At 62.9% G+C, this 115,343-nt stretch carries 97 protein-coding genes, 3 tRNA genes and 1 pseudogene (2 of these 101 cut by a window edge); 58 read left to right on the forward strand and 43 right to left on the reverse strand.

From position 1 onward, the window contains the following. On the reverse strand, positions 1 to 1,256 hold the 5' portion of the coding sequence (gene glnA / locus IPM84_02770; GenBank protein ID MBK9091696.1) for a type I glutamate--ammonia ligase. It extends 85 nt beyond the left edge of the window; only the first 1,256 of its 1,341 coding nucleotides appear in the window; its start codon is at positions 1,254 to 1,256; its stop codon lies off the left edge, out of view. 115 nt (positions 1,257 to 1,371) lie between these two features. Then, positions 1,372 to 3,042, reverse strand: a complete 1,671-nt coding sequence (locus IPM84_02775; protein MBK9091697.1) for an alkaline phosphatase D family protein — start codon at positions 3,040 to 3,042, stop codon at positions 1,372 to 1,374. A gap of 201 nt (positions 3,043 to 3,243) precedes the next feature. On the opposite strand from IPM84_02775, the gene IPM84_02780 reads away from it, so the two are divergent. After that, positions 3,244 to 4,014 (forward strand): hypothetical protein, encoded by a 771-nt coding sequence (locus tag IPM84_02780; GenBank protein ID MBK9091698.1) that lies wholly within the window; start codon positions 3,244 to 3,246, stop codon positions 4,012 to 4,014. Positions 4,015 to 4,132: 118 nt separating this feature from the next. On the opposite strand, the gene IPM84_02785 is transcribed toward IPM84_02780, so the two are convergent. The 8 genes from IPM84_02785 to secG all read right to left on the reverse strand — a co-directional run bounded on the left by IPM84_02785 (position 4,133) and on the right by secG (position 10,027). Next, positions 4,133 to 5,209, reverse strand: coding sequence for a trypsin-like serine protease (locus IPM84_02785; GenBank protein ID MBK9091699.1), 1,077 nt, complete (start codon positions 5,207 to 5,209; stop codon positions 4,133 to 4,135). A gap of 359 nt (positions 5,210 to 5,568) precedes the next feature. After that, complete coding sequence (locus tag IPM84_02790) at positions 5,569 to 7,173, reverse strand: helix-turn-helix domain-containing protein (protein MBK9091700.1); 1,605 nt, start codon at positions 7,171 to 7,173, stop codon at positions 5,569 to 5,571. A 63-nt stretch (positions 7,174 to 7,236) separates the two neighbouring features. Next, positions 7,237 to 7,309 (reverse strand) — tRNA-Met (locus IPM84_02795). Positions 7,310 to 7,403: 94 nt separating this feature from the next. Then, positions 7,404 to 7,475 (reverse strand) — tRNA-Met (locus tag IPM84_02800). Positions 7,476 to 7,550: 75 nt separating this feature from the next. Next, complete coding sequence (locus tag IPM84_02805; protein ID MBK9091701.1) at positions 7,551 to 7,937, reverse strand: septum formation initiator family protein; 387 nt, start codon at positions 7,935 to 7,937, stop codon at positions 7,551 to 7,553. 82 nt (positions 7,938 to 8,019) lie between these two features. Continuing rightward, positions 8,020 to 8,103: transfer RNA gene (locus tag IPM84_02810), tRNA-Leu, on the reverse strand. Positions 8,104 to 8,126: 23 nt separating this feature from the next. Further along, entirely contained in the window at positions 8,127 to 9,797 is a 1,671-nt protein-coding gene (locus tag IPM84_02815) for a peptide ABC transporter substrate-binding protein (GenBank protein MBK9091702.1), read from the reverse strand. Positions 9,798 to 9,805: 8 nt separating this feature from the next. Further along, entirely contained in the window at positions 9,806 to 10,027 is a 222-nt protein-coding gene (secG, locus tag IPM84_02820; protein MBK9091703.1) for a preprotein translocase subunit SecG, read from the reverse strand. A gap of 211 nt (positions 10,028 to 10,238) precedes the next feature. On the opposite strand from secG, the gene IPM84_02825 reads away from it, so the two are divergent. From IPM84_02825 to IPM84_02865, 9 genes are all read left to right on the forward strand, one after another. After that, entirely contained in the window at positions 10,239 to 11,354 is a 1,116-nt protein-coding gene (locus tag IPM84_02825; GenBank protein ID MBK9091704.1) for an ABC transporter ATP-binding protein, read from the forward strand. A gap of 22 nt (positions 11,355 to 11,376) precedes the next feature. Then, a complete protein-coding gene (locus IPM84_02830) occupies positions 11,377 to 12,240 on the forward strand; it encodes an ABC transporter permease (protein ID MBK9091705.1) in 864 nt (287 codons plus the stop codon). Positions 12,241 to 12,295: 55 nt separating this feature from the next. Next, positions 12,296 to 13,096 (forward strand): ABC transporter permease, encoded by an 801-nt coding sequence (locus tag IPM84_02835; protein ID MBK9091706.1) that lies wholly within the window; start codon positions 12,296 to 12,298, stop codon positions 13,094 to 13,096. An 85-nt stretch (positions 13,097 to 13,181) separates the two neighbouring features. After that, positions 13,182 to 14,333, forward strand: a complete 1,152-nt coding sequence (locus IPM84_02840) for a spermidine/putrescine ABC transporter substrate-binding protein (protein MBK9091707.1) — start codon at positions 13,182 to 13,184, stop codon at positions 14,331 to 14,333. 145 nt (positions 14,334 to 14,478) lie between these two features. Next, on the forward strand, positions 14,479 to 15,345 hold the full coding sequence (locus IPM84_02845; protein ID MBK9091708.1) for a hypothetical protein: 867 nt from the start codon (positions 14,479 to 14,481) through the stop codon (positions 15,343 to 15,345). Between the two features lie 149 nt (positions 15,346 to 15,494). Next, on the forward strand, positions 15,495 to 16,247 hold the full coding sequence (locus IPM84_02850; protein MBK9091709.1) for a hypothetical protein: 753 nt from the start codon (positions 15,495 to 15,497) through the stop codon (positions 16,245 to 16,247). Positions 16,248 to 16,260: 13 nt separating this feature from the next. Then, on the forward strand, positions 16,261 to 17,268 hold the full coding sequence (locus tag IPM84_02855) for a M23 family metallopeptidase (GenBank protein MBK9091710.1): 1,008 nt from the start codon (positions 16,261 to 16,263) through the stop codon (positions 17,266 to 17,268). An 88-nt stretch (positions 17,269 to 17,356) separates the two neighbouring features. After that, entirely contained in the window at positions 17,357 to 17,836 is a 480-nt protein-coding gene (locus IPM84_02860) for a hypothetical protein (protein MBK9091711.1), read from the forward strand. A 4-nt stretch (positions 17,837 to 17,840) separates the two neighbouring features. Continuing rightward, positions 17,841 to 19,109 (forward strand): aminotransferase class III-fold pyridoxal phosphate-dependent enzyme, encoded by a 1,269-nt coding sequence (locus tag IPM84_02865; protein ID MBK9091712.1) that lies wholly within the window; start codon positions 17,841 to 17,843, stop codon positions 19,107 to 19,109. 36 nt (positions 19,110 to 19,145) lie between these two features. Here the strand turns inward: IPM84_02865 and IPM84_02870 are convergent, their stop codons facing one another. The 7 genes from IPM84_02870 to IPM84_02900 all read right to left on the reverse strand — a co-directional run bounded on the left by IPM84_02870 (position 19,146) and on the right by IPM84_02900 (position 25,976). Further along, positions 19,146 to 20,606 carry an aldehyde dehydrogenase family protein gene (locus IPM84_02870; GenBank protein MBK9091713.1) on the reverse strand — a complete coding sequence of 487 codons (1,461 nt, stop codon included), beginning with the start codon at positions 20,604 to 20,606 and terminating at the stop codon, positions 19,146 to 19,148. A 46-nt stretch (positions 20,607 to 20,652) separates the two neighbouring features. Continuing rightward, entirely contained in the window at positions 20,653 to 21,453 is an 801-nt protein-coding gene (locus IPM84_02875; GenBank protein MBK9091714.1) for an ABC transporter permease, read from the reverse strand. Continuing rightward, complete coding sequence (locus IPM84_02880; GenBank protein ID MBK9091715.1) at positions 21,443 to 22,378, reverse strand: ABC transporter permease; 936 nt, start codon at positions 22,376 to 22,378, stop codon at positions 21,443 to 21,445. The genes IPM84_02875 and IPM84_02880 overlap by 11 nt, the downstream gene beginning before the upstream one ends. Positions 22,379 to 22,399: 21 nt before the next feature. Then, positions 22,400 to 23,440, reverse strand: coding sequence for an ABC transporter ATP-binding protein (locus IPM84_02885; protein MBK9091716.1), 1,041 nt, complete (start codon positions 23,438 to 23,440; stop codon positions 22,400 to 22,402). A 57-nt stretch (positions 23,441 to 23,497) separates the two neighbouring features. Next, positions 23,498 to 24,658 carry an ABC transporter substrate-binding protein gene (locus IPM84_02890; protein MBK9091717.1) on the reverse strand — a complete coding sequence of 387 codons (1,161 nt, stop codon included), beginning with the start codon at positions 24,656 to 24,658 and terminating at the stop codon, positions 23,498 to 23,500. A 433-nt stretch (positions 24,659 to 25,091) separates the two neighbouring features. Continuing rightward, positions 25,092 to 25,490, reverse strand: coding sequence for a methylmalonyl-CoA epimerase (gene mce / locus IPM84_02895; GenBank protein ID MBK9091718.1), 399 nt, complete (start codon positions 25,488 to 25,490; stop codon positions 25,092 to 25,094). Positions 25,491 to 25,535: 45 nt separating this feature from the next. Then, positions 25,536 to 25,976 (reverse strand): PaaI family thioesterase, encoded by a 441-nt coding sequence (locus IPM84_02900; protein MBK9091719.1) that lies wholly within the window; start codon positions 25,974 to 25,976, stop codon positions 25,536 to 25,538. A 148-nt stretch (positions 25,977 to 26,124) separates the two neighbouring features. Between IPM84_02900 and IPM84_02905 the strand changes: the two genes are divergently transcribed. Then, complete coding sequence (locus IPM84_02905; protein MBK9091720.1) at positions 26,125 to 26,340, forward strand: hypothetical protein; 216 nt, start codon at positions 26,125 to 26,127, stop codon at positions 26,338 to 26,340. Further along, a complete protein-coding gene (locus IPM84_02910; GenBank protein MBK9091721.1) occupies positions 26,319 to 26,618 on the forward strand; it encodes a hypothetical protein in 300 nt (99 codons plus the stop codon). The genes IPM84_02905 and IPM84_02910 overlap by 22 nt, the downstream gene beginning before the upstream one ends. A gap of 15 nt (positions 26,619 to 26,633) precedes the next feature. On the opposite strand, the gene IPM84_02915 is transcribed toward IPM84_02910, so the two are convergent. The 7 genes from IPM84_02915 to IPM84_02945 all read right to left on the reverse strand — a co-directional run bounded on the left by IPM84_02915 (position 26,634) and on the right by IPM84_02945 (position 37,555). After that, on the reverse strand, positions 26,634 to 28,304 hold the full coding sequence (locus IPM84_02915) for a methylmalonyl-CoA mutase family protein (protein MBK9091722.1): 1,671 nt from the start codon (positions 28,302 to 28,304) through the stop codon (positions 26,634 to 26,636). A gap of 2,710 nt (positions 28,305 to 31,014) precedes the next feature. Further along, positions 31,015 to 34,224, reverse strand: a complete 3,210-nt coding sequence (locus IPM84_02920; GenBank protein ID MBK9091723.1) for a hypothetical protein — start codon at positions 34,222 to 34,224, stop codon at positions 31,015 to 31,017. Between the two features lie 38 nt (positions 34,225 to 34,262). Continuing rightward, positions 34,263 to 35,036, reverse strand: coding sequence for a metallophosphoesterase (locus tag IPM84_02925; GenBank protein MBK9091724.1), 774 nt, complete (start codon positions 35,034 to 35,036; stop codon positions 34,263 to 34,265). 92 nt (positions 35,037 to 35,128) lie between these two features. Next, positions 35,129 to 35,644: a hypothetical protein gene (locus IPM84_02930; protein ID MBK9091725.1), complete on the reverse strand. Its 516-nt coding sequence runs from the start codon at positions 35,642 to 35,644 to the stop codon at positions 35,129 to 35,131. A 124-nt stretch (positions 35,645 to 35,768) separates the two neighbouring features. Then, complete coding sequence (locus tag IPM84_02935; protein MBK9091726.1) at positions 35,769 to 36,884, reverse strand: helix-turn-helix domain-containing protein; 1,116 nt, start codon at positions 36,882 to 36,884, stop codon at positions 35,769 to 35,771. Then, the gene (locus IPM84_02940) at positions 36,877 to 37,215 is read right to left on the reverse strand and encodes a killer suppression protein (GenBank protein ID MBK9091727.1); all 339 of its coding nucleotides are present in this window, start codon (positions 37,213 to 37,215) and stop codon (positions 36,877 to 36,879) included. Before IPM84_02940 ends, IPM84_02935 begins: the two co-directional genes overlap by 8 nt. Before the next feature lie 109 nt (positions 37,216 to 37,324). Continuing rightward, on the reverse strand, positions 37,325 to 37,555 hold the full coding sequence (locus tag IPM84_02945) for a hypothetical protein (protein MBK9091728.1): 231 nt from the start codon (positions 37,553 to 37,555) through the stop codon (positions 37,325 to 37,327). 213 nt (positions 37,556 to 37,768) lie between these two features. On the opposite strand from IPM84_02945, the gene IPM84_02950 reads away from it, so the two are divergent. The 4 genes from IPM84_02950 to IPM84_02965 all read left to right on the forward strand — a co-directional run bounded on the left by IPM84_02950 (position 37,769) and on the right by IPM84_02965 (position 41,214). Continuing rightward, positions 37,769 to 38,419 carry an ABC transporter permease gene (locus tag IPM84_02950; protein ID MBK9091729.1) on the forward strand — a complete coding sequence of 217 codons (651 nt, stop codon included), beginning with the start codon at positions 37,769 to 37,771 and terminating at the stop codon, positions 38,417 to 38,419. A 33-nt stretch (positions 38,420 to 38,452) separates the two neighbouring features. Then, a complete protein-coding gene (locus IPM84_02955) occupies positions 38,453 to 39,349 on the forward strand; it encodes a quaternary ammonium transporter (GenBank protein ID MBK9091730.1) in 897 nt (298 codons plus the stop codon). Between the two features lie 216 nt (positions 39,350 to 39,565). Continuing rightward, positions 39,566 to 40,573: an ABC transporter ATP-binding protein gene (locus IPM84_02960; protein MBK9091731.1), complete on the forward strand. Its 1,008-nt coding sequence runs from the start codon at positions 39,566 to 39,568 to the stop codon at positions 40,571 to 40,573. Between the two features lie 2 nt (positions 40,574 to 40,575). Continuing rightward, positions 40,576 to 41,214: an ABC transporter permease gene (locus tag IPM84_02965; GenBank protein MBK9091732.1), complete on the forward strand. Its 639-nt coding sequence runs from the start codon at positions 40,576 to 40,578 to the stop codon at positions 41,212 to 41,214. Positions 41,215 to 41,273: 59 nt separating this feature from the next. On the opposite strand, the gene IPM84_02970 is transcribed toward IPM84_02965, so the two are convergent. Together IPM84_02970 and pruA are read right to left on the reverse strand one after the other, a co-directional pair. Next, positions 41,274 to 41,717, reverse strand: coding sequence for a dTDP-4-dehydrorhamnose 3,5-epimerase family protein (locus IPM84_02970; protein ID MBK9091733.1), 444 nt, complete (start codon positions 41,715 to 41,717; stop codon positions 41,274 to 41,276). 246 nt (positions 41,718 to 41,963) lie between these two features. Next, positions 41,964 to 43,523, reverse strand: a complete 1,560-nt coding sequence (pruA, locus tag IPM84_02975; GenBank protein ID MBK9091734.1) for an L-glutamate gamma-semialdehyde dehydrogenase — start codon at positions 43,521 to 43,523, stop codon at positions 41,964 to 41,966. Between the two features lie 340 nt (positions 43,524 to 43,863). On the opposite strand from pruA, the gene IPM84_02980 reads away from it, so the two are divergent. The 21 genes from IPM84_02980 (at position 43,864) to IPM84_03080 (ending at position 73,764) form a co-directional block, all read left to right on the forward strand. Then, a complete protein-coding gene (locus IPM84_02980; GenBank protein ID MBK9091735.1) occupies positions 43,864 to 45,108 on the forward strand; it encodes a hypothetical protein in 1,245 nt (414 codons plus the stop codon). Between the two features lie 197 nt (positions 45,109 to 45,305). Next, the gene (locus tag IPM84_02985; protein ID MBK9091736.1) at positions 45,306 to 46,535 is read left to right on the forward strand and encodes a nucleotidyltransferase family protein; all 1,230 of its coding nucleotides are present in this window, start codon (positions 45,306 to 45,308) and stop codon (positions 46,533 to 46,535) included. Positions 46,536 to 46,726: 191 nt separating this feature from the next. Next, the gene (asd, locus tag IPM84_02990) at positions 46,727 to 47,887 is read left to right on the forward strand and encodes an aspartate-semialdehyde dehydrogenase (GenBank protein MBK9091737.1); all 1,161 of its coding nucleotides are present in this window, start codon (positions 46,727 to 46,729) and stop codon (positions 47,885 to 47,887) included. A gap of 21 nt (positions 47,888 to 47,908) precedes the next feature. After that, positions 47,909 to 49,066 (forward strand): hypothetical protein, encoded by a 1,158-nt coding sequence (locus IPM84_02995; GenBank protein MBK9091738.1) that lies wholly within the window; start codon positions 47,909 to 47,911, stop codon positions 49,064 to 49,066. A 104-nt stretch (positions 49,067 to 49,170) separates the two neighbouring features. Then, entirely contained in the window at positions 49,171 to 50,454 is a 1,284-nt protein-coding gene (locus IPM84_03000; GenBank protein ID MBK9091739.1) for a DUF1015 domain-containing protein, read from the forward strand. A gap of 230 nt (positions 50,455 to 50,684) precedes the next feature. Further along, entirely contained in the window at positions 50,685 to 51,425 is a 741-nt protein-coding gene (locus tag IPM84_03005) for an NYN domain-containing protein (GenBank protein ID MBK9091740.1), read from the forward strand. A 128-nt stretch (positions 51,426 to 51,553) separates the two neighbouring features. Beyond that, on the forward strand, positions 51,554 to 52,966 hold the full coding sequence (locus IPM84_03010) for a metallophosphoesterase (GenBank protein ID MBK9091741.1): 1,413 nt from the start codon (positions 51,554 to 51,556) through the stop codon (positions 52,964 to 52,966). Between the two features lie 58 nt (positions 52,967 to 53,024). Next, on the forward strand, positions 53,025 to 55,031 hold the full coding sequence (locus IPM84_03015; protein ID MBK9091742.1) for a sigma 54-interacting transcriptional regulator: 2,007 nt from the start codon (positions 53,025 to 53,027) through the stop codon (positions 55,029 to 55,031). Between the two features lie 421 nt (positions 55,032 to 55,452). After that, positions 55,453 to 56,193, forward strand: a complete 741-nt coding sequence (locus tag IPM84_03020) for an aquaporin family protein (GenBank protein ID MBK9091743.1) — start codon at positions 55,453 to 55,455, stop codon at positions 56,191 to 56,193. Between the two features lie 111 nt (positions 56,194 to 56,304). Continuing rightward, positions 56,305 to 57,306, forward strand: a complete 1,002-nt coding sequence (dhaK, locus tag IPM84_03025) for a dihydroxyacetone kinase subunit DhaK (protein ID MBK9091744.1) — start codon at positions 56,305 to 56,307, stop codon at positions 57,304 to 57,306. Positions 57,307 to 57,348: 42 nt separating this feature from the next. After that, entirely contained in the window at positions 57,349 to 57,984 is a 636-nt protein-coding gene (gene dhaL / locus IPM84_03030; GenBank protein ID MBK9091745.1) for a dihydroxyacetone kinase subunit L, read from the forward strand. 73 nt (positions 57,985 to 58,057) lie between these two features. Beyond that, positions 58,058 to 59,554 carry a glycerol kinase GlpK gene (gene glpK, locus IPM84_03035; GenBank protein MBK9091746.1) on the forward strand — a complete coding sequence of 499 codons (1,497 nt, stop codon included), beginning with the start codon at positions 58,058 to 58,060 and terminating at the stop codon, positions 59,552 to 59,554. Between the two features lie 294 nt (positions 59,555 to 59,848). Continuing rightward, a complete protein-coding gene (glpA, locus tag IPM84_03040; GenBank protein MBK9091747.1) occupies positions 59,849 to 61,618 on the forward strand; it encodes an anaerobic glycerol-3-phosphate dehydrogenase subunit A in 1,770 nt (589 codons plus the stop codon). Then, positions 61,611 to 62,894 carry a glycerol-3-phosphate dehydrogenase subunit GlpB gene (gene glpB, locus IPM84_03045; protein MBK9091748.1) on the forward strand — a complete coding sequence of 428 codons (1,284 nt, stop codon included), beginning with the start codon at positions 61,611 to 61,613 and terminating at the stop codon, positions 62,892 to 62,894. Before glpA ends, glpB begins: the two co-directional genes overlap by 8 nt. A 49-nt stretch (positions 62,895 to 62,943) precedes the next feature. Continuing rightward, a complete protein-coding gene (locus tag IPM84_03050; protein MBK9091749.1) occupies positions 62,944 to 64,212 on the forward strand; it encodes an anaerobic glycerol-3-phosphate dehydrogenase subunit C in 1,269 nt (422 codons plus the stop codon). A gap of 178 nt (positions 64,213 to 64,390) precedes the next feature. Further along, positions 64,391 to 64,987 carry a methyltransferase domain-containing protein gene (locus tag IPM84_03055; GenBank protein MBK9091750.1) on the forward strand — a complete coding sequence of 199 codons (597 nt, stop codon included), beginning with the start codon at positions 64,391 to 64,393 and terminating at the stop codon, positions 64,985 to 64,987. Between the two features lie 145 nt (positions 64,988 to 65,132). Then, positions 65,133 to 65,654 carry a type 1 glutamine amidotransferase gene (locus IPM84_03060; GenBank protein ID MBK9091751.1) on the forward strand — a complete coding sequence of 174 codons (522 nt, stop codon included), beginning with the start codon at positions 65,133 to 65,135 and terminating at the stop codon, positions 65,652 to 65,654. An 89-nt stretch (positions 65,655 to 65,743) separates the two neighbouring features. After that, positions 65,744 to 68,284 carry a phosphoenolpyruvate--protein phosphotransferase gene (gene ptsP, locus IPM84_03065; protein ID MBK9091752.1) on the forward strand — a complete coding sequence of 847 codons (2,541 nt, stop codon included), beginning with the start codon at positions 65,744 to 65,746 and terminating at the stop codon, positions 68,282 to 68,284. A 187-nt stretch (positions 68,285 to 68,471) separates the two neighbouring features. Then, positions 68,472 to 68,648: a hypothetical protein gene (locus IPM84_03070; GenBank protein MBK9091753.1), complete on the forward strand. Its 177-nt coding sequence runs from the start codon at positions 68,472 to 68,474 to the stop codon at positions 68,646 to 68,648. A 144-nt stretch (positions 68,649 to 68,792) separates the two neighbouring features. Next, a complete protein-coding gene (locus IPM84_03075; protein MBK9091754.1) occupies positions 68,793 to 69,740 on the forward strand; it encodes a polyprenyl synthetase family protein in 948 nt (315 codons plus the stop codon). A gap of 10 nt (positions 69,741 to 69,750) precedes the next feature. Next, positions 69,751 to 73,764 carry a GAF domain-containing protein gene (locus IPM84_03080; GenBank protein ID MBK9091755.1) on the forward strand — a complete coding sequence of 1,338 codons (4,014 nt, stop codon included), beginning with the start codon at positions 69,751 to 69,753 and terminating at the stop codon, positions 73,762 to 73,764. 6 nt (positions 73,765 to 73,770) lie between these two features. On the opposite strand, the gene IPM84_03085 is transcribed toward IPM84_03080, so the two are convergent. Continuing rightward, entirely contained in the window at positions 73,771 to 76,185 is a 2,415-nt protein-coding gene (locus tag IPM84_03085; protein ID MBK9091756.1) for a S8 family serine peptidase, read from the reverse strand. Between the two features lie 321 nt (positions 76,186 to 76,506). On the opposite strand from IPM84_03085, the gene IPM84_03090 reads away from it, so the two are divergent. Next, entirely contained in the window at positions 76,507 to 77,637 is a 1,131-nt protein-coding gene (locus IPM84_03090; GenBank protein ID MBK9091757.1) for a hypothetical protein, read from the forward strand. A gap of 4 nt (positions 77,638 to 77,641) precedes the next feature. Here the strand turns inward: IPM84_03090 and IPM84_03095 are convergent, their stop codons facing one another. From IPM84_03095 to IPM84_03110, 4 genes are read right to left on the reverse strand one after another with little or no spacing between them, the layout of a single operon-like run. After that, a complete protein-coding gene (locus IPM84_03095; protein ID MBK9091758.1) occupies positions 77,642 to 78,079 on the reverse strand; it encodes an NUDIX hydrolase in 438 nt (145 codons plus the stop codon). Between the two features lie 24 nt (positions 78,080 to 78,103). After that, positions 78,104 to 78,958, reverse strand: coding sequence for an HAD family hydrolase (locus IPM84_03100; protein MBK9091759.1), 855 nt, complete (start codon positions 78,956 to 78,958; stop codon positions 78,104 to 78,106). After that, on the reverse strand, positions 78,955 to 79,644 hold the full coding sequence (locus tag IPM84_03105) for a class I SAM-dependent methyltransferase (GenBank protein ID MBK9091760.1): 690 nt from the start codon (positions 79,642 to 79,644) through the stop codon (positions 78,955 to 78,957). The genes IPM84_03100 and IPM84_03105 overlap by 4 nt, the downstream gene beginning before the upstream one ends. 3 nt (positions 79,645 to 79,647) lie before the next feature. Beyond that, positions 79,648 to 80,427 (reverse strand): hypothetical protein, encoded by a 780-nt coding sequence (locus IPM84_03110; protein ID MBK9091761.1) that lies wholly within the window; start codon positions 80,425 to 80,427, stop codon positions 79,648 to 79,650. Positions 80,428 to 80,678: 251 nt separating this feature from the next. Here IPM84_03110 and IPM84_03115 point away from each other — a divergent pair, with 251 nt between their 5' ends. Beyond that, entirely contained in the window at positions 80,679 to 80,975 is a 297-nt protein-coding gene (locus IPM84_03115) for an isoamylase early set domain-containing protein (GenBank protein MBK9091762.1), read from the forward strand. 114 nt (positions 80,976 to 81,089) lie between these two features. On the opposite strand, the gene IPM84_03120 is transcribed toward IPM84_03115, so the two are convergent. From IPM84_03120 to IPM84_03145, 6 genes are all read right to left on the reverse strand, one after another. Then, positions 81,090 to 83,732: a hypothetical protein gene (locus tag IPM84_03120; protein ID MBK9091763.1), complete on the reverse strand. Its 2,643-nt coding sequence runs from the start codon at positions 83,730 to 83,732 to the stop codon at positions 81,090 to 81,092. Between the two features lie 457 nt (positions 83,733 to 84,189). Further along, complete coding sequence (locus IPM84_03125; protein MBK9091764.1) at positions 84,190 to 86,676, reverse strand: Smr/MutS family protein; 2,487 nt, start codon at positions 86,674 to 86,676, stop codon at positions 84,190 to 84,192. A gap of 112 nt (positions 86,677 to 86,788) precedes the next feature. Then, complete coding sequence (locus tag IPM84_03130) at positions 86,789 to 87,274, reverse strand: MaoC family dehydratase N-terminal domain-containing protein (GenBank protein MBK9091765.1); 486 nt, start codon at positions 87,272 to 87,274, stop codon at positions 86,789 to 86,791. A gap of 372 nt (positions 87,275 to 87,646) precedes the next feature. Then, positions 87,647 to 88,549, reverse strand: a complete 903-nt coding sequence (locus tag IPM84_03135) for a hypothetical protein (protein ID MBK9091766.1) — start codon at positions 88,547 to 88,549, stop codon at positions 87,647 to 87,649. Between the two features lie 8 nt (positions 88,550 to 88,557). Continuing rightward, positions 88,558 to 89,349: a hypothetical protein gene (locus IPM84_03140; protein MBK9091767.1), complete on the reverse strand. Its 792-nt coding sequence runs from the start codon at positions 89,347 to 89,349 to the stop codon at positions 88,558 to 88,560. 32 nt (positions 89,350 to 89,381) lie between these two features. Further along, entirely contained in the window at positions 89,382 to 89,600 is a 219-nt protein-coding gene (locus IPM84_03145; GenBank protein MBK9091768.1) for a helix-turn-helix transcriptional regulator, read from the reverse strand. A gap of 109 nt (positions 89,601 to 89,709) precedes the next feature. On the opposite strand from IPM84_03145, the gene IPM84_03150 reads away from it, so the two are divergent. Next, the gene (locus tag IPM84_03150) at positions 89,710 to 90,570 is read left to right on the forward strand and encodes a DNA adenine methylase (protein ID MBK9091769.1); all 861 of its coding nucleotides are present in this window, start codon (positions 89,710 to 89,712) and stop codon (positions 90,568 to 90,570) included. An 86-nt stretch (positions 90,571 to 90,656) separates the two neighbouring features. Here IPM84_03150 and IPM84_03155 read toward each other — a convergent pair whose 3' ends face one another. From IPM84_03155 to IPM84_03165, 3 genes are all read right to left on the reverse strand, one after another. Continuing rightward, positions 90,657 to 91,730: an ABC transporter ATP-binding protein gene (locus tag IPM84_03155; GenBank protein ID MBK9091770.1), complete on the reverse strand. Its 1,074-nt coding sequence runs from the start codon at positions 91,728 to 91,730 to the stop codon at positions 90,657 to 90,659. 4 nt (positions 91,731 to 91,734) lie between these two features. Continuing rightward, the gene (locus IPM84_03160) at positions 91,735 to 94,041 is read right to left on the reverse strand and encodes an iron ABC transporter permease (protein MBK9091771.1); all 2,307 of its coding nucleotides are present in this window, start codon (positions 94,039 to 94,041) and stop codon (positions 91,735 to 91,737) included. A gap of 80 nt (positions 94,042 to 94,121) precedes the next feature. Next, complete coding sequence (locus IPM84_03165) at positions 94,122 to 95,162, reverse strand: ABC transporter substrate-binding protein (protein ID MBK9091772.1); 1,041 nt, start codon at positions 95,160 to 95,162, stop codon at positions 94,122 to 94,124. A 303-nt stretch (positions 95,163 to 95,465) separates the two neighbouring features. On the opposite strand from IPM84_03165, the gene recN reads away from it, so the two are divergent. The 15 genes and pseudogenes from recN (at position 95,466) to IPM84_03240 (ending at position 109,503) form a co-directional block, all read left to right on the forward strand. Beyond that, a complete protein-coding gene (gene recN / locus IPM84_03170; GenBank protein MBK9091773.1) occupies positions 95,466 to 97,274 on the forward strand; it encodes a DNA repair protein RecN in 1,809 nt (602 codons plus the stop codon). An 8-nt stretch (positions 97,275 to 97,282) separates the two neighbouring features. Continuing rightward, positions 97,283 to 97,621, forward strand: coding sequence for a Uma2 family endonuclease (locus IPM84_03175; protein ID MBK9091774.1), 339 nt, complete (start codon positions 97,283 to 97,285; stop codon positions 97,619 to 97,621). 92 nt (positions 97,622 to 97,713) lie between these two features. After that, positions 97,714 to 97,905: a Uma2 family endonuclease gene (locus IPM84_03180; protein MBK9091775.1), complete on the forward strand. Its 192-nt coding sequence runs from the start codon at positions 97,714 to 97,716 to the stop codon at positions 97,903 to 97,905. A gap of 31 nt (positions 97,906 to 97,936) precedes the next feature. Beyond that, positions 97,937 to 98,845, forward strand: coding sequence for an NYN domain-containing protein (locus IPM84_03185; protein MBK9091776.1), 909 nt, complete (start codon positions 97,937 to 97,939; stop codon positions 98,843 to 98,845). A gap of 13 nt (positions 98,846 to 98,858) precedes the next feature. Next, a complete protein-coding gene (gene pepF, locus IPM84_03190; protein MBK9091777.1) occupies positions 98,859 to 100,724 on the forward strand; it encodes an oligoendopeptidase F in 1,866 nt (621 codons plus the stop codon). Next, entirely contained in the window at positions 100,721 to 102,097 is a 1,377-nt protein-coding gene (locus tag IPM84_03195) for a dipeptidase (protein MBK9091778.1), read from the forward strand. Before pepF ends, IPM84_03195 begins: the two co-directional genes overlap by 4 nt. 35 nt (positions 102,098 to 102,132) lie before the next feature. Next, a complete protein-coding gene (locus IPM84_03200) occupies positions 102,133 to 102,336 on the forward strand; it encodes a YwbE family protein (GenBank protein MBK9091779.1) in 204 nt (67 codons plus the stop codon). Next, positions 102,329 to 103,423, forward strand: a complete 1,095-nt coding sequence (gene rho, locus IPM84_03205) for a transcription termination factor Rho (GenBank protein ID MBK9091780.1) — start codon at positions 102,329 to 102,331, stop codon at positions 103,421 to 103,423. Before IPM84_03200 ends, rho begins: the two co-directional genes overlap by 8 nt. A gap of 34 nt (positions 103,424 to 103,457) precedes the next feature. After that, a complete protein-coding gene (gene npdG / locus IPM84_03210; GenBank protein ID MBK9091781.1) occupies positions 103,458 to 104,138 on the forward strand; it encodes an NADPH-dependent F420 reductase in 681 nt (226 codons plus the stop codon). Between the two features lie 7 nt (positions 104,139 to 104,145). Further along, positions 104,146 to 104,355 (forward strand): annotated as a pseudogene (locus IPM84_03215) (hypothetical protein). A gap of 14 nt (positions 104,356 to 104,369) precedes the next feature. Beyond that, entirely contained in the window at positions 104,370 to 105,119 is a 750-nt protein-coding gene (cofE, locus tag IPM84_03220; GenBank protein ID MBK9091782.1) for a coenzyme F420-0:L-glutamate ligase, read from the forward strand. 56 nt (positions 105,120 to 105,175) lie between these two features. After that, on the forward strand, positions 105,176 to 106,000 hold the full coding sequence (locus IPM84_03225; protein ID MBK9091783.1) for a DUF4058 family protein: 825 nt from the start codon (positions 105,176 to 105,178) through the stop codon (positions 105,998 to 106,000). A gap of 31 nt (positions 106,001 to 106,031) precedes the next feature. Continuing rightward, positions 106,032 to 106,988, forward strand: coding sequence for a sugar ABC transporter permease (locus IPM84_03230; GenBank protein MBK9091784.1), 957 nt, complete (start codon positions 106,032 to 106,034; stop codon positions 106,986 to 106,988). Continuing rightward, positions 106,985 to 107,797 carry a carbohydrate ABC transporter permease gene (locus tag IPM84_03235; protein MBK9091785.1) on the forward strand — a complete coding sequence of 271 codons (813 nt, stop codon included), beginning with the start codon at positions 106,985 to 106,987 and terminating at the stop codon, positions 107,795 to 107,797. Before IPM84_03230 ends, IPM84_03235 begins: the two co-directional genes overlap by 4 nt. Positions 107,798 to 108,165: 368 nt before the next feature. Continuing rightward, a complete protein-coding gene (locus IPM84_03240; protein MBK9091786.1) occupies positions 108,166 to 109,503 on the forward strand; it encodes an ABC transporter substrate-binding protein in 1,338 nt (445 codons plus the stop codon). 91 nt (positions 109,504 to 109,594) lie between these two features. On the opposite strand, the gene IPM84_03245 is transcribed toward IPM84_03240, so the two are convergent. Beyond that, positions 109,595 to 110,587 (reverse strand): hypothetical protein, encoded by a 993-nt coding sequence (locus IPM84_03245; GenBank protein MBK9091787.1) that lies wholly within the window; start codon positions 110,585 to 110,587, stop codon positions 109,595 to 109,597. 598 nt (positions 110,588 to 111,185) lie between these two features. Here IPM84_03245 and IPM84_03250 point away from each other — a divergent pair. From IPM84_03250 to IPM84_03260, 3 genes are read left to right on the forward strand one after another with little or no spacing between them, the layout of a single operon-like run. Beyond that, complete coding sequence (locus tag IPM84_03250) at positions 111,186 to 111,989, forward strand: DUF1670 domain-containing protein (GenBank protein MBK9091788.1); 804 nt, start codon at positions 111,186 to 111,188, stop codon at positions 111,987 to 111,989. Then, a complete protein-coding gene (locus tag IPM84_03255) occupies positions 111,986 to 112,273 on the forward strand; it encodes a hypothetical protein (protein MBK9091789.1) in 288 nt (95 codons plus the stop codon). The genes IPM84_03250 and IPM84_03255 overlap by 4 nt, the downstream gene beginning before the upstream one ends. Continuing rightward, positions 112,234 to 112,794, forward strand: a complete 561-nt coding sequence (locus IPM84_03260; GenBank protein ID MBK9091790.1) for a DUF1670 domain-containing protein — start codon at positions 112,234 to 112,236, stop codon at positions 112,792 to 112,794. Before IPM84_03255 ends, IPM84_03260 begins: the two co-directional genes overlap by 40 nt. Positions 112,795 to 113,050: 256 nt before the next feature. Here IPM84_03260 and IPM84_03265 read toward each other — a convergent pair whose 3' ends face one another. Together IPM84_03265 and IPM84_03270 are read right to left on the reverse strand one after the other, a co-directional pair. Further along, a complete protein-coding gene (locus IPM84_03265; protein ID MBK9091791.1) occupies positions 113,051 to 113,878 on the reverse strand; it encodes an SDR family oxidoreductase in 828 nt (275 codons plus the stop codon). Between the two features lie 44 nt (positions 113,879 to 113,922). After that, positions 113,923 to 115,343, reverse strand: the 3' portion of a protein-coding gene (locus tag IPM84_03270; protein MBK9091792.1) for a thiamine pyrophosphate-binding protein. Its footprint extends 292 nt past the window's final position; 1,421 of the gene's 1,713 nt are visible here — the last part of the coding sequence; its start codon lies off the right edge, out of view — the gene reads right to left on this strand; the stop codon is at positions 113,923 to 113,925.

Below are 115,343 nucleotides of genomic sequence, written 5' to 3' on the forward strand. Positions count from 1 at the left end.
TAACGCTCGAACAGGTGCGCGCCCAGCGCAACCTGGATCACCTCGTCGCGCTTCAACTCCTCCAGGGCTTCGCCCAACGAGCGCGGCATGGCCGGCAGACTGCGCCGCGCCACGTCCATGTGATACAGATTCTCTTCGGCCGGCTCTGGCGGCTTTAGTTTGCGCTGGATGCCATCCAGGCCCGCGGTGAGCATCACGGCAAAGGCCAGGTAGGGATTGGCCGCCGGATCTGGACAGCGCAGCTCGATGCGCGTGGAGGCGGTGCGCTCGGCGTTGATGCGCGGCACCCGAATCAGGGCCGAACGGTTGATGCGCGCCCAGGTGATGTAGGTCGGCGCTTCGAAGCCGGGCACCAGGCGTTTGTACGAGTTGACCAACGGCGCAATGATGGCAGACATGCCGCGCGCGTGCTCCAACTGGCCGGCAATAAAGCGCAGGGCCAGTTCCGAGAGGCCATATTGACTGCTGGGCGCGGCAAAAAGGTTCTTGCCGGTCTTGACATCGCTCAGGCTTTGGTGCGTATGCATGCCGGAGCCGTTGATGCCGGTGATCGGTTTGGGCATGAAGGTGCAGTAGAGGCCGTTGCGCTGAGCGATGGCTTTCAGCGTGGTGCGCAGGGTGATGACATTGTCGGCGGTGCGCAGCGCGTGGTCATAGCGAAAATCAACCTCGTGCTGGCCCACCGCCACCTCATGATGGGTCGCTTCCACCTCGATACCCAACGTCTCCAGCGCTTCTACCATCTGGCGCCGCACATTGTGGGCCAGGTCGGTGCTGACATCGAAGTAGCCAGCCTCGTCATGCGGGATGGTGCTCAGCGCGCCATTGGTCCGGGGCTTGAAGAGGAAAAACTCCAGTTCTGGCCCGGTGTTGTAGACAAAGCCCAGGGCGGCCGCATCAGCCATTGCGCGCTTGAGCACGTAGCGCGGATCACCGGTGAACGGTGAGCCGTTGGGCATGTAGACATCGCAGATGACGCGGGCCGTAGCCAGATGGTCGCTCTCCCAGGGGATGACGGCAAAAGTGCCCAGGTCTGGCACCAGGTACATGTCGCTCTCGGCCACGCGGGCAAAGCCCTCGATCGAAGAGCCGTCGAACCAGATGCCATGATCCACAGCGACGTTCCACTGCGAAGCCGGGATCGTGACCTGTTTGACAATGCCCACAATGTCACTGAACTGTAGGTTGATGAAACGCACCCGCTGTGTCGCCATGATTTCGGTGACCCGTTCAGCCTGGGCCTGATCAATCGCCATGCGCGCAAACCTCCCCATAATATCGTGAGGGCCTAGTATACGGCGCCGGCGCGCGGTCAGCCAGCGTCAAACCGACTGAGGAGAGAAACCCATGATTGGGCAGGTTGCACAAACCTCAGCGCCACGGCACGTTGTAGGCGATGCGCACGGCGCCTTCGCTGTCTTTGACTTCCAGGCGGAGCTGCGGCGGATTGGCGCTGGCGGTGATTACCCCGTAACCGTTGCACGACCGGTACTCACTCGAATACCAATAGGTGCCCTTATCCCAAAGCCCACTGCCAAACATGCTGCGGTCCGCACCGTAGACGGACAGGCATTGCTTGAAGTTGGGCGCAGGCACCACCATTTCCGGCAGCCCGCTGTGCGCGCCGCTGTCAATGCCGCCCGCATGCATGTCGCCGGAGATGAACACCACGCCCTTGATACGGGCATTTTGCACCAGTTCGAGCAGCCAGTCGCGCTCGAACTGATAGGTGCGCCAGGAATCGCTCTTGTGAACGGTCGGGTTGAACGGCACCTGCACCATCAGCAGTTTCCAGGTGGCCGTTGACTGCAAAAGCCCCTGCTCCAGCCAGTAGCGCTGGCCGTAGATGCCCAGGTTGTTGCCGTCGAGCATAGATTTTTCCGGGCCGTCGGGATCATCCACGTTGTCGCGCTGACTGCGCGCATCAACCAGAAAAATCTCGACCGGCCCCAGGTTGATCTTCTGCCAGATGCCGTAGTTGGATGGGGTTGGATAGAGCGGGAAGAACTCACGGATGACGCGCTGCGACAGTTCACGCCCGAAGTAGCCCTTGTCTTCGTCGTTGCGCCCATAGTCATGATCGTCCCACATGTGCGCGACCGGTGCAGTCCACAGGACATCGGTCACAAAACTTGCCATGTTGGGATCGTTGACATTGTAGAGGTCCTTGAACATCTGGCGCTTGTCTTCCAGGCTGTGCGGCTCGCGGTGATCGAAATCGCCGCCAATCACGACCAGATCGGCGTTTTCCTCGCCGGCATGGGCAAAGGTGTTGGTGGGCAGGATCGTGCCGGGGTTCGAGGTGGTGGCGAAGTCGGTCAGGTAGACGATCTTGGCCGGCCGGCCCGCGCCGGGAAGGGTGCGAAAACGCGGCAGGTCGCCCACAGTCTGCGGTACGCCGTTGACCAGCACGGTGATGTAGTAGGTGGTGTCTGCTTGCAGGGCGGTGAGGGGAATCATGGTGGTGAAATCGGTCTCACGCCTGGTGATGACGGGCGCGGTCCAGCGGCTATCGCCCTGTTCATCTGCGGCGGTGGAGATGCCCAACTGCACGGAGGCCATGCCAAAGGTGCGCACGAACACGGTAGCGCTGCTGGCGGTGACCGCGCCAACCACCGGGCCGTGGGTGGCCGGCGTGAACGCGCTGTTGATGTAGAGCCAGGGCAGGTAGGGGAGCCAGCGTTGCTGCGGCCCGGAGGCGCGCGGCGTGGGGAGCGGCTCGGGCGCGGGCGGCTCTGGCAGGTCGAACTTGACGCCGAGGAAGGGCAAAACGGCCAGGCGCCGGGGCGTCGCGGCCGGGGGCGGGGTTGGCGCCGGCCGGCCGCGGCCTGGCGACGGTTCTTGCGGGCAGTGATCGGTGGAATCACATGCCACCGGATAGGGACGCCAGGGCGCGGCCAGGGTCTGACCGTGCAGGCAGAGCAGCAGGAAAATGCCGGGCAGCAGCCAGCGCAGGCGCTGCCCGATCGAATTCGACCGGCGCCGGGCCTGCTCGTGCGTGATGGGGATGATCTGCTGCTTCGTTCGAAATGACGATTGCATAACTGATTGATGAGAGATGTTTCAACGCAGGGACGCCAGGGCGCAAAGGCGCAAGAGCATGATAGTTCGAACGCAGGCCGCGCCGCTGGTGTAAGTTGGAACTTATTGTACTATGGTTGCGTCTGGAAGGCGAACCGGGTGGCCCCCATCAATCAGGCCCGGTGCGGAGTTCTTGTTTCGAACGAAGGCAGGAGGCATGAAATGACTGGTCGAAATTGGTATCTCAAGACCCTGATGGTCGCAATGATGGCGTTATTGGCCCTCTCGGCCTGCACCACCCCGCAGATGGCGGGCAGCCCGGCCACCGGGAATCAGATTGGTAACGAAGCCGGCCCCAATACCACCGGCGGTCAGACGGCCCCGACCACCGGAGATCAGCCCGGCGGCTTGATTACCTCATCGGGCACGCAGGTACCTGGTCAGGCCAGCGCCGGTTCCAGCGGCGGTCAGGTGCAAGCCGATTCCAGCGGCGGGTCGAGCGGTGCGCCAGATGCGACGGCCGGCGGCAATCTGGGGGATGCGCTGTCGCACTTTCAGCTTTACCGCAGTGAGTTGTGCCACTTTCAGATTGGCTATCCGAACGGTTCCCCGGCCGACTACGTGCCGCAGGAAGGTGCGGTGACGAGCCAGGGCGCGGCCACAGTATGCCGGGTGGCGTTCCAGGATCGTGTGCTGGCCCAGTCCGACACCGCCGCGCTGCAGCCACCGCTGTTCCTGATCGAAGTCTTTGATCGGGGCAGCAACGCGCAGGCGCTGGAAGAGTGGGTGCGGGCGCAGCCGCTGCCGGGCAAGAGCAGCGCCGCCACCGAGCCAACCACGCTCAGCGGCGTGACCGGCCTGAAGGTGACGCTGATGCAGGAGATGGCGCCAAATCAGTTCTTCTTTGTCGCCAGGGACAACTACATCTACAAACTGACGCCGCTCGGTCTCTATGGCAACGCCATGCTGGCGACGTTCAGGTTCACTGATTGATACAGAGAAACCCGGCTTCTACGAGAAGCCGGGTTTCTTGCATCCCCGCACCGATGAGAAACCCGGCTTCTACGAGAAGCCGGGTTTCTTGCAGAAGGGGGATGAGGTGAGGCTCCTTCTAGAAGTCGTTGCCCCAGTCGAATATCGTCACCGCACCGCTGCCAAAGTACGATGAGTAGATTTGGTAGGGCTGATTGGGGTTGATGTATTTGTACGAGTTGACGCCATTGACGTAATTGTAAGCGCCGGCGTACTGGTCGAACTTGTAGATCCAGGGGCCGCCGCTGCAGCCGCCGGTCATATCGGTGCCGATGCCGATGGGGTTGGGCGAGAAGTTGCCATCATCACGCGCGTGTGACGCGGCGTTCAGATGCAGATACTGCCCTGCAAAGGGCGAGGCGGCCGGATAGCCAAAGTCCATCCAATGCAGGGTGCGGCTGGCATTCGCCATGTAGCCCAGATACCCAACGGTGCTGCCGATGCTGCGCCCATAGCGGTCGTTGACGATGACGGCGGCATAGTCATAGGCGATCGAGTTGCTGTTGCCGGCAGAATAGGCCGTCAGCACGGCCGCGTCGTACTGGGTCCACTGTCCATAGGGCGCCGCGCCGTTGCGATAGGCTGGTACGAAGACCCAGTTCGTATGCCAGGTTCCGTAGTAGTTGTCATAGGCGCAGTGACCGGCTGTCCAGATCATGCGATTGTAGCCGACCGAGCCGGAGCAGACGTAGTTGTAGCCGCCGGAGGTGAAGAAAACCTTGCCCAGGGTGCGGAACGGGTACACCTGGTAGTTCCAGGGCACGCCAAAGCGGGTGTAGGGCGGGGGGTAGGAATAACCGGTGGGCGACGCGCCGCCCATTTCAACAGCGCCTAGCTCGGCCAGGGCATCCGCCTCGGCGCCGGTGGGCGCACCGACCATGCCGGCGCTGCCTGGGGACATGGTCAGCGGACCGTCTGGCTCAACCGGGGCGCCATCTTTCAACGGCATTGCAACTTGCGGCAGGGGGTAGGGAATGGCATTCTCCATCTCCTCAGCGGTCCACACCTTTTGCGGCGCGTCACCGACCGGGCCGCGGGTCACAATCTGCAGGGGTTGATCGGCCGGAACCGGGGCAACCGCGCCAGCGCCGGCGGTCACCAACATACTGATCAGCAAGAGGCTGATCGTTACCACGATGACTGGTAGATTCTTCATAGCACTTTCTCCTTGCAACTTGACGTGAAACGACGAGCAACTTTGGCTGCATCAGACGATTTGAAAGCTATGTACCTGTGATGTGGTGGAACAAACCGCCTGTCGGTGAACTGAATCACCGGGATGCAGTCGAAAATACGCCGGGACGACCTCGATCGGGTCGTGGCGTCACGCAGATAGGAATCGGACGGGAAGACAGGATGGTCTGGATAGGGCTTACCTCCTTTGCCAGTCCTTCGTCAGGCCCTGGCGTGATCCCACAAATTGAGCGTCCGCAGAAGTAGTATAGCAGAAAGAAGGCACGCGGTCAATCGTCAAAAAGTAGTACCGCGAGACCATGCGCCAGGAAAGGCAGCAGCCTACAGCAATTGTTGCACTTTGAAAGCAACTTGTAGCAGCAAACGCATCTCAGGGTCGTTCAGGTCATGCCCGATGATGGCCGCGATCCGCTCCATGCGATAGAGAAGGGTGTTGCGATGCAGGAAGAGGGCTTCGGCGGTGCGGCTGAGGTTGCCGTGGTGGGCAAAGTAGGCGGCCAGGGTTTCGACCAGGCTGGCCTGTTGGCGGGCGTCATACGCGGCCAGCGCACCGAGCGTTTCATCATAGAATTTGCGCAAGACATCGCTGCCCTGTAAAGGCAGCAGGAGGCGAAAAAGCCCCATGTCGCCGTAGTAACTGACGGGGTCCGTGCCGCGGATACGCTTGCTCAGTTGCAGCGCCTGGGCAGCCTCATTGATGGACTGAATCAAGCCAACGGCGCCGTCGGCCGAACGCCCAACGCCGACACGCAGGGTCACGGTGGGCAACTGGGCCGCCAGGCGGTCGTGCAGCGCCTTTGCCAGGCGCCGGCCGCGGCGAGCCGGCTTGCCCGGCCCCAACCCACACAGGACGAGAATATCGCCGGTTTCCTCTTCTGGCGTCACCAGGTTGGAGACGCGGCGCTGGGTTAGTTCTTCTTCCACCAGTTGCGCGCAGCGGTGCAGCAAGGGCATGGGAATCGGTTGATCCGATCCGATGTAAAAACTCACCTGGCGCCGGTCCAGTTCGAAGCTCCATTGCAGCCCGCGCTGGGCCAGGCTGATCGCGCCCGGCTCCGGCGCGGCCAGCAGATCCCTGATGAACTGGCGCCGCCGGTTCAACTCGCCGGCGCTGATGGTCTGGCGCCGGCCCAGCTCCAGCGCGCAGGTCAATGCCCCGCGTTCAGCCACCAGCTTGGCGACATCGTCCAGGTCGTTGCCCGGCGCAATGGCCGACAGGGCGCCGTAGCGTTGATGATTGCTGGTGATGATTGTGACCCAGCGACTGCCACGCTGGTTGGGCAGGGCCGCCAGGAAGGACGCCTCGCCCGGCTGTTCCTGCAACAGGCGCGCCGTTTCGGTGTGCAAATCGGCCAGCAGCCCTTCGTCCAGCCCGCGACCGCCGGGAGCCGCCGCGGCCAGCAGGTCCCCCAGCAGGCCATGAACGGTGATGGTGCAGTTGGCATGGCGTGCGAGAGTTTGCGCGACCTGGTCAAGCGATGCGCCGCTGACGAGCAGATTGGTCAGCTCATGGGTGACCTGGCTCGCGAAGCGTTCTAACTGCGCCTGGCGGTTGACAATGACCCGGATGGCCTCACGTTCGACATCGGTCAGGCGACTACCGACTGGCAGGGCGAATAAGGGGCTGTGAAGCTGGCTGGCAGCGCTGACGGCTTCTTCGTCTACCGTCCCCAAAACGGCAATAGCGGCCACACGCACCACCGCGAGATCGGCGATGACGCGCGCCAGCGAGAGAGAGGGATCGAGCAGGGCCAGGTCAGCGAGATCCATCAGGATTAGTTCGCCGCCGTTGAGGTGTGGAAATGCTGGCGGACTAGGTCGTAACGAAATAGCCCAGGAGACTGCACGCTGCAAGTGCTCCTGGCCGGCGAGTAGGTGTGTCCCCTGCGGTAGGGCCAGCCGCAGAAGATCCGCTAAGGTGGTCATGACCGTTGATCATCCCCCAAAAAGTGGAATTCCTGGCCGGGGCCAGGAATTCAACGCTGAAGGTGGTGACGCCCAGACTTGAACTGGGGACCCAGGAATTATGAGCTCCTTGCTCTACCGACTGAGCTACGTCACCGTGGTTATGGAGTTTCTACGCATAAAGGAGGAGAGTTGTGTGAACTCTCCTCCTTTATTGGCATCGTCATTTCTGTCAAATCCCAGGAACCAGGTAGCGGGGGCAGGATTCGAACCTGCGGCCTTTGGGTTATGAGCCCAACGAGCTGCCACTGCTCCACCCCGCATCGCTTTCAACAAGAAAGATTGTACCACCGAACGATGACCTGGTCAAATCTTCACAAGCAGCGGTTTTGCAAGCCTCAGCGCCTCAACAGCGCAGCGAACAGGCGTTGCCACGCGGACTGGGAGGCAGGAACCGGTGTTGGGGTGACAAGCGCGGCGGCCGGGGTGGGCGCCGCCACGGGCGCCACCGGAATGTCACCGGGGCGCATCATGTCGAGCGAGCCACGTGCCTGTTCTTCCAGGTAGGCCGGACTTTGAACGGTTTGCAGTTCTGCCTGCAAGCGCTGCGTGCGCGTGACTTCGGCCGCCACGGTGGCCTGCCATTGATGCATCTCAACCTGCACGGCCTGTAGTTGCCAGCGGCGACTGATGTAGCCGGCGCCAAACGCGCCGATCAACACGACGATGATCACGATGACAAGCTGGCGACGCGTGGCACGCAACCAGGGGCGCGATCTGTCCAACGGTTCCTCCCGAATGACCTGGAAACAGTTTGGGGGCCGTGCAGATCATCTGCACAACCCCCAAATTTGTTTGTCTGCTGAGTGCCGAAGGAGGGACTTGAACCCACACGGGCTAATGCCCACTACGCCCTGAACGTAGCGCGTCTGCCAATTCCGCCACTTCGGCAATCGAACGTGGGCATATTACCATCAGGGGGACGATTTGTCAAGCCGGATGGCCTGGCCCGCGCTGACGCGCTGCGTCACGATGTACCACTCGCTCACTGTGCGGAAGCGATCGGCCGCACGGTTCAGCTTGCCAATGGTGACGCCACGCACCTTGCTTTCCACGCCAAAGGTGTAGACCGGGTGATAGAGGAGCAGGGCCGGGGCTTCGTCGGTAAAGACGACCTGGAATTGCCGGTACAACTCGATGCGTTGGGTCTGATCGTTGGTGCGTCGCGCGGCCTCGATGGCTTCGTCGGCGTCACGGTTGTTCCAACGCGCATAGTTCTGGCCACTCTCGATCTCGGTGGAGTGCCACAGCGGATAAGGGTCAGGATCGCCACTCAGTTCCCAGGTGACGAGCGCGGCGTCGAAGTTGTGCGTGCTCAGGTAATCGGCCGCCAGCCCGGCGAAACTGGTGGTTTGCGTTTCGACCCCCACGCCAATTTCGCGCCACTGTTGTGTAATCAGCCGTCCCAGGGCAACCTGGTCGGGCGCATCGGTGGTGAGGAAAACAAAGCGCAGCGGCTTGCCATCCTTGTCGCTGATCCCATCGGCATCGCTATCGGTCCAGCCGGCGTCAGCGAGCAGCTTGCGCGCGGCCGCCGGGTTGTAGGACACCTGCGCCACGTCGGCGTCATAGGCCCAGTTGCCCGGCTGAATGGGGCTGTTAGCGATCAAACCCTGCCCCTGCAGCCCTTCGTCAATGAGCTGTTGGCGGTTCAACCCCGCGCGCAGCGCCTGACGCACCGCCTTGTCCCCGAAGAAGGGGACATTGCTGCTGTTGAGATTGAGATAGATCAACGCATAACCGGGCAGGGTGGAGGAAAACAGGTTCAACTCCGGCTCTTTGAGCACCGATTTGACATCGTCAGGATACAGGTGCGCAATGGCGTTGATCTCATGGCGGCTGAAGGCCGACAAGACGCGGCGCGTATCAGGATAGAAATGAAACTCGATGCCGCTCAGATAGGGAAGTGGCCCACTGAAGAAAGGGTTCGGTTCCAGGCGGACGTGATCGGCATCAATCTGGGTCAGTTGCCAGGGGCCGGTACCGACCGGGCGGGTGTTGAGTTGGGCGCTGGTCAGTTCAGCCACCGGATAGCGCGCCCACAGGTGCGACGGCAGCAGGCCGATGGTGGTATAGTCAAGAAAGGGTGCAAAGGGCTGGCTGAGGGTGAACGTGACGGTAAACTCGTCTACCTTGGTGGCCTTGACCGATTTCCACAGGGCCGACAACCAGGGCGCCCATTGGTAATCGTCGCTCTGCATCACCGAGACGGTAAAGATCACATCATCGGCGTTGAAGGGGGCGCCGTCACTCCAGCGCACATTCGGGCGCAAGAAGAACGTGTACGACAGATTGTCTGCACCGGCCTCCCAGCGCTCGGCCAGGTCAGGCACAACAACGCCCCGCTCATCCAACGTTGTCAAACCGTTGAACAGCAGGGCGACCAGATCACGATCAATATCGTTGTAATGACTCAACAGCGGGTTGAGATACTGCGGATTGCTCGCGACGCCTTCGCTGTAGGTGCCTCCCCGCGCCGGAATGACTTTTGTCGGGAAGGTGTAGGCGGTGTACCAGAGCAAGGCCCCCAGCAGCAGAATACCGACCACCGCCACCGCTGCCTGCCAGCGAACATATTTACCCACCAGATGCTTTAGCGGTTGACCAGCACTGAGATCACAGAGATGGTAAAGAAAGCAATCGAGACACCAATGGTCACGTTGAACAGGGTGCGCTCAATGCCACGGCGTGTCTTGTAGACGCCGCCATCGCCGCCAAACACGCCACTCAAACCACTGCCCTTCGCCTGCAACAGCACCAGTGCCATCACTGCAATCGAGAGAATAATCTGAATAATGAACAGGTATGTCTTCACTAAAGTATTGACCTCCGATATTGCCTTCGCGGCGTGCGATTATACCATTGCCCTGGCGTTGTGGCAAATGGTTATGGCAAATGTGGTTGTTTTACATCTGATTCAAGCTGTAGTATACTTGCACCGCCCCAGAGCACGCCGCCTGCCTTCCTCGCCGGCAAGGCCAGGACTGGCGTGCCGACAGCCAACGTTCATGCCTGCCGAGGAGGGAATGATCGAAGTCGCCGTCGAACTGCGCCACATCACCCGGCGCTTCATGAGTCCTACCAGCAAGAGCAACGAAGTGGTTGCCGTTGATGACGTGTCCATGCAGATCCAGGACGGTGAGTTCTTCTCACTGTTGGGGCCAAGTGGTTGCGGCAAAACGACGACCCTGCGCATGATTGCCGGGCTAGACAAACCCACGCACGGGGAAATTTTCATCCACGGCCAGGAAATGAGCCAGCGCCCGCCATTCGAACGCCCGGTCAACACTGTGTTTCAGAACTACGCGCTCTTTCCGCATATGACCGTTGCCCAAAACATCGCCTTCGGCCTGGAAATGCGACACCTGCCCCGCACACGTATCGAACAGCGTGTGCATGAGGTGCTCGACCTGGTACGCCTGCCGGGCATGGAGACGCGGCGGCCCAAGCAGCTCTCCGGCGGCCAACAACAGCGGGTGGCCCTGGCCCGTGCGTTGGTCAACGAACCCGAAGTGCTCCTGCTCGACGAGCCGCTGGGCGCACTCGATCAAAAACTGCGCAAAGAGATGCAGCTCGAACTCAAAGCCCTGCAACAGCGGGTTGGCATCACCTTCATTTTTGTGACCCATGACCAGGAAGAGGCGCTGACCATGTCCGACCGCATCGCCGTGATGAACCTGGGACGGGTGCTGCAGGTGGGGTCGCCGCTGCAGATCTACGAACGCCCTAACTGCCGCTTTGTGGCTGATTTCATCGGCGAGACCAATTTTCTGGCTGGTACGGTTACCGCGCTCAACGGCGATTTCTGCACCATGGCAACCGATGGGTACGGCAGTATCGTGGGGCAGCGCGGCCCCAGCCTGCAGGTTGGGGATGCAGTCAGCATTTCCATTCGGCCGGAGAAGATCCGCCTCGATGACCGCCAGCCTGATCGCAGCGTCAACGTCTTTCCGGTCACCGTCGAAATGATCGCGTATGTTGGCTCGGACACGCGCATCATCGTGCGCGACGCGGCGGGCCAGCGCCTGGATGTGTGGGAGCAGAACACCATCTCGACCCTGGATGCCCAGGCCTACTACGCGTCCGGCGATAGCGCGTTCATGAGCTGGCGCCCTGAAAATGCGCTGGCCCTGAAGGATTGAGAGATCGAAGGATGGATGGGCGATGAATGACCTGATGCAGCGTCTACGCCAGAGCCGCCAACTGCAAGTGCTCGGATTGATCGCGCCGGCCTTGCTCTGGCTGGTCCTCTTTTTTGCCGTGCCCCTTGTCATCGTCTTTGTCTATAGCTTTCTCACGCGCGGCACCTACGGCCAGGTTATCTGGGATTTCAACCTGGGCAACTACGTGCGCGTCTTTGATTCCCTCTATGTGCGCATCTTCCTCCGTTCGCTGCGGGTTGCTGCGCTGACCACCATGCTCTGCCTGGCGGTCGGCTATCCTCTCGGCTATTTCATCGCCCGTCGCGGGCCGCGACGCCGCGGTATCCTTCTGCTCCTGTTGGTCGTCCCCTTCTGGACCAACTTCCTGGTGCGCACCTACGCCTGGCGTGTCATTTTGAGCAACGAAGGGCCGATCAACTCGCTGCTCATGGGCCTGGGGCTGACCAATCGGCCTGTTCCCATGCTCTTCACGGAGTTTGCCGTACTCGTTGGTCTGGTCTATTCCTATCTGCCGGAAATGGTTCTGCCCATCTATGCGGCTGTCGAACGCCTCGATTTTAACCTGGTGCAGGCCGCCCATGACCTCTACGCCAACGATTTCCAGGCGTTTCGCCGTGTCGTCCTGCCGTTGACCATGCCCGGCATCCTGGCCGGTTCGATCCTGGTCTTCATCCCCTGCCTGGGCGCGTTCGTCACCCCCGACATCCTGGGCGGCGCGCGCACCGTGATGCTCGGCAACCTGATCCAGCAGCAATTTCTAACGGCGCGCGATTGGCCGTTTGGCTCCGCAGTGTCTTTCGTGTTGATGGCCGTCATGCTCGTCGGCACGCTCATCTATTTCCGGCAGGGAGGGCGCACGCTGTGATGACGTCAATCACCTGGACGCCGCCGACATGACCGCCTCGACGCACACCACCGGCATGGCGCTCAGCCGCCGTGGCAACTGGCTCGGCCGCCTGGTTGAGCCAGCCTTGCAGATCAACGCCTGGCTGATGTATCTGTTCATGTACGCGCCGATTGTGATTCTGATCCTCTTCTCCTTCAACGCGTCGCGTTACGCATCGTCCTGGGAAGGCTTCTCCCTGCGTTGGTACCAGGTGCTCTTCAACGACCGCGCCATCGGGCTGGCGCTGCGCAATAGCCTGCTGGTGGCTCTGCTTTCCACCCTCATCGCGACGGTCATCGGCACCCTGGCCGCGCTGGCGTTGGAACGCTACGACTTCTGGGGCAAACTCTCGTTCGATGCCTTGCTTTACCTGCCGATCATCGTCCCTGAAATTGCCATGGCGGTCATGCTCCTGCTCTTTTTCATCCTCACGCATATTCGGTTGGGCCTGGGAACCGTCATCATCGCCCATGTGGCTTTTTGCATGTCCTATGTGGCGGTAGTCGTGCGCGCACGCGTCGCCGGACTCGATCGGACCCTGGAGGAGGCGGCGCAGGATTTGTATGCTAATGAATGGCAGACCTTTCGTCGGGTCACGCTGCCGCTCATCATGCCCGGCATCGTCAGCGGCGCCTTGCTCTCCTTCACGCTGTCGCTGGACGATTTTGTCATCACCTTCTTCACCACCGGCCCCGGCACCACCACGCTCCCCATCCAGGTGTATGGCATGATCAAAACGGGCGTTACGCCGGAGATCAACGCCCTGTCCGCGCTGATGCTGGTGGCGTCGGTGGTCCTGGTCATCACCTCGCTGTGGTTGCAGCGACGCACCTGATGCCGCGCCGCGATAGTTTTTTGCCCCTGACCAGCCCTACGGCGGGAATTTGCCGTCAGACATTCCAGATCACGGGAGGATCATCATGCACGATCGTCAGCGAACGTTTAGGTTGTGGGTCCGGGGTTTGCCTGGCCTTGTCTTGATCGGCCTGCTCTTGGCCGGCTGCCAGGCCGGCACGACCGCGCCCGCGGCGCCAACGCTGGCTGTTGACCCCTCACAGCCTGGTGATGCCGCTGTCACCTGCGGCGACAAGAGCAAACTGGCGAAGACACTTCACTTCTACAATTGGACCAACTACATGGACGATGCCATCCTGGCCGATTTCGAGCAGGAGTGCGGAGTCAAGGTGGTGCAGGACACTTTTGCCAGCAATGAAGACTTGCTGGCCAAGCTGCAAGCCGGCGCCAGCGGTTATGATGTGATTATTCCATCAGATTACATGGTCGCCATTATGCGCGAGTTGAACCTGTTGGCGACACTCGATTTCAATCACATTCCTAACGCCAAGAACATTGCCCCCCTCTTCCACAATCCGCCCTATGACCCGGAGCGGAAAGTCTCGGTGCCGTATCAATGGGGCACGACCGGTTTGGCCTACAACAGCAAGCGCGTGAGCGCAGCGATTGACGGCTGGGATGACATCTTCGACCCGCAGAAGGCGTGTGCATTTGGCGGACTCAGCATGCTCAACGACGCGCGCGAGGTGTTGGGCGCGGCGCTCAAGCTCAAGGGCTATTCGATGAACGATACCGACCCTGCCCATTGGGCGCAGGCCAAAGAGATGGTGATCGCCATCAAGCCGTGCATCACCACCTTCGACAACGCCAGCTTTGCCGACATCCTGCAAGCGGGCGAAGTGGCGGTGAGCCACGGCTTCAGCGGTGAGTTTGCCAAAGCCATCGAGGAGAACCCCGATCTAATCTACATTGTGCCCAAAGAAGGCACCACGATCTGGGTTGACAACATGGTGGTGCCGGCCGATGCGCCCAGCCAGTACACGGCCGAGATCTTCATCAATTTTCTGCTGCGCCCGGACATCGGCGCACGGCTGACGAATTACACCTGGTATGCCAGCCCCAACGAGGCCGCCACACCGCTGATCAATGCGGAAATCACCGGCAACACCAGCATCTATCCGTCGAGCGAGGTGATGGGTAAACTCGATTTTTTGCGTGACCTGGGCGCCGCTACGCCGATGATCGAGCAGTTATGGACCGAAATCAAGTCCCAATAGGCACGCCACACCCCCATGCGACGCGCAGACGCCACGCCGGAGGCGATGACCTACGGCAAACTTGTCTGGCGCAAGGGTTTACAAGTCGGCTGCGATAAGGTAGAATAGACGCAGCTTGAAATTTGGCGCCCGATCGTGAGGCATCATGCCGTTGAACCGTACCGAGATTCTCAGGGTTGCGCTGCGCGGTGAAACGATAGGCTCCCTCGTGCTGATTCCGGCTACGCCCAACCGTCCGTGGCTGCTCTCCCAGCAAGATGTGACTATCGCCACCGTTGCGCTGCCGCCGGAGGCTAGTTTCACCGCGATCTTTCGCGAATTACAGACCCAGTTGGCGTCACAAGGTTTGGACATCGCCGGCTGCGGGGCTTGTGCGCACTGGTTGGCGCCGGCCAACGACGCTGATGCGGCCGGCCATTGCGCCTGGGGCCGCACGGACCGCCCGGCCAATGACGTGAGTACACAGACCGCCCTCGCTTCGCCCTGCCAACAGTTTGCGCCGGCCAGCCACGAGGCGGCCGCGCCTGCGTTTGTGACCGCCCCGCCCGTGGCCCAATCTGCGCCTGTTGCGGCCAGCCGGCCGTTTTGGCAACGCTGGCCGCCGCGCCGACCTGATCCGCTGACAGGCAACAGCCTGGAAGAGCTTGTGGTCGAGCGCAGTGGCAAGCGCCCCGGCACGATTCCGTGCCTGGTCTGTCCCGGACGGATGGCTAATCTCGGTGCGCAGCGCTGTCGCACCGGCGAAGGCGATGAGCGTACTTTCTCGGCCTGGCGCTGTCGCACCTGCCTGGCCTATTTCCTGAATGACTGGACTGACAAATGGGTGCGCACCGATTCGCTGGAGGTCGTGGACATCTACTACCGCCTGGCGCCGCAGGAGGCTCTCGTCTGCCTGATCCAGATCGAGGCAGCCCAGCTCAAGCAGCAAACGCCGGCCGCCATGCAGGTCTGGTTCGAGTCTTATCTCGACCCGCGACCACCGGCGCGGCGTGAGGTCCGTCATGGCCGGTAGCACCCGGCGCCGACCGGCATTGCGTCCACGCCGGTGGACACCCGGCCGTCACGCCCACCAGGCGCGATTTCACTCGCTCGCCTGCGGCAGAACGCAACCTGAGCAGTTACGAAAACACGAAAAGGGCATTTTGATTCGAGGAAGAAATCATGGGAAAAAATGGGATTGACCATCAAATGAGCTACGGTAACGGCGCCGATGAATCTGAGTTCGACGACGACGTTCTTGACGAAGAAGAACTGGCTGAACTGGATGAAGAACTGGCTGCCGATGAACGGATCGTTGCCTATGAGCAGCTCTGCAGCATGATCGTGCAGGCGTTGAGCCATACGTCGTTGAAACTGTATCATTTTCAGAATCTTTTCAACATAAACACCCTTGACCGGGAATTCAAAGTAATCATCGGTTTGAGCAACGGCAGCTTGCTGGATCGCCTGGGCGGGGCGGCGGCCGAACTAAACCTGGTGTGGGAAGCCGCCAACTCACTGCTCAGCCTGTACGGCAATGAAGGTTTGTGCTCACCCTACCATGAACCCGCGGACTGGTGCAGCCATCAGGATTTCGGCTCATCGCCATCGGTGGATATGACGCTCAAATACCGTGCGTCAGAAGCGGTCATCGAGTCCATTCGTGATGATGACGATGTCAATCGGGTGGCTGAACAACTGCGCACCCTGTTCAGCAGTGACAGTGCTGAGGGTGACGTGGAAGTGAACTTCGAGGCGATCTATGCTCACGGGGAACTCAAGCTGACCTCTGCGGTCGTCCAGTATGATATCCTGTTGGAGGATGAGTTGAAGGATGTGGAACTGCTGCAGCAAATCCTGAATGATTTGGCGCGCGAGGTGTTCACTAATCTCAAGAAGATGGCATCTGCTTTCCCGTTCGACAAGAGTAAATAGGCAGCGAGGCGTTATGTCACATAACCACGGCGTCATCCGTCTGCAAGTCAGCCCGGCGCAAATCTACGTTGGGCGCTATGAAGCGCTGCCCTATCCCAATCTGACTCCTGCGCAGGAGTTTGTGTTCGAGGTGGCTATTCTGGCCGCCGCGCCGGTGACGATCAGCGATGTGTTGTTTCAAATCTACAGCGGCAGCCAACTGCTGAGCGAGCGACGCCGCAACGGCCGCAGCTTGGCGCGCCTGATCGGCGAGGAGTTCCCGGTGCGGGTTGTGCCGGGCGAAGGGCTGGCCTTGCGCCGCTGTTACTTCTGGGAACCAGGACTGGAAAAACTGACTCAGGTCTTCATCACGGTGACCGCGCGCACAGAGGATGGCGCCGAACAGCAGGCCGCCTGGGGCGCACCCCTGCTGATCTATGAGCAGACGGTGGACTTGCGCCTGCCTTTTCGCGACACCTGGTGGACTATCATGGGCAATGACTGGACCGACCTGCACAAGGGTGAGCCGATCAGCCAGCCCTTTGCGCTTGATTTTGCCCGCCTGGGGCCGGACAACGGCACATTCCGCGGCAGTGGCCTGGCGCTCGCAGATCATTACAGCTTTGGAGAGCCGGTGCTGGCGCCGGCTGACGGCGAGGTGGTCATTCTCACGGCTGACATGCCGGACAATCCGCCCGGCACACCGCCGCAACTGCGTGATCTGCGTGAGGATCCACGGCGGTCGTTTGGCAATGCGCTCTTCATTGCCCACAATGACCACGAGTTTAGTTTTCTGGCGCACCTGCAGGCCGGTTCGATCAGCGTGCCGACTGGCGCCACGGTGGCGCGAGGACAGGAGATTGCGCGCTGCGGCAATTCCGGGCTTTCGCCCGGCCCCCATCTGCACTACCACCTGCAAAATGGCCCCAATCTCTATGTGGATCAGGGCGTTCCGGTACAGTTTGGCCGCTTTCGGGTCACCGGCGACATGGTCGAGCGCAGCGCCATCCCCACGCGGCTGATTGTGACGCCGGTAGACTGAGGCACGCCCGGCGCCGGTGAGCGCGGCAGGCACATAGTGATCGGCGCACGCCGATTGGACGATGAAAAGCGTGAAGGGAGAAGTAAAGATGGCGACTGGTGATTCTCGAAACGGAAATGGCGCCGACGCAGCCACAGGTGACGGCGGCATCCAAACCGTGGTGACAGAAAAGGACATGCAGAGCCTGCGTGCCCTCGAAGGCAAACTACTGACTACCCTGACCCTGTGGGAGGACTCGCTGGCGTATGGCGATGAAGATGAGGTCGTGCCAGAGACTGAGCGGATCTTCTTCGACTGCGATCTCTACCTTGCCGATCGGCAACTGCTCGAAGTCTACGGCGCCAGCGCGTATTTCGATCCGGACGGCGAGCCATTGCAAGGGATGGAGGTCATCACGGAAGCGTTGGGCGAACTGGCCGAGGGCGGCAACGTGGTGGCTGAGGTGGGCAGCGACGCCGAAGATGGCCTGGTGCTGGTGTTTGCCGCCGATGATGAGGCCACCATGATTATGGCGGTCAGCGGCTGGGTGCTGAGCACCTGGGATGAACTACCCGACTACGATGAGTGAGGCGATGCCAGCGGACTCTGCTCTCGATCATGTGTCCCGCGTGTGGGCGCGCAGCGCGTCCATCCTGGTAGATCGGGGCGAAGGCGCCTGGCTCTATGACATGGATGGGCGCCGTTATCTCGATTTTACCTGCGGCATTGGGGTGACCAACACCGGTCACTGCCACCCCACGGTCGTGGCGGCCGCGCAGGCGCAGGTTGCCCGCCTGATTCACGGCCAGGCCAACATCGTCTATCATCGCCCCATGCTTGATCTGATCGAGGCCTTGCTGCCGGTTGTGCCGGCTGGGCTGGACACCTTTTTCTTTTCCAACAGCGGCGCCGAGGCAGTGGAGGGCAGTTTCAAGCTGGCGCGCCAGGCGAGCGGCCGCCCGAATCTGATCGTTTTTCAGGGCAGCTTTCATGGCCGCACCGTGGGCGCCATGTCGTTGACCACCTCCAAGACAACCTATCGCGCCGGCTATCAGCCATTGATGGCCGGCGTGTTCGTGGCGCCGTTCCCCTACGCCTATCAATTGGGCCTTAGCCCGGCCGCAGCCGTGGAGTTTGCCCTGCGCCAGCTTGAGTTGATTCTGCACTCGCAGACCGCGCCCTCAGAAACGGCCGCAATCCTCGTCGAGCCAATTTTGGGCGAAGGCGGCTACGTCGTTCCGCCGGACGGTTTTCTGCAAGGGCTGCGCCAGATCTGTGACCGTGAGGGCATTTTGCTGATCCTGGACGAGGTGCAGAGCGGCTTTGGGCGCACGGGGCGCTTCTTCGCAGCTGAACACTGGGGCGTCGTGCCCGACATCCTGGTGATGGCGAAGGGGATGGCCTCCGGCTTCCCGTTGAGCGGGATTGTGGCGCGGCGCGAGACCATGGCCCGCTGGCCGGTTGGAGCGCACGGCGGCACCTTTGGCGGTAATGCGGTCGCCTGCGCCGCCGCTACCGCCACCATCGAGGTCATTCAGTCCGAGGGGCTGTTGGCCAACGCCCAGGCGCGCGGGGAGCAGTTGCGCGACGGGTTGAGCGAGTTACAGGGACGTTTCCCGGCCATTGGCGACGTGCGCGGGCTGGGGTTGATGGTGGCCACCGAATTCACGCGGCAGGGTCGGCCCGATGCGGCCCTGGCCCAGGCGGCGACCAGGGCGGCCCTGGCGCGCGGCCTGCTCCTGCTCACCTGCGGCACCTGGGGCAATGTGGTGCGCTGGATTCCGCCGCTCATTGTCAGCGCCGCGCAGATTGACAGCGCCCTGCACACCTTCGCCGACACGCTGGCGAGTGCGTCCGCTTGAGGGGCGCCGAAGCGCCCTTCGACGCCTCCCGATCGCTCAGCCGTACCAGCCGATGCGCTCCTCGTTGAGATTGATGTACACCTGCTTGGTTTCCAGGTATTCCTCCGCGCCCCAGGGGCCTAGTTCACGGCCAAAGCCTGACATCTTGTAGCCACCCCACGGCGCTTCCACGTAGGTTGGCTGCATGTGGTTGACCCAGACGATGCCCGCGCGCAGGGCTTTGACGGTGCGCAGCGCTTTGAAGATGTCGCGCGTCCACACCGCGGCGGCCAGGCCGTAGTAGGTGTCGTTGGCCAGGCGCAGGGCCTCGGCCTCGTCATCGAAGGGGATGACGGACATCACCGGCCCAAAAATTTCCTCACGCGCGATGGTCATAGAATTGTCCACATCGAAGAAAATGGTCGGTTGCACGAAGTAGCCGGGGCCTAGATCGGTCAGGCGACCGCCGCCGCTGGCCACGCGCGCGCCCTCGCGCCGACCGATGTCGAGATAATGGTTCACCCGCGCCAGTTGTTCCGCGCTGACCAGCGGCCCCATCTTGGTGTCGCGATCCAGGCCGGGACCTACCTTGATGCCCTTGGCCTTCTCCACCATCGCCTCGATGAAGTCCTTGTAGATGCTGCGCGCCACCAGCACGCGACTGCCCGCGGAACAGACCTCGCCCTGGTTGATGAAGACGCCGAACAGGGCGCCGTCCACGGCCGCCGCGAAATCAGCGTCCGCAAAGAAGATGTTGGGCGACTTGCCGCCCAGCTCCAGGGTCACGCGTTTGAGGGTTGGCGCTGCGTTCTTCATGATCAGCTTGCCCACCTCTTGCGAGCCAGTGAAGGCAATTTTGTCCACGGCCGGGTGCTCGACGATGGCCGCGCCCGCCTCGCCAAAGCCGGTGACGATGTTGACCACGCCCGGCGGCAGACCCACCTGCTCGAACGCGGCTGCCAGTTCCAACGCGGTGAGCGGCGTCTGCTCGGCCGGCTTGAGCACGGTGGTGCAGCCGGCGCAGAGGGCGGGGGCCAATTTCCAGGCCGCCATCAGCAGGGGGTAGTTCCAGGGGATGATCTGGCCGGCGACGCCGATCGGTTCCTTGAGCGTGAAAACCAGGGCATTGTCCGGCACCTGCAGCACCTGCCCGGTGATCTTGGTGGCCAGGCCGCCGTAATACTCGAAACAGGTTGCCACGTCGTTCATGTCGTATTCGGACTCGACGATGGGCTTGCCGGAATCCAGGGTCTCCAGTTCGGCCAGGCGAGCGGCGTTGTCGCGCACCCACTGGCTCAGGCGGAAGAGGATGCGCCCGCGCTCCTGCGCGGTGGTCCCTCGCCACGGGCCGTCGTCGAACGCGGCGCGGGCCGCGACCACGGCGCGGTTGACATCGGCCGCGCCGGCCGCGGGCGCAGTGGCGATTACTTCGGCTGTGGCCGGATTCAGTACGTCGAACCGGCGGCCGGCCTCGGCATCCACCCATTCACCGTTGATGAACATCTGGTAGTCTCGCATCGAAGAACACTCCTTGTGTGGCAACCTGTCGCAGACGGCTGCCGGTTTATTCGCCGCTGTCGCGTGTCAAGCGGTAGGAAAGCAGGATGGGAATGGAGGTCAGCGCCACGACGAACACGGCAACCACGTTCGTGACCGGGCGCTGGCGGGGGCGCGTGAGCTGACTGAAAATCCAAATGGGCAGGGTCTCTTGTTGCCCGGCCGTAAAGGTGGTGACGATGATCTCGTCGAAGGAAAGGGCAAAGGCCAACATGCCGCCGGCCAGCAGCGCGGTGGCGATGGCCGGCAGCACGATGTGGCGAAAAGTTTGGAAGCCGTTCGCTCCCAGGTCCATCGAAGCCTCGATCTGGCTGCGGGCTGTGCGCCGAAAGCGCGCGAGCACGTTGTTGTAGACGACGACCATGCAGAAGGTGGCATGGCCGATGACGATGGTCCAGAAACTGAACGGCACATTGAGCAGGCCGATGGCCGAGCGCATGGCAATGCCGGTGACGATGCCGGGCAGGGCGAGCGGCAGCACCAGGAGAAAGGAAACAGCCTCGCGGCCGAAGAATTTGCTGCGATAGACGGCCGCCGCGGCCAGGGTGCCCAGGACGATGGCGATGGCCGTGGCGGTCGCGGCAACCTGGAGCGACAGAGTCAACGCCCGCCAGACGTCCGCGCGGTTCCAGGCCACGGCAAACCACTGCAGCGTCAGGCCGGGCAGGGGAAAGCGAAAGGTGGCATCGTCGGTGCTGAAGGCGTAGAGCAGGATGACGGCGAACGGGAAGTGCAGGAAGAGGATGACCGCCAGCGTGGTGAGCGTCAAGCCCCAGGGCGCGCGCGGCGTTGTGGGCCTAGAGTGCATCGAAGGCTCCCAGGCGTCGGGCGCCAAGCAGGTAGAGGATCATGATGAGCATGGGGATCACGGTAAAGGCGGCCGCCAGGGGGATGTTGCCTGAGGTGCCTTGATGGGTGAGCACGGCCTGGCCGATGAAGTAGCTGGAGTTGCCGAGCGCGGAGGGCACCACGAAATCGCCCAGGGTGAGCGCAAAGGTGAAGATGGAGCCGGCCACGACGCCGGGCAAAACCAGCGGCAGGGTGATGAAGCGCAGGGTCTGGCGGGGCTGCGCGCCCAGGTCGCCGGAGGCTTCGAGCAGTGAACGCGGCAGGCGTTCGAGCGCGGCCTGGATGGGGAGCACCATGTACGGCAGCCAGACGTAGGTGAAAACCAGGAACATGCCGATGGGCGAAATGGCGAGCGCGGGCGCGCCCAGGTAGGGCAGGCTCAACAGGGCATCGAGCAGGCCGGAAAGGCCCAACTGGGCCAGGAACCAGGTCAGAATTCCTTCTTTGGCCAGGATCAGGCGCCAGGAGTAGACGCGCACGATGTAGCTTGACCAGAGCGGCATGAGCACCGCCAGGTAGAGGATGGCCTTGCCGCGGGGGGAGGCGTAGCGAGCCATGAAGTAGGCCAGGGGAAAGGCCAGCAGCGCATCGGCCAGGGTGACGGCCGCGGCCATCCCCGCGGTGCGCAGGACGATGTCCAGGTTGGCGTGCGTCAGCAGCGAGGCGTAGGTTGACAGGGTGAACTGGCGCACGATCTGCCCGGTGAAATCATCCAGGGAGAAGAAGCTCTGCAGCAGCAGGGTACCCAGGGAGCCGAGGTAGACCACGAGCATCCACAGCAGCGCGGGGCCGAGGAGGAGCAGCAGGAACAGGCGCGGGCGCAGATAGAGAAATGTGGAGACGCGCTCCCAACGTGATGGGGAAGGAGTTGAAGGATTGAGCATCTGGCCTTGATCCTGTCCTCGTCAGGCTGAAGCTACCAGGGGACGGTTATGGCTGGCATCCCAAACGCACAGCACGGCGCGCCCGCGTGCCGCCAGAACGTCCATGGACGTTGTCGTCAGATTCTGCTCGATGACGGTCAGGTCCTTGCCGCCCTCGATCTCGATCAGATAGCGGGTGTTGAGGCCCAGGTAGATCACGTCGCGCACTCGACCGGCAATGGCGCACGCGCCGTCTGGCGCCGGTTTCTCAGGCGCTTGCAGGTGAATTTTCTCCGGCCGGATGGCAAAGGTGTGGCTGGAGCCGGTCAGGCGCTGCGCCAGCGGGCCGCTGATCAGGTTGGAGGTGCCCACAAAGCCGGCCACGAAAGTGGTGGCGGGGTGTTCGTAGAGTCCGGCCGGGGAGCCGATCTGTTCGATCTTGCCGCGGTTGAAGACCGCGATGCGATCGCTCATCGTCAGAGCTTCTTCCTGGTCGTGGGTGACGTAAACGAAGGTGATGCCCACACGCTGTTGAATGGCCTTGAGTTCGATCTGCATCTGCTGGCGCAGCTTGAGGTCGAGCGCGCCGAGCGGTTCATCGAGCAAGAGGACGCGCGGCTGGACGATGAGCGCCCGCGCCAGGGCCACGCGCTGGCGCTGGCCGCCGGAGAGCTGCGCGGGACGGCGGCGCTCCAGACCGGTCAACTGCACCAGGTCGAGCATCTGCGAGACGCGTTGGTTGCGCGTGGGTTTGGGCACTTTGCGAATCATCAACCCATAGCCCACGTTGTCGCCCACGGTCATGTGCGGGAAGAGCGCGTAGTCTTGAAAGACGGTGTTGACATCGCGGCCGTAGGGCGGCACGCCGGCCACTTCGACCCCGTGCAATTGAATGCTGCCGGCCGTTGGCTGCTCGAAGCCCGCGATCAGACGCAGGCAGGTCGTCTTGCCTGAGCCAGAAGGGCCGAGCAGGGTGAAGAATTCGCCGTCAAGGATGTCGAGATTGAGGCGATCCACCGCCTTGACCTCGCCAAAGTAACGGCTGACATCTGTGAAGCGGACGGCTGGTATGGTGTCGTTCATGGTTTCTCAGTTCCTGTAGGTCCGACCAGGAGGTCGGACCTACAGGAACGCTTCGGTTCAGCGGCCGCCGATGACGGCGATGTAGTTGGTCACCCATTCGTGATAGGGGACGCAGTCCTGCTTGCCGTCGCCGCAAGCGGTGGTGGGCGTGCGCCAGAAGGCGATCCGATCGAAGTTTGCCATGCCGTTGAGGTCGCAGCCGCCGTCGGTGAGCAGTGCATTGCCCTTGCATGCGTCCGGCACGGCTGGCACGGAGCCGAACCAGGCTGCCAGATCGCCCTGCAGCTTCGCATTGAGCGAATGCTCCAGCCATTTGTAGGCGCAGTTGGGATGGGCCGCGTCGATGTGCATCATCGTGGAGTCAGCCCAGCCGGTGGCGCCTTCCGCCGGCACGACGCTGGCGATGGGCTGCGTGCTGGCCTGCAGCAGGTTGACCTGGAAGGGCCAGGAACTGGCAGCCACCACACCCTGGTTGGTGAAATCGTCAATCTGCACGAAGGCATCGTGCCAGTAACGACCAACCAGTTTGCGCTGTTCGCGCAGCAGCGCCAGGGCGGCATCGAACTGCGCCCGGTTGAGGGAGTACGGGTCCTTGATCCCCAGTTCGGGCTTGGTGGCTTTGAGGTACAGCGCCGCGTCGGCCACGTAGATCGGCCCGTCATAGGCCTGGACGCGACCCTTGTTCGACTTGCCATCGGAAAGGGTCATCTCCTCGAAGACAACCTTCCAACTGGTGGGCGCTTCTGTGAAGGCGTTGGTGTTGTACATGAGGACGTTGGGTCCCCACTGGTAGGGCACGCCGTAATGCTTACCGCCGACTGTGTGCCAGGGCGCATCCTGCAGGCGTTTGTCCACCTTGCTCCAACTGGGAATGAGGCTGATGTTGATCTCCTGGACCTTGCCTCCGGAGATCAGGCGGTTGCTGGCGTCGCCTGAGGCCGTCACCAGGTCGAACCCGCCTTCGTTCATCAGGGCGACCATCTCGTCCGAGGTGGCGGCTGTTTTGACGCTGACCATGCAGCCGGTTGCTTTTTCGAAATCGGTAACCCAATCATAACTCTTGTCGGTCTCACCTCGTTCGATGTAGCCGGCCCAGGCCACGATACTGACCGCGCCTTCACCCTGGCCGATCCCTTGCAGAGGGGCGCCGGCCTGCGGTGCGGCCTGTGGGGCGATGTTGCAGGCAGACAAGACGAGGGCAACCAACAGTAGTACCATTAGCAGCTTACGGGAAAATCGAAACGCCATCGTGTACGACTCCTTCCTTAGAAATACTGAAGAACTGACCCTGACTGAAAACCCGGCCATTGACGCTGGCCCAGCGGACTTGCCTGAGAAGCACGCCATGCGAACAGACGCAGTGAGAGGTGCATCGGTTGGGGCGATGCGCTAATGCAAAAAACGGCAGGGGACATTCGGAGAATCGAGAAGGTTTGGCGTGATCCCAAAGAGAAGTGGGGGCAATATAAGCGGCGTATCGGCTTTTGTCAAATTGCAGCTACTCAGTGCGCCGTTGCAAGAGCGATTGAAATCGCGCCTGATGGGCGTACCGCCGGGCGTCCACCTGCGTGGACGCAATGCCAGTCGGCGCAGGCCGACTTGGCGGCGGAACGCCCCTTCGCCCCGAATTCATTCGGCGGCTGAATAGTGCTCAGTCGGCTTCGAGCAGCTCGATGAGGACGCCATGCGCGCCGCGGGGATGCAGGAAGGCGCCGCGGCCTTCGGCAGCCTGGATGGGCGTCGTGTGGATCATCTCCACGCCGCGCGCCTGCATCTCCTGGATCGCGGCTTCGATGTTGTCCACTTCCAGGCAGATGTGATGCAGCCCTTCCCCGCGCTTGGCCAGGAACTTGGCGACGCCGGAGGTCTCTGTCGTCGGCTTGATGAGTTCGATCATGCTGTCGCCGGCCGGCAGGAAGGCAATTTCAACCTCCTGCTCCGGCATGTCCTGGCGCTTGCTCAGCTCCAGCCCCAGGCCGGCTTGATAGGTCAGCAGCGCCTTGTCCAGGTCGCTGACGAGAATGGCAATGTGGTTGACTTTTTTGATCATGCGAACACTTTCGATTTCCTCTCCATCTCATCTTACTGCGTGGCGTCACGCGTCCGGTACGACGCGCCACTGCTCGCGGTCGGTATCGAAGTCGGCAATCTCGCCCAGGGGCAGCTTCCAGAATTTGCCTTTGGCTTCCACGGCCACCGTGCCATCGGGCAGGAGCATCTCGCCCGCGCCCTCGAAGTAGCTGCCCCGGTCCTTGACCACGCGGCCCACCGCGGTCAGCTCCACGAACAGCGGCACGGGCTGTTTGAAGCGCAGCTCCAGGGCCACGGTGACGCCCCACACATCGCTGCCGTTGAACATGACCGCGCGGCCCATCGTTTCATCCATGATGCCGCTGACGACGCCGCCATGCATGCGCCCCGGGTAGCCCTGGTGAATCTCCTGGCCGCTGAAGCGCGCCAACACCGAGCCGTCGTCCTGCTCGTAAAAAAACACCTTCACCCCGGCGACGTTCTTCATGCCGCAGATGAAACACATGCGCGAATTCGGCTGCTTACGCACTGATTCCCCTCTCCATCGTTCGTGTCAATACCATACCTTGACTTTCCTTACGGGATGTTTATACTAATCACCCAGTAGCAATGCGTTGACGAGTCGTGTGCGCTTTGGTGATGGGAGAAAACACATGACATTCACAGAACGGGTCAAACGGCTCGATCTAGCCGACATCAACGACATCCTGGTTCATTATGACAGCGCAATGGACGCCGATCACGGTTCTGGTGACCATTGGATTCTTATGAGCGTTCTTGACAAATACGGCTTTCGCACTCATAACCCTATCAAAGCGATAGAAGTCGCTGAGGATGTAATCACTTTATGGTATCAACTCCAAAAGTAGGCGATATCATCAAGATGCGCGCCTGGCACGGCGTCGTGCTCGATGTTTTTGCCAACCCCGGCGGCCGGACAGTTCTGCGTGTACAAACGGTGAGAAATGTCTTTCGGCGCCTCAACCCCGAATTCATCGAGTTCGACCTGGCTCCTGACGCCATCGCCCCGGCCACGCTCGACGATTTGCAACAGGAAGTTGCGCAGTACCGGGCTTTTCTCGACGAGTCGGTGCAACAACTGATTGGCTGCGCAAGCACGAACGGGCATGGGTCTGCATCTTCTTGAACCTGCTTCTTGCGCCTACACCCAGCTCTCCGGCCGGTATTCGCCGAAAACCTGGCGCAGGGCGCCGCAGATTTCGCCCAGGGTGATGTAATTCTCCACGCACTCCACGAAGTGCGGCATCAGCGCCGCGTGCGGATCGCGGGCGGCCGCTTCCAGTTGCGCCAGCAGGGCCTTGACCTTGTCGTGGTCGCGCCCGGCGCGCAGTTCGGCCAGCCGCCGGCACTGATTGACCTGCACTGAGGGATCGACGCGCAGGATGTCGGCCATCGGCGCCTCGTCGGTGACGAAACGGTTGACGCCTACGACGACCTGCTCGCTGTTTTCGATGGCGCGCAGGGTGCGATAGGCCGCCTCTTGAATTTCCCGCTGCATGAAACCCTGCTCGATGGCGCGCAGCGCGCCGCCCATCGCCGCAATTTTGTCCAGGTAGGCCCGCGCACGCTGCTCGATCTCGTTCGTCAACGCCTCGATCATGTAACTGCCCGCCAGCGGGTCCGGCGCATCGGCCACGCCCGACTCGTACGCGATGACCTGCTGGGTGCGCAGGGCGATTTCCACCGCGTGCTGGCTGGGCAGGGCCAGCGCTTCATCTTTGGAATTGGTGTGCAGCGACTGCGTGCCGCCCAGGATCGCGGCCAGCGCCTGGATGGTGACGCGGACGACGTTGGCGTCTGGCTGCTGCGCGGTGAGGGTGGAGCCGCCGGTCTGCGTGTGGAAGCGCAGTTGCCAGGACTTCGGGTCTTTGGCGCCGAAGCGTTCGCGCATGATGGACGCCCACAGGCGCCGCGCCGCGCGGAACTTGGCGATCTCTTCCAGGAAGTTGTTGTGCGCGTTGAAGAAGAAGGACAACTGCCCGGCAAATTCGTCCACATCCAGCCCGGCCGCCAGCGCGGCTTCGACGTAATCAATGCCGTCGGCCAGGGTGAAAGCCACCTCTTGCACGGCTGTGCTGCCCGCCTCGCGGATGTGATACCCGCTGATGGAAATGGTGTTCCATTTGGGCGCCTCGCGGCCGCAGAACGCGAACAGGTCGGTGATCAGGCGCATGGAAGGCGCGGGCGGGAAGATATAGGTGCCGCGCGCGGTGTACTCTTTCAGAATGTCGTTCTGCACCGTGCCGCGCAGTTCGCTGACCGGTGCGCCCTGCTTCTTCGCCACCGCAATCACCATCGCCAGCAAGATGGAAGCCGGCGCGTTGATGGTCATCGAAATGCTGACTTTATCGAGAGGAATCTGAGCGAGCAGCGTCTCCATGTCGGCCAGGGAAGAGATGCTGACGCCCACCTTGCCCACTTCACCATCGGCCAACGGATGATCGGCATCGTAGCCGATCTGCGTCGGCAGGTCGAACGCGACGGAAAGGCCGGTCTGGCCCTGCTGCAGCAGGTAGCGGTAGCGGGCATTGGACTCCTCCGCGGTGGCAAAGCCCGCGTACTGGCGCATGGTCCAGTGACGGCCGCGGTACATGCTGGGATAGATGCCGCGGGTAAAGGGGTATTCGCCCGGAAAGCCCAGGTCTTTGGGATAATCAATCTGCACATCGGCCGGCGTGTAGAGCGGATCCACCACAATGCCAGAACTGGTGGTCAGCTCCGCCGCGCGTTCGGGAGAGCGCGCCACGAATTTCTTGCGCGTGGTTTGCAGCCAGGTGCGTTTCAGGTCAGCGATCGTTGCTTCGGACATCATTCAGCTCCTAATCAAGAATCACCCTCTGCCGGGTGAGAATTGGCAAACAGTCTCCAAAAGAATGCTGCGCCCACTCTACGCCCGAATGCCCCGCCTGCCCATGATTTGCGTCAGCCTGTGCGACTTTTGTTGTCCGCGCGGCGGAGTCCACCGAATGAATTCGGTGTCTGATACGTCAAACCCGCTCAAGCGGGTTGCGTTGGTGGGAACCTGTCTTGACAGCGGAGGTTTGCACAACGCAGGGACGCCAGGGCGCAAAGACGCAAAGGATATTCGGGAGAGCGATGCTCATCCACGGGTGATTCAGCCCGTGAATTCGTTCTGCCACGAATTGACACGCCTCGAGCGGTCACACCCAACACCAACCTGCTTCAGCAGGTTTCGGTGTATCAGACCGTGAATTCATTCACGGGTGGGTTGGCCCGTGAATTCGTCATGCGCGCCGCGGCGGGATCGTCGCGCGCGAAGCCCACCGAATGAATTCGGTGTCTGATACGTCAAACCCGCTCAAGCGGGTTGCGCTGGTGGGAACTGGTCTTGTGGGGTTGTGGTGGTTGGGGTTGTGAATTCGCTCTGCGCAAGTCTTACGAATTCAGCCATCACACCCAACACCAACCTGCTTTAGCAGGTTTCGGTGTATCAGACCGTGAATTCATTCACGGGGCGGTATCAGACCGTGAATTCATTCATGGGTGGGTTGGCCCGTGAATTTATTCACGGGGCGGGTTGGCCCGTGAATTCGTTCATGCGCGGCGGCGGCTCGTCGCGCGCGAAGCCCACCGAATGAATTCGGTGTCTGATACGTCAAACCCGCTCAAGCGGGTTGCGCTGGTGGGAACTGGTCTTGTCAGGCCGTGGTAGTTGGGGTTGTGAATTCGCTCTGCGCAAGTCTTACGAATTCAGCCATCACACCCAACACCAACCTGCTTCAGCAGGTTTCGGTGTATCAGACCGTGAATTCATTCACGGGGCAGCCGAAGAATCGTCCAACCTTGCGCAGGCCCGCCCGGTAAGGAGATTTCGCCGTCGAGAACGCCATCGGCTTGCCCGACGCTGGATGGTGCACCAGCCTGCGCAAGGGGGCCGCCGCAACACATCAAACCCGCTCAGGGGTTGCGGTGGTGGGAACTGGTCTTGTGGGGTTGGGTGGTTGGGGTTGAAATTGCTCTGCGCAAGTCTTACGAATTCAGCCATCACACCCAACACCAACCCGCTCCAGCAGGTTTCGGTGTATCAGACCGTGAATTCATTCACGGGGCAGCCGAAGAATCGTCCAACCTTGCGCAGGCCCGCCCGGTAAGGAGCTTTCGCCGTCGAGAACGCCATCGGCTTGTCCGACGCTGGATGGTGCAGCCAGCCTGCGCAAGGGGCCGCCGCTGTCACATCAAACCCGCTCAGGCGAGTTGCGGTGGTGGGAACTGGTCTTGTGGGGTTGTGGTGGTTGGGGTTGTAAATCGCTCTGCGCAAGTCTTACGAATTCAGCCATCACACCCAACACCAACCTGCTTCCAGCAGGTTTCGGTGTATCAGACCGTGAATTCATTCACGGGCAGCCGAAGAATCGTCCAACCTTGCGCAGGCCCGCCCGGTAAGGAGCTTTCGCCGTCGAGAACGCCATCGGCTTGCCCGACGCTGGATGGTGCAGCCAGCCTGCGCAGGGGCCGCCGCTGTCACATCAAACCCGCTCAAGCGGGTTGCGGTGGTGGGAACTGGTCTTGTGGGGTTGTGGTGGTTGGGGTTGTAAATTCGCTCTGCGCAAGTCTTACGAATTCAGCCATCACACCCAACACCAACCTGCTTCACAGGTTTCGGTGTATCAGACCGTGAATTCATTCACGGGCAGCCGAAGATCGTCCAACCTTGCGCAGGCCCGCCCGGCAGGAGCTTTCGCCGTCGAGAACGCCATCGGCTTGTCCGACGCTGGAGTGCAGCCAGCCTGCGCAAGGGGGCCGCCGCTGTCACATCAAACCCGCTCAAGCGGGTTGCGGTGGTGGGAACTGGTCTTGTGGGGTTGTGGTGGTTGGGGTTGTAAATTCGCTCTGCGCAAGTCTTACGAATTCAGCCATCACACCCAACACCAACCTGCTTCAGCAGGTTTCGGTGTATCAGACCGTGAATTCATTCACGGGGCAGCCGAAGAATCGTCCAACCTTGCGCAGGCCCGCCCGGTAAGGAGCTTTCGCCGTCGAGAACGCCATCGGCTTGTCCGACGCTGGATGGTGCAGCCAGCCTGCGCAAGGGGGCCGCCGCTGTCACATCAAACCCGCTCAAGCGGGTTGCGGTGGTGGGAACTGGTCTTGTGGGGTTGTGGTGGTTGGGGTTGTAAATTCGCTCTGCGCAAGTCTTACGAATTCAGCCATCACACCCAACACCAACCTGCTTCAGCAGGTTTCGGTGTATCAGACCGTGAATTCATTCACGGGGCAGCCGGACAATCGGCCAACCTTGCGCAGGCCCGCCCGGTAAGGAGCTTTCGCCGTCGAGAACGCCATCGGCTTGCCCGACGCTGGATGGTGCAGCCAGCCTGCGCAAGGGGGCCGCCGCTGTCACATCAAACCCGCTCAAGCGGGTTGCGGTGGTGGGAACTGGTCTTGTGGGGTTGTGGTGGTTGGGGTTGTAAATTCGCTCTGCGCAAGTCTTACGAATTCAGCCATCACACCCAACACCAACCTGCTTCAGCAGGTTTCGGTGTATCAGACCGTGAATTCATTCACGGGGCAGCCAGCACTTGCAGCCCGCTTTTGTTCGTAAACCACAGCCGGCCATCGGCGGCCAGCACGGCCTGCCTCGTGCCGAACACGGCTTCGGCGGCGGCGGCTTCCCAGGTGTCGCCGTTGTCACGCGAGCGAAAAAGCTCACTGTGACCGGCCGCTTCATCGCCCCGGAAGAGGTAGAGCACGCCCGGCCCCACCAGCAGTTTCAGGTTGTAAACGTAGGATGGCAGTTTCAGATTGGCGCCGGTCGCCGACCAGGTGAGTCCGCCGTCGGTCGAGCGCGTCAGCGTCGGTCGTTCGCCGCCGCTGACCGCAAAGACGGTCTGCGTGGCTGTGTAATCGGCCGAGAAGCCGAGCAGGAATCCGCCGCTGACGGGCGCCTGCACATCGCTCCAGGTGGCCCCGCGGTCTGTGCTGCGCCGCATACGCTCATAGCCGAGCAGGAACAGCGCGCCGTCGGGCGCGAGGGTCAGCGCGCCGGGGGGTGAATAGCCATTTTCCGGCGCCACGATCTGCTGCCAGCGCCCCGCCTGCGCCTGCCAGGCGTAGATGCCGGTCATGCGGCTGACAAAATAGGCTTCGTCCGCGCTGGTCGCAACGACCGGCTGCGTGCTGCGCAGATCGCCCAGGCCGGCCGCCAACAGCTCCCAGGTGGCGCCGCCATCGCGGCTGCGCTGAACCCCCGCGCCGCCGTCTGCGCCGCCCGCGCTGCTGCGGAACAGCACGCCGGGCGCCGCGACCGTGAAAAAGCTATAGGAAAAGGACCGGCTGAAATTGACGCTTTGCCAGCTTTGGCCATCACGCGTGCGGTAAACAGTATTGCCCGCGTTGACGTAGAACCAGCGGCCGGCCGGGTCGAAAGCCAGCGTATGCGTCGCCAGATCATCTGCAGTTGGCGCCGCGCCTGCCCGGAAGCGAGTCTCTTGCGGCGCCAGGCCAGAGAGCGGCACGACGACTACGGCCGGCCGATCCTGCACACGGCCGTAGAACTGGCGCCGCGCGGGGTCGAAGATCAACTGTTCAACCTGCGCCGGTCCCTGCCAGAATCCTTGCAGCGTGAGCGAGTCCATGGACACCGCGGCCAGGCTGGCGCCAAAGCTGACCCACAACGTTCGCCCTTTTTCATCCAGCGCCAGGCGTCCGGTCAGGCCGTTCAGACGCCCGCGCTCCTGCCCGGTTGGGCTGAGCCATTGAATCGCTTCCTGGTTCTTGTTGATGCTGTAACTGATGTAGGTGTCGCCGTTGGCGGCAAAGGCAATGTCGGTGATGAAACTGAAGTAGCCGGGCACGCTGATCGGCTGCTGGCTGCCAGGCGCAAAATACTGCACATAGCTGCTGTTGTTCGAGCCGGGCACGCCGTTGTTCATCAGCGCCAGGACATAGCCGCTGACCGGGTTGACCAGCACGCCATACGCGGCCGGGTTGGGGCTGAGACCGCGCGGGGTTGGGAACGTGGCCTTCAACTGACCCACGTTCCCGCCGGCGCGCGTGTAAATCGTCACCCCGCTTTTGGCGATATAGACCCGATCGGCCGACGGATCGGGCGCGGGCACGCCAGTTTGTGGGAAAATGACCGGCGCCGCGCCGTCGTTGATGCCCAACGCGACCACGCCCGCTGGCAGCATGAAGCTGTTCGGGGGTTCGGCCTTGTCGAGCAGCAGCGCCAGGGTCGCCGGCCGATTGACGTACAGGAGCCGGTTGATTTTGTCCAGGGCGATGGGCGCCTGGCCGCGCTGCACTTTCTGCACGCGGCCGGTCGCCAGGTTGACCCGGTGGATGCGATCCTGGTCATCGGCCACGAACAGCGTGGCGCTGGCCTCATCGAGCGCCATATCCAGCAAGCGCACGCCCACGATCAACCGCGTGGGCGCTTGCAGGGTGCTGGTCTGCAGGATTGCCACGTTGGCCGCACCGTAGCGGGCGAGTGCCAGCACGCGGGAAGCGCCCAGGGCTGCGAAAATTTCAGGCATCGCTTGATCCTGCCAGGGCTGTTCTGTCTGCACCTGCAGGTTGGCGGCGTCGAGCGCCTGGAGGATGGGGCCGCTGCTATCGCTGCCCTGGGCGCTGTAGCGATAGCCGCTCAGCAGCAGGCGCTTGCGCGGCGCATCGAAGAACAGGCCGCTGCCGTTGGGCACCGTAGCGGTCACGACCTGCTGCAAGTCGGCGGTGAAGCGCTGCACCTGCGACACGGACCCGTTGCTGCGCACGGCCCAGCCGCCATCGGGCAGTGCGGCCAGCCCATTCTGGTAAGAATCGGGCAGCGCGGTCACAGCGAGAGGCTGGCCGTTGGCGGCATCGAACACCTGCAACTGGGCCGGGTCGCCGTTGCGACTGACGAGGATGCGGTTGCCGTTGAGCGCCAGGTCAGCAATCCGCGCCAGGTTTTGGCTCCACAGCGGCGCGGGGTTGTCGGCCTCGGCCAGGTCGGCGCGGCGGTAGGCAGCCAGGCCTTGTTCGCCGGCCGTGATCAGCAGGGCGCCGTCCGCGCTGAGTGCGGCCGTGCGCACGTGATCCAGGTGCTGACCGAGTTTGCCGGTCAGCGGATCGAGGCTCAGCAGGACCTGGATGTCGCTGTCAACCACAAAGGCCGCGGCGCCATCGGGTGCGAGCAGCAGACGGCCGCCGCTCTGGCCTGTCAACGGCGTCAGGGGCAACAGTCTCGCCACGCGCTGCGCCGCGATCTCGATCACGGCGAGGACCGGCCGTTGATCCGGGCCGCGGATGCAGTAGACATACGCCAGGTCACGTTTGACATCCACCGCCAGGTCGCTGGGGCCATAGGCGTCGCCCACACCGGGCGCGCCCAGGTCACGCTCGGAGATGGTCAACAGACTGGCCGTGGGCGTGGGGGTGGGTGTGGGCACCGCTGGCCGCGTGGGCGCGGGCGTGCTGGTGGCTGGCCTGGTCGCGCTGGATGTGGGCGTTTCGGTGGGATCGAAGGGGATGATGGGGGTGGCGCCGCGGGCGGCCGGCGCCGGCGGCGGATCGAGCGGCTCCTCGCTGCGGGTGGCGCGCGGGGTTGGCAGTGCATCCGCCGTGGTTGGCGAGGGCTGCGCAGGCGACGGTTCTTGCGTGCGAACGGCAGACGGGGTGACGCCGGTGCGCGCGGCCGGCGTTGGCGTGAGCAGCGGGCGACAGGCGCTGAGCAGCAACCAGGCCGCGAGACAACTGCTGACGAGTTTCATCCAGGACATTGGGCGATTCATGTGGCGCCTCCGCATCCGCTCCAGGCTGCTTGTACCCATCAAAGTAACGTAAAGACGCTGATTTCGGGGCGGCAGTTCAGCCGCGGGATGACGCCCAGGCCGCGGTTGGTGTACAGCGTCATGCTGCGCACGGTGTAGCGGCCGATGGGGTACTTACGCCCCATGACGGGCAGAAAGGGCGGGCCGATGAACGGCAGCACGATCTGACCGCCGTGCGAATGGCCCGAAAGCTGTAAGTCGAAGCGCCCGGTGGCGGCCGCGACATCGGCAAAGTCTGGCTCGTGCGCCAGCAAGATGGCGCAATCGGTTGGCGGCAGCTGCGCCAGCACCTGATCCAGGCGCGCCGCGCCGGCGCGCACATCATCTACGCCGGCCAGGTGCAGACAGGCGTTGCCGCGGCGCACCGTATGCACGGCGTTGTTCAGATCGAGCAGGCCGACGTCGCGAAACATCTGGCGCAGCAGTTCCGGCTGTTGCCAGTGGTCGTGATTGCCCAGCACGACCACTGTGCCATCGGGCGGCGCCAAACGGGAGAGGGCGAAGCGCAGATCGGCCACGAACAGTTCGGTCGCGTAGGTCACGAAGTCGCCGGTGATGGCGACCAGGTCAGGCTGCTGCTGGTTGACCAGGTCCATGATGGCGGTCAGCCGGCGCTGCGTCATCCAGCCGTCCATGTGAATGTCGCTGATCTGCAGCAGGCGGTAGCCCCGAAACTCCGGCGCCAGCCGCGGCAGGGTGAGGGTGAGGTGGTTGATCTCGAACCAGTCCAGCCCCCAGTGCCGCCGCGCAAAGCGCAGCCCGCCCAGGTTCATGAAGCCGGTGTGGAATGAAGCAATGGTGGCTGTGCGCAGGAGCTTCCAGGCCCTGGCGCCCAGCCCGTACAGGATGGGTTTCGATGTTGTTGTCACGACAATGGTCTCCACCCGCATTGTACCATGATCGCGCCGTCGCGCCATGAAACGGCTGGCCGCGTCGGCGTCTTGGCCTCGCCGACGGCCAGCGGGATGCCGTTGATGAACAGCACCAGGTCGAACCGCCGTGACTGCGCGCCCGCGGTGAAGGCGAGCTGCGTGGCGACCAGGCAGCGGTTGTTCCTGGCCGGCTCGAAATTCAGCAGCCGGACGGGGGTGTGCTCGCCGTGCGGGCCAAACGGCAGCGTGCGCTCCCCGCGCAGCCAGGCGGTGAACTCCTCGTTGGCGCGCACCAGGCCGTCGGCGTTCACCGAGAGCAGGATGGCGCGCAGCCGGTAGAGCACTTCGTTGGCGAGGTCGGGCCGGGCCGCGATCTCCGGGTTGAGGCGGATCAGTGCGTCCCGCAGGAAGCTCCAGCCGAGGCTTTCCGGCCGGGGCGTGGCTGCTTCCGTGCGATAGGCGGCGCGGGTTCGCCGATGCGCGACCCGGCCGCCGGCTGCGGGCCACAGAGGAGGTCACAGGTCAACGGGTCGCGCACGGCCTCGTCCACGTTGCGGACGACGTCGTCGAAGCGGACGGTGCGCCAGTTGGAGCGGCGAACGGATTGCGAGAAAGGGGTGTCGGGTGAAAGGTTCATGACCTGGCAACAACGACCGCGGCGTCACTCGCCCAATCCAGGCGGCGCTTCAGGTCGTTGCAATGGCTGGGCGGAAGCAGTTTGTCGTGCTGAAGGCGCCCCACCACGATACCCGGTGCAATGCCGGCATCGGTAGCGAAAGCCAGGATCTGCTCCTTGCTGTAGCGCGTCTGACGCGCAAAGCGCCGCCATTGCGGAGCCGGAATCAGGCAGTCGGCGGCGAACTTGTCCGCGGCCTGCTCCTTGTCATCGCCATCGCGGTCATCAAAATCAATGAAGAACTCTCGCTTCCCATGCTGCACGATATGCCCTGCCTCATGGAAGAACGTGAACCAGAGATGGTCATCCGACTTGTAGCGCAGGCTGAGTTGAATCAGCGCTTTCGTGGGGGTCAACCAACGCGTGGCGCCGCTGACATGCACTTTCGGCAGTTCGGGCACAAAGACGACTGCCACACCGGCCGTCGCGCATAGGCGGACGAGCTCGGCCTGGAAGACCTCAGGCGGTTGCTGGGTCAGTTGGCGCACCTCGGCAAGCACGACCCGGAAGCGCGCAGCGTCGTAGGCCTCGCACGGTAGGCGCTGCGCCTCGAACTCGCCCCGGCGCAGCCAGGCGGCAACGGCAACCGGATCGGCCTCGAACGCCGGTGAACGCCGGAACGACGCCTGGGGAGAGAGCCAGATGGCCCGCCATTGATCGGGCGTCGCCACCCCGAAGAACTGCAACACCTCGCGCAACTGCTCGATCTCATCCGTCAGGCAACGAATCCAGCCCAACTGACACATGGGCTTAACAGGCGCCTGCTTGAGCCAACTGACGTGTGTTTGCAGTCGTTCGCGTTCGCCCGCTTGGGCCAGGAACTCACGATACCGCTGCTCTCGGTTATTCCAGAACCGCGCCGGGACGCCGAGCACGCGCTCGAACTGCAAAGCGGTCTCTGGTGTGATAGGCGCCTTGCCTTGCACGATCTCGTTGATGGTCTTGATGGCTTTGCCGGTGCGCTCGGCCAGGTCGGCCTGCGACATCCCGATCGTTTCCAGGGTTTCCAGAAGCGTCTCGCCCGGCGGTGACACATAGTCGGGGGCATATTGATTCTGAACACGGTTAACCATGAGTATCCTCCACGCCGATGATCAACACGGTCGTCACGCAGCTCCAATCCAATCCGCCATCGGGTTTCATGGGAGGCGGCTCATTAGCTGGCATGAAGATGAGCCGGTAGGGGTGAACCAGATCAACTGATAGCTGGCCTGCTCGGTTACCGATCAACTCATGACACCGAGTCTGTGGCAGAGAACGCAAATCTTCGAGATTATCTGCATCGCGCAGCTCGTCCAGCCGGCGTCGCAGAAGTCGGGCCTGCCGATCGCCGTGCTCTCGGACGAGCAACTTCTGATCATTCACGATCTTGGCGAACTTCTGACTCGTGAACATTATATCCACATTGACATCTCCTGTCAATTTCATTAACCTGATGCGTGTATAAAACTCATCCCATTATCGGGGTAAAGTTCGTGTGCCCATCCCAGCCTCGTCCAACATCGCAAATAGCTCATCCATCGCAGACCGCAGCGCGTCCGAACTGGCCTGCCATTCGGCGACGGCCTCCCGTGAGGGTGAGGTGTTTGATCTCGAACCAGTCCAGGCCCCAGTGCCGCCGCGCAAAGCGCAGCCCGCCCAGGTTCATGAAGCCGGTGTGGAATGAAGCGATGGTGGCGGTGCGCAGGAGCTTCCAGGCCCTGGCGCCCAGCCCGTACAGGATGGGTTTCGATGTTGTTGTCACAGCAAAAGTCTCCGGCTGCATTGTACCATTACAGGCGGCCGGTCACGTAATGGCCGCGCGGCCATGATTCTTTCACCAAGCCCAACCGAATATCGCGGTGACGTTCGTCCGGGTTCCGGCGTCCAACCTTGTAGAATCTTGTAATGGAACGATGCCGCCGTGGACTAAGATGATGGCGGCGTTCACGCTGTCCAATCACCCTGGGTGCGAGTCATGCAGCTTCTACTTGAAACCTGGACCTACATTGCCGGTCATCAGCCCGACTTCTGGGCTAAGACAGGCGCCCATCTGACGCTGAGCGGCGTTGCCCTGCTGGCGGCGCTGATGATTGCCTTTCCCCTGGGTATTCTCAGCGCGCAGAGTCGGGGCGCGTCACAGGCGGTGACGAACGGCATCGGCGCCCTGCGGGCAATTCCAAGTCTGGCCATCATGGCGGCCATGCTGCCCTTGATCGGCGTTGGTTTTCGGCCTGCGCTCATTGCGCTGACGATCCTGGCGATTCCGCCGATGCTGATCAACACCCAGGCCGGGATCATGGCTGTCAACCCGGCTATCACCGAGGCGGCGCGTGGCATGGGCCTGAGCCGTTGGCAGATCATCGGCCAGGTGCAACTGCCGCTGGCGCTGCCGGTCATCGTCACCGGGGTGCGCATTGCGTCCGTGGAAGTGATCGCCAGCGCCACCCTGGGCGCGATCATCGGCGCCGGTGGGTTGGGCGAATATATCTTTGCCGGGCTGAGTCTGGGGCCGGCCTATCTGCATTTGATGCTTGTGGGCGCGATCACCGTTGCGCTGTTGACCTTGACCGCCGAGGTCAGCCTAAACCGGCTGGAAGTCGTTGTGCGGCACGCGTTTCATCAGTAATCGTCAGTGTTACGAATCACACGGAGGAACATCATGAAGTTTTATCGTATCTTGAGTCTGTTGGTCGTTGTCATCCTGGCCCTGGGCGCCTGCACGTCCGCGGCGCCGGCAGGCCCGAAGGTCAAAATTGGCTCCAAAGACTTCACCGAAGAGCTTCTGCTCGGTGAAATGTATGCGTTGATTCTGGAGGAGAACGGCATCCCGGTGGAGCGCCGGCTCAACCTGGCCGGCACGCAGGTGGCGCAGGCAGCGCTGCTCAACGGCGAGATTGACATGTATCCAGAGTATACCGGCACCGGTTATCTCTTCATTCTGGGCATCGAAGACAAGGTCGAAAGCCCCGCGCAGGTCTTCGCACGCACGGCTGCCGACTACAAGAGCCAGTGGAATCTCGTCTGGCTCGATCCCGCGCCGATGAATAACACGAACGCGATTGCCGTCACGCAGGCCGCGGTCACGACGTACAACTTGAAGACGCTGTCGGACCTGGCCGTGGCCGCGCCCAACATTCGTTTTGCCGGCATTCCCGACTTCGAGCAGCGGCCGGATGGCCTGGCGGGCCTCAAACAGCTCTACGGCGGTTTTGAGTTCAAGAGCCTGACCGTTTTCGATCCTGGCTTGAAGTACAAGGCGGTGCAGGACGGCCAGGCGGATGCCGTCATTGCCTTCAGCACCGACGGTCAGATCAGCGCGTACAACCTGGTGCTGATGGAGGACGACAAGGGTCTGTGGCCGCCGTACCAGGTGGCGCCGGTGGTGCGCAATGACATCCTGGGGACGTACCCAAAAATCAAGGACGCCCTGAATAAGCTGGCGCCTTTCCTGACCAACGATGCGCTGTCCGCGCTGAACTGGCAGGTGGACGGCGACAAGCAGGAGTACACGGCCGTGGCGAAGGCGTTCCTGAAGGAAAAGGGTCTGGTGAAGTAACGCAGAGTGCAAAGCGCAGAGTGCAGAGTGCAGAGGGCAAAGTGCAGAGTGCAGAGGGCAGAGTGCAAAGTGCAGAGTGCAGAGTGCAAAGTGCAAAGTGCAAAGTGCAAAGTGCAGAGGGCAAAGCACAGACCACAGACCACAGACCACAGACCACTGACCACTGACCACTGACCATTGACCACTGACCACTGACCACTGAATGATGAATATCGGATGAATGCGATTGTTTTCGACCATGTGAGTAAGCGGTATGCGACGCCGGCGGTGGATGATGTCTGCCTGGAGGTTCCGGCCGGTCAAACGGTCGTCATTTTGGGCACGTCTGGCTCGGGCAAGACGACGCTGATGAAGATGGTCAACCGGCTGATCGAGCTGTCATCGGGACGGGTGATTGTGGATGGGCAGGATGTGCAGACGCTGCCGGTCAACGATCTGCGCCGGCGCACGGGCTATGTCATTCAGCACATCGGTCTCTTTCCGCACTGGACGGTGGCGCAGAATATCGCGACGGTGCCGAGGATTCTGGGTTGGGAGACCCGCCGCATTCAACAGCGCGTGGATGAGCTGATGGATGTGGTGGGCCTGGCCCCTGCCGAATACCGGGGCCGCTACCCCGCGCAGTTGTCGGGCGGTCAACAGCAGCGGGTGGGCATCGCCCGCGCGCTGGCCGCGGACCCTGACATCCTGCTGATGGACGAACCGTTCGGCGCGGTGGATGCCATCACGCGGGCGCGCTTGCAGGAGGAATTCCTGGCCCTGCAAGCACGCACGCACAAGACGGTGCTTTTTGTCACGCACGACGTGGAGGAGGCGCTGCACCTGGCCGACAAACTGGTCATCATGGACCGCGGCCGGGTGATTCAGTACGACACGTCGTTCAACATCATCACGCAGCCGGCCAACGACTTTGTGGCAGAGTTGATCGGCGCGCGTCACATGATGCGTCTGCTGCGCCTGGTGACGGTGCGCAACATGCTGCAGCCCTTGCAGCCGGGCACCGCTGCGCAGGCTGACGACACCCTCAGCCTGGATGATTCGATGAGCGACGCCCTGACCCGCCTGCTGCGCTCAGCGCACGATGCCCTGCCGGTGACCGACGCCGAGGGCAACCTGGTGGGCCAGGCCGACCTGGCCGCGGTGCGGGCGCATCTGCGCCACGCGGCGCCTGCACGGCCTGGCAATCTCATGCCAGCCAGCGACCCGCTCCCTGCGGAGCGTTGACGATGACTTATCTGTTCAAAAATCCGCTGAAAGTTCTTCTCGCCATGCAGCAGCACCTGGTCATCACCCTGGTCGCGCTGTCGCTGGCGGTTGCGGTGGCCGTGCCCCTGGGCATCTTCCTGGCACGGCGGCCGCGGTTGGTCGGCCCGGTACTGAGCGTGCTGAGCATTCTCTACACAATTCCGAGCGTCTCATTATTGGTGCTGTTGATTCCGCTCATGGGCCTGGGCTTCTGGCCGACGATCGTGGCGCTGGTGGTTTATTGCCAGGCCATTTTGGTGCGTAATGTGGTGGTGGGGATTCGCAGCGTGGACGCGGCCGTGTTGGAAGCGGCGCGCGGTATGGGGCTGAGCGCATGGCAGATTATCTGGCAGGTGGAGCTGCCGCTGGCGCTACCCATCATCCTGGCGGGCGTGCGCATTGCGGCCATCTCCACGATTGCCATTGCCACCGTGGCCGCGTTTTTCGACGCCGGCGGCCTCGGCGCGCTGATCCGTGAAGGCATCAGCCAGGATTACAGCGACAAGATCTGGGCCGGCGTCCTGGCCGTGACGCTGCTTGCCATCCTCTTCGAGCAGAGCTTGCGCGTGATCACGCGTCGGCTGCACCATGAAACGGCCGATAACCAGCGTGTTGCTTAATTCACGGCATATTCGGTCAGCAGACGCATCTGCGGAGAATGAAATTTCTAGCCATCTACCTACTTGATCGGCGACAGCGCCAGCCAATCGTAGCCAATGCCCGGATCGTCGTGGGGGATGCGGCCTTCATCGGCGGGGTTGTAGACGTTGGAGGTGACGTAGAACAGGTGCGTGACGCCGCCCAGGACTTTGCAGCCGTGCGCGACGCCGGGCGGTATCTTGACCACGCGGTGCCCGTAGTCCGGCCCCAGCAAGATCTCCTGCGTCTGCTGATAGGTGGGTGAGTCTGGCCGCAGATCGTGCAGCACCAGCTTGAGCGCGCCGATGGGCACATACCACCAATCCACCTGCTTCTGATGCAGGTGCCAGGCTTTGGCCGAGCCGGGATACATCAGCGCGTAGCTGAGCTGGCCGAACCCTTCGCTGAAGAATTCGTCCGTGGCGCGGATGATCTCGCGAAAGATCTGGCGATCATCGCCATCTCCGTGCAGTTCCTTGAGCATGACGCCCTGAATCTGCGGCTGCGGTTCCCCGCGGCCAATGCCTTCCGTTGTGGTGCGCACGCGCACCGCCAGTTGTTTCGTCATCCGTTCTCCCCTTGCAACCTGACCCGATCACGCCGGGATCAGATGGCTCACACCAAGACACAAAGGCGCCAAGAGGTCAACCGATTGCCTGTCTGCCTTTGTGTCTTGGCGCCTTTGTGTGAGAATTCCTTGCTTGCTGCGCCAGAATTTTGCTCGAAGGCGCTAGATTGCTTCGCTGATCACCTTGGCCTGCGTGAAGAGTAGCAGGTAGTCCGCGCCGCCGGCCTTGGAATCGGTGCCGCTCATGTTGAAGCCGCCAAACGGCTCCACGCCGACCAGCGCGCCCGTGCATTTGCGGTTGAGGTAAAGGTTGCCTACGTGGAAATCCTCACGTGCCCGCTCCAGGCGCGCGCGGTGACGACTGAAGATGGCGCCGGTCAGGCCGTACTCGGTGCCGTTCGCCACATCCAACCCGTCCTCGAAGGACTTCGCCTTGATGCAGGCCAGAACCGGGCCGAAGATCTCTTCCTGCGCCAGGCGGGCGTTGCGATCAATATCGCCAAAGATCGTAGGCGGAACGAAATAGCCGTTGGTGGGGTTGTGGCTGAGGGGTTGACCGCCCAGCAGCAGCTTGCCTTCCTGCGTGCCGATTTCGATATACTCCCACATCTTGGCGTAGGCTTTGGCGTCCACCACCGGCCCCATCCAATGGGCGGGGTCAATCGTTGGCCCCACGGTGATCTTGGCCGCGCGGCGCACCACCTTATCCACGACCTCATCGTAGACATCTTCCACCAGGATGGCGCGTGAGCAGGCAGAGCACTTTTGCCCCTGAAAGCCAAACGCAGAGGCCACAATCGCGTCCGCGGCCGCGTCCAGGTCCGCGCTTTCATCTACCAGGATGGCATCCTTGCCGCCCATCTCCAGCAGCGTGCGCTTGAGCCACTTCTGTCCTGGCTGCTGCACGGCCGCGCGCTGGAAGATGCGCAGGCCGATCTCTTTGGAGCCGGTGAACGCGATGTGGCGCGTCAGCGGATGATCCACCAGCGCATCGCCCATCTTGCCGCCCGGCCCTGGTAGGAAGTTGAGGACGCCCGGCGGCAGGCGCAAATCCTCATAGAGCATCTCGCTCAGGAACCAGGCAATCCAGGGCGATGTGCTGGCTGGCTTGAGGACCACGGTGTTACCGGTCACCAGGCTGGCGGCTGTCATCCCGGCCATGATGGCGCCGGGGAAGTTCCAGGGCGGGATGACCACGCCGACGCCCAGCGGGATGTAGCGCAGTTCGGCGTCGCGGCCGGCAAACGGTTCCACCGGCTGTGCGCCGCCCATGCGCAGCATCTGGCGCGCGTAGTAATCGCAGAAGTCAATGGTCTCGGCCGTATCGGCATCGGCTTCAGGCCAACTCTTGCCCACTTCGTAGACCATGATCGCGCTGAATTCATGCTTGCGCTTGCGGATCAGCTCGGCCAGCTTGAACAGATAGCGCGCCCGCGTTTCGTAGGGCACCTTGCGCCATTCGTGAAAAGCATCATGGGCCACTTCCACCGCGCGGTTGGCATGTTCAGGCGTCGCACGGGCAAAACGGGCCACCACCTGGCTGGGGTTGGCCGGATTGAGCGAGTCGAACGTTTCATCGGTATAGATTTTTTCACCGCCAATGACCATTGGATAGGTGCGGCCCAGCCACGACTCCACCTTCGACAGCGCAGCCTCGAAAGCCTTGATCTGGGTCGGGTTGCTGAAGTCGGTCATCGGTTCATTGCGAAAGGGAGCTAACATGAATCAACCTCCTCGTTGATACGCGATACGCAAAAAGCTAGCGGGACTCTCCATTGAATCTTATCAGGTTGGCATAGAATCGTCAAACAAAGACGCCAATCTTGGCATGGGTGACTGTTGACAGGCGCGCCGCCGCGTGGTATGCTTGTGGCATCGTGACCGGCGCCTCGCCATGGGGCAAACCGGATAGTCTCGCCCACTATTGTTCTGTGACCCCGCGATGTTTCTGCTACGTGTCAGATTGCATGCTGCGTCGGCGGTTGCCCGGACAGCTCACCGCCGGACGTCATGGCTCACCTCGTTCATGCTGTCCAGGTTTTCTTGGAAAGGAGCAACTCTCGTGAAACGTACTCGTCGCCTGTTCACATTGACTCTCTCGTGTGCGCTCCTGTTGACATTGGTCGTCTCATGGGGCGCGTCGGCCAGCGCGCCGACTGACGGGCCGTGGGTCAACGGATCGCTGCTGCCGGCCCAGATGGTTCGCTACGACAGCGAAGTCTCCGGCGGTAAAATGTATGTGCTCGGCTTCCGTCTGCCCACCGGTGAGACCGATGGCAGCGTCTGGGTGTATGACCCTGTCGCCGATTCCTGGGGCGACACCGGCGTGGACATGCCGGTGCCTGTCTCCAACTATCACATCGCCAAGCTGACTGACAGCAACGGCGTGGGCTTGTACATCTTTGGTGGTCGCGACAGCGCGGGCCTGTGTACGGACACCGTGCAGGTCTTCTATCCCGGTACCAATACGACCGCGACCGTGGCCACCGACCCCTGGAACGGCCAGGTCAACCCGGGTGAGCGCGTGTTCCCCGGCGCCGTCGAGGTGGTGGGCAACAAGGCCTACGCCTGGGGCGGTTTCTGTGGCGGCACCACCGCGCCGTTCACCGGCAGTGAGACGTGGATCTTCGATCCCATGGCGGCCGGCGGCGCGCGCTGGACCGCTGGCCCGGCGCTGCCCATGAACGGGGCCTATCAGACCGGCGCGGTGCTGGATGGCAAGGTCTACTCCATCGGCGGCGACACCTTCGATGGCACCAGCCTGTTCCCGTATGCCGATGTGCTCATGCTCGACTCCGCCAACCTGGGCGCGGGCTGGCAGGCCAAAGCCTCCCTGCCCCTGCCATCGTCGGGCAGCCCTGGCTGTGATGAATCACGCGCCTTTGGCTTCGACAGCAGCAGCGGCTGGGCGTTGGCCGGCAAGGTCGTGCTGGCGGGCTGCGGTCAGTGGAACGCGACCAACACCGCACTGCCAGACAGCTTCCTGTATGACGCGGCCGGCAACTCCTGGACCACCTTTGCGGCGCTCATTCAGGCGCGGCGTAATCACGCCGGCGCCTTCATCGTGGCGCCTGATGGACTTTCGGGCAAGATGTGGGTGGGCGGAGGCTACATCCCCGGCGCGGCCAACACCGGCACCGATACCACCGAGACCTACACCATCTCGTTCTCGGCGCCCACCGCCGTTGGGTTGGATGACTTCAGCGCCCGCGGTTCGGATATGACCCTGGCGCTGGTTGGCGGCGGCCTGCTGTTGGGCCTGGCCCTGGCGATGCTCAAGCGACGCCCCGTTGCGCCGCGCGCCTGAGATCACTTTTTACCGCACGCCGGCACCCTGCCGCGCGTAACAGAATCAATGAGGCGCAGCCGCGGGCGAGGGCTGCGCCTTGTTGTTTTCAAGATTTCTGCAGTCCAGGTTTGACACGCCAGAAATGGCATGGTATGCTACCCATCACCCTGCCGTGTCGTCATTCTCTACGTCTCTGATTGCCAAGATCACCTGCCATGTTTTCACCGACAACGCTTGCCCTGCCCGACCAGGCCCTCTTGATGGTCATTCGCCCACCGCCGCACGACTTGAGCAGCCTGCATCGCCTGGATGCAGCCGGCTGGGCGGCTCTCGCGGCGCGGGCCACGTCGGCGAACCTGGCGCCCCTACTGTTCTATACCCTGCGTCACGAGGGGGTGCTCGACCTGGCGCCGGCGGAGGTGCGCCAGCGCCTCAGTGAGGAATACTACGCCTCCGTGCGTCGCCAACTGCTGTTCAGCACAGAACTGGAGCCGGTGCTGGCGACGTTACGCAGCCACGGCGTTGTTCCCTTGCTGCTCAAAGGCGTGGTGTTGGCTGAAACCACCTACCCTGACGTGGGCCTGCGGCCCATGGCTGATATTGACATCCTCGTGCATGCCGCCGACCTCCCGCGTGTGCGGCAAGCCCTGCAACCGCTCGGCTACTACACCACCGCCACCGGGGCTGAGACCAACGACGAATTCTTCAACGGCGAGCTTTCTTTTGCCAAAGGCACCCACACCGAAACCCTGGCCCTCGAATTTCATCAGAACCTGGTGCATCATTGGAACTTCACCGCCCCGCTCAAGATTGATAGCGATGCCCTGTGGCAACGGGCGCAGCCGCTGACCCTTGCCGGGCAGCCGGTTGTGCAGTTGGCCGCCGAAGACATGCTGCTGCACCTGTGTCTGCACCGCGCCATGCACCACGGCTTCACCGGCCTGCCCGGCTATGTGGACATTGCCTGGATGACCGCCACGCAGCGCACGCGCATCAACTGGGAACGCCTGACCGCACGCGCACGCACCTACCAGGCAGAAGCCATTGTTTTTCTCGCTCTGCAGTTGGCGCATGACCTCCTGGGCGCGGCCGTGCCGGAAAACACCTTGCGCGCGCTCGCGCCTGCGCCCTGGCGCCAGCGCTTGCTGTTACGCCTGGTTGACCTGGAACTGATCCTGACGGTGGATGTCGCGCCCGCGCAGGAAGATGCCGGCCGCGTCTTGAACGTGGCCGTGATTGATACCCTGCCCGGCGTCATCGCCTGGCTGTGGCAGCGCCTGTTCCCCGGTGTCCGTTGGCAAAAAACGAACTATGCCCTGGACAGCACGATTCACGCCTATGCGTATGCTCTCCTGCTTCATCCCCTGCGCATCGTGGGGGGTTTTGCTGCCCGCGCGGCGCGTGTCGCGCTCCGCAGCAAAGCCTTCAGTCAATATCGGTCGTAGATTTTCGCCAACGCGCGCAAGGTGCGCCTGCACTTCGATCGTTACCTCTCCGCGGCCCAGGCCATTCTCAGGATTCCCTTCGCCAGCCGAACTTGACGTATGTCTGGCGTAAGGGTATGATAGCCAACAATAGCGTCGTCTTGAGCGAATCTGTGATCCTATGGACGACGACAGCACGCGCGAGAGTGGATATGGGCGAATCATCGAGTGTTTCGGAAAATCTGCCGCGCCAGGCCGGCAAGATCCGTGTGGGTGTCCTCGGCGCCACCGGCGCCGTCGGTCAGCGCTTCATTCAGGTGCTTGCCAATCACCCCTGGTTCGAGTTGAGCGTTTTGGCCGCCTCCCATCGTTCTGCGGGCAAACGCTTTGCCGACGCTTGCCATTGGTATCTGGATGAACCAATGCCTGCAGCTGTGCGCACGATGACACTGGAGCCGGGTCAACCTGGCATGGACTGCGAGATTCTCTTCTCCGCCTTGCCCAACAACATTGCGCAAGACCTGGAGCCTACCCTGGCAGCAGCCGGCTATGCGGTCTATTCCAACGCCGGTTCCCACCGGGCTGAACCTGACGTGCCGCTGTTGATTCCCGAAGTCAACCCGCAGCATGCGGCGCTCGTCGAAACACAGCGCACGCGGCGCGGCTGGCGCGGCTTCATCGTCACCAACCCCAACTGCACCGCCACCCATCTGACCTGCGCGCTCAAGCCGCTGCACGACGCCTTCGGCTTGCGCCGCGTCTTCGTGGTTTCCATGCAGGCCGTCTCCGGCGCCGGCTATCCGGGCGTCTCTGCACTCGACATCACCGATAACGTCATTCCCTACATCGGCAACGAAGAGGACAAGGTGCAGACCGAGCCGCTCAAGATGCTGGGCCTCTACGCGGTGGACGGCATCATGCCGGCCAATTTCCGCATCAGCGCCCACTGCAATCGGGTGCCCACGCGCGACGGTCATCTGGAATGTGTTTCAGTGGAGCTGGACCGCCCCGCGACCGAGGTCGAGATGGTGAGCGCCTGGGAGAACTTCCGCGGCCTACCGCAACAACTGGGCCTGCCCACGGCTCCTGCCCACTTCATCGAAGTCCGCGCTGAAGCGGACCGACCCCAGCCGCGGCGTGACCGGCTGGCCGGCAACGGCATGACGACCAGTGTCGGGCGTCTGCGGCCATGTGAGTTGTTGAGCTACAAATTTGTCCTTCTTGGTCACAACACACTGCGCGGCGCCGCGGGCGGCTCCGTGCTCAATGCAGAACTCATGGTTGCCCAGGGTTATTTTGGCGAACGGGCCATCGCTGCCCCCGTGCAGGCAGCATTGCGGGCCACCCAGTTGCCCTTGTGGCAACATGCCTAGCATCGCTGTGGAGTTGTTCTTATGAATCTCTTTGGAACTGCAACGTTAGCTGACCTCGCCGGCGACCTGGTTGTGTACCGCAATCTGAATATCCAGGACAAGCGGATCCCCGGATTGCGTGATGCCTGGATGGAAATGGACCTGCCCTCGCGGCGCATCCCCCGCAAGCATGAAGAGAACTACGCACGCGCCGCCGCGTGGCTGGTCATGCGCGCGCGCAAGCTCGATCAGCCCCAGGGCACAGTGAAGGAGCTGCTCTTTCTGGGGGACACGGCCCTCGCCGATGGCGATGCTTTTCGTCACCTCCGGCGCCAGGGCCGCTGGAACGGCTGGGCGTTCGTGGGCAGCGGCGCCGATGAAAACAGACCGGGCGCGTCCACCTGGGAGCAAGATAAGGACAACGTCATAATCGCCGGTCGTTGGCAGGACCTGGCGCGCTGGGTACACACCATCCTGGAGCAGGGCGCCTTCTGCGACGAACGGACAGCCCTGGTCATTGATATGGACAAGACAGCCATTGGCGCGCGCGGCCGCAACAGCCATGTCATTGATGAAGCACGCCTGGCCGGCCTGCGCGTCACCATGATCGAGATGTTGGGCGACAAGTTCAACCAGATCATCTTCGAAGAAGCCTATCGCGAGCTCAACCAACCCAGCCACCATCGCTTCACCGCCGACAACCAGGACTACCTGGCGTACGTCTGCCTGATCATCAGCGCAGGGGTCATTTCGTTACGCGGCCTGTTGGAATGCATCGCGGATGCCCCCAATTACGGTTTCATGCAGTTTGTGCGCTGGGCCGATACGCGCCTGGCCGGCGGCGCCCAGCCAGAACTGGCCGACATGCACTTCAGCTTCTACAAGCGCCTGGAAGCAGACGACCCCACACCCTTCAAGACGTTTCGCCGCCGTGAGTACCTGGCAACCGCAGCCCGCATGGGCAATCTGCCCGACACAACCTCCGTCAGCGATCTGTTGGCGCGGGAGATCTGCCTGACGCGTGAAGTGATGGAGGTCGGCGCCTGGCTCAAACAGCGCGGCGCCGTGGTCATGGTCCTATCCGACAAACCGGATGAGGCCTCCCTGCCAACCCCTGAACAGGCGCAAGAGGGATACCGCCCTCTGCACCGGGTAAAAGCGCATGTGGTGGGCGAGACCATTGCCGGGCAACTGCCCTAGCCGTCTCCCCTCCACGTTTAGCAACCAGAGACGAATGACGACCGCAACTGGCTGAACATGGGGGCGGGCGCCCTTCGTCTTTTGTTTTCGGAGAAATTGCACTCATGCCTGTCCTGCGCCCGTTTCGAGCCTGGCGTTATGCCGATGCTCCGGCCCTGGCCGATCTGCTTGTGCCCCCGTACGACATCATCAGCCCGGCCGCCCAGGCCGCGTTCTACGCCCGCCATCCCGCGAATCTGATTCAGATGGAGCTGGGACTCGAACAGCCGGCCGATGACGACCAAAACAATCGCTATACCCGCGCGGCCGTGGCCCTGAACGATTGGCGCCAGCGTCGCGTGCTGCAGCGTGACCCCTGGCCAACCTTCTACATCTATCAGCAAACCTTCCGGTTGCCGGGCAGCGCCGAACGTCTGCAGCGCACCGGTTTCTTTGGCAGCCTGCGCCTGGCGCCCTGGGGTCAGGGTATCCTGCCGCATGAAAAAACGTTTCCCGGCGCCAAGGCGGACCGCCTGGCCCTCTTACAGGCCACCGCCATGCAGACCGGCGCCATCTTCACCCTCTTCCGCGACCCAAGCGGTGCTGTGCTGAACGCCCTGCGGCCACTGACCGCCGCCATGCCGATTGCCGCCTTCGTGGCTGACGACGGCATCGAACATCGCCTTTGGCCGCTGCACGACCCCGCGCTCATCACCTACCTGGCCGAGACCCTGGCCGGCCGCACCTTGTACGTGGCGGACGGTCATCATCGGTACGAAACGGCACTCAACTATCAGCAACAACGGGGGGACGGCGGCGGTGAGCAGCCCTGGGATTACGTGCTGACATTCGCCGCCCCCATCGAGGACCCCGGCGTCCGTGTCCTGGCTGCGCATCGCTGCCTGCACGATGTGCCGGGTCTCTGGTCGGAAGATGTGCTGGCCGCGCTGCAATCCGGGTTCGAAATACAACGCTACGCCGCGGCCGACGCGCTGGCCGCGGCGCTGAGGCAAGCCATGCCTGGCGCCGGTTGTTTTGGCCTGCTCTTGCCCGGCACAACCGGCGGCTGGCTCCTGCGACCACAGCCGCACCTCACCCTGCCGGCCGATCTGCCGGCCGAGTTGGCCGATCTCGATGTCATCCGCCTGCAGGAATGGGTGCTGCGCCCCGTTTTGCGCCACATCACCGACGACCTGGCCGATAAACGCTTTGTGGCCTACGAACCGAACCTGGACCAGGTGATCGAGGCTGTACAGCAGGGGCAGATTCAGGCCGCGTTCCTGCTCAACCCCACGGGGCTGCACCAACTGTGCGCCGTGGCCGATGCCGGTCTGGTCATGCCGCAGAAGGCCACCTACTTCTACCCTAAACTCATTTCAGGCATCGTCATGCACGACGTGGCCTCCTAAGAGGAATGAGAATTTTTACCGTTCCGCTCCCGGGCAAACTTCGGGCCCACCGAACCCCCCCCAGCGGCCCCTTTTTTTTTTAATTCTCATTCCTAACAGAACAAAACACAGAATATGCAACAGATCAAAAACGGTTCAATAGGGTTTTTATGGGTTATCAGAATCAACCAAATCAGCAGAGTCAATCAAATCAGTGGAAACAGCCATCTCCCCAGCCATCATCCGACCCGGTGTCTACGCGCGCCGTTGCAGGCAATCCAGGGCCGAAGCGTGACGAGAGCGCCGAACCTCAGGACGTCGCCGTCTTTTTTGATTTCGAGAATATCGTCTATTCGACGCGCAACTGCCTCAACCTGAACCCTGATTTCGGCGTTCTCATGGATTGCTGTCGCAGCTTTGGTCGCGTGGTCATCGCCCGCGCCTATGCCGACTGGCGTCGCCATGCGCCCACCGTGTCATCTATCCTTCATGCGCAAGACATTGACCCGGTCTTCGTGCCCAGCTACCAGTACGGCCGCCCGGGCACCAACAACGGCTCCATCAAGAACAGCGTGGACATGCATCTGTGCGTAGACGCGATGCGTGTGCTCTATCGCTATCCGCATCTCAACGTGTTCGTCCTCATCAGCGGTGATCGTGACTTTATCCCGCTGGTGCGCGCCCTGCGCATGGAGGGCAAAATGGTCATCGGCGTCGGCGTCACCGACACCACCTCGATCTACCTGGGACGCGCCGTAGATCACTTCGTCTTTTACCAGGATTTGCTCACCCGCGCGGGCCAGCCGGCGCGGCCCGCGGTGCGCCTCGAAACCGAAGCCGCGCCGCCCATCACCGCTGAAACAGCCAGCCTCCCGCTCAACTCCAACGGCGCCGGCCGCGCGCCCGCGCCCACCGAGCCGACCCCCGCGCTCGAGCCTGAGGATGACGGCCTCTGGAGCAGCCTGTTGTACGAGGCGGAGGACAATACGTAAGTAGGAAGTAGGAAGTAGGAAGTAGGAAGTAGGAAGTAGGAAGTAGGAATGAGGAAGTAGGAAGTGGGAAGTGGGAAGTGGGAAGTGGGAAGTGGGAAGTGGGAAGTGGGAGTTTTCGGGAGGACATCATGACGGCCAAGACAAAAATCATCATCAGCGACCTGCACCTGGGCGCTGGGCTGGAGGGCGCCGGCGGTAATCGCCTCGAAGACTTCATCAGCGACATTGACTTTGTGGAGTGGGTGCATGGCCTGACTGCGGAGAGCAACCGCACCGGCGCTGACATGGAATTCATCATCAATGGCGATTTTATGGAGATGCTGCAGGTGCCTGCGGTCGTGCGCTTTGACCCGACCGAACCCTACCCGCCGGCCGCGTATGCTGCCAACGACGAAGCCTCAGCCCTTCTCAAACTGACGCACATCACGCAGGGCCATCCGGGCCTCTTTGCTGTCCTGGCCGATTTCATCTGCCACCAACCGCGGCGCAACGTCGTCATTCTGCGGGGCAATCACGACCCTGAGCTCTACTGGCCCGGCGTGCAGGATGTCCTGCGCCATCTCCTGGGCGCCACCGGAGAAGTGGTCAACTTGCTCCAGTTCCCGCCGTTGAGCTATCTGACCGACGGCGTCTACGTAGAGCATGGCAATCAGTACACTGAATCGGTCAACCGTTTTCAGAACCCCAGCGCGCCGCTCGACCCGCAGGATCCCACCAGGCTGGAATTGGTGTGGGGATCGCGCTTCGTGTTCGAATACTTCAACCAGATCGAACGTGAGCGTTACTGGGTGGACGGCGTGGCGCCGATGACGGGCCTCATCTGGTATGGCTTGCACTACGATTTCCCCTTTGCGGCCAGGGCGCTCAAACTCCTGCTGGCTGCTGTCCCGCGCCTGGGGCTGCCGCGCGAGGTCTCTCCCAAGCAAATTGACGCCATCTCCGCCCTGGAAGCAGACCTGGCCGATCCCGACGACCTGCCCGCCCTGCAGGCACGCTACGAATCGGACCCCGCCTTCCGTCAGGAGTTCGAGGCGCGTGTGCTGGAAGCCTTGCGCGACGTCAGCACGGACGACACCCTCCTGCCCTCCGCACGTGACCTCACGCCGGCCGCTGCCCTGGCGCGCGCGGAACAGTTGGCCGATGAGTATCGGCGGCGCCTGCGCAGCGAAGCCCAGCGCATCGCCACCGAAACCCAGGCGCGCCTGGTGACATTTGGTCATACCCACGTGTCAGAAACTTTCCCCCTGACGGATGGGGCCACCTACATCAACAGCGGCGCCTGGATCGGCGCGGCTGATTTTTCTCATGCCACCCCGGCGCAGTGGGAAGACCTCTTCCGTCATCCGGATACCTATGCCAACCAGCGCCAGTTGGCCTTTGTGCGCGTGGACTATGACGCAGCCGGCCAGCTCAGCGCCCGCCTGCTGCATGTGGGTCAGCCAACGCCGCCCGGTGGAACAGGCAGCGGCGGCGTTCACCCGGCGCCCTCGCCGCATAAGGGCTGCCTGCCCGCCCTGCTCCTGCTGCCCTTCCGGCGCTGAACCATCGCCGCCGCGCCTGACGCAGGCTCTCTTTTGATCACTGAACGGTCCATGACCTATGCAACCAACCTCGTATCCACTTGACCTGCAGATCTTGACCGCGCGCTGGCGCACATTTATCGAAACGCGCGCGCAGCCGGACGCGGTGGACCCGGTGGTGGTCAGTTCCTGGCGCCGCTGTGCTCCCTTGCTCAACCCCTTTGCCCAACCTCAGTTAGCCCGCCTGAATGAACAGGCCCTGCGCCGCCTGCTCATCAGCCAGTTCGATCTCCTGGCCATTGCGCGCCCGGTGATGGAAGACATCTTCCAGGTCATCGAGGGCGACCGCAGTCTGATGGTGCTGCTCGATAACACCGGCTGCGTTTTGCTCACCCTGGGCGACGCCCACATGGAAGAAGAGGCCACCCGCCTGGGGCTGACTCCCGGCACCTACTGGGATGAGGGGCGCGTGGGCACCAATGCCTTCGCCCTGGTCCTGGCCGAACGTATGCCGGCGCAGGTGGTCGGCGCGGAGCATTTCCTGGCCTGCTTTCATCATCTCGTGGATGCGGCCGCGCCCATTTTTCAGCCCAGTGGACGACCCATCGGCGTGTTGGGCATCCTCGGTCTGGGCAGCATGAGTCATTCCCATGCGACCGGCATCGTCGTGGCCGGCGCGCGCGCCCTGGAAAACCAGTTGGCCGCCGACGTGATGCACCTGGATGCCAACGCCCATTTGACCCTGCTCAATGCGACGATGGAATCCATCGCGGATGGGGTGCTGGCCTGGGATCGCGACGGCATCGTCACGCAGATGAATCGGCAGGCGGCCGAGCTGCTGACCCTCAACCCGCGCCTCGTCGTCGGGCACCCCTTGCAGCGCTATGTGCAGGCGCCGGCCGACCTACGCGAAGCGATGGAGCTTGGCAAGCCGTTGCGCGATGTCGAGGCTCATCTGCTGGTCAACGGACGCCCGGTCTACTGCATGTTGAATCTGAAGCCAATTCGCATTGGCGACGCGCCACCGATCGGCTTTCTGGCGACGCTGCAGCCCATTCAGCAGATTCACCAGATCTTCTATCGCCTGTCCGGCGCGCAGGCCGCGATGACCTTCGACGATCTCAAGGGCAAATCGGCCGACATCCAGCGCGTGCGCAATCAGGCGCGCGGCGCCGCACGCGGCCGCGGCAACGTCCTGTTGCAGGGCGAGTCAGGGGTGGGTAAACACGTCGTGGCGCGCGCCATCCACAACGCCAGCAGCCGCGCCAACGGGCCTTTCATTGCCGTCAACTGCCGGGCCTTCCCGCGTGACCTGTTTCTGAGTGAGTTCCTCGGTTATGAAAGCGGCGCCTTCAGCGGCGCACGCGTCGAAGGGCGCCCCAGTAAGTTCGAGCTGGCCTTCGGCGGCACCCTGTTCCTGGACGAAGTAGAGACGATCCCGCTCGAATTCCATTCCGTGCTCGGCCGCGTGATCGAAACCGGCGAGGTGATGCGCCTGGGCGGCACCCGCGTCATTCCGGTCAATGTGCGCGTGATTTCCTCCACCGACACCGATCTGGACAGCCTGGTGGCCGAGGGCGCGTTTCAGGCCAACCTGGTTTATCGCCTGAGCTCGATCGTGATTGACATGCCGCCACTGCGCCAGCGGCGTGAGGATCTACCCGAACTGATAGAGACCATCCTGGGCCGCATGCGCGCCAGTCAGCCGGCCAATGCGGCCAATGCGGCCACGGTCACGCCGGAGGCGCTGCACCTGATGAAGAAGTACCCCTGGCCAGGCAACATTCGCGAACTGGAGAGCGCCCTGGAGCGCGCCAGCAGCCTGGTAGCCAGCGGTCAGCCCATTGACGTGGCCCATTTACCGGAGAGCGTCCGCCGCGGCGCGGTCATCGTGCCCACGCGCGAAAAAGCCGAACCGGTGCTCAACATGGATGAATGGAACCGCGAGGCGCTCATTCGCGCCGGCTGGGCCACGCACGGCAATCTGACCGAAATGGCGCACCTGCTCGGCATCAGCCGCACCACGTTATGGCGCAAGATGCGCTTCTTCAACCTGACCGCGCACCACTTTCAACCCGATGGGTAATTGGTACCATCCCTCTGTTTCAGAATTGAACAGTTGTCGCAATTTCCGTTTCACCTTGAAACAAAAATTATCCAATTGATTGACACTGCGGTCACGCTGTGCTAATCTGATCGTCGTGTGATTTTTTCGGAAACCGCTTAAGGCATGGGCTGGGTCATACCGGCAAAGTGACATGCACCCCAGGCGGTTCGTGGCTGGTCTCATTAATTGGAGCCGCGTCGTGCCAAGCCTTGTTCCGAGCAAGGCGACCATGAGAAAGGAGGACTGTCACACCCCACACAACCCTGCGCTAGCTTGTGACTCGACGCGCCTTACCCCGCGCGCATCGAGGTAGGTACGCTCCCTCATGAGAGTCGTTCGATCTCGAGCTGCCTGCGAGGCAGCAAATATCGCATCAGACAAGGTAGGAGGAACTTTCACAATGTCTCCGTTTATGGGTGAAGTGATTGGCACGATGTTGCTGATCCTGTTGGGTGATGGTGTGGTGGCCAACGTTTTGTTGGCCAAGACCAAGGGTAAAAACGCCGGCTGGATTGTCATTACCACAGCCTGGGCGCTGGCGGTCTTTGTGGGCGCCTATTCGGTGGCGAGCGTCAGCGGTGCGCACTTGAATCCGGCCGTCACGATTGGTCTGGCCGTGGCTGGTAAGTTTGCGTGGGCCAATGTCTTCCCGTACATTATTGCCCAATTCATTGGCGCCTTCATTGGCGCCACCCTGGTTTGGTTGCACTACTTCCCGCACTGGGCCGAGACCAAGGATACTGGCCTGAAGTTGGCCGTCTTCTCGACCGGCCCGGCCATTCGCAGCATGACCTGGAACCTGGTTTCTGAAATCATCGGCACCTTCGCGCTGGTGTTCGGCATCCTGGCGATCAAGGGCGCCGTGATGGATTCGTCTGGCTCGGCCGTGCCGTTGAACATGGGCGCTCTGGGCATTATCCCCGTGGCCTTCCTCGTGTGGGTGATCGGTCTGGCGCTCGGTGGCACCACCGGTTATGCCATCAATCCGGCTCGTGACCTCGGCCCTCGCATTGCGCACTTCGTCCTGCCTATCGCAGGCAAGGGTGACAGCGACTGGGGCTACTCCTGGATTCCCGTGGTCGGCCCCATCGTCGGTGCTGTCATTGCGGCCCTCCTGTACACAGGACTCGGCAGTTTCTAACCCTCGGCGCTTTTCCCTTGTGAAGGCCTGACTTCAGGCCTTCGCAAGGCCCCCTGATTCGTGACCGTGCCAGCGTGTTGAGGCGATTGCTGTGATGAAAGGAATGGCTATATGAAGAAACTGATCAATAAACCCGAAGATGTCGTTCGCGAGGAACTGGAAGGGATTGTCTACGCACACTCGAACTTGGTGACAGTGCATTATGACCCGAACTTTATTGTACGGGCCGATGCACCGGTGCAGGGCAAAGTGGGCGTGATCTCTGGCGGCGGCTCCGGTCATGAGCCGATGCATGGTGGCTTCGTGGGTATGGGTATGCTGGATGCGGCCTGCCCCGGCGCGGTCTTCACCAGCCCCACGCCCGATCAGATGCTGGAAGCGACCAAGGCCGTCAATGGCGGCGCGGGCGTGCTGCACATCGTCAAGAACTACACCGGCGACATCATGAACTTCGAGATGGCGGCCGAATTGGCGCGTGAAGAGGGCATCGAGGTCGAGGCGGTAGTGACCAACGACGACGTGGCTGTGAAGGATAGCCTCTGGACAGCCGGCCGTCGTGGCGTTGGCATCACCGTCCTGGCCGAGAAGATCACGGGCGCGGCCGCGGAAGAGGGTCGCTCTCTCAAAGAAGTGGCCGATGTCTGTCGCAAAGTCAACGCCTGGGGCCGCAGCATGGGTATGGCGCTCACCTCCTGCACCGTGCCCCATGCCGGCAAGCCCACCTTCGATCTGCCTGAAGATGAGATGGAAATCGGCGTCGGTATCCACGGCGAGCCAGGCCGCAAGCGCATGAAGCTGGCCACGGCCGACGAAATCACCGAGATGCTGGCCGAGCCAATCATCGAGGACCTGCCCTTCCAGGCGGGTGACGAAGTCCTGGCCTTTGTCAACGGCATGGGCGGCACCCCTCTCATCGAACTGTATGTCGTCTATCGCAAGCTGGCGCAGATCTGCGAGAGCCACGGTATCAAGATCGCGCGCAACCTGATCGGCTCCTACATCACCAGCCTCGAAATGGCCGGCTGCTCGATCACGTTGCTCAAGCTGGATGCTGACCTCCTCAAGCTGTGGGACGCACCGGTGAAGACCGTGGGCCTGCGCTGGGGTGTATGAGTCTTGCAAACTCGTTGCATTAAACAGCATTAACAGGTGACCATGACAATCTCGCGTCAAGATGTGCTCGACTGGATCAAGAACGTTGCTGGCGTGCTCGCTGAAAACAAGGACTACCTCACCCAACTCGACTCGGCCATTGGTGATGCCGACCACGGCGCCAACATGACGCGTGGTTTTCAGGCCGTCCTCACCAAGCTGCCCGCCGTCAGCGACAAAGACATCGGCACCATCTTCAAGACGGTCGGCATGACGTTAGTCTCCACCGTCGGAGGCGCCAGCGGGCCGCTCTATGGCACCTTCTTCATGCAGGCAGGCGCGGTCTCGGTCGGTAAACAAGACCTCTCGGCCGCCGACTGGGGCGCCGCGCTGGAAGCCGCGGTCAATGGCGTTGTTATGCGCGGCAGGGCCGTTCTCGGCGATAAGACGATGGTAGATGCCCTGACGCCAGCCCTCGAAGCCTTCAAGGATGCGGTCGTGCAGAACGCCACGATCGGTTTGGCCCTGACACGCTCTGTTCAGGCCGCCGAAGAAGGCATGAAAGCGACGATCCCCCTGGTGGCACGCAAGGGACGTGCCAGCTATTTGGGCGAACGCAGTGCAGGGCACCAGGACCCTGGCGCCACTTCGACCTTCCTGATCTTGAAGTGCGCCGCCGAAACCTGGGCAAACTCATAAGATCACGCTCGATCCGGACAGGCCATAGAGTCTGTCATCTACATAGTTTCGGAATCCAAAGGAGGATTCGTACATGGCTAAGTATGCAGCAGCGATAGACCAGGGCACCACCAGCACCCGCTTCATGGTGTTCGACCACAGTGGAAAAGTTGTTTGTTTCGACCAGAAGGAACATGAGCAGATCTATCCCAAGCCGGGTTGGGTCGAGCATGATCCGATGGAGATTTGGACCCGCGTCGATGAAGTTGTCAAGGGCGGCCTGGCCAAGGGCAATATTGACCCGGCCGACATTGCCGCGGTCGGCATCACCAATCAGCGTGAGACCACCGTCGTGTGGAATCGCAACACCGGCAAGCCGTACTACAATGCCATCGTTTGGCAGGATACGCGCACGGCCGATATCTGCAACGCCCTGGCAGCCGATGGTGGTCAGGATCGCTTCCGCGCCCAGGTGGGCCTGCCGTTGGCGACCTACTTCTCCGGCCCCAAGGTGCGCTGGATTCTCGACAATGTCGCGGGCGTGCGCGCAGCCGCAGAAGCCGGCGATGCCATCTTCGGCAACATTGACACCTGGGTCATCTGGAATCTGACCGGCGGCACCGACGGCGGCGTGCATGTGACCGATGTCTCCAACGCCAGTCGCACCATGCTCATGAACCTCAACACCCTCGACTGGGATGATGAGATTCTGGGCGTCATGGGCGTGCCACGCGCCATGCTGCCCAAGATCGTCGCCTCCAGCGCGGTCTATGGCAGCGCCAAGGGCGCCCTGGCCGGCATCCCTGTGGCAGGCGACCTGGGCGATCAGCAGGCGGCTCTCTTCGGCCAGACCTGCTTCAGCGCTGGCGAAGCCAAGAACACCTACGGCACCGGCTGCTTCATGCTGCTCAACACCGGCACCACGCCCGTTCCGAGCAAGAGCGGCCTGCTCACCACCCTGGGCTACAAGATCGGTGACGAACCGGCCGTCTATGCCCTGGAAGGCTCCATCGCCATCACCGGCGCGCTGGTGCAGTGGCTGCGTGACAACCTGGGCCTCATCTCGCGCTCCTCGGATGTCGAAGCCCTGGCCGCGACCGTCGAAGACAACGGCGGCATCTACTTCGTGCCCGCGTTCTCTGGCCTGTTTGCGCCCTACTGGCGCAGTGATGCCCGCGGCGCGCTCGTCGGCATGACCCGCTACGTCAACAAGGGCCACATCGCCCGCGCCGCCCTGGAGGCCACCGCCTTCCAGACGCGTGAAGTGCTCGATGCCATGAACAACGACTCCGGCGTCGCGCTGACTGCCCTCAAGGTGGACGGCGGCATGGTCTTCAACGAACTGCTCATGCAGTTCCAGGCCGACATCCTCGGCGTCCCTGTCATCCGCCCAACCGTGGCCGAGACGACAGCCCTGGGCGCCGCCTACGCCGCCGGCCTGGCCGTCGGCTTCTGGGCCAAGGTCGAGGACCTGCGCGCGAACTGGGGCAAGGACAAGGAATGGCAGCCGAACATGGATGCGGACCATCGCGCGGCGCAGTATGCCAACTGGAAGAAGGCCGTCACCCGCACCTTCGATTGGATCGCCTAACGTTCTCTTTTCCTCTCTCCCCCTCGTTCAACGAGGGGGAGGGGGAGAGGGGGAGAGGGGGAGAGGGTGGGCCTGCCGCCTGCCCTCCCTGACACTTGTGCCGGTCCGTGGACTGCGCACCACGTGCTGTTAGTGGCCTGCGGAACCAGTGAGCACCGAAAATGGGCCGTCCGGCAGACATCGTGTCTGCGACCTGCGCCCTTCAGGACTTACGACGTAGGGTGAAAAGACCGAAGGGTGCTTGTGCCCCTTCGGTCTTTTTTCATCGTAACCATTCAGGAATGAGATTTTTCTATGAAACGTCTAGATACTGACATTCTCGTGATTGGCGGTGGCGCCACCGGTACGGGAATTGCCTGGGATGCGGCACTCCGTGGCTTCAAGGTCATCCTGGTGGAGAAACGCGACCTAACCCATGGCACCACCGGGCGCTACCACGGCCTGTTGCACAGCGGCGGCCGCTATGTCGTCAAGGACCCTGGCAGCGCGGTGGAGTGCATTACCGAAAACCGCATCCTGCGCAAGACCCATGCCCATTGCATCGAAGATACCAGCGGCTTCTTTGTTGTGACGCCAGAAGATGAGGGGGAATACCCTGATCTGTTCAAGGCCGCATGTGAGAAGTGCGGCGTGCCTTGCGCCGAAATCCCCGTGGCCGAGGCGCTGCGCCGTGAGCCGCTGTTGAACCAGCGCATCAGCCGCGTCTTCGAAGTGCCCGATGGCGCCGCGGACAGCTTCTTGTCCACGCACGCCACGGCCCAGGCCGCGCAACGCGTTGGCGCGCAGACCCTCGTTTACCATGAAGTGATCGCCCTTCTTCTGGAGGGCGGCGATGGCAACCGCCGCGTGGCCGGCGCGCAGGTGCGCAATGTGACCACCGGCGAAGAGATGGCGATTCACGCCAGCATGACCGTCAACGCCACCGGCGCGTGGGCCGGTCAGCTTGCCAAGATGGCTGGCATCCGCGTGGATGTGATCCCCGGCAAGGGCACACTGGTGGCTATGAACCACCGTGTCGTCAACACAGTCATCAACCGCTGCAAAAAACCGGCCGATGGCGATATCATCGTGCCGATTCATACCGTGGCCGTCATCGGCACCACGGACGAACGCGTCACCAACCCTGAAGACCTGCGCATCGAACCGTGGGAAGTCTATCTGATGTTGAGCGAAGGCGAGAAGCTGGTTCCTTCCATTTCCAAAGCCCGTGTGGTGCGCACATGGGCCGGGGTGCGGCCCCTCTATCAGGAACATTACAGCGGTTCCAGTCGCGATGCCACGCGCGCCTTCACTCTGCTGCGCCACAACAATCGTGATGGCGTCCAGAGTTTCCTCACCATGACCGGCGGCAAGTGGACCACCTTCCGCCTGATGGCTGAAAAAGCCGTGGACGCCGCGTGCGAGCAGATTGGCGTGCGCCAGCCATGCGTGACGGCCGAGACGGTCGTGCCAGGCATCGAGCAGGGGCACTACTGGCTGGGACATCGCCTGCACGAAGTCGAAGACCTCAAGCTGCAGGGCGAACTGGTGTGCGAGTGCGAGCTGGTGACGCGCACGATGGTCGAGAATGCCGTGCGGCGCAATCCCCTGGTGACACTGGACGATCTGCGCCGTGATGTGCGCCTGGGTATGGGGCCTTGCCAGGGCGGCTTCTGCACCTATCGCGCCTGCGGCATCTTGCACGAGCTGGGCAGCAAGCAGCAAGCGGATGCCCGCCCACCGCTGCAAGTCAGCGCAAGGGACGCCACGTGGGAAGTGGCCTACCTGCAGTCGCCCGCGCATAACAACGGCGCGGCGGCCGCGGCCCCTTCGCCGCTGTCCAATCAGGCCATTACAGTGGAGGATGCCAACCTGCTCTTGCGCGATTTCCTGCAAGAGCGCTGGAAAGGGCTGACGCCCATCCTGTGGGCGCAGCAGCTCAAGCAGGAACGCCTGGATGAACTGATCTACCTCAGCCTGCTGAATGCCGATCATCTGCCCGACGGCGACCGGCAAGGCCCGCTGAGCACGTTCTGGCGGTTCGACACCACGCCGAACGAGAAAACGGAGCGCGACCATGCTTGATCTACTTGTAATCGGCGCTGGACTGGCCGGCCTCCAGGCCGCTATCACCGCTGCGCAGGCCGGCGCACGGGTGCGGCTCATCGCCAAAGGCTTGAGCGCCACGCATTGGGCCGCGGGCACCGTGGATGTGCTCGGCTATGCGCCGGCGGCTGAGGGCGCCGCGCCCGCGTTGGTGCAGCGCCCGCTGGATGCGATCGCCGGTGTGCCGGCCCCCCATCCCTACAGCCTGCTCGGCCGTGAGGGCGTTGCCAGCGCGCTCGATTCTTTCGTGGCCCTGACTCATGAGCTTGGCGTGCCCTACGAAGGCAGCGCCAACGGCGGCAACCTGCTGCTGCCATCGCCCGTCGGCGCGCCGCGACCCGCGTTCCTGGCGCCACGCGCCCAGCGCGGCGGCGATCTCAGCCGGCCGGAACCGATGCTGATCGTCGGTTTTCAGGGGATGCGCGACTTCTACCCCGAACTGATCGCGGCCAACCTGAACAAGCAGGGCTTTGCCGCGCGTGCGGCCTTCCTGCCCCTGAGCCTGCTCAACAGCCAGCATGACCGCAACAGCGTGCAGTTGGCTCATGGCCTGGATAACCCGCGGGTCACCGCCAAACTGGCGGCTGAGCTCAAGCGCCTGCTCAAGCCGGGGGAGCGCATCGGCCTGCCGGCTATCCTGGGCCTGGCCAATCACCTGGGTGTGCTGGATGATTTGCGCACCCAAACCGGCGCCGTCATCTTTGAAATCCCCACCCTGCCGCCCAGCGTGCCTGGCATTCGCCTGCATGCGGCCTTGCGCAAGCATGTGGAAGCGCTGGGCGTGCGGGTCGAGATCGGCATGGAGGGCATTGGCTTCCACGCAGAGGGGGACGCAGAGGGGGACGCGGGAAACATTCAGTGGGTGGAGACTTCTACCAGTGCGCGGCCGCTGAAGCACCGCGCGGCCAAGTATCTGCTGGCGACGGGCGGCATCCTGGGCGGCGGTTTCAACAGCAATCACCTGGGCCGGGTGTGGGAAGTGATCTTCGACCTGCCGTTGACCGTGCCGCAGCAGCGTCATCAGTGGTTCCAGTCGCAGTTTCTGGATCCGCAGGGGCACCCGGTTTTCCGCGGTGGTGTGGCGGTGAATGGCGATTGGCAGCCGCTCAAGGGCGATGGGACCCCCGTTTATCGCAACCTGTGGGCGGCCGGCGGTCTGTTGGCCGGCGGGGATTACATTCAGGAGCGCAGCCTGGAAGGGGTTGCCATTGCCAGCGGTCGCGCCGCGGCGACGCGACTCCTGCAGGCAGCGTAGGGCCGCTGGCCTGGCGCTTGAATTTCTTTTACGAACACGGACTATCCTTATGCACACGATTTCCTGGCACTCGGTCGGCGAATCGCTCGACGAGTGTATCAAATGTAACATCTGTACGAGCTACTGCCCGGTGGCCGCGGTGACCGATCAGTTCCACGGCCCCAAGTATTCCGGGCCGCAGGCGCAGCGCTTCCGCGAGAACGGCCAGCCCCACTCGCCCGATCATTCGGTGGACTACTGCTCCGGCTGCCGCGTCTGCAATGAGGTTTGCCCCACCGGCGTGCGCATTGCCGAGATCAACGCCCGCGCCCGCGCGCAGATGGTGGCCGAACACGGCATCCCCTTGCGCAATCGTCTCCTGGGCCGCAACGAGATGTTGGGCAAGGTGGGCAGCTACGCGCCGGCCCTGGCCAACCTGGCGATGCACAACCCCTTCAGCCGCTTCATGGCCGAGAAGGTGATGGGCATCGCGCGCCAGGCGCCGCTGCCGCATTGGAGCACGGAGGGCACCTTCGGCGACTGGATGAAGCGCACCGCCGGCCAGCGCCTGGCCTCAGACAAGAAGGTGGTCTACTTCCACGGCTGCGCCACGATGTACTACGAGCCGTTCATCGGCAAGGCGGCCGTCCTGGTCTTCGAGCATCATGGCTACGAGGTGATCGTGCCGCCGCAGAACTGCTGCGGCCTGCCGATGCTGAGCAACGGCGAATTCAAGGCGGCGCGCGGCCTTCACGAGCACAACGTCGGTTACCTGGCCGACTACGCCGCCCAGGGCTACCCCGTCGTGGGCACCAGCACCAGTTGCACCTTGACTCTCAAAGAAGAGGCGCCCGAACTGCTGGACATGCAGGACGCAGCCAGCGAACAGCTCAAGATGGGCACCTGGGACATCTTCGAGTGGCTGATCGAACTGGCCGACAAGGGCGAGCTGAGAACCGATTTCAAGAATATCGAGATGGTCTTACCGTATCACGCGCCTTGCCAATATCGGGCGCACCGCGTGGGCAAGCCGGCCTTCGAGATCCTTGAGATGATCCCCGGCCTGGATGTGCGTGACAGCCACGCCCCCTGCTGTGGCATCGCCGGCACCTATGGCTACAAGGTGGAGAAATATCAGATCGGCATGGATGTGGGCGAAGAGCTGTTCCGCTTCGTGCGCGAGCAGGGCGAGGAGGCCACCATCACCGCCTGCGACTCCGAAACGTGCCGCTGGCAGTTGGAGCATGGCACCCACAAGCCCAGCCGCCATCCGATCGAAGTTCTGGCCGCTGCGTATGGGTTGTACGACCTGGAGAAACGCCGGCCGCTGCATGAGTAGGAAGTAGGAAGTAGGAAGTGGGAAGTGGGAAGTGGGAAGTGGGAAGTGGGAAGTGGGAAGTAGGAAGTAGGAAGTAGGAAGTGGGAAGTAGGAAGTGGGAAGTAGGAAGTGGGAAGTGGGAAGTAGGAAGTAGGAAGTAGGAAGTGGGAAGTGGGAAGTGGGAAGTAGGAAGTAGGAAGTGGGAAGTGGGAAGTGGGAAGTAGGAAGTAGGGGCGCGTGGACGGCGGCGGACTGGGAAAGCGCCTGGGCGCCCTGTGACGAAGCCACGTATGTGGACGCCCTGGCGCTCCTGCGGCCGGACGATGTGGTGCTGGACATCGGCGCCGGTGATCTGCGCCTGGCGCGGCGCATGGCGCAGCAGTGCCGCCAGGTGATTGCGCTGGAACGGCAGGCCGCTGTGCTGGTCCGGGCCGGCTCGACGCCCCCACCGGCCAACCTGACTGCGATCTGCGCGGATGCGCTCACCTGGCCGCTGCCGGCGGGCATCACCACAGCCGTTCTGTTGATGCGGCACTGCACGCACCTGGCCGCCTACGCCGATCGTCTGCGCCGCGCGGGCTGCCGGCATCTCATCACGAACGCACGCTGGCGCCTCGGCGTGGAGTTGATCGAACTGGCCGCCGGCGTGCCCTGGAACTCAGTGGCCGGCGGCTGGTATGCCTGCCGTTGCGGCGCCGTCGGGTTCAAGCCGCTGCCCGCGGCCGGCCTGACCGCGGCGCTGCTCCAGCAGACGGCGGAAGTTCTCGACTGCCCCGCCTGCAGGGCCAGTGATTGAAATCGCGCCTGAATGGCGTGACGGCCGGGCGCCCACCTGCGACCACGCATCTTCTCAATAATTTGGGGTAGGGGCATGGCCTTGCGCCTGCCCGCGTGGGCGACCGCAAGGGTGCGCCCCTACTAACAAGGATATCGTTATGACACTGCGACTTGAAGGCAAGCGGATTGCCATCCTGCTTGAAGAAGGATTCGAGGACCTGGAGTTTTGGGTGCCCCTGATGCGCATGCAGGAAGAGGGCGCCCGCGTGACCGTCGTCGGCATCACAGCCGGCAAGACGGTCAAGAGTAAGACGGGCGCGCTGACCGCAATGACCGATGTGGCGGCGGCCGACGTGCAGGCGTCCGCTTTCGATGGCCTGATCGTGCCCGGCGGCTGGGCGCCCGACAAGCTGCGCCGCTATCCCGCCGTCACGACCCTGGTGCGCCAGGTGTACGAGCAGGGCAAGATCGTCGGCATGATCTGCCACGCCGGCCTGGTCGGCATCTCGGCCGGCATCGTGCGCGGGCATCGCAGCACCGGCAGCCTGGGTATCAAGGATGATCTCCTGAACGCCGGCGCGACCTGGGTGGATGAAGCGGCCTTCCGCGATGGCAACCTGGTGTGGGGGCGCGTCGTGCCCGACATCCCCTACTTTTGCCGGGAACTGGTGGCCGCACTCGCTTAGATCATTCCCGCTGGTCCTGAACGGTCGGGGGCGATCCGTTCGTTGCATCGTCTCCGCCTACCAGCCACAATCTCACACGAGAGGTTTCTATGGTTGGCCTCGTCATCGTATCCCATAGCTATTTCCTTGCCCAGGGCGTTCTGGAATTGGCGCGCCAGATGGCGGCCCCTGGCGTAAAAATTGCGGCGGCCGGCGGCCTGGATGGCCCCGACCATGCGCTGGGCACCGACCCCTTCATGGTGCAGCAGGCCATCGAAGCGGTGGATGGCCCCGACGGCGTCCTGGTCCTGATGGACCTGGGCAGCGCCATTTTGAGCACCGAAATGGCGCTTGAGTTTGTAACCGAAGAGACGCGGCAGCGGGTTCTCCTGTGCGAAGCCCCCCTGGTGGAGGGCGCGCTGGCTGCAGCCGTGCAGGCCGGCCTGGGCAGTTCCCTGGCCGTCACCGCGGCCGAAGCGCGCAGCGCCCTGCTGCCCAAAGCCACGCATCTGGGCGTTCAGATCGCAGGGCCTGTCGTGTCGTCCCCTGTCAGCACCACGGAGCGCGTGATCCAACTGCGCCTGACGGTGCGCAATCGCCTGGGACTGCATGCCCGACCGGCCGCGTTGTTCGTACGGACTGTGGGGCGTTTTGCCAGCAGCATGACGGTGCGCAATGTGACCCGCGGCGGGCCTGCGGTCAATGCGCGCAGCATCAACCTGGTGGCGACGCAAGCCATCCGCCAGGGCGATGAGATCGAAATCGGCGCCAGTGGAGCGGATGCTGAGGCTGCGCTGGCCGCGCTGGCGCAGTTGGCAGACACAGGCTTTGGCGACGGCATCACGCCTGTGGACAGCGCAGCGCCCTCGGCCGACGCCGCTGTGAGCGCAGCGCCCGCGCTCACAGCGGCGTCGGCCGACCTGGACGAGCCGCTGCGGTCCCTGCAAGGCATCGCGGCCGCGCCAGGCATTGCCATTGGCCCTGTCCGGCGCTTCGAGCCGACCGTGCCGCCGGTGGTGCTGCGTCAGCGGGGGGTGAGCAACCCGGCCGCCGAGTGGGAGCGCCTGCAAGGCGCCAGGCAGGTGGCGCGGCAAAACATCGAGGAGATGCACGCGCGCCTGTGGCAACAGGGCGCGGCGGCCGAAGCCGCCATTTTTGACGCGCATCTGCTGTTCCTGGATGACCCGGCGCTGTTGGAGCCAGCGCAAGCGGCCATCTTCGGGCAGGCTGATAGCGCCGAGGCGGCCTGGCACGACATCATCGAAACAACGGCTGCTGCCTACGCGGCGCTGGACGATGCCTATCTGCAGGCACGCGCGGCCGATGTGCGCGATGTGGGTCGCCAGGTGCTGTTGGCGCTGGCCGGCCAGCGCGCCACCTTCAGCCTGGATGCGCCGGCCATCCTGGTGGCCGACGACCTGGCGCCGAGTGACACCGCCAACCTGGATCGCAGTCAGGTGTTGGCCCTGTGTACGGCGCGGGGCGGTTCCACCTCGCACAGCGCCATCCTGGCGCGCACGTTGGGCATTCCGGCCGTGGTTGGTTTGGGCGCGCGCGTGTTGACCGTGCCCACCGATACGTTGATGGTGGTGAATGGCGACAGCGGCGAGGTCATCATCGCACCGGCGGCGGGCGCGGTGGCGACCTGGGAAGCGCGGCGCAGCGCCTGGCTGGATGCCCGTCAGCAGGCCGCAGCAACCAGCCAGCAGGCCGCGGTGACCACCGATGGCGTGCATGTCGAAGTGGTCGCCAACGTTGGCAGTGTGACCGATACCCTGGCCGCGGTGGCGGCGGGCGCCGAAGGGGTGGGGCTGCTGCGCACCGAATTCCTGTATCTCGATCGCGTGGTGGCGCCGTCGGAAGCCGAGCAGACCGACATCTACCAGGCCATCTTCGCGGTGATGGGGCAGCGGCCCATTGTCGTGCGCACCCTGGATGTGGGCGGCGACAAGGAACTGGCCTATATCGCCCTGGGGCATGAGGACAACCCGTTCTTGGGAACACGGGCTGTGCGCCTGTACCGGGAGCGCCCCGATCTGATCGAGCCGCAACTGCGTGCCCTGCTGCGCGCGGCCGTGGGGCGGCGTGTGCGCATCATGTTCCCGATGATTGCCACCTATGACGAGGTGGTGATGGTGCGCGGCTGGCTGGACAAGGCGCAGCGTGACCTGGCCGCGGCCGGCGTACCCGCGCCCACCGATCTGCAGGTTGGCATCATGATCGAGATTCCGGCGGCGGCTGTGCTGGCCGACAAACTGGCGCCCGCGGTTGATTTCTTCAGCATCGGCACGAACGACCTGACGCAGTACACCATGGCGGCCGAACGGGGTAATCCGCGTGTGGCGTATCTGACCGATGCGCTGCACCCGGCCGTGCTGCGCCTGATTGCCCAGGTGATTACGGCTGCGCATGACCACGGACGCTGGGTGGGGGTCTGCGGCGAGCTGGCCGGCGACCTGACCGCCATCCCCATCCTGCTTGGGCTTGGGCTGGACGAGTTCAGCATGAACCCGGCTGCGATTCCACCCGCCAAGCAACTTCTGCGCACACTCAACCGCCAGGCGCTGCGCGATCTGGCGTCGCATGTGCTGACGCTGAACTCGGCGCAGGCGGTGCGCGCGGCGGTGCGCGCGGCCCTGCCCGCAGGTTAAGGCAGCGGGCAAAGTGGCAAAGGTTGGCTGGAGGATGAACGCAGTTAATTCGGCGCCCGTTTTTTGATCTTTGACAAAAATGGATTTACCGGTTATTATGATATTGCCCTACCTCAAGTGCGGTCATGTGGCCGCTCGTGTTCGATGTCCGATGTCCGATGTTCCATACGAAAGGAGTCAAGAGATCATGCACAGCCAGATGTCAATTGACCGTTTTCATGCGATGATGACGTCATCCAAGCCGGATAGCCCACTGATGGCTACTCTGCGCCAGGTGAAGATCGTGCAGGGGCCGGAGCGCATTGCGCTGCGCAGCTCCAAGGGTGTCAGCCCATATTACGTGTGGACTGGGTGGAACCTCTGATCCTTGTTGGTCCGCCGAACCGGACTACTGGGTGGCGCGCCAAACCATTTCATAAGACCATAGCGTGTGGGGTATCCCACACGCTATGGTTTTGTTAGCTGTGCTGCGCCCTGTACTCCATAGCCGCTCGCCTGGAGGCGCCGTATGACGAACGATCACATCATGGGTTTGTTGTTGGCCATTCCGGAGATTGCGGCCTGGCCGCAGATGGCAACCATTTTGACGCGCACGGCCGACAAGGTGCGCATGGATTGGCTGCTGCCTGTGTTGGGTTGTCAGGCGGTCGGCGGCGGGGAAGATGACGCGCTGCCGGGCGTGGCGGCCATTGCCTGTACGCAGATCAGCATCATTCTGGCCGATGATCTCCTGGACGAAGACCCTCGCGGCGAGCATCAGCGGATCGGCGTCGGCCAGGCGGCTAACCTGGCGTTGGCCTTCCAAGCCGCGGCCTTCCGTGTGATTGACCTGGCGCCCATCAGCGCGTCGCTCCGTGCGGCGGTGCAGGGCAGCCTGGCGGCCCTGGCCCTGAAGACGGCATACGGCCAGTGGCTCGATGTGCAGAATTTCCAGGGCGAAGATGACTATTGGAAGGTCGTCGAGGCGAAGAGCACACCGTTCTACGGCGCTGCCCTGCAGGTGGGCGCCCAACTCGGCGGCGCCAGTCCTGACGTGGTCACCGCCCTCTATGCCATTGGCGTGCAACTGGGCGAGATCGTGCAGTTGTTCGATGACCTGGAAGATGCCTTGCAGGTTCCGGCTGGGCCTGACTGGACACAGGGGCGCAACAACCTGCTGATCCTCTATGCCCGGTCGGCCCCGCATGAAGGGCGCGCGTATTTTGTGGATCTCCTGTCACGCGTGGCTGAGCCGGCAAGTTTGCGGCAGGCGCAACAACTCCTCATTGACAGCGGCGCTGTCAGCTACGCCATGTACCAGGCGGTGATGCGTTATCAGGCCGCGCGGCAGCGCCTGGCTGACCTGCATCTGCCCCACCCCGAGCCGATTCAACAGGCGCTGACGGCGCAGATGGCTCCTCTGAGTACGCTGTTGCAGCAGCTTGGGCTTGAAGTCCCTCCCGAATTGATGATCTAGGGAGTGTATCGTGGATCGAGGCTCTGATTCTGCACCACACGTGGCGCCCAGGAGTCTCCCGCAGCGGGCCAGGCAAGCGGCCGCCGGCCTACGGCTGGATGGCTCGTTGGCGTTTGTGGCCCTGGCCATGCTGGGCATTTGCTTACTCTACACCTTTGCCTATCCTTTGCTGGGTCACTATCCCGGCCTGAGCTTGACCTACGATTGGGTTGTGCTGGATACCGACGACTGCGATCCCGCCCGCGACTGGTGCCGCCAAAACCAACTCCAGGTGCTGCCCGGCGATCGTTTGCTCCGAATTGGCGACTTGACCTATGCCGCGTACACGAACGACCGTGCGCTGGTACCGTTTGGAGCCTACCGAGCCGGCGACCCGGTGCCGGTCATTCTGGAGCGGGACGGTCAGACGGTGCAGATCAACTGGCAGATGCCTGGAACTTCCGGCCAGGTCTGGAACATCGTGCTGTTCAATCTGCTGTTCATGCTGCCTTTCTGGCTGGCTGGCACTGTCGTCATGCTCTTCCTGCGTCCGCGTGACGCGCGCTGGGGCCTGTTGGTACTCTTCAACTACCTGATTGCTACCTGGCTGGTAGCCGGCTTTACCTCGAACACGCATCTCGCCGGCTCGGCCTATGTCGTGCGCATGGCGGGATGGCTCATGATACCCGTTTTTGTCCATCTGCATCTCCACGTGCCCAACCCATTACCGCGCCTGCGTACACAGATTTCCCTGACGCCGTTTTATCTTATCCCTGTGATCCTGGCCGTGTGCGAGCTGTGGGCCTGGCCGCCTCCGCGCGCGTACATCGTGGGCGATGCCCTGGCGGTGCTGGCCAGCCTGGCTCTCATCATCTATCGCCTGCTCAATCCCATGTCGCCTTCGGACCGGGTGGCCGCGCGCCTCATGTTGGCCGGTGTGGCCCTGGCGTTTGGCCCTGGCCTGATCCTGTGGGTGATTCCCATCTTGATTGATGTCAATTCGCCGGCTGTCAACGTTGTGGCGTTTGCCACGCTGGTTTTGCCGGTGCTGCCCCTGTTCTACACCTATGCTGCCTACAAGCATCGCCTGGGCACCCTGGAGTTTCGCGCCAACCGGCTCTTGAGCACCTACAGCTTCATTTCGCTGTACGGCACGGCGTTTCTGTTCATCTTTTCGATCCTGGGGCGCTGGCTGCGCCTCAGCACCAATGCCCTGCTGGCCTACCTCGTCTTCTCGGCCATTTTTGTCATCGCGGCCTTGCCGCTGCGCCAGCGTTTTGTACGCCTCGTGGATCGTCTGGCCTACGGCACTGCCCATGACCCGGACGATCTGATTCGCGCCTTCGCCAATCGCATCCCCCAGGCGCTGACGCCTGAGGATTTGGTACAACTGCTGGTGCGCGAAGTGATGCCCAGCCTCCTGATCCGCCAATCGGCCCTGGTTGCCATCCCGCGCGATGGGCCGCCCGCGCAGAGCAACGTCAATGTCGAACTCGTCTATGCCGAGAATGTCGCCGTGCCTGGCCAGTGGTCGCTGTCCACCCTGGACGATGTGTTGGCCGACGCGGGGCGTTACCGCTTCCGTGAAGCCACTGAATCAGTGCAGGTTCTGGGTTGGGTCAGGCTGGCAGTGACGCTGGCGATTGGGGAAAGGCGTCGCGGTATCTGGTTGTTGGGGGAGAGACACCCCGACGATTTCTACCCGCAGAAGGACATTGATCTGCTGACTACCCTGGGCAACCAGGTGGGCATGGCGTTGCACACCGCCAGTCTACTCTCGGAGAGCCGGCGTTTTGCGCAAGATCTGAAGGCGCTGCACTCGGTCAGCAGCGTGGTGGCCAGCTCGCTGCAGCCGCAGGAGGTTTACAAGCGCACGGTCGAGACGCTGGCGCAGGTCTTCGGTTACAGCTTCGTCAGCATCTATCGTGCCGAGGGCGAGCGTCTGCATCTGCAATACCAGGTGGGGTATGACCCGCAGCACCTGATCCAGGAGCTGCCGCTGACGACCGGGGTGATGGCGCGGGCCGTGCGCAGCGGGCAACCCCAGTTTGTGCAAGATGTAAGCCTGGATCACGATTTCCAGCGTGAGTCGCCCACGTTGGTCTCGGAGATTGCCGTTCCGGTGCGCAGCGCCGACCAGGTGGTGGGCGTCATCAATGTCGAGTCCGCGGCGCCCGGTCAGTTGACCACCAATGACCTCGATCTGCTCTTGATTCTGGCCAATCAACTGGCCATTGCCATCACCAACGCTGGCTTGTTCGACACCGTGGCACGCCAGGTGCAGCAGTTGGAGCTGCTGCGCGAGATCAGCCTGCACATGGCCAGCAGCCTCGACCTGAAACAGGTGTTAGACACCATCGCGGCGGCCGCGATGGCTCTGATGCGACCGGGCAACATTCACATCTTTCTGTACGACCAGGCGCAGGATCGCTTTACCTTTGGCCATGCCCTGTGGCAGGATGGCCGCCGCACCCCGGTGACGACGACCCTGCGGCCGCATGGCCTCAGCTACCAGGTCGTGCGCGGGGCCGCGCCGGTGGTCGTGGATCATGCCGATCACCATCCACTCTATGCCGATTGGGCCGACCGAGCGACTGTGCCCCAGTCTATTGCCGGCGTCCCGTTGATGCGGGCCGGCCGCGCCCTCGGTGTCTTCACCACCGCTTTTTTTGACCGCCAGACGATCGCCAGCCAGGATCAGCAGCTGCTCACCATGCTGGCCGACCAGGCTGCAGTGGCCGTGGACAACGCGCAGCTCCACGCCACCGCGCTGCGCCGCGTGCGCGAGTTCGAATCCCTGCGTCAGGTGGAGCTGGCGCTGGCGAGCAATCTCAATTTGCATCAGCTCTTGCAAACCATCGTGGCCCAGGTCATTGCCCTGGTGGATGCGCAGGGCGGGGGGCTTTACATCTATTTGCCTGAGCTTGATCAGCTTGAGTTACGCGTGTCACAGCAGCCGGCGTCCTGGCCAGGCGATTTTTCTGGGACGCGTTTACAGCGCCATGAAGGATTGGCCGGCGCCGTCCTGGCGTCCAACCAGATCATCATGACCAATGACTATCACGCCAACTTCAGCAGTACACCCTTTGCCGATGTGCCTGTTAGCTCGGTCCTGGGCGTGCCATTGACCTGGGGTAGTGAATTTTTGGGTGTCCTGACGATCTTCAACACCGATACGGGGCGTGCATTCAATCTGGACGATCAGCGCGTGGTGAGTCTGCTGTCCGGCCAGGTGGCTGTGGCCATCGTCAATGCCCGCCTGTATGAGGATGCCCGTTTGCGCGCCGAGAAATTGGCCGTGGCCTATGCCGAGCTCAAGCAGCTCGACCGCCTGAAAGACGAGTTCGTGCAAACGGTTTCGCACGAACTGCGCACGCCCTTGACCTTCGTGTGCGGCTATGTGGACCTGCTGTTGGAAGACGTGATGGGTACACTCAACCCGCAGCAGCGCGAGGCGCTCTCGATCGTGTCTGATCGCGCCGCCGCTACGGTGCGTCTGGTGAACGACATCATCAGTATGCAGCAGGCGGAGATGGAGCCGCGCCAGCCGCAGCCGGTTGACCTGGCCGACCTGGTGCAGACGTGCGGCGAAAGCGCGCGCATGACCGCGCTCAGTCATGGCATCGAGATGGAAGTGATGGTCGCCCCGAACTTGCCCCCGGTTCTGGGTGACGCCGATCGCTTGGGCGAGGTGCTCGATAACTTGCTTGCTAACGCCATCAAGTTCAGCCCCAACGGCGGCATCATCCGGGTGACGGCCGCGCCAGCGCTGGCCCGCCTGGGCGACGACGACGCACAGGCGGGCATCAAGGTCACAATCCAAGACCAGGGCATCGGCATCGCGGCCGACCAGCAGACGCGCATCTGGGAGCGGTTTTACCAGGTGGACAGCACCAAGACGCGGCGCTTTGGCGGCACCGGCCTGGGGCTGGCCATTGCCAAGCGGATCGTGGTCGCGCATGGCGGGGTGGTGGGGGTCGAGAGTCAATTGGGCGCCGGGAGTTCCTTCTGGTTCATCGTGCCTGCCTACCAGCCAGCGGGCTGAGCGCACTCAGCCCAGCGCGCCCGACCAGACCAGCGCAAAGTCCTGCGGACCGCGGGCCACGTTGTAGGCGCGCACGGTGATCAGGTGGCGGCCAGGCGCCGGCTGTGCGAGCAGCACCATCTCCACGTTGTTCTTGCGGTCGAAGCCGCGGTTGAAGGGGGCCGTGAACTGATTGCCATGATAGTTTTGGCCGCTTGGCGAGGTGACAATCAGATCGAGGTCGTTCACCAGGCTCGCGGTTTGACCGGCCGAACCAGGGTAGTCGCTCCAGGCGAGCGTCACCTTGAGCGGCTGGCTGCTGTCAGCGACGACGGCTGCCAGGCGCACCGAACGGCCCGTGGTCAGGCCGCGGGTGCGTTCGTACATACTGATGACGCGCGGGGCTGGCGGTTGCACACAGTTCGTCACATGCACATGGCCCCAACCCTGTTCGAAATCATAGGGCGTGCCCTCCGCGGGCGTTCCGTAGCGGTAGGGGCGGTAGTCAGCGCCGTGCAGCAGTAGGGCTTTGAGCAGGGCCGCGCTGGGATTGCGGCGCCCCTGCTGGCGCAGAAATTGGCGCAGTAAGGCCAGCGCGCCGGTCGTGAGCGGCGTCGCCATGCTGGTCCCGCCATTCACCATGTAATCGTGCGGCAGTGGCGGATAGTCGCCCCAGCCGTGGTTGCCGTCCAGCAGATGGGAGCGGGTGGAGACGATATTGGTGCCGGGTGCAATCACATCTGGCTTGATGCGTCCATCGCGGGTGGGGCCGCGGCTGCTGAACGCGGCTACGTCATCCTCGTGATCGCTGGTTCCGTCCTGGCAGATCGGATCGTGCGGATAGTAACCGGGCCACAACTGACCCCAGGTGGCCTGGTAGCCCAACCCGCTGCGTGTGCTTTCGGCCGCGCCCACGGCGATGCAGTTTTTGGCAGTTGCCGGCGGCGTAATGCTGCCCGGGTCAACCCTGCCATCGCGATCGGCGTCGGCGCCATCATTGCCGGCTGCGACGACTACCACGAAATCTTTGTGCTCCCAGACGAAGCGGTCGAGCGCTTCCGAGAAGTTGTCATACGCGCCGTAGGCGCCGCCGCCCCAACTGTTGTTGTGAATCCGGACACCAGCCTCGTAAGCTTTGTTGAAGAAGGCGTAGAGGTCAGCCGGCAGTCCGGCGAGTCCAAAAGGGGCGGGGGCCCTTCCGTAGCGCTGTTGAAAGGCCCGACGGTAGGCGGGCGTCCACTCCAGACCCTGTTCGATAGCCTGAAAGACCAGGGTTGCCTCGGGGGCAACACCGCGGATCAGTTCAGTGTCGCTGGCCGAGGCCGCGCCGGAACCGAGGATGGAACCGGCCACGTGCGTGCCGTGCCCCGAATCGAGATCGGCCGGGCCATCATTACCGTCCTTGTTCAGAATCACGCTGTTGTAGTCGGCCGAGATGGGCCAGCTCTGAATGGCAGCCACGCGACCGGCGAAATCGGGGTGGATGTTGTCCGGTTCCCCGGAATCAAGCCCGGTGTCGGCAACGCCGACGATCTCGCCTTTGCCGGTCAACCCCGGCGCGTGCGGCGGCGCCACCTCCACCACGTGCATCAGGCGGACGGCCACGTTGTTACGCACCTGTCGCAGCAAGAACTGATCCACCGATTTGACGCCATGGATACTGGCCAGGGCCAGCACCTTCCCCTGCAGATCGGTCGTGCCCGGTGCAAACGAAACGCTGATCACGTGCGTGGTGGCGTCAGGCGTTTCACCCAGGTTGCCCCCCAGGGCCTCGATGATCGGCAGCGCAGCTTGCAGCAATTCTGGCGTAAAGAAGCTCACGGTGAACGTGCTGATGAGCGGCTCCGACACCGGCGGCTCGGCCACGACCGTCCCCCTGAACGCCCTGGTGGCCGTGGCGGCGTCATGTCCCTGCGGCCCCACACCGCGGCGTACCGGCTCCGCCAGGCTCTCGCGCAGGTCGGGCGATACCCGTAGGCTAGGCTCGTAATAGCCGATCCAGCGCACAAAATCAAGACGGTGTACGGTTTCGTACGCGTCCTCGGACAGCTCGACCACGTAGGCATACGAGGGCAGCGGTTCACGCAAGGTGCCGCCCGCCTCGGCCACGGCTTGCAGCCACTCATCCTTGATGGGGCCGATGAACTGCACCAGGTAATGGTGCGGCACCGCGTCCATCGCTGATACGCCGCGTGTGCCAACGGCCGCGGTCGAGATGGACGGCGGGGAGACAGAGGTATCAATGATCTCCCCGCCGACATCAATCTCATCAATGCCGTCCAACACCTCGATGGAATAACCGTCGTCTGTCAACCGCTCGAGCTGCTGGGCGGTCACTTCAACCAGCATCGAATCGGCATAGGTGGTCAGCACCGACGAAACCTGGCCCTTGAGCGTGCGTTGCTGGCGCTTATTAGCGTAAATGACTGCTGTTTGCAGCATGGGCAACCTCCTTTTATTTCCTCAGATGCACGTTCGAATCCGCGCCGGGCGGCAGCGCGTCACGAATCTTGCGCAAATCTTCATCACTCCAAACACCCTCTCCCAAGTAGTGTAACACCAGACGCACGGACGCGCAAGACAACTTCGATCTCCTCTCTCCTCTCTTTCAACCACAAATCAACCGCCCTCCACGTAGCTCTCTGGTCTCTGATCTCTGATCTCCGCTCTCCAATTGCCCATCTCTCTGACTTGCATTACAATCCCGCTGCTTCAGTTTACGAATCAATCATCAAGCCAGTTACCCAGGAAAGGGATACGAGCATGACCGACCGTTTGGACATCATGGAGATTGACACCGACAGCCGTTACTGGCGTCAGCAGTTCCTGAGCTTGCCGTTTCGCCTGTATCGTCATGTGCCGCAGTGGGTGCCGCCGCTGGCGCCGGACGCGGCGTTGATGTTGAACCGTGAGCGCCACCCCTTCTTTCGTCACTCGGACGCCATCTTCTTGTTGGCGAGGCGCAATGATGAAACCATCGGCCGCCTGGCCGTGCTCGACAACGCCAACTACAATGCCTACAACCACGAGCGCAGCGCGTTCTTTTATCTGTTCGAGTGTATTGATGAGCGCGCGGTGGCCCTGGCCCTGTTCGAACACGGCTTTGCCTGGGCGCGACGCCGCGGCCTGGAGCAGATGAAAGGCCCGCGCGGCCTCAGCGCGTTGGACGGTATTGGGCTGCTCGTCGAAGGCTTCGAGCACCGTCCCGCCCTGGGCATCCCCTACAATCCGGCCTATTACCCGGCCCTGGTCGAAGCGGCCGGTTTCGAGCGCCTGGATGATTCGCTTTCCGGCTACCTCAGCACAGCCACAAAATTTCCGGAGAAGATTCACCAGGTATCAGAACTGGTGCAGAAGCGGCGCGGGCTGCGCGTCGTGCGCTTTCAGACCCGGCGTGAGCTGCTGCAACTGGTGCCCCAACTCGGTGATCTGTACAACAATGCACTGGGCGGCACCAGCGGCGGGGTGCCGTTGACTGCGGATGAAATGCAGGCGATTGCCAATCAGATTTTGCATTACGCCGATCCTCGCCTGGTCAAGATCGTGATGAAAGAGGATGAAGCGGTTGGCTTTTTGTTGGCCTATCCTGATGTTTCGGCCGCGGTGCAGCGCACGGGCGGTCACCTGTGGCCCGTGGGCTGGATTGACCTGCTGCGTGAACTCAAGCGCAGCAAATGGGTGAATATCAACGGCGCGGGCATCGTGGCGAAGTACCGGGGCCTGGGCGGCATGGCCATCCTCTTCAGTGAGATGCAAAAGAGCCTGGTTGAGGGCGGGTTCGAGCATGCCGACCTGGTGCAGATCAGTGTGTCGAACGACAACATGCAGCGTGAGTTGCGCGACCTGGGCGTGGATTTCTACAAGACGCACCGCCAGTATGCGCGATCGCTGTAGGGGATTAATTTGCAGTCAGGGTGCAGCTCTGCGCAATGACCTGGCGTGTGTCGGCCAGCATGGGCAGGCCGGCCAGCTCATCCAGGCTGAACCAACCGATGGCGGCCGCGTCATCGGCCGCGACCGGTTCGCCGCCCTGATAAAAGGCCAGGTAATCCAACACGACAAAATGATAGCGCACGCGGCCCTGCTCGTCGGTCAGGATCGGCTCGAACGCAGCCACGAGCGGGCCAACCTGTACGTTAAGCCCGGTTTCCTCGAACACCTCGCGCACGACGGCCGCGGCCAGCGTCTCGCCAACTTCCACCAACCCGCCCGGTAACGCCCACAGCCCCTTGTTCGGCTCGCGCGCCCGTTGAATCAGCAGGACCTGGTCAGTCTGCGGCCGCCAGATCAGCGCACTGACGCCCAGCAGGGGCGCGGATGGATATTCACGTTGCATGGTGGTTGGCTCCTGGTGGCCGGTTCAGGCCGGCGTTGTCGGGTCAAAATCGGGCGTTAGCGGCGGCGGCGCGGCCGGCAGGCGGTCGGCCCAGAAATCGTCCGCGCCCGCGGCATCTTCAGCCTGCCAGCGCGCCAGCAGCGGCAAGAATGAGTCCCAGGCGGTCAGGCTGGCATCGGGGATGACCAGGCGCGCCGCCTGCTGGTTGGATGGGTGGGGGTGCAGGGTGAGGAGTGCCGCGCGCAGCCCAAAGTCCTGCGCCGGCGCCACATCCTCGTCGAGACGGTCGCCGACGGCCACGGCCTGGTAAGGCGCTACGTCCCAATAGCTCAGCGCCACCTCGAACAGCTTGGTCTTGGGCTTGCGCTGCTCCACCGTTTGCGAGGTGAGGACCACATCCACCAAGTCGTGCAGCCCCAACTTGCGCACCGTGCGCTGCAGGGCGCGGTCGCAGTTGTGGTTGGCGACAATCCCAAGATAGTAGCCGTCCGCGTGCAGCGCGGTCAGTGTCTCGTGCGCGCCGGGCAACAGGATGCTGGCTTCGATGAAGGGCGCAAAATGGGCATCCACGGCCTGGCGCACCAGCTTGCGATCCAATGCGACATAGCCATAGAACTGCACCAGGAAGGCCAGGGTGTCGTCGGCGGTGTGTTCATCCTGTTCCTGGACCGACTTGCTGGCGGCAAACTCCAAAGCCTTGAGCCACTGCACTTCGAAGTCATCCGGCAGATCAAGCCCGGCGCCGCGCAGAACGGCGGCCGCCGCGTTCGCACCGGCCACGGCCAGGTCGGCCGCGGGTTGGGCCAGCGTCGCCAGGGTCTCGTCGAAGTCGAAGAGAATGGCCTGTACGCTGCGTTCGTGGTGTGGAATGTGGGTCATTGTTTGACGCCGATGGCGATGAAGTCGCGGGCAAAGAGCGAAGGCCAATGGCGGGCCAGCCAGGTGTAGGTCTGACGCAGGCCAGGCCAGCGCAAGAAGAAGGGGTATAGCCCCGGCACCCACAGGCTGGCGCTGCCATCGGTGCGAACGATGCGCACGCGCCGCGCCTTGAGCAGGCCGCGCGCTTCGGCCAGGGTGAAGAAGCGCAGGTGGGTGAGATCGGTGGGGCTGTTGCGCACGTAGGGAAAGCGACCGGTCAGCAGCCACCAACGACAGCGCCAGTGGGCCATGTTGGGCAGGAGCAGCACCAGCCTGCCGCCCGGTTTGAGCACGCGCACACATTCATCGAGGGCTTTGTCGAAGAAGTAGCGGTGCTCCAGGCCCGAATCGGAAACGACGGTGTCGAAGGTCTCCGCGGCGAAGGGCAGCGGCGCGCTGTCCAGGTCCACCTGGTGCGCCTCGATGCCGCGTTCACGCGCCCGCCCCACCGCCACATGCGACATGTCAACGCCGGTGACGCGGTTGCCCTTGTCGGCCAGTTGGCGCGCCAGCACCCCCGGCCCGCAATCTACCGCCAGGACGTTCTCCCCCTGCCCCACGTAGCTGGCGACAATGTCCAGCCTGGTCTGGTCGAAGATGTCAGGCTTGTCGCGCCAGTAGTCGTCGTAGAAGGTGACAAGATCCATCGTTTAGCTCGCCTCTGCGGAGTCGAGGCGTTGGAAATAGAAGGTGAAGATGGGGAAGCCGTTTTCGTAGCACCAGGCCTCGCGCGTGGTGGGCACGAGATCGGGAAAGTGCGCTGCCAGGCTGTCATCGTGCGGTGTGAACAGCCCGCTGGCGCCGACGATTTCCACGATCAACTCGGCGTAGCCCGGCACATCGGTGCGCACATGCATGATGCCGCCGGGCGCCAGGCCGCGCGCCAGCAGGGTCACGCTGTAGTCGGCGAACATGCGCTTGTACTGGTGACGCCGCTTCCACCACGGATCGGGCAGGAGGACATGCAGCACGGACGCGCAGGCCGGCGGCAGGGAACGCGCCAGCGCGTAGCGGGCATCGTCGGCCGAAACCCACAGATTGGGCAGCGGCCGGGTTTCGGCGGCTTTCAGCACATGACGCAGCAGGTGCCAGCGCAGCTCGAAGCCGATGAACTGTCTCTCCGGGTGTTTTTGGGCGCGGTCGAGCAGGAAATTGCCATCGCCAAAACCGATCTCGATCTCCAGCGGTCCGCGCGCCAGGAAGGCGGCCAGCCGCTGGCGGTACTGCTCGTGCAGGCCATCGCCGTTCGGCTCCAGGTCAGCCACTTGAAAGAGCGGCTTGTCCAGCGGGGCGCGTAAATAGCCGGCGTGCTGCAGGCGCTGTAAAGGGTCGCCGCCGGCCAGCCCCTTGCCGGTTTGCAGGTTTTCGGCCGTGAAGGTCGGCGCGGTGGGGTCAACGGTGAATTTTTCTGGAAAGCCGCGTTCAGTCATTGAGTTCGTATCTGCCTGAAAGGATCAATCTTAAGACTTGCGTAGTTTAGCACAGGTTGCGGGCAGGTGCAAGCAAACCTCCTCGTCATTTCTGGCTGGATTTCTGGCAGCCTGAGCGCCGCGGTTTTTTGCACAATCTCGCTTGTTTGGTACAATCAGCCGGACTGGGTTGAGCGGCGGCTGGCTCACCCAGTTTGCGCGTAATACGGCTGTGACACGGAAGAAAATTATGACAACAATAGGAGAACGAGATGTTGATCAAACAGTATGCGAAGAACAACAAGACGTGCAAAGTCACGTTCGAAATGCCGGCCGAGACAGGCTTGACCAGCGGCGCCCTGGTGGGTGATTTCAACGCCTGGGATGTGACCGCGACGCCGCTCAAGCGCCGCAAGAATGGCGCCCTGTACGCCACCGTCAGCCTGCCCGCGGGCAACAGCTACCGCTTCCGCTACCGCAATGATGACGGCGCCTGGTTCAACGACTGGACCGCCGATTCCTACGCGGCCAACGAATTCGGCGCCGAGGATTCGGTCGTCACCGTCTAGCCAGCCACCGCCATAGGAATACCATCAGCCCGATCTTCAGCCACGAATTTCACGAATTGACACGAAATGCCCCTGGAATTCGTGCTCATTCGTGTCATTCGTGGCTAAGTAGTTTTACCCGCGCCAGGCTTCCACGCGTTCGCTGCGCATCTGGCCGGCCAGGTCGGTGTAGGTGACCTCCCAAACCGGCAGCCAGGCCAGGGCCACCAGGCGCACAGCCACGTCGGTTTTGCGTGGCATCACTTTGACCTCCCGCACATCGTCCAGCATCGCGCTCCAGCGGCTGGTGATGGCCTCAGCCGCACGTTGGCTCTGCGCCTGCAGGTCGCTGATCTGTTGGCGCAGGCTGTCCATGGTCTGCCGTCCCTCCACGACATCCAGGCGAGCCTGATCGGTCAGGCGCTGTTTGGTCATGGTGGTGGAGATGACACGGGTGCGCCGGCTGCCCAGCAGCGCGCCCACCATGGTCTCGCCAATCGTCACCCATTTCTCGCGATTCAGCGCGGTGGCTTCGGTTTCGTTTTCGATCAGGTCGCGCTGCTGTTTGTACAGCTTGGTCTGTTGGCGGGCAATCTGGGCGTTGTACTTTTGCGCCAGGACATCTACCTCGGCGTCGCGTGCCTCGCGGGCGGCCTGCTGACAGCGAATGCTGAAGTCGCGCTGCCGTTCGCCCGCCTGCGAGTAGAGTTTCAGGGAAGGATTGTACCAGAGATTGAACGACTGCGAGCGGTAGAGATGGTCGGCAAAGCTGCTCTCCAGGCTCTTGAGCGCCCGCGCCGTGCTGACGAGCGGCGGCACATCGGCAAACAGGGCGTCCGGCTCCGGTCGGTTGAGCAGACTGGCCGGCGTGGCGTTCACCGGCTCGGCCTCGTGCCACTGCAAAAAGCGATCACCGTCACGCACGTGCAGCAGCAGGGCCAGATCTCTGGCTTGATCCACGCCGCGCTTGACATCCACAAAATGAACGGCGCCCAATCCGAGCACGGCCGGCGTGTAGATCAGGTCAATCGCATCGGCCTGCAGGCGAAAGCCGGCCACCTGGGTCAGACGGCGCAGGGCAGAACCTTGCCCGGCGCGAATGGGAAGGTAGGTCAGGGCCACCTCGGCGGGCAGCACCGGGGCATTGGACAGGGCGGCGCGGGTCAGGTTGACGGCGGGGCGCGGCGCGGCCGTTGGCAGGCGCACAGCTGGGGCAGATAAGTGCGGCGTCGCCGTTGAGCGTGTGGGCGCCGCCGCGGCCCACCACGGCTCAGCGGTTGTCGAGGAATTCGTGGGCGCCGGAGCAGGCGTTGATGGCGAATCGGCCGCGCTACCGGCCGGCGCCTGGCCGTTGGCGAGTTGGGCCTTGGTGGCGGCCATGAGCGTGCGCACCTGCGGTCGCGTCAACGGCCCGCGCAGGTAGGAGAGCGCCCAGCGCGTCTGAAAGATCTGCGGGCGGCCCTCATGCACGTTGTGCAGCAGGAACACGCGATTGCTGAGCGCGGAGATCGTCTTGTCCAGCCAGGCGCGGTCGAAACCATCGTCGTTGCCGGCCAGCGCGCCCTCCAGACCATCGAGCAGACGGTCTTTGTCGCGCTGCGCTTGCAGCTTGCCGACGAACCAGGTGCCGGCGTTGCTCAGCCCCTTATAATCGAGGTCAACCGGGTTTTGGGTGGCGAGTACGATGCCCACGCCGTAGGCACGCGCCTGTTTGAGCAGGGTCAGCAGAGGACGCTTGCTGGGCGGTTCGGCCACCGGCGGGAAGTAGCCGAAAATTTCATCCATGTAGACCAGCGCACGCAGGCTGGTGGTGCCGGGCTGAGTGCGCGTCCAGGTCAAAATCTGGCCGAGCAGCAGGGTGACAAAGAACATGCGCTCCGTGTCGTTGAGATGCGCCAGGTAGAAGATGGAATGGCGCGGCTTGCCATCCGGGCTGTAGAGCAGTTGGTCCACATCGAGCGGCTGGCCGGTCAACCACATCTGAAACGAGGGGGCCGCCATCAGCCCGTTGAAGGCCATCGCCAGGTTGAAGCGATCCTTCTGGGGAAAGAACGTGTCCACATCGGCGACGCCCAGGGTGCGCACAGGCGGATTTTGGATGGCGGCGATCAGCATGGCCAGGTCGAGGTTTTGGCCCTGACGCCAGAAATGCTCGAAAATGGTGGAGAGCAGGATGTGCTCACGGCTGCGCACCGGGTCAGTGCTGCCGCGCACCAGCCCAAGCAGAGCGGAAACGGTGCCGCTGATCTGCTCACGCACTTCTTCGGCCTGCTGTTCCCAATCCACGGCCGGGGCTTCCAGGCTGTGCAGGATGCTGACCGGCAGCCCGGCATCGCTGCCTGGCGTGTAGATGAGGAACTGGGCGCTGTCCTGCAGCAGGCGAATGCGCTCCGGCGTCTGTCCCCAGGCTGCCAGGCCGTCACGCCAGGTTTGGGCGGTGGCGGCTGCAAATTGATCTTCGGTTTGATTGCGCCGACGGGCATCGTCCAGGTTGATCCAGGCGCGAAAATCGGCGGGGCGCAGATCAGGAAAGGTCAACAGCAGGTTGGTGATGTCACCCTTGAGGTCAATGGCGATGGCTGGCACCCGATCAATCGCGGCCTCCTCCAGCAGGTCAATGCAGAGGCCGGTCTTGCCGCTGCCGGTCATGCCCACGCAGACGGCATGGGTGGTCAGGTCGCGCGCATCGTACATGACGGGGCGCTCCGTGGTCTGACCGGTTTTGAGATCGTAGGGTTTGCCCAGGTAGAAGAAGCCGAGACGTTCGATGTTTTCCATGACGGCGATTTTACCGCAAAAACTGGCGACGTGCAAGAACGTTTGTGCTGAGAATGGGCGTGCAGGCTCACTTAGAAATCTGCGGCAATACCAAAACGCAAAAAGAGACCGGGTTTTTGCTAGGAGATCCGGTCTTGACAGCTCTTTTTCAGGCAGCGGTATTACTGTAACTGCACAATCAGCCACAGGATCGCGACACTGATGACGACCCGCCAGCCTATCTGAAACCACAGTTGCTGCACGGCGTTGGGGGCCACATGAACGATCGTTTGTTCGTCTGGACGATTCACGGCTTCGGCTCCTCTTTCCTGGTTAGCATGAACAACGCAAGACAGAGGATAGCAGGATTGGCTTACATTCCAGATGACGTGACTGATTCTGACCTCCGCCTGGCATGAATCAGAACGAACCGAACCGCCAGCCGGTTACGGCCCTCTGCGTTCAGCATTCCGAACGATCACCCATCCTGATTGCGGATGAACTTGACGATGGTGACGCCGTCGCCGCCCTCGTTGAGTTCGCCGCTGTGCGATTCTTTGACCAGGGGATGGCGTCGCAGTTCGTCACGCACGATGCGGCGCAGGACACCGGCGCCCTTGCCGTGGATGATGCGCGCCCAGGGCAGCGCGGCCAGGAAAGCATCGTCCAGGTATTTTTCCAGGAGTAACAGCACATCTTCGGCGCGCTGTCCGCGCAGGTCCAACTCCAGGCCGGGCGAGGGCGGCAGACCGCCGCCGCCCTGCCGACTGTTGCTGGCGGGAGCGCTCAGGTCGGCCGCCTTGGCGCGCAGTTCCAGGCTGCGCACCGGTATGTTCATGCGGAAGGAGCCGATCATGACCTGGGCATCGGCGCCGTCAAGCGTCACCACTTCGGCGCTGGCTTGCAGGCTGGACACCCACACGCGGTCCCCCACGCCGATGGGGCCGTCGAGCGCGACCTCTGGCGGCTTCTCGATCACCTTGTCGGGCAGGCTGCGCTGCTCAACGACGAGGGTGGCCAGGACAGATTCAGCCTGGGAGAGGAAGGCGCGGTGCGCCGATTGGGGTGAGCCGGGCACGCCCAGGCCGGCCATCTGTTGGCGCAGTTGGGTCAGCTCAGCGGCCAGGGCGTCCAGTTCACCCTGCGCCTGTTCGCGGGCCTGGTTGAGCACCACGCGCCGCGCCTCTTCGATGCGGGCCATCTGATAGCGCAAATCGGCTTCGAGAACCTGCACCTGGCGCGCGCGAATCTCGGCCTCGCTCTGCGCCTTCAAGGTGGCATCCTTGGCCGTCTTGATCTCAGTCAGCAGCACTTCCGATTCCAGCGACTCTGGCCGCACCAGGGCCTCGGCCCTGGCCACGATTGGCTCCGGCAGGCCCAGGCGGCGGGCAATGGCCAGCGCATTGGAGCGACCAGGCAGGCCGATGCTCAATTCATAGGTAGGCGCCAGGGTCTCGACGTTGAATTCGACGCTGGCGTTCTTGATGCCGGGCGTGGCCTGCGCAAAGATCTTAAGCTCGGAGTAGTGCGTGGTGGCAAACGTGGTGACGCCGCGGTCGAGCAGAAAGTTGAGCAAGGCACGCGCCAGGGCCGAGCCTTCTTCAGGGTCGGTGCCGGCGCCCAGTTCGTCCAGCAGCACCAGGCAGCGATTGTCGGCCTCTTCCAGGATGTCAATGATGTTGGTGAGGTGCGAGCTGAAGGTGGAGAGGCTCTGCTCGATGCTCTGCTCATCACCGATGTCCGCGTAGATGCCTTCGAAAACGCTGAGGCGGCTGCCCTGGTCGGCGGGGATGTGCATGCCGGACTGGGCCATCAGCGCCAACAGGCCGACCGTTTTCAGGGCGACGGTCTTGCCGCCCGTGTTGGGGCCGGTGACGACCACGCTGTAGTAGGTGTCGTCAATCCAGACATCAATGGGCACCACGGTCAGCGGGTCGAGCAGGGGGTGGCGGGCGCGCTTCAGGTCAATGGTGGAGCCGGGGTGCATAATGGGCGGCATTTGCTCATCGGCCCCTTTGCTTGCGGCCCTGCCGCGGCCGTGTTTGCCCTGCCCCGGCCGGGCCACCGACTGCGGCCGAAACGGCGCCAGCTCTGGTTCCACGGCCAGCATGCTTTCGGCAAAACGGGCACGCGCCAGAATCAGATCGAGTTCGGCCAGGGTATCCACGGTGCGTTGAATGGCGGGCGCTTCCGCGGCGACCAGCGCGGTCAGCTTGCCCAGGATGCGCTCGATCTCGTCCCCTTCGGCCAGTTGCAGTTCACGCCAGGTGTTGTTCAGATCCAGCGTGGCCAGCGGCTCGATGAAGAGGGTGGCGCCGCTGCCCGATTGGTCATGGACCAGGCCGGGGATGCGGCCCTTGAATTCGGCGCGCAGCGGGATGACGTAACGTCCTTGACGCTGAGTGACGATGGCTTCTTGCAGATAGGGCTGGTTTTGCGTGGCAGTGACCAGGCGTTGCAAGGTGGTCATCAGGCGATCGTGGGCCACCTTCAACTCACGGCGGATGCGCAGCAAGGCTTCGCTGGCGCTATCGAGCACATCGCCGCGCTCGCTGATGCAGCGCCCAATGTCGTTGGCCACCTCATCGCTCACATGAAGACGGGCGCCCAGGTCAGCCAGGTGGGGTGCGATGTCGGCAGCGCGCGTCATGGAGCGCTGCAAGGCGCGGGCGCGCAGCAGCGTGCTGCGGATGTCCAGCAAGTCGGGCGGCCGCAGGGTCATGGCGCGTTCAGCCTGCACCAACAGCGGGCGCACATCGAAGACGCCGCCCAGGTGCAAGTTAGGGTTTTCGAGCAGCAGGCGGCGGGCCTCGTTGGTCTCGGCCTGCCAATCCTGGGCCTGACGCAGGTCATCGGTGGGCAGCAGGGCCAACGCCAGCTCCTGCCCACCTGAAAAATCAGCAAATCCGGCCAGGCGGGCCAGGATTTTGCCGTACTCCAGGAGTTTGAGCGATCTCGGATTCATGGTTTATCTGTGGCTACTCAGGTTGCCAGGGGCAGAGACAGGATTTACGGGATCAGTGGCTCTCCGTGCCGGTTGTTCTGCCCAGCGTCGGGCGAAAATCCTGTTCATCCCGTCAATCCTGCCCAAACTGGGGCGCTGGTGCGGATTTTACCAGCACTTTCCAGGCGCCGCGCTGCACGATCTCGTCACGTTGGTTGAGCACCTGCATCTTGAAGGTGACGAAGCCGCCGCCCAGGCGCGGCATGGCTTTTTTGTCCTCGATGGTGGCGCGCAATCGCACGGTGTCGCCGATCTTGACTGGCCCGCGGAATTCCCATTCTATGCCCATGAAGGCTTGCACGGTGTCTTCCATGAAGCCCAGGCGCACGGCCAATCCGCTGGCAATCGAGAGCACCAGCAGGCCATGCGCCACGCGTTCGCCAAACAGGCTCTGCCGGGAATACTCGGCGTCGGTATGAATCAGGTTCCAGTCGCCGCTGAGCGCCGCGAAGTTGACAATGTCGGTTTCGGTCACAGTACGTCCCACGCTGGTGATCGCATCACCGCTGACGAACTCCTCGAAAAAAAGCCCGGTGTTGCGGGCGAGTGCTTTACCCATCGCAATGCTCCTCTTGCTGGCCTGTCTCGCCACGCACGCCGCGAGACGGCTGCATTAGATCTTATCGGTAACAACGGCGTGCCACTCAAATCGTCAAGAGAAACTGCTGGTTGTGGCTCGGACTACAACTTGGCTTATTCCCGATAAGGTCTATTGTACCCGTATCAGCCGTTGGCGTCAATCAACACAAAGCCCGCCCAGCAGTTCCAAATGTAGCCTGGTTTTTAACCACAGAGATCACAAAGAACGCAGAGAAGTTGCCGATTTGCGTCTGATCTGCCGTTTCTTTGTGTTCTCTGTGCTCTTTGTGGTTGAATGTGTGCTACATTTGGAACTGCTGAAGCCCGCCGTAACGCAAGCCTCCGGCTTGCCTCATGGGCGTGCAGCCTGCAGGTCGGCCGCCGCGCCGCGCCAGGGGCCGGGCTGCTCCTGCTTCTGCGTGGTGACGATGCCGGCCCAGCGACACGCCTCGGCCGGGGTGGTGGTGAGGCGCTTGGTCAGGTAGGTGGCAAAGCAGGTGTCGCCGCGGCCGGTGCGGCCAGCGAGGGAGCGCGGGGTGAATGGCGCGGTGAAGATTTCGCCATCGGCGTAGACGGTGACGCCGGCCGATTGGGTCAGGACGATCTCGCGCGGGCCGTAGCCGGCCAGGATGCGCGCGGCCGCGGCCAGGTCGGTTTCGCCAGTCAAGGCTTCGGCCTCGGCGCGATCCACCTTGAGATAGGTGACGCGAGCCAGCCCCTCGGCCATCTGCGGCCAGGCGCGGAAGATCAGCTCGCTGCCCACGCGGACGCGCACGAAGCCCTGGATGTCCAGCGCGACCGGGCCGCGGTCAGCCAACAGTTCGAGCAGCGGCAGCCCCACCTCGCCGGCGATGATGGGCGTGATGGCGTAGATGCGGGCCGCAAAGTCGGACGGGCCGGGGTTGGGTTGGTTCCACGGCAGATCCGCGGGCTGAATCGGCCCGGCGAAGCCGAGCGGCACGCACACGCGGCGCTCCATGTCGGCCGAATCGTAGTAGTTGGCGATGCCGGAGGTTTCGGGCGCCTCCGCGGCAAAGACGGCGACGCCGGCGCGGCGCATCTCATCCAGGAGCGGAAAATGGGCCGCGGCCAGCCGCGTCACCACGCCGACCCGCGCGCCCAACCGGGCCGCGGCCACACCGCCATAATAAACGCCGCCGCCGGCCAGCGTTTCGGAGACGCCATCCACGATGACTTGGTCCACGGCAAAGTGACCCACAAAGAGAAGATCGAAACTTGTATTGGTTTCTCTCATCCAGAACTCTATGCCTCCCGACATGCTTCTTCCCAAAGTTGTGGGAACAACCCGGCTGTCTTCCGAATCAATTCATAGCCAGAATCGGCGTCTGGTAATGGTTCAAGACGAAACACGTCAGAATGCCAGACTGCGTCGCTCACCCGCGGGTAGTATTTGAGCTGACCGCCAGATGAGCCGTACCATTCGAACAGCTTGATGGATGCGGTCCGGCCCACCAATCGCTTTCCAGTGACTTCCCAAGTCAAACCCTTTGCGTTTGGAAACTGAGGTGAGAATTGAAGCAACTGATATTCGCCGGTTCTATGATCCCACTGTAAGGCCAGATGACAGCTACGCTGTACGTCTACTGCGCCGCCCCGGATGTAACTGACGCTGTCATGCCACTCCCCAATCAACCGTATGATCGCATCTCCCACTTCTGCAGGCCTCGTGTGGTAGTTTTGCTCATTCAGGCCCTGTTGCTTGAGCCTGGCCCAAAAGTAGCCAGCGGAATTGGAAACCTCGATTTTTGCCTGCCCGGTTCGTCTCATTTCCCGCAAGGTGTTGCGCATCTTGCACGAGATGCCTGTCTTGATACCCGTTGCAGGATCGGTCAACAGCACATCAAAGATTGCTTTGCTTTCCTGCGCCTCACCCCCAAAGGCCAGTGCAACGGCTCTCTCAAAATCACGCCATCCCGGCAGATTACGCCCTGCCGTATTCAACATGCCAGTTCCGTCCTGGTATGTACTGAGGATGAGACGGAGTTTCTCCAATTCACCCTTTGTTGGTGAACGATCAGCAAAGGCTAATGACATCTGGTTCTTGTTTCCCCCTGACTTTAGATTGATTATTCATGCAGATCAAGCTCATCCTTTAGAAGCACATCTGTGGTGACATCGAAAAGGCGTGCTACGCTAAGAACGAAATCTACGGTTGGGCGCTTCTTGCCGGATTCGATTTCACTGATGTATCCATGCGCTGAGAGACCCAGTGCTGCGGCAAGATCCTTGAGCGTCATGTGGTGTTGAGCACGCAACCTGCGCAGTTTTTCACCAAATCTTCGCATTAACCACTCCGTTTCGTCTTGACAATGAACAAGAGATATGTTATACTCTGTCTCTGATAGAGACATCAGTGATGAGGCTAAAATGAATCTCGCAAACACCGACTATCAAATGGTCAACAGCCCATTCAAATGGGTTGGCGGCAAGTCACGCTTACGCAAAGAAATCGTCCAACTGCTGCCGCTCCATACCTGCTATGTCGAGCCATTTGCTGGCGCCGCTTGGGTCCTGTTTGGGAAACCGCCAAGCGACGTCGAAGTGATCAACGATATTGACGATCAACTGATCAACTTTTTTCAGGTTGTCAAAGAAAAGCCAGAAGAGCTTATCGCTTCTTTCGAGTGGGAGCTTGTGGCCCGCACTGAATTCGAGCGCCTGGCAGCACTAGACCCCACGAAACTGACTGATGTTCAAGCCGCTCACCGTTTCTATTACATCATCATGGCGGGATGGGGTGGCGAACTCAACTATCCACGTTTTGCAACCAGTATCACAGATGGCGGGCACGGAAACAGACTCATTGGGGCATTGAAAGGTCTACGCGAGCGAGTAATGCCTGTCCATGATCGCCTTCGCACCGTGATCATCGAGAATCTTTCGTGGCAAGAATGTATTGAGCGCTATGACCGTCCCAGCACGGTGATGTACATAGATCCGCCTTATCCTGATAATAAGTGCAACTACAAGCACAACATGCGCGATTGGGAAGACCATTTGGCGCTCGCCGAACGTCTGAGCCGAACGCGCTGCAAATGGATCTTGTCTTCGTACGACACACCGCCTATCCATGGTCTATATGACCGGTATCGCATCCGACTGGTTCAGTCATTCTCTGGCATGAAAGCCAAAAAGAACGGCGAAGAACGCGTACTCAACAAAGAAGTTCTGATCACGAATTACAACCTTGCTGACGAAATGCCGGTGAGCGCCGAACATTCCCGGCAGTTCGGTTTCGATCTACGCGTCAGGTAACCGCCAAGAACCCGCGATACCAAGCTCAGCCCAACGAACCAACTGCTGATCCGCCACTGCGCTCTCAAGTCATCATACAGCGCGTTTCACCTCGGCAGCACATACAAACAATCCTCTAAGAACCGCAGTCCGACCTGGGTCCCTTCGGGGTGCAGGGTCATGCGCCGCGGGTCGCGCTCGACCAGGGCCAGCAGGCGGCCGGCGATCTCCACGTCGTATTCGATGACGTTGCCCAGGTAGGCTGCGCGGCGCACGATGCCGTTGAAAACCGGCTGCGGCGGGTTGATTTCCACCATCTCCGGGCGTACCACCACGGTGGCCTGCTCGCCTACGGCGAAACCGTCGGACGAAACGGGCGCGGCCAGGACTCCCCCAAGCGTCTCTATCACCAGGTGGTCGCCTCGGCGCTGGCGCACCGTGCCTTCGATGAAATTGGCCTGGCCGATGAAGTCGGCGACAAAGCGGGTGCGTGGCCGGCGGTAGATCTCGTCAGGCGTGCCAATCTGGACGATCTTGCCCTGGTTCATCACGACGATCTGATCGGAGAGGGTCATCGCTTCCACCTGGTCGTGGGTGACGTAGACGCTGGTGATGCCCAGTCGCTTCTGGATGCGGCGGATTTCGGTGCGCATCTGTTCGCGCAGCTTGGCGTCCAGGTTGGAGAGCGGTTCATCCATCAGCAGCACCTTCGGCTCCATCACCAACGCACGGGCCAGGGCTACGCGCTGCTGTTGACCGCCGGAGAGTTGGTTGGGCGCGCGGTTCTCCAGACCGGTCAGCTCCACCAGTTCCAGCACGCGGGCCACCCGGCGCTTGATCTCATCCCGGGGCCGTTTCTGCACGTCGAGGCCGTAGGCGATATTCTCGAAGACGTTGAGGTGCGGGAAGATGGCGTAGCTTTGGAACACCATGGACATGCCGCGTTGGTGCGGCGGCAGGTCGTTGATGGGCGCTCCGTCCAGCAGGATTTGGCCGCTGTTCGGAAATTCGAAGCCGGCGATCAGCCGCAGCGTCGTCGTCTTGCCGCAGCCAGACGGCCCCAGCAGCGTCACCAGGTCGCCCTGGGCAATACTGAGCGACACGCCGTCAACCGCGTTGACCTCTCCCACCCCGCCGCGCGAGGTAAACGTCTTGACTAAATTCTCCAGGACAAGATACATGGCATCAAACCCCCAATGTCAAATCTACATCTCCGCGGCTGCCGAGGAGTTTGCGCGTAACAAAGTAAAGCACACCGATGGCGATGAACACCACGAAGATGATGACCGTGGAGTAGGCGGCGGCAATGCTGATGCCGCCCTGCTCCCACTCGCTGAGGATGGAAGCGGTGACGATACGCCAGCGCGCGCTGATTAGAAAAATGATGGCGGACAGGCTGGTCATGTGCCGGGTGAAGGAGAAGATCAGGCCGGCCAGCAGCGCGGGCATGATCAGCGGCAGTGTTACCTTGCGGAAGGTCACCTGCGCGTCGCCGCCCAACATGGCGGACGCCTCCTCGATGCTGGGGTCAATCTGCTGTAGCGCAGCTACACCTGCGCGCACCGAGGCCGGCAGGCTGCGCACCACGAACGCGGCGATGATGATGAACGGCGTGCCCACCAGGGCCAACGGCTTGCCCATGAAGCACAGCGCCGCAATCAGCGCCAGCGCCAGCGTCGTCAGCGCCAGGCGGGAGCGTCCCGTTGCCTTGCTCAACGCCAGCCAGGAGAGGAAGGTGTAGACGATGGCCAGCAGCGGGGGCGGCGTCTGAAAGAAGACCCGGATGTAGTCGGCCATCTGGAAGACGGCATTGCTCCAGAAACCGCGCGCGATCGTCCGGCTCAGATCGGCGATGGGCTGCGCTGCAAATTCGACCAGGTCGTAGCTGAACAGATACAGCCCCATGCCGATCAACAGCCAGCCGATTCCCTTGCTGGTCGCGGGCTGCCGCAGCCAGGTGAAGAGACCCATCGCCACGTAGATGCCGCCCAACAGATAATACAGGCCGACTGCGCCCAGCGGTTCGTTGAGGAACGCCAGACCGATGCCGGCGCCGGCGCCGATGATCAGCGCCAACCACTGCTGACGACGGTCAGCCAGCACGGTGCGGGCCAGGTAGAGCGCCAGCAGCGCGTAGAGAATCCCGGCCACGGCCAGCGGCGGGGTGCTGAACGCCAGTACAAAACCGATGCCCAGGATGGTGCCGGGCACGGCGCCGCCCAGGTTGGAGACGAAGTCCAGCGTATCTTTGCCCGAAAATCGCTTGCGCACCACGAGGAAAGCGATCACCATGCCGGTCAAGGCCGCGATGGGTGTGGCGAACGCGCTCAGGAAGGTGGTATCCAGCACCGACTCGACCCCGCGCGTGATCATCAGGCGCCACCATGTCAGGGTCGGTGTGAAATCGGTGCCCCACGCGGTGGCAAATGAGCCGTAGATGATGGTCACGTAGAGCACGATCACCAGCAGGCAGGTCAGGTAGGTGACGATGATGAACGGCCCGCGGATCCACGGCTCGCGCACGGTGATATGCCCGCCCGTGGGTTTGCCGGTCACCGAGACGTAGGAGCGACGGGTGACGTAGTAGCGCTGCACGAGAAACACAAGGAGCGTGGGCAGGAGCAGCACGAAGGCCAACGCCGATGCCTTCTGGTAATCGTATTCGCCGGCCACGGCCAGGAAGATCTGCGCCGAGAGCACGGTGAAGTTGCCAGAGATGAACAGCGGGTTGCCCAGGTCGGCCAGTGACTCCACGAACAGCAGTAGAAATGATCCCGCGATGCCGGGGATCAATAACGGTAGGGTGACGGTGCGGAAGATGTGCAGCTTACCTGCGCCCAGGCTGTGCGCCGCCTCCTCCATGCTGGGATCCAGCCGTTCCAACATGGCCCGTACGATCAGGTAGGCCACCGAGAAAAAGGTGATCACCTGCACGAAGACCAGTCCGTCCAGGCCGTAGACATCGTTGATGCCCGGCCCCACGTTGATGCCCAACAGCTTGTACGACACCAGGCCGTTACGGCCGAAGAGCAGGATGGTGCTGAGCGCGAGCGCGAAGGGCGGCGAGACGGTGGGCACCAGCGCCAGCAGATGAATCAGTCCGCGGTAGGGTGGACTGCAACGCACGACCGTGTAGGCGAAGATGAAGCCCAGGACGGTACCGCCGGTTGCGGTGAGCAGCCCCATTTCGAGGGTGTTCCAGAAGACCTGGCGCGCATAGGGGCCGTAGTATGAATCGAAGTAGCGCGCAAAAAACTTGAGACTCAGGCGCGTGTACCACGGCCCGGAGATCGTTGCATCCAGAAAGCCGTTGGCCGTGCCCCGGTAGAGTGGGTAAACCACGAAGATGAAGAGAAAAAGGCCACAAAACAGCAGGCCAATCATCAGGACCGGGTCACGGGCGATGAGGGAGAACTCGCGGTAACGCCGCTGCAAGGAAGCCAGGAAGCGGGATGGCGCCCGGTTTGGCGCGGCAGGTGTGGAGACAGCCATGTCGTGCTCCTGGGACGGAGGTGTCCATGAAGAGAAGCCGGGTTTCGCAGAGAAACCCGGCTTCGGCAACGGGTGGGTTACTACTTTAGTTGGTCGGCCCCGGCGATCTCGTTGGTGAACTTGTCAACGAAGACCTTCTTGTTCTTGCCGGCCCAGTCGAAGTTGTAGTCAATCAGGTTGACCTGGAGCAGCTCGGGGTGCGACAGCGCGACGCCCTTGACCGTGGGCGCCTGATAGGCCTTATACTTCGGTCCCAGCGCCTGTGCCTCAGCGGTCAGCGCCCAGTCGAACCACTGCTTGGCCGCCTGCATATGCTTGCCGCCCTTGAGGATGCCCATGCCGCCGATTTCATAGCCGGTGCCTTCCTTGGGGAAGGTGAGCACCAGCGGCAGCTTGTTGTTATCAATCTCATTGACGATGTCGTGCGAGAAAACGATGCCCACGGCCGCCTCGCCCTGCCCGACAAACTTGGCCGGCGCCGCGCCGCTCTTGGTGAACTGCGCCATCTGTCCGGCGTACTGTTTGAGGTACTCCCAGCCGGGTGCTTCGCCGCGAATCTGCAGGACGGTGGCCATGGCGGTGTAGGAGGTGCCGGAGGTGGACGGATGCGCGACCATGATCTGGCCCTTGAACTCAGGCTTCAACAGGTCATCCCATGATTCGGGCGCCTTGACGCCGGGATTCTTGGCTAACCAATCGGTGTTGGTGCAGAAGCCCAGGGTTCCCACGTAGATGCCCGCCCAGGTGTTATCGGCGTCCTTGTACTTCTTTTCATCGAGGAGGTTCTTGTAGTTTGGTGAGTTGTACGCTTCCAGCAAGCCCTCTTGTTTGGCAGCTACAAAGCTGTCAATGGGGCCACCCCACCAGATGTCGAACTGAGGGTTGTCCTTCTCTGCCCTGATGCGGGCCAATGACTCGCCGCTGGACATGCGGACATAGTTGACCGTGATGCCGTACTTAGCCTCGAACTCCTGCTTCATACCCTGGCACCATTCCTCCTGCGGGGTGCAGAGGACGTTGATCTCAGTATCCTTCTTGGCTGCGCCGGCACAGCCCGAAAGGGCCGCCATGATCACAACCAGCATGAGAAGGACAACAACAGAATAGCTACGAGAACGCATGGTCTTCCTCCTTGAAGATGGGACGGAGATGTGGTAAGGAACGAGAATTTCTCAACTGTCTGGTTTAACGGCCCACGGGGTGGCTATGTTCGGACACTTATTTAATTCTCGTTCCTAACTGCGCACAGCCGCAGTCATGAAAGGAATATAGCACACAGACGCCCAGGTGTCAAAGCACGGCGGCAAAATCCCAGGTTCGTGATTTGGGCTGAAGAATTTTGATCTTCGGTTTTGGGATTTGGACTTTTGGCCTTATAATCGGCCCTAGAACAACTGTTGCATACGGAGAGGACGTAACGATCTGTGCTTGCCGAGCTGACGATTCGTGACTTTGCCATTATTGACCAACTGCATCTGACCTTGGGGTCTGGTTTCAATGTGTTGACCGGTGAGACGGGCGCGGGGAAGTCCATCATCATTGACGCGATTGGCCTGCTGCTGGGAGACCGCGCGTCGCCCGATTTGGTGCGCGCCGGCCAGGAGAAAGCCCTGATCGAGGGCATCTTTGCCTTACCAGCCGCCCTGGCCGCGTCCCTGGAACCGCTGTTGCACGACAACGGCCTGGAAAGCGATGGCGGGGAGCTGAGCATGGCGCGCGAGATTCGCCGCGGCGGCCGCAGCATCAGCCGCATCAACGGATCAACGGTCAACACGGCCCTGCTGGCGGAGATTGGCGGCGCGCTGGTGGATATTCACGGGCAGAGCGAACATCTGTCGCTGATGAATATCAAGCACCATGTGGATCTGCTCGATCGCTACGTCAACCTGGAGGAGTCGCGCAGCGCGCTGGCGCGCGTGGTTCGTCAACTGAACGGGGCGCGCCGTGAGTTGGTGACCCTGCAGCACGATGCGCGCGAGCTGGCGCGACGGGTTGACCTGCTCACCTATCAGGTCAACGAAATCGGCGCCGCGCGGCTGGCGCCCGGCGAGGACAAGGCCCTGGAAATGGAACTCAGGCGCCTGTCCAATGCCGAACAGTTGCTCAAATTGACCCAGCAGGTCATCGGCGCCCTCGAAGATGGCGGCGACGAACAGCGCGCCGCGGTGGACATGCTGGGCCAGGCCAGCCATGCGCTGGGGCGCTTGATTCGCATTGACCCCACCCTTGAGGACTTGCAGCGCCAGTTGGGCGACCTGACCGAGCAGATCGTTGATATTGGCCGCGAGGTGCGTCACTACGGCGACGGCGTCGAATTCAATCCGGAGCGCCTGCAGCAGACCGAAGAGCGTCTGTCGCTCATCTATAACCTCAAACGCAAATATGGCGAGTCCATTGGCGACATCCTGATCTTCGGCGAGCGCGCGCAGGCGGAACTCAACGGCATCACCCATGCCGGCGAACGGATCGAAGATCTTCTGAAGGAAGAAAAGCGCCTCCTACGCGAGATCGGCGCCCTGGGCGTGCAGATGTCACAGGCGCGGCGTGCAGCCGGTGAGCGCCTGGCACGCGCGGTGGAGCAGGAACTGGCCGATCTGCGCATGGCACGCGCCAGCTTCGCGGTGGACATTCGCTGGCAGGAGAGCGCCGACGGCGCGCCGGCGCCCGCGTCGGCCTTTCCCGGCGCCACGCCTGCCGCCGGTGAAGAAGACAAGGCGCCGCGCCGCGTCAGCTTCGACGGCACTGGCCTCGACCGGGTCGAATTCCTGGTCTCGGCCAACCCCGGCGAACCGCTGCGACCATTGGCCAGGGTGGCCTCCGGTGGTGAGACGGCGCGGCTGATGTTGGCGCTCAAAACGGTGCTCAGCCACGCGGATGAGACACCCACCCTGATCTTCGACGAGATTGATGTTGGCATTGGCGGCCGTGTCGGCGCGGTGGTCGGCCAGAAGCTGTGGAGCCTGAACAGCAACCACCAGGTGCTCTGCGTCACCCATCTGCCGCAGTTGGCAACCTTTGGCGACACCCATTTCAGCGTGGCCAAGGACATCCATGATGGCCGTACCATCACATCGGTGCGTCCGCTGGCCGGCGCCGCGCGTATCGAAGAACTGGCTCAGATGCTGGGCACGCCCACCGATGTGGGACGCGAGAATGCGCGGGCGCTGCTGGCTGACACCGAGCGGATCAAAACCACGCCGCCAGCGGCCGTAGATTTCACGCAAAGGGGGTGACACTCACGATGACGATCAAGACGCGGGCAGCCGTGTCAGGCCCGTTGCCAGAAACGGTGTGGGACAGCGCACCGCCGTTCAGCAGGCCGCGGCCGTGGACCGAGCTGGAATACCTGGCGCTGGAAACGAATCACCTGGTCGAATTCTCAGACGGTCACTTGGAGGTGCTCAGGATGCCGACGCGTAGACACCAGCAGATTGTTCTGTGCCTCTATCGGCTGCTGTTCGAGTTTGTCACGAGCCGTCATCTCGGCACCCTCTTGATTGCGCCGTTTCGCGTGCGGCTGTGGCCCGGCAAGTTTCGTGAGCCGGATTTGATCTTCATGGCCGCTGCCCATCGCGCGTGAACACAACGATTACTTCGACGGCGCTGACCTCGTGGTGGAAGTGGTCAGCGGGGATGCCAGCGACCGGGAGCGTGACCTGGTAACCAAGCGCGATGAATACGCGGGCCAGGATTCCGGAGTATTGGCTGGTTGACCCGCAAATGGAAACGATCACCGTCCTGACCCTGACCGACGCCGCCTATATTCCACACGGCATCTTCAGGCGCGGCGAAACGGCTCATGCGCGGCTGTTGACCGGGTTCACCGTTGCTGTGGATGTTGTCCTCGATGCGGCCCTGGCGTAAGCAGCGTTAGACATGGTATACTCCTGCCATCATGTCCCTGCTGATTGACGGTCACAATTTGATTGGCGCGCTGCCCTCTATCGAGTTGGGGGCGCGCGACGATGAGCAACAGCTCATCGTGCGTCTGCGCGCTTATCATGGATTCAGCGGCAAGGCGCTGATCATCTTTTTCGATTCAGGCGATGCACCCGGCCGCGCCGACCATCTTTCCACCGCCGGCGTGCAGGTGCGTTTCGCACGGCGCCCGCAAACGGCCGACGACCTGATCGTGGCCTTCCTGCGCCAGAGCGCCCAACCCGGCCAACATGCCGTGGTGACGAACGACCGCGAACTGGCCGGGCGCTCACGGCAGTTAGGCGCCAGTGTCATCAGCGCACGCGATTTTGCCCGCAAGCTGTCGCCGGCAAATCGGGCTGCCCCGGAAGCTGCGATGGCAGACCAGACCCCAAGCCCGCGCGATCCTGCTTTTGCCGATCTCTACAGCGCCTTCCTGGCAGCCGAGAAGGACAGCGCTCGGCTCAGCAGTCAGTCGGCGCACGGTTTTGCCTGGTGGCAGGAGCACCTGTACGGCGAGGATGTGACGCTGGCGGAGAACGCGGTCCACTGGCTGCGCCGCTTCGCCGAACCAGCGCGTGCGCTGCCCCTTCTATTGGATGCCTTGACGCACCAGCAGGCGCGGGTGCGCGCCGCGGCTGCCCTGGCGCTGGGGCAGATGGCCGCGCCGGCCGCAGTTGAACGCCTGGCCGCCTGCCTGCACCATGATGGGTCATCCCTGGTGCGTGAAGCCGCGGCACAGGCCCTGGGGCAGATGCCCACGCCCGCCGCGCTGATAGCCTTGCAAGCGGCCTTGCACGATCCAAAGCACAAGGTGCGCAAAACGGCCGCGGCCATGCTGGAAAAGCATAAATCGAACGTCAGATTGAAAAAAATCACTCAGTGAGGAGAACGCCATCGTGACCGAACCATCTCTTCCCCCGCGTGCCGAGATTCCGCTGTCTTACCAGTGGAACGCCGCCAGCCTCTTTTCTTCCTGGGCCGCCTGGGAGACCGCGCTGCGCCAGGTGCAGGCTGACCTGGACAGCGTGCGCGCCTTTCAAGGCCGCCTATCCGCCGGGCCAGCTACGTTGCTGGCCGGGCTTGCCGCCGTCGAAGGGGTCATGCGCCGGGTAGGGCATCTGTACACCTACGCCAGCATGGCCCATTTCGTGGACATGACCGATCAAACCGCCGGCGCCGCCTTCAGCCAGGTCATTGGCCTGGTGGGGCAAGCGCGCGCGGCCGTCTCTTTTGCTGATCCTGAGCTGCTCAGCCTGGGTGCGGAAACCCTGGCCGCCTGGCAACAAACGGAGCCGGCGCTGGCCGTCTACGCCCATTACTTCGACAATCTGTTCCGCAAGCAGGCGCATGTGCGCTCGGCCGAGGTCGAGGAGCTTCTGGGCATGCTGGCCGAGCCGTTCGCCGGCGCCGAGTCTGTCGCGGAGCATCTGCGCAACACCGAGATGAAGTTAGCCCCGGCCAGCGCATCCGACGACCGCCAGGTGCAGGTGACCTTCAGCAACCTGGGCGAGCTGTTGACCGATCCGGACCGCCAGTTACGCCGCACGGCCTGGGAAAGCCAGACCAACAGCCTGTTGGCGGTCAAAAACACGCTGGCGACCGCGCTGGAAACATCGGTCAAGCAGAACGTCTTCGACATGCGCGCACGGCGCCATAGCTCCACGTTGGCCGCCTCGTTGTTCAATGTCAATGTTCCGGTTGAGGTCTTCCACAACCTGATTGCCACCTTCCGCCGGCATCTTCCCACCTGGCACCGCTACTGGGCGGTGCGCCGGCGGGCGCTGGGCGTCGAAACCCTGCATCCGTTTGACATCTGGGCGCCGCTGACCGGCGAGAAGACGCAGATCAACTACGACCAGGCGGTGGACATCATCGCGGCCGCTCTGCAGCCGTTGGGCGACGATTACGTGCAAATCCTGCGCCGGGGCGCACACGAGGACCGCTGGGTAGATGTGCTGCCGAACGCGGGCAAGGTAGGCGGCGCCTTCTCCACCGGCGCGCCAGGCGCCCATCCCTTCATCCTGATGAGCTACCACGGCGACCTGTTCAGCCTGAGCACCCTGGCGCACGAGATGGGCCACTCGATGCAGTCGTACCTGACCTGGCAGCAGCAGCCGTTTGTCTATGCCGACTATTCCTTGTTCGTGGCCGAAGTCGCCTCCAATTTTCATCAGGCCATGATGCGCGGCTATCTGTTGACCCAACCCAACACAGCGGCCTTTCAGATCGCTGTCATCGAGGAGGGCATGTCCAATTTCTTCCGCTACTTCTTCATCATGCCCATCCTGGCGCAGTTCGAACTGGAAGTGCATCAGCGGGTGGAGCGCGGCCAGGGGGTGACGGCTGACGACATGATCGCCCTGCTGGCCGATCTGTACGCCGAAGGCTTTGGCGACCAGGTTGCGCTCGATCGCGAACGGGTGGGAATCAACTGGGCCGCGTTCGGGCATCTGTTTGCCGATTACTACGTGTACCAATATGCCACCGGCATCTCGGCTGCCCATGCCCTGGCCAGCCGTATCCTGCGCGGCGAAGCGGGCGCGGCCGCAGCCTACCGCGAGTTTCTCAAGGCCGGTAGTTCGCTCTACCCGCTCGAGGCGCTCAAGCTGGCCGGCGTAGATATGACCACGCCGCAAGCCGTGGAGGACACCTTTGCCGTGCTGGCCGACATGGTCACACGCCTGGATGAGTTGACTGAGGGCCAAAAGCCCGGTTCAGTCCCGGTCACCGCACAACCTGACAAGAAGGACCACGACTCATGAGCACTGCACGCGACGCAGCGTTGGCATTTGCCCGTGCGCAACAGCCTCGTTTTCTCGATCAATATCAGGAATTCCTCACCATCCCCTCCGTGTCCACCGACCCGGCGTACGCGGCAGATGTGCAGCGCGCCGCTGCCTGGGTGGCAGACCGCCTGCGGGCTGCGGGGGTGACGCGGGTCGAAATCTTCCCCACGTCGTTGCATCCCGTGGTCTTCGGCGCATGGCTGGGCGCCGGGCCGGCCGCGCCCACGGTGTTGATCTACGGCCATTACGATGTCCAGCCCACCGACCCGTTGGCCCTGTGGGAGAGCGACCCCTTCACACCCACCCTCGTGGGCGATTTCATCCACGCCCGCGGCGCATCGGACATGAAGGGCCAGGTGACGGCCGTCCTGAACGGCGTCGAGGCGGCGCTGCACGCGGGCGGCCTGCCGGTCAACCTCAAGTTCCTCATCGAGGGCGAAGAAGAGATCGGTTCGCCCAGCCTGCCCGACTTCATCGCCGGCCAGCGCGAACTGCTGGCCAGCAGCTTCTCCCTGAATGCTGATGCCGGCGGCCTGGTCAATGGCATCCCCGCCATCGGTTACGCTCTGCGCGGTTTGACCTACTACGATCTCTACGTCTACGGCCCGGCGCGCGACCTGCACTCCGGCGGTTTTGGCGGCGTTATTCACAACCCCGCCCAGGCGCTGTGTGAGTTGATTACCGGCATGCACGATGCCAGCGGCCGCGTCACCCTGCCCGGCTTCTACGACAAGGTGCGTTCATTGAGCGCGGAAGAGCGGGCCGAACTGGCGCGTTTGCCCTTTACGGACGATCATTTTCGCCAGCAGGCCGGCGTGACACATCTGTGGGGCGAAGTCGGTTTCTCCGCGGTCGAACGGATTGGCGCGCGGCCCACGCTGGAGGTCAACGGCCTGCTGTCTGGCTTCACCGGTGAAGGCTCCAAGACGGTGCTGCCGGCCTCGGCGCTGGCGAAAATTTCCATGCGCCTGGTGCCGGATCAGGACCCGCGCGAGGTGAAAGAACAGCTCTTGCGCTACCTGGAAAGCCATGCGCCGCCGACCGTTCGCTGTGAGGTCAGGGAGCTGAACGTGGCTTACCCGGTGTTGACCGATCGCGCCATGCCTGAAGTGCGCGCGTTGCAGGATGCGCTGCAAACGGTCTGGGGCGTGGCGCCGGTCTTCACGCGCGGCGGTGGCACGGTGCCGGTCGTGGCCGATCTCAAGCATCTGCTGGGCATTGATTCCGTGCTGACCGGCTTCAGCCAGCCGGGCGACCGCATCCACTCGCCCAACGAGCGGCAGTATCTGCCGAACTGGTCGCGCGGCGCCGAGGCCATCATTCACTTCTTGTACAACTTAGGGGCCTGATGTGAAATCCGCTTCCTCGAACCACTGGAGATTCAATGAGTTTACCGTTACGTCGTGATATCCGATCTGGCCTGAAGGTGCAGATCGTGGAAAAGCAGAATCAGCGCAGCGGCGCCGTGACCGAAGGCGTTGTGGCTCGTATCCTGACCAGCAGCCCGGCTCATCCCCACGGCATCAAGGTGATGCTGGAGGACGGCCGGGTTGGCCGGGTGCAGGCGATCGTGATGACCGATGTCTGACATCGGCAGCGGTATTTTGAGCAGAGGTCGCGACGGACTGCGCCTGGTCAACGCGGTGCAGCCGGCCGCGGGCGACATCAGTGTGTCGGCACAACTGATGCAGGCGTATGGCCTGGTCGAGGGAGCTACCGTGACCGGGCCAGTGCAGCAGGGCCGGGCAGGCCGCGAACTGATGGAAGTCACCTCGGTCTGCGGCCTGTCTCCTGCGGCCTTTCGGGCGCGCACCCCCTTCACACAATTGGTTGCGGTGGACCCCAACGAGCGCTTCAACCTGGGCGCGGGCGGCGACGTTGCCATGCGCGCGGTGGATTTGCTGGCGCCCATCGGCAGAGGCACCCGCGGCCTGATCGTCGCCCCACCCAAGGCCGGTAAGACCACGCTGTTGGAACAGATCGCGCGCGCCATCCGCGCCGAGCGACCGGCCGCGCGCATCGTCGTCCTGCTGATTGACGAGCGCCCTGAGGAACTGACCTACTTCCGGCGCACGGTGGCGGCCGAGGTTTTTGCCAGCTCCAGCGATCAAAGCCCGGCCGAACACACGGCCCTGGCAGAACTGCTGCTGGCGCACATCCGCACCGAACTGGAATGCGGCAATGACATCGTCGTGCTGCTCGACAGCCTGACCCGCTTGGCGCGCGCGTTCAACCGCCGCAGCAGCGGCAGCGGGCGCAGCCTTTCCGGCGGCATGGACGCCGCAGCCCTGGAGACGCCGCGGCGCTTCTTCGGCCTGGCGCGCAACATCGAAAACGGCGGCTCGGTCACGATCCTGGCCACCGCCCTGATCGAGACCGGCTCGCGCATGGATCAGCTCATCTATGAGGAATTCAAGAGCACCGGCAACAGTGAAATTGTGCTGGACCGCGACCTGGCCCAGGAACAGTTGTACCCGGCCATTGATGTTCACCGCACCGGCACCCGCAAGGAAGAACGGCTGGTCAGCGCGACCGACATGGCGCACCTGGTCACCCTGCGGCGCACCCTGGCCGGCTACCCGCCCCAGCAGGCGCTCACCCATCTCCTAACACTCCTGGCCCAGTATCCGACCAACACTGAGCTGCTGCAGCACCTCCCGCCGGCCAGGCGGTAGTCTATGAAGTATCTTTGCCACATGAAGGTGAATCATGAGTGACTTATTCAATCGAACGATCGCCATACTTGGCGGCACCGGCGCGGAAGGCGCCGGCCTGGCGATGCGCTGGGCGCGGGCCGGACTCAGGGTGATCGTCGGCTCGCGCCTGGCCGACAAGGGCGCCGCGGCCGCGGCCGCGTACAACGAACGCATCGGCGCCGTGGCCCATCCGCTCGTCGGAACCGACAACCTCAGCGCAGCACAAGCGGCGGACATCGCCGTGCTGACCGTGCCCTACGCGGCGCACCTGGCGACCCTGGGCGGTCTCAAGGACGCGCTACAAGGCAAAATCCTGCTCGACGTGACCGTGCCCCTGGTGCCGCCCAGGGTCAGCGTCGTGCAGCTCCCCGCGGCCGGCTCGGCCTGCCTGGAAGCGCAGAACTTCCTGGGCGAGGGCGTTCAGGTCGTGGCCGCGTTCCAGGACATCTCGGCCGAGCACCTGGGCGACCCCGATCATGACCTGGACTGCGATGTGCTGGTGGCGGGCAACAGCAGGGAGGCAAAGCAGGTCGCCATCGAGCTGGCTCACCTGGCCGGGCTGGACGCGTTCGACGCCGGACCGCTGGCCAACGCCGGCGTCATCGAAGGCATGGCCGCCGTGCTGATCGGCATCAGCATCCGTCACAAGATCAAGGGCGCAGGCATTCGCCTCACCGGCGTCCCGCGCGGTTAGGGCGCAAAACAGCGTTCAGGGCATGGTTGCCATCTCGAACTACCAGTGCGACCTGATGGAAGATCTCTACCCGGCGCCCAAGTGGATCAAACACGTGGCGGCCGCCAAGACCATTCACTCGACCAAAGGCACGCGCACCGAAGCTCTTTGGGCCAACTACGACATAGCCAAATTGCAAAAACACATTTGGCGCAAGATGCCACGAGCACGATCTTGAATCCAACACAACTAATGCTCACCGCTCTCACCGATATTCCCCTCATCCGACCGGGCGACGACCTGGCTGCCATCGTCCTGGCCGGACTGGCGCGGGCGGAGTTGACCTTGCAGGATGGCGATGTGATCGTCATTGCCCAGAAAATCGTCTCCAAGGCCGAGGGGCGCCTGCTGCATTGGCGTGAGCTGATCCCCTCAGCGCAGGCGCTGGAACTGGCCGCGCTGACCGGCAAACACCCCGGCCACGTGCAGGCCATCCTGGACGACAGCCTCAGCATCGTGCGCGTCGCGCGCGGCGTGCTCATCACCGAGCAGCGCGCCGGCTGGATTTGCGCCAACGCCGGCGTGGACCATTCCAACGTGGACGGCGACAGCGATGACCTCCTGACCCTGCTGCCGGAGGACGCCGACCGCTCCGCACAGCGTCTGCGTGAGCGGCTGGTTGACGCGACCGGCGCGCAGATTGCCGTCATCATCAACGACACTCACGGCCGCGCCTGGCGCATGGGTGCGGTAGGCGTTGCCATCGGCGTCGCGGGCATCATCCCGGTCACCGACCTGCGCGGCCATCCCGATCTGTTCGGCATGACCCTGCGCAGTTCCGAGGTGGGCACGGCCGATGAGATCGCCTCGGCCGCCTCGCTGCTGATGGGGCAGTCAGACGAAGGCCGCCCGATCGTGCATGTGCGCGGCGCGCCTTTCCAGGCCGGCGAAGGCTCCGCACGCGCAATCGTGCGTCCCCCGCAGCTCGACCTGTTCCGCTAGACCAGGCGAGTGGAATCGAGCAGAATTGTGTCGAATCGAGCAGAAGGGAGGGACTGATGCGTTACTTGTTTCCCGGTATGGATCCATACCTCGAAGGTTACCTGTGGCCGGATGTGCATCTGGCCCTGGCCGCCCAAATACGCCGCCAACTCGAACCCTTTCTGCGCCCCAAATACGTGGCGCGGCTGGCCATTCGCATGGTGGGAGATGCAGCCGAAGGCATCGAAATCGCGCCGACCAATGGCGACAGACCGGGGTCTGGCAGCCAACCGGACATCGAGGTCGTCAAGCGGATGCCGCCGGCGCGTGCGACGGTCCCTTCAGCCCCCTTCGCGCAGAGCAGCCTGCCCATCTCACCGCCAACCGCAGTCCTCACCCTGCCGGAGCCGATTCAGCGCCGCCTCGTAACCGTGGAGGTGCGCGATGCCGCTTCGAATGAGTTGGTCACAGCGATCGAACTGATTTCGCCAACCAACAAGCGCATGCCCGATCTACATCGTTACCGCAGCAAGCGTCGGGCGCTGCTGACGGCCGGCAAGAACCTGCTCGAAATTGACCTGATTCGCCGGGGAACGCGGCCCTTTGCCTTCTCTGGGATGCCGGCCGCAACCTACGCCGTCGCCCTGACTCGCAGCGACAATCCCAACCGGGTGGAATTTTGGGCACTGAACCTGCCCGATCCGCTACCGGTTCTGCCGACGCCCCTGCTGCCGCCCGATCCTGACGTGGCGCTCGACCTGGGAAGCGCCCTGCGCACGGTGTACGAAGAAGCCGACTATGACTTGAGCCTCGATTACACGCAAGCGCCCCCGCCCCCGGCCTTGCGCGAGGCCGACGCGTCGTGGCTGGCAACCTTACTTTCGGGATCAGGATTGCGTTGAACGCAGAGAACTCGTCGCACGAAGCAGAGCGATGAAATCGGCCTGGGCGGCCGGCGCTGGGGAGCGGCGGTCGGCGCAGGCCGACCTGGGCGGAGCCTTGGCCGGAAATCTGGCGGCCCTGATGCTGCGTGAAAAACACCTCGCCGTCGCCGTTGGCCTGGCGCCGGCCGGCCTCGTTGGCCTCATCTTCGTCGTCATCCCGCTCGCCATTTCGCTCTACGTCAGCCTGTGGGAATGGCCCCTCCTGCGCCCTGGCCGCGAATTCCTCGGCCTGGGCAACTACGCCCGCCTGCTGCAAACGCCTGATTTTTGGCGCGCCCTGCGCGTGACACTGCTCTACGCCGCGGGCGTGGTTGGCCTGGGCACGCCGCTGGCCCTTCTCCTCGCGCTGGCGCTGCACCAGGTGCGTCGCGGGCAGGCCCTTTACCGGACGGCGATCTTCTTGCCTGTCGCCATCACCACCGTGGTCGCGGCCATCTTCTGGCGCTGGCTCTATCAGCCCTACGCCGGGCCGCTGGCGCTGCTGTGGCAAGTTCTCGGCTGGCGCCCCATCGCCTGGCTCAACGATGTGGCCTTGCCCGCGCTGATCCTCATGGCGCTTTGGAAACAGACCGGCTACTACGTATTGGTCTACCTGGCGGGCTTGACCGCGCTGCCGGCTGAGGTGCATGAGGCCGCGCGGCTGGATGGCGCAGGCTGGCTGGCCGAAACCTGGTACGTTACCCTGCCGCTGCTGCGCCCCATCACCGCGTTCGTGCTCATCACCGGCAGCATCTTCGCCCTGGAGAGCTTTGGCCCGGTCTACGTCCTGACCGGCGGCGGCCCGGCCGGCGCCACCACCACCCTGGTGCTCTATCTGTACGAACGCGCCTTCGCCTTTTCCGAGCTGGGCTACGCCGCGGCCCTGGGCTGGGCGCTTTTCGTGCTGCTCATTCCGTTGATCTGGCTGCAATTCCGCCTCTGGGGCCGCGCCGAGGTTGCAGCATGAAGCGCCGATCCGTCGGAACTTTCCTGCTGCACGCCGGTCTGACCCTCGCCGGCCTGAGCGCCATCTTTCCCTTCCTGTGGATGCTGCTCCTATCCGTGCAAGAAACCTCCCTCACCCTGACCGCGCCGGCCCTGCGCTGGCCCTGGCCTCCGTCGTTTGCCAACTACATCGCCGCCTGGCACGCGATCCCCCTGGCCCGCTATTACGCCAACAGCCTGCTTGTCGCCGGCGTCGTGGCGCTGGGCCAGGTCATCACCGGCCTGCTGGCCGGCTACGTCTTCGCCCGCCTGCAGTTTCGGGGACGCGACCTGCTCTTCCTGCTCTTCCTGGGCACCCTGCTCGTGCCCACCGAAGTGACCCTGATTCCGAGTTTCCTGCTCATGCGCTGGCTCGGCTGGGGTGACCGCCTGCCGGCGCTGACTGTGCCTTTCCTCGCGCATCCCACCGCCATCTTCCTGCTGCGCCAATATCTGTTGACCCTGCCGGGCGCGCTCGAAGACGCGGCGCGCATGGACGGCTGCTCGCATCTGCAAGTTCTGTGGTACATCTTCATCCCGCTGGCCCTGCCCGCGGCCGGCGTGGTTGGCCTGTTCAGCTTTCTGTGGAGTTGGAAGGCCTTCGTCTGGCCGTTGGTCATCATCCAGACCCCGGCACGCTACACCATCCCGGTCGGCCTGGCCATGCTGCAAAGCGAGCTGGGCACAGATTGGCCTCTGCTAATGGCGGCCACCGCCCTCGCCACCCTGCCGGTGCTGCTGCTCTATACGGCGCTTCGGCGTAGCGAACGGGTGTTCGATTTCGGCTTCTGAGAAATTACACGGCTTTCGCCGTTGCCTGTATGCGGCAGGAGCAAGCACCTGCCAGATACTGATGGTTCGGAGGGAAACCTATCACCTTTCGCTGTAATCGTGGTTGATGTGAAAACGGCACTCCCAAACCGTAGGTCACGTCTCTGGCGTGACGATGCCGTCTGCGTCAGAGTATGCTTCCCTGCGCCAGCGTTGTCCGGCCAGGAGACCGGACCTACGGTGACGGGTGCATTTCAGTCCTGGGCACAGCCCACGCAAGTGGGCTTCGCAGTCGTTGCAGCGACTTGCAGTCGCCGGGCGACGAACTGACTGCACAACTCCTGACATCAAGGCTTTTTTGTGCGTCGAAACTCCCAAAGGAGATCGTTATGCTTGCGTTGACCAGGCCTGCGCGCCTGCTGTTCGTCTTGTTCCTGGCCGTTCTCTTGGCGGCCTGCGTCCCTGCGTCATCCACCCCGACCGGCCCGGCGACCCCGGGCGCTCAATTCCCCACCACCCCGCCGCAGACACCAGCGATTACCGTCACGCGTCTCACCCTGTGGCACGCCTACGGCGGCGCCCTGGGCCAATCGTTCGACGCGCTGGTGCAGCAGTTCAACCAAACCCACCCCACCATCCAGGTCGAGTCGAGCTATGGCGGCACCCTCTTCACGATGCGCGAAAAGCTCGTCACCGCCCTCGCGGCCAAGTCCGGGCCGGACATGGCGCAGATTGACCAGTTCTGGTCGTCAGAGCTGGCCGATGCCGGCGCGCTCGTCAGCCTGGACGACTTCATCGCAGGAGATGCCAGCCTGGCCGGCGCCGACATCTGGGACAAAGCCTGGCAAACGGCCAGCTACCAGGGCAAGCGCTGGTCCATGCCCTTTGCGCTCAGCAACATCGCCCTGTACTACAACAAGGCGCTCTTCCAAAAAGCCGGGCTGGACCTCGATCAGCCGCCGGTCACCTGGGAGATGCTGGCCGCGATCGCCCGCCAACTGACGCTGGACGCGGACCAGAACGGCACGCCGGAGCAGTGGGGGATCACCATGCCGCTCAAGGCCAATGAAGGCAACGTCTATTACTGGCTGGCTTTCTTGTGGCAGAACAACGGCGCGCTTTTCAGCGATGACTTCAAGGCGGTACGCTTCGACGAAGCGGCCGGTGTGGAGGCGCTGCAATTCTGGGTTGACCTGGCGAAGAAGGATCGCTCGCTGCCGCTGGCGCCGCCGGAAAACGGCTTCGAGGGGGGCAAGGTGGGCATGGCCATTGCTTCCACCGCGCGCCTCAGCGCGCTGCGCAAGGCCCTGGGGCCGGACAACCTGGGCATGGCGCCCCTGCCCGGCCACAAACGGACCGCCACCGGCGTGGGCGGCGCCAATCTCGCCATCCTCAGCCGCGCCAAAGATCAGGCCGCGGCCTGGGAATTCATCCGCTGGATGACCAGCCCGGAGACCAACCTGGCCTGGAGCATGGCCAGCGGCTATTTGCCCCTGCGTCAGTCTGTGGTGCAGTCGGCCGCTTACCAGGATTACCTGAAACAGACCCCGCAGGCGCAGGTCATCCTGGATCAGATGGCGGTCGCGGTCGTGCGCCCCAACGTGCCGGCCTACACCCCGGTTTCGCGTGAGATCGGCCTGGCCATCGAAGCCGCCCTCTTCACCGACATCAGCGCCCAGGCCGCGCTCACCGCCGCCGCGGCCAAGGCCGCGTCTGCAATCAAGTAGAAAGGCAAGCCGCTATGAACGAAAAAGATATTTCGACGCTTTTGGAAACTGACTGGGAACGTCTGGACCGCATGACAGACGACGATATTGACTATTCAGACATCCCACCGCTGGGGGATACGTTCTTTGCCCGGGCGCGCGTGCGTACCTCTGACCGCCGCCACCAGCGTAGAACGCGCAGGCCGCGCAGGGTGTTCCAGCGGCCTGGCTGACCCACCTTCTCCATGTAGAAGAAGACCTGTCCGGCCCAGTTGGTCCCCTGTTTCCAGCGGCCGTCAGGCGTTTGCTTGCTCAGCAGAAGTTGGACAGCGTCGGTCATGCGGTCATCGGCGGGCGCATTGACCGCCTGGAAGTAGTCGAGGGCGCGTAGAAAATCATAACGCCAGCGCGGCGGGAAGAAGATGCGGATAAGATCGGGATCAGCCACCTGGCCGGTGCGGTGCGAGCGGTAGAGCCGATGCTGCCAAAGAAACTCGTGCGCCCGATCTACCGCTGTCTGCACTGCGCTGGCCCCGTCGGGCGCCAATTGAACATACTCGTGCAAGGCTTCCAGCACGGAAAGGGTGGTGTGGAACGAGCCGTGCGTGGCGCCATGCGGCCGTTCGCAGTTCCAGCCGCCGTCTTCCATCTGCTGGCCGAGCAGGTGCGTCACGATCTGGGGGACGCGCTCATCCCGACACTGGAAGTAGCTGAGCAGCGCCAACACCATGCCGGTCACGCACGTCTCACTGAACTTGTACGACTTGAAGAAGTTGATGCCACCGTCGCGGTAGAATCCCTGTTCCAACAACAGCATACAGCCCACCCGGGCCTGCGCGTTGTCCGGCGGCAGGCCCAGGTGGCGCAGCGTCAAGAGGGTGTAGGTGGTGGAAATCCACTTTGGCGAATAAAGCCCGCCGCCCCAGGTGCCGGCCGCGTCCTGCTGAGCCAACAACTGCGCGCCCCAGCCCGTCAGCGCGACCTGCGCCCGGTCCGCGGCCCAGAGCGCGGGTGGTTCATCCAACAGATCCCGGCGAGTCTGCCAGCGAACGGCCGGATCGCCCGCCAGCAGCCAGTCAATCACCGCTGCATCTGCACCTTCCATTGGAATTCTCCTTTCGCCATCAGCAGTTCCAAATGTAGCCATCCATGTGACTGGCCAGCGCCAGGCCGTCCTGGTGGGCGCGACGCGTCCCGTAGGGACACCTGACCTTAGCCATCCATCATCGCACGAGCCGTATCCGTCCCGTAGGGACGGTTGAATCCATCCCCCGCGGTCGTGGTATAGCGACGGATTGCGCTCGGGGCGGCCTCATTCAATCGTCCCTACGGGACGACGGGTGTGGGGGGGCATCGCTCGCTCAAGTCAAGGTGCCCCTACGGGGCGCCGCATTTCCAAATGTAGCTCTCCAACGCCCACAATCCCTCTTGCTGCCCACCTATCTCGGGGATTTTGGGCCAAAACCGCCCGAATGAGGAGCGCAGGCCCATTTACGGGCAGCCATTCCGTTCACATTTACGTTAGGCTCAAATGACCCTCGGGATGTAGAATAGGGCGACGATCTTCGTTTCGGCCAGCAGCTCCCGCCGGATTTGGCAATCCGGCGGCCACGGCGAGGATTTGGCAATCCCAGCCGAGCAAATGGTCCAAACGAAGATCATCACCTAGAATAGCGTATGACGCAGCATCCCAGGAGGAGCACATGGAATCTGAAGCCATTGCCCGCTTACAGACCAAAGAAGCGGGGGAAGCCATCATCGAACGTATCCAGCGCGATTTTCAGTTGGCGCCGCTGGTGGCGCGCACCTTGCTCGAGCAGTTGCGCCGTTATGACGAGGACTACTATCCCCAACGGCGTGAGAACGGCCAGTTGACCTACCTGGCCGTGAGTAAGGCCAGTCCGGCGGGCCAGAAGCTGACCGCATGCCAGCGGGTGGCCGTGAAGTTGACGTTGCACAGCCCGGATGATTTGATCGCCTTGGGCACTGGCGTCGCGGCGCTGCGGCAGCAGCGGCTCTTACGGCTCACCGAAGAGGCTGAGGCGCAAGGCGGGCTGCTCAGCCACGAAGACCTGGCCTGTTTGCTGTGCAGCAGTCTGGCGACGATCAAACGCGACGTGCATGAACTGCGGCAGCAAGATCTGCGGGTCCCGACACGCGGCCAAGTCAAAGACATCGGCAAGGGCGTCAGTCACAAGGTGCAGATCGTCGGTGATTATCTCGCCGGTTACACCTTCAGCGAGATCGAGCGTCGGCGGCATCACAGCATCGGCGCCATTCGGCGCTATTGCGACGACTTCGTGCGCATCATCCGCTTGCAGGCGCAGCACTTGGATCGCGCCGCCATCCGGAGCGCCACCGGGCTGTCTGAACGCCTGATTCAGGAGTACCTGACGCTGTATCAACAATGCCCGGCGGCCAACGACCGCTTGCAGATCCTGCTCGGCACGCCCGACGCGGCCACGGCCACGCCGGCCGAGATTAAAAGGGGGCGTTTGATCCCATGAAAACCCAAACCAGTACGCCTGAAACGCGCTGGGCCAAACGCTCCTTGCACCAGCAGTTGCTCCACAAGTTCCTCAACGAGTACGGTTACGAGCGCGGCCCCGTCGTGGCGCACGCGATCATCGCCGATATTCTGACGCTGGTGGAGCAGGCCTACGCTACCGATCTGCCGCCCCGTCATGTCTACTGGCCCGCGGTGGCGGTGGCATCGGGGCCACGGGCAAAACGCCCGAGATTCGCGACCTGGTGCATGTCCGCCTGCACCTGGTCACCGACGCAGAGGTAGCGCTGCTCAGTGCTGATCAGGGCGTCGATCAGCCGCCGGCGCGCCGCACCTTCAACCAGCAACGCTTTGTCCGCTGGTGTCAGGAGGCGTATGACCAAGGGGGCGTCCTGACCCTCTTGGATTTGTCGTTGCTCAGCGGTCTGGCCGAGTCCTACGCGGGTCAGTTGCTGCGCCAATATGAGCAAGAACATGCCATGACCGTGCCGATCCGTGGTACAGTGCATGATATCGGCCCCTCGGTGTCGCACAAGGCCGAGGTGATCCGCCGTTATCTGCGTGGGCAATCGCCAGCCGACATTGCCCGCGAACTTAACCACTCGCAGCACGCCGTAGATCGCTACATCAAGGACTACGAAGTCACCCGCACCCTCGCGCAGAAGTTCCCGCTGCACGAGATTCCGGCGCTCGCGAAGCACGCCGCGTCACTCGTGCGGGAACACGTCCAGTTGATCCGCGAGTATGAACCCAACTTGGTCTTCTACTCGCCTGAACCGGCGGTGGCCGCACAAGCGGCCGCCTGAGCGCCCCGAGGCTCATTTGACCTTATTTGGAATTCCTGTTTCGCCATACCCCCCGTTGACGCACCGAAGCATGATTTGCCGCAGACGGCGTGACATGCCCAACCCGTAGGTCACGCCTCCGGCGTGACGACGCCCTCCGCCACAGGGCTTGCTTCCTTTGTCCAACATCGTCCGGCCAGGAGGCCGGACCTACAGCGGCTTGCCCGACGATGGATGGACCAGCCAGCCAGCGCAAGGGGATTCGGCGCCCAGGGTCTCACGTCAGCTCGCGGCCGCCGGTGATGTTGTAGGCCTGCCCGGTGATGAAACTGGCCTCGTCCGACGCCAGCCAGGCCACCAGGTGCGCCACATCCGCGGCTGTGCCCAGGCGGCCCACGGGGATGCGGGCGACCTGGGCTTGAACCACATCCTCGTAGGGTCGGCCCGTGACCTGCGCTTCCAACTGCAACCCCCACTGCTTGAACGCCGTGTCAATGTCGCCGGGCAGCACCGCGTTGACGGTGATGCCGAACGACGCCACCTCCTGCGCCAACGATTCGCCCAGCGCGATGATGGCCGCCTTGCTGGCCGCGTACGCGCTCATGTAGATCCGGGGTCTGCGCGCGGCCAGCGACGACATGTTGATGATGCGCCCGCCGCGGCCGCCCTGGATCATCGCGGGCAGCGCGGCCTTGCAGCACAGGAATGTACCGGTGGCGTTGATCTCCAGCGTGCGTCGCCAGGCCTCTTCGGCCATCTGCGCCACCGGCGCCGGGCCGATGGTCGCGCCCGCGTTGTTCACCAGGATGTCAATGCGGCCAAAAGTTTGCATGGTTGCGGTGATCATCTCTGCCACGGACGCCGCCTGCGTCACATCCACGCGCAGCGGCAGGCAACGCACACCGAGAGCCGCAATCTCTTGCGCCACGGCCAGCATCTCCTCCCACTGCCCGGAACCGCCGTGCAGCAGCGTGGATGGCGGCGCCGCCAGGTCGGCAAGGACGAGATGCGCGCCCTCTGCGGCCAGGCGCTGCGCCACCGCCACACCGATGCCGCCCCGACGCCCGGCCCCGGTGACAATCGCGACTTTGTCTTGAAGGTTCATGGTTGTTTTCTTGTTCCCCCGCCTGTCCCCCGCTCATTGGGTGGCTAATCGGTGGCCCGGTAGACCAGGGAGCCGAACTCAAGCAGGCCGGGCGGCGCCATGTTGATCTCCGGGTCCACCATGACCTGGATGAGCGTGGGACGGTCGGCTGCCGCGGCGCGTGCCAGGGCCGGCTGCAAGCCATCGAGACTGGTCACCATCTCGCCATGACAGCCGAAGGCGGCGGCGATCTGGTCATAGCGGATGCCAGGAGACAGCTCGGTTTCTACGAACGCCGGCATTTGCGCCATCATCTGCGACGAACGCTCCATGCCCCAGCCTTCATCCACGGCCACGATGACGATGATCGGCGCGCCGTGACGCCGCGCCGTCTCCAGTTCCTGAATGTTGAAGCCGATGGCGCCATCGCCCGAAATCAGGTAGACTGGGCGTTCGGGCGCGGCCAGCTTGGCGCCGATGGCATAGGGCAACCCCGTGCCCAGGTGACCAAACTTGGCCGTGTAGAGATAGCTGCGCGGCCCGTAGATGGGATGATAGCTGGCGCACCACAGGCTGGTATTGCCGCCGTCCTGCACCATGATGCTGTCACGTGAGAAGAACTCGCGCACGGCCTTGACCATCTGCCCGGAGTTGATGCCCTGCCGACCCGGCCGTAGAGCCTGCGCCAACTGCGCCTGCAACTGCGCCGTGGCCCGGCCGTAGACGGCGAAACCGTCGTGCAACGGCCGCGGCGCGGTCTGGGCTTGTACCTGCACCAGCAGCGCGGCCAGCGCGGCCTGCGCATCGCCCACAATGCCCACATCCACCGGGCGGTTGAGGCCGATGGACGCGGGGTCCGCGTCCACGTGAATCAGGGTGGCGCCCTCAGCCTGGCCCCACAGCGGCGGCTTGCCCCAGGCATCCAGCTCGCCCAGCCGTGCGCCAACGACGAGCACCACATCGGCCTCGCCGCGCGCCGCGGCCAGGGCATCCTGGTTGAGGATGTGGATGTACTGCGGGTGATCTTCGGGGACGACGCCGCGTGCGGCCAGGGTGGTGGTCATGACCGCGCCCAGGTGTTCGCCCAGGGCGTTGAACGCCGGCGCGGCGCCGGCCCAGGTGACGCCGCTGCCCGCGTGCAGCAGCGGGCGCTTGGAACCGGCGAGCAGCGCAGCAGCTTTAGCCAGCAGCGCCGGGTCGCCTGGCCCCAGGCGGCCGACGCGATAGGTGTCTGGCGCGTAGATGGGGGCATCGGCATCATCACCGGTCCCGCGCAGCAGGTCTTCGGGGATTTCGATGTAGACCGGGCCGGGGCGACCGCTGGTGGCCATGCGATAGGCCTTGCGCAGCAGCTCCGGCAGGCGCCGCCAGTCGCGCAGCCCGGCCGCGAACTTGGTGACAGGGCGATAGAAATCCACCAGGTCGAGCACCTGGAAGGCGCCGCCGCGGTCGGGGTCAATGATGGTGCGCCGCCGCTGGCCGGTGA

The organism is Candidatus Amarolinea dominans, from assembly GCA_016719785.1.
Taxonomy (GTDB): domain Bacteria; phylum Chloroflexota; class Anaerolineae; order SSC4; family Amarolineaceae; genus Amarolinea; species Amarolinea dominans.

Bases quoted from the DNA above. Each gene is read 5' to 3' on its own strand.
- IPM84_03230 (MBK9091784.1), top strand. From the start codon at position 106,032: ATGAAATCGGCCTGGGCGGCCGGCGCTGGGGAGCGGCGGTCGGCGCAG.
- IPM84_02985 (MBK9091736.1), top strand. From the start codon at position 45,306: ATGTTTTCACCGACAACGCTTGCCCTGCCCGACCAGGCCCTCTTGATG.
- IPM84_03240 (MBK9091786.1), top strand. From the start codon at position 108,166: ATGCTTGCGTTGACCAGGCCTGCGCGCCTGCTGTTCGTCTTGTTCCTG.
- IPM84_02965 (MBK9091732.1), top strand. From the start codon at position 40,576: ATGACTTATCTGTTCAAAAATCCGCTGAAAGTTCTTCTCGCCATGCAG.
- IPM84_03075 (MBK9091754.1), top strand. From the start codon at position 68,793: ATGACGAACGATCACATCATGGGTTTGTTGTTGGCCATTCCGGAGATT.
- cofE (MBK9091782.1), top strand. From the start codon at position 104,370: ATGCTCACCGCTCTCACCGATATTCCCCTCATCCGACCGGGCGACGAC.
- IPM84_02900 (MBK9091719.1), bottom strand. From the start codon at position 25,976: ATGTGTTTCATCTGCGGCATGAAGAACGTCGCCGGGGTGAAGGTGTTT.
- IPM84_03145 (MBK9091768.1), bottom strand. From the start codon at position 89,600: ATGCGAAGATTTGGTGAAAAACTGCGCAGGTTGCGTGCTCAACACCAC.
- IPM84_02870 (MBK9091713.1), bottom strand. From the start codon at position 20,606: ATGCGAGACTACCAGATGTTCATCAACGGTGAATGGGTGGATGCCGAG.
- IPM84_03110 (MBK9091761.1), bottom strand. From the start codon at position 80,427: ATGACTGAACGCGGCTTTCCAGAAAAATTCACCGTTGACCCCACCGCG.
- IPM84_02825 (MBK9091704.1), top strand. From the start codon at position 10,239: ATGATCGAAGTCGCCGTCGAACTGCGCCACATCACCCGGCGCTTCATG.
- IPM84_03225 (MBK9091783.1), top strand. From the start codon at position 105,176: ATGCGTTACTTGTTTCCCGGTATGGATCCATACCTCGAAGGTTACCTG.
- IPM84_03140 (MBK9091767.1), bottom strand. From the start codon at position 89,349: ATGTCATTAGCCTTTGCTGATCGTTCACCAACAAAGGGTGAATTGGAG.
- IPM84_02845 (MBK9091708.1), top strand. From the start codon at position 14,479: ATGCCGTTGAACCGTACCGAGATTCTCAGGGTTGCGCTGCGCGGTGAA.
- IPM84_03095 (MBK9091758.1), bottom strand. From the start codon at position 78,079: ATGCAACGTGAATATCCATCCGCGCCCCTGCTGGGCGTCAGTGCGCTG.
- IPM84_02840 (MBK9091707.1), top strand. From the start codon at position 13,182: ATGCACGATCGTCAGCGAACGTTTAGGTTGTGGGTCCGGGGTTTGCCT.
- IPM84_03015 (MBK9091742.1), top strand. From the start codon at position 53,025: ATGCAACCAACCTCGTATCCACTTGACCTGCAGATCTTGACCGCGCGC.
- IPM84_03115 (MBK9091762.1), top strand. From the start codon at position 80,679: ATGTTGATCAAACAGTATGCGAAGAACAACAAGACGTGCAAAGTCACG.
- IPM84_03070 (MBK9091753.1), top strand. From the start codon at position 68,472: ATGCACAGCCAGATGTCAATTGACCGTTTTCATGCGATGATGACGTCA.
- IPM84_02860 (MBK9091711.1), top strand. From the start codon at position 17,357: ATGGCGACTGGTGATTCTCGAAACGGAAATGGCGCCGACGCAGCCACA.
- asd (MBK9091737.1), top strand. From the start codon at position 46,727: ATGGGCGAATCATCGAGTGTTTCGGAAAATCTGCCGCGCCAGGCCGGC.
- IPM84_02780 (MBK9091698.1), top strand. From the start codon at position 3,244: ATGACTGGTCGAAATTGGTATCTCAAGACCCTGATGGTCGCAATGATG.
- IPM84_02875 (MBK9091714.1), bottom strand. From the start codon at position 21,453: ATGCACTCTAGGCCCACAACGCCGCGCGCGCCCTGGGGCTTGACGCTC.
- IPM84_03000 (MBK9091739.1), top strand. From the start codon at position 49,171: ATGCCTGTCCTGCGCCCGTTTCGAGCCTGGCGTTATGCCGATGCTCCG.
- IPM84_02925 (MBK9091724.1), bottom strand. From the start codon at position 35,036: ATGAACCTGGGCGGGCTGCGCTTTGCGCGGCGGCACTGGGGGCTGGAC.
- IPM84_03130 (MBK9091765.1), bottom strand. From the start codon at position 87,274: ATGGGTAAAGCACTCGCCCGCAACACCGGGCTTTTTTTCGAGGAGTTC.
- dhaL (MBK9091745.1), top strand. From the start codon at position 57,349: ATGACAATCTCGCGTCAAGATGTGCTCGACTGGATCAAGAACGTTGCT.
- IPM84_03085 (MBK9091756.1), bottom strand. From the start codon at position 76,185: ATGCTGCAAACAGCAGTCATTTACGCTAATAAGCGCCAGCAACGCACG.
- IPM84_03020 (MBK9091743.1), top strand. From the start codon at position 55,453: ATGTCTCCGTTTATGGGTGAAGTGATTGGCACGATGTTGCTGATCCTG.
- IPM84_03175 (MBK9091774.1), top strand. From the start codon at position 97,283: ATGACGATCAAGACGCGGGCAGCCGTGTCAGGCCCGTTGCCAGAAACG.
- IPM84_03090 (MBK9091757.1), top strand. From the start codon at position 76,507: ATGACCGACCGTTTGGACATCATGGAGATTGACACCGACAGCCGTTAC.
- IPM84_02935 (MBK9091726.1), bottom strand. From the start codon at position 36,884: ATGGTTAACCGTGTTCAGAATCAATATGCCCCCGACTATGTGTCACCG.
- IPM84_03165 (MBK9091772.1), bottom strand. From the start codon at position 95,162: ATGCGTTCTCGTAGCTATTCTGTTGTTGTCCTTCTCATGCTGGTTGTG.
- IPM84_03160 (MBK9091771.1), bottom strand. From the start codon at position 94,041: ATGGCTGTCTCCACACCTGCCGCGCCAAACCGGGCGCCATCCCGCTTC.
- IPM84_03255 (MBK9091789.1), top strand. From the start codon at position 111,986: ATGAAAACCCAAACCAGTACGCCTGAAACGCGCTGGGCCAAACGCTCC.
- IPM84_03245 (MBK9091787.1), bottom strand. From the start codon at position 110,587: ATGGAAGGTGCAGATGCAGCGGTGATTGACTGGCTGCTGGCGGGCGAT.
- IPM84_03185 (MBK9091776.1), top strand. From the start codon at position 97,937: ATGTCCCTGCTGATTGACGGTCACAATTTGATTGGCGCGCTGCCCTCT.
- IPM84_03050 (MBK9091749.1), top strand. From the start codon at position 62,944: ATGCACACGATTTCCTGGCACTCGGTCGGCGAATCGCTCGACGAGTGT.
- IPM84_03250 (MBK9091788.1), top strand. From the start codon at position 111,186: ATGGAATCTGAAGCCATTGCCCGCTTACAGACCAAAGAAGCGGGGGAA.
- IPM84_02960 (MBK9091731.1), top strand. From the start codon at position 39,566: ATGAATGCGATTGTTTTCGACCATGTGAGTAAGCGGTATGCGACGCCG.
- IPM84_02970 (MBK9091733.1), bottom strand. From the start codon at position 41,717: ATGCTCAAGGAACTGCACGGAGATGGCGATGATCGCCAGATCTTTCGC.
- ptsP (MBK9091752.1), top strand. From the start codon at position 65,744: ATGGTTGGCCTCGTCATCGTATCCCATAGCTATTTCCTTGCCCAGGGC.
- IPM84_02915 (MBK9091722.1), bottom strand. From the start codon at position 28,304: ATGATGTCCGAAGCAACGATCGCTGACCTGAAACGCACCTGGCTGCAA.
- IPM84_03120 (MBK9091763.1), bottom strand. From the start codon at position 83,732: ATGGAAAACATCGAACGTCTCGGCTTCTTCTACCTGGGCAAACCCTAC.
- IPM84_03010 (MBK9091741.1), top strand. From the start codon at position 51,554: ATGACGGCCAAGACAAAAATCATCATCAGCGACCTGCACCTGGGCGCT.
- IPM84_02850 (MBK9091709.1), top strand. From the start codon at position 15,495: ATGGGAAAAAATGGGATTGACCATCAAATGAGCTACGGTAACGGCGCC.
- IPM84_02775 (MBK9091697.1), bottom strand. From the start codon at position 3,042: ATGCAATCGTCATTTCGAACGAAGCAGCAGATCATCCCCATCACGCAC.
- dhaK (MBK9091744.1), top strand. From the start codon at position 56,305: ATGAAGAAACTGATCAATAAACCCGAAGATGTCGTTCGCGAGGAACTG.
- IPM84_02790 (MBK9091700.1), bottom strand. From the start codon at position 7,173: ATGACCACCTTAGCGGATCTTCTGCGGCTGGCCCTACCGCAGGGGACA.
- IPM84_02995 (MBK9091738.1), top strand. From the start codon at position 47,909: ATGAATCTCTTTGGAACTGCAACGTTAGCTGACCTCGCCGGCGACCTG.
- IPM84_02890 (MBK9091717.1), bottom strand. From the start codon at position 24,658: ATGGTACTACTGTTGGTTGCCCTCGTCTTGTCTGCCTGCAACATCGCC.
- glpA (MBK9091747.1), top strand. From the start codon at position 59,849: ATGAAACGTCTAGATACTGACATTCTCGTGATTGGCGGTGGCGCCACC.
- IPM84_03180 (MBK9091775.1), top strand. From the start codon at position 97,714: ATGAATACGCGGGCCAGGATTCCGGAGTATTGGCTGGTTGACCCGCAA.
- IPM84_03150 (MBK9091769.1), top strand. From the start codon at position 89,710: ATGGTCAACAGCCCATTCAAATGGGTTGGCGGCAAGTCACGCTTACGC.
- IPM84_02855 (MBK9091710.1), top strand. From the start codon at position 16,261: ATGTCACATAACCACGGCGTCATCCGTCTGCAAGTCAGCCCGGCGCAA.
- IPM84_03200 (MBK9091779.1), top strand. From the start codon at position 102,133: ATGAGTTTACCGTTACGTCGTGATATCCGATCTGGCCTGAAGGTGCAG.
- IPM84_03155 (MBK9091770.1), bottom strand. From the start codon at position 91,730: ATGTATCTTGTCCTGGAGAATTTAGTCAAGACGTTTACCTCGCGCGGC.
- glpK (MBK9091746.1), top strand. From the start codon at position 58,058: ATGGCTAAGTATGCAGCAGCGATAGACCAGGGCACCACCAGCACCCGC.
- IPM84_02835 (MBK9091706.1), top strand. From the start codon at position 12,296: ATGGCGCTCAGCCGCCGTGGCAACTGGCTCGGCCGCCTGGTTGAGCCA.
- npdG (MBK9091781.1), top strand. From the start codon at position 103,458: ATGAGTGACTTATTCAATCGAACGATCGCCATACTTGGCGGCACCGGC.
- IPM84_02830 (MBK9091705.1), top strand. From the start codon at position 11,377: ATGAATGACCTGATGCAGCGTCTACGCCAGAGCCGCCAACTGCAAGTG.
- IPM84_02955 (MBK9091730.1), top strand. From the start codon at position 38,453: ATGAAGTTTTATCGTATCTTGAGTCTGTTGGTCGTTGTCATCCTGGCC.
- glpB (MBK9091748.1), top strand. From the start codon at position 61,611: ATGCTTGATCTACTTGTAATCGGCGCTGGACTGGCCGGCCTCCAGGCC.
- IPM84_03195 (MBK9091778.1), top strand. From the start codon at position 100,721: ATGAGCACTGCACGCGACGCAGCGTTGGCATTTGCCCGTGCGCAACAG.
- IPM84_03265 (MBK9091791.1), bottom strand. From the start codon at position 113,878: ATGAACCTTCAAGACAAAGTCGCGATTGTCACCGGGGCCGGGCGTCGG.
- IPM84_02885 (MBK9091716.1), bottom strand. From the start codon at position 23,440: ATGAACGACACCATACCAGCCGTCCGCTTCACAGATGTCAGCCGTTAC.
- IPM84_03125 (MBK9091764.1), bottom strand. From the start codon at position 86,676: ATGAATCCGAGATCGCTCAAACTCCTGGAGTACGGCAAAATCCTGGCC.
- IPM84_02865 (MBK9091712.1), top strand. From the start codon at position 17,841: ATGCCAGCGGACTCTGCTCTCGATCATGTGTCCCGCGTGTGGGCGCGC.
- IPM84_03105 (MBK9091760.1), bottom strand. From the start codon at position 79,644: ATGGATCTTGTCACCTTCTACGACGACTACTGGCGCGACAAGCCTGAC.
- IPM84_02950 (MBK9091729.1), top strand. From the start codon at position 37,769: ATGCAGCTTCTACTTGAAACCTGGACCTACATTGCCGGTCATCAGCCC.
- IPM84_02785 (MBK9091699.1), bottom strand. From the start codon at position 5,209: ATGAAGAATCTACCAGTCATCGTGGTAACGATCAGCCTCTTGCTGATC.
- pruA (MBK9091734.1), bottom strand. From the start codon at position 43,523: ATGTTAGCTCCCTTTCGCAATGAACCGATGACCGACTTCAGCAACCCG.
- IPM84_02905 (MBK9091720.1), top strand. From the start codon at position 26,125: ATGACATTCACAGAACGGGTCAAACGGCTCGATCTAGCCGACATCAAC.
- mce (MBK9091718.1), bottom strand. From the start codon at position 25,490: ATGATCAAAAAAGTCAACCACATTGCCATTCTCGTCAGCGACCTGGAC.
- IPM84_03100 (MBK9091759.1), bottom strand. From the start codon at position 78,958: ATGACCCACATTCCACACCACGAACGCAGCGTACAGGCCATTCTCTTC.
- IPM84_03235 (MBK9091785.1), top strand. From the start codon at position 106,985: ATGAAGCGCCGATCCGTCGGAACTTTCCTGCTGCACGCCGGTCTGACC.
- rho (MBK9091780.1), top strand. From the start codon at position 102,329: ATGTCTGACATCGGCAGCGGTATTTTGAGCAGAGGTCGCGACGGACTG.
- IPM84_02910 (MBK9091721.1), top strand. From the start codon at position 26,319: ATGGTATCAACTCCAAAAGTAGGCGATATCATCAAGATGCGCGCCTGG.
- IPM84_02920 (MBK9091723.1), bottom strand. From the start codon at position 34,224: ATGAATCGCCCAATGTCCTGGATGAAACTCGTCAGCAGTTGTCTCGCG.
- IPM84_02880 (MBK9091715.1), bottom strand. From the start codon at position 22,378: ATGCTCAATCCTTCAACTCCTTCCCCATCACGTTGGGAGCGCGTCTCC.
- IPM84_03135 (MBK9091766.1), bottom strand. From the start codon at position 88,549: ATGAGAGAAACCAATACAAGTTTCGATCTTCTCTTTGTGGGTCACTTT.